At 71.6% G+C, this 95302-nt stretch carries 92 protein-coding genes and 1 pseudogene; 35 read left to right on the top strand and 58 right to left on the bottom strand.

What is annotated here, in order from left to right; all coding sequences use genetic code 11:
• Nucleotides 1-199 precede the first annotated feature (199 nt).
• From ACFZCY_RS40135 to ACFZCY_RS40105, 7 genes are all read right to left on the bottom strand, one after another.
• Entirely contained in the window at nucleotides 200-2050 is a 1851-nt protein-coding gene (locus tag ACFZCY_RS40135) for a hypothetical protein (RefSeq protein ID WP_391185227.1), read from the bottom strand.
• A 1-nt stretch (nucleotide 2051) separates the two neighbouring features.
• Nucleotides 2052-3470, bottom strand: coding sequence for an ATP-binding protein (locus ACFZCY_RS40130; RefSeq protein ID WP_391185225.1), 1419 nt, complete (start codon nucleotides 3468-3470; stop codon nucleotides 2052-2054).
• Between the two features lie 73 nt (nucleotides 3471-3543).
• Complete coding sequence (locus ACFZCY_RS40125; protein WP_361489011.1) at nucleotides 3544-5106, bottom strand: SCO6880 family protein; 1563 nt, start codon at nucleotides 5104-5106, stop codon at nucleotides 3544-3546.
• A complete protein-coding gene (locus ACFZCY_RS40120; protein ID WP_391185222.1) occupies nucleotides 5103-6446 on the bottom strand; it encodes a hypothetical protein in 1344 nt (447 codons plus the stop codon). Before ACFZCY_RS40120 ends, ACFZCY_RS40125 begins: the two co-directional genes overlap by 4 nt.
• Entirely contained in the window at nucleotides 6436-7332 is an 897-nt protein-coding gene (locus ACFZCY_RS40115; RefSeq protein WP_391185220.1) for a hypothetical protein, read from the bottom strand. Before ACFZCY_RS40115 ends, ACFZCY_RS40120 begins: the two co-directional genes overlap by 11 nt.
• A 307-nt stretch (nucleotides 7333-7639) precedes the next feature.
• Nucleotides 7640-7948 (bottom strand): hypothetical protein, encoded by a 309-nt coding sequence (locus tag ACFZCY_RS40110; protein WP_009716148.1) that lies wholly within the window; start codon nucleotides 7946-7948, stop codon nucleotides 7640-7642.
• A gap of 240 nt (nucleotides 7949-8188) precedes the next feature.
• Entirely contained in the window at nucleotides 8189-8419 is a 231-nt protein-coding gene (locus ACFZCY_RS40105) for a DUF397 domain-containing protein (protein WP_391185217.1), read from the bottom strand.
• 176 nt (nucleotides 8420-8595) lie between these two features.
• Between ACFZCY_RS40105 and ACFZCY_RS40100 the strand changes: the two genes are divergently transcribed.
• Both ACFZCY_RS40100 and ACFZCY_RS40095 read left to right on the top strand, forming a co-directional pair.
• Nucleotides 8596-9621 carry an NlpC/P60 family protein gene (locus ACFZCY_RS40100; RefSeq protein ID WP_391185240.1) on the top strand — a complete coding sequence of 342 codons (1026 nt, stop codon included), beginning with the start codon at nucleotides 8596-8598 and terminating at the stop codon, nucleotides 9619-9621.
• A 214-nt stretch (nucleotides 9622-9835) separates the two neighbouring features.
• Nucleotides 9836-10549 (top strand): phosphatase PAP2 family protein, encoded by a 714-nt coding sequence (locus ACFZCY_RS40095; RefSeq protein WP_391185214.1) that lies wholly within the window; start codon nucleotides 9836-9838, stop codon nucleotides 10547-10549.
• Between the two features lie 128 nt (nucleotides 10550-10677).
• Here ACFZCY_RS40095 and ACFZCY_RS40090 read toward each other — a convergent pair whose 3' ends face one another.
• Nucleotides 10678-12264 (bottom strand): FAD-binding protein, encoded by a 1587-nt coding sequence (locus ACFZCY_RS40090; RefSeq protein ID WP_391185212.1) that lies wholly within the window; start codon nucleotides 12262-12264, stop codon nucleotides 10678-10680.
• A 385-nt stretch (nucleotides 12265-12649) separates the two neighbouring features.
• Here ACFZCY_RS40090 and ACFZCY_RS40085 point away from each other — a divergent pair, with 385 nt between their 5' ends.
• Both ACFZCY_RS40085 and ACFZCY_RS40080 read left to right on the top strand, forming a co-directional pair.
• A complete protein-coding gene (locus ACFZCY_RS40085; protein ID WP_391185210.1) occupies nucleotides 12650-13552 on the top strand; it encodes a hypothetical protein in 903 nt (300 codons plus the stop codon).
• Nucleotides 13553-13660: 108 nt separating this feature from the next.
• A complete protein-coding gene (locus ACFZCY_RS40080) occupies nucleotides 13661-13993 on the top strand; it encodes a hypothetical protein (RefSeq protein ID WP_391185243.1) in 333 nt (110 codons plus the stop codon).
• A 55-nt stretch (nucleotides 13994-14048) separates the two neighbouring features.
• On the opposite strand, the gene ACFZCY_RS40075 is transcribed toward ACFZCY_RS40080, so the two are convergent.
• The gene (locus ACFZCY_RS40075; protein WP_391185207.1) at nucleotides 14049-14438 is read right to left on the bottom strand and encodes a metal-sensing transcriptional repressor; all 390 of its coding nucleotides are present in this window, start codon (nucleotides 14436-14438) and stop codon (nucleotides 14049-14051) included.
• 192 nt (nucleotides 14439-14630) lie between these two features.
• Between ACFZCY_RS40075 and ACFZCY_RS40070 the strand changes: the two genes are divergently transcribed.
• The gene (locus ACFZCY_RS40070; RefSeq protein WP_055557302.1) at nucleotides 14631-15251 is read left to right on the top strand and encodes a DUF47 domain-containing protein; all 621 of its coding nucleotides are present in this window, start codon (nucleotides 14631-14633) and stop codon (nucleotides 15249-15251) included.
• An 8-nt stretch (nucleotides 15252-15259) separates the two neighbouring features.
• Nucleotides 15260-16258: an inorganic phosphate transporter gene (locus ACFZCY_RS40065; RefSeq protein ID WP_391185203.1), complete on the top strand. Its 999-nt coding sequence runs from the start codon at nucleotides 15260-15262 to the stop codon at nucleotides 16256-16258.
• A 129-nt stretch (nucleotides 16259-16387) separates the two neighbouring features.
• Here ACFZCY_RS40065 and pstB read toward each other — a convergent pair whose 3' ends face one another.
• The 4 genes from pstB to pstS form a co-directional block, all read right to left on the bottom strand.
• Nucleotides 16388-17164 (bottom strand): phosphate ABC transporter ATP-binding protein PstB, encoded by a 777-nt coding sequence (pstB, locus tag ACFZCY_RS40060; RefSeq protein WP_055557300.1) that lies wholly within the window; start codon nucleotides 17162-17164, stop codon nucleotides 16388-16390.
• A 26-nt stretch (nucleotides 17165-17190) separates the two neighbouring features.
• Nucleotides 17191-18255: a phosphate ABC transporter permease PstA gene (gene pstA, locus ACFZCY_RS40055; protein ID WP_391185201.1), complete on the bottom strand. Its 1065-nt coding sequence runs from the start codon at nucleotides 18253-18255 to the stop codon at nucleotides 17191-17193.
• Nucleotides 18252-19241 carry a phosphate ABC transporter permease subunit PstC gene (gene pstC / locus ACFZCY_RS40050; protein WP_391185199.1) on the bottom strand — a complete coding sequence of 330 codons (990 nt, stop codon included), beginning with the start codon at nucleotides 19239-19241 and terminating at the stop codon, nucleotides 18252-18254. The genes pstA and pstC overlap by 4 nt, the downstream gene beginning before the upstream one ends.
• A gap of 118 nt (nucleotides 19242-19359) precedes the next feature.
• Nucleotides 19360-20475, bottom strand: coding sequence for a phosphate ABC transporter substrate-binding protein PstS (gene pstS / locus ACFZCY_RS40045; protein ID WP_391185197.1), 1116 nt, complete (start codon nucleotides 20473-20475; stop codon nucleotides 19360-19362).
• A 428-nt stretch (nucleotides 20476-20903) separates the two neighbouring features.
• Here pstS and ACFZCY_RS40040 point away from each other — a divergent pair, with 428 nt between their 5' ends.
• Entirely contained in the window at nucleotides 20904-21995 is a 1092-nt protein-coding gene (locus tag ACFZCY_RS40040) for an NlpC/P60 family protein (RefSeq protein WP_391185194.1), read from the top strand.
• 356 nt (nucleotides 21996-22351) lie between these two features.
• Nucleotides 22352-23584, top strand: coding sequence for a fused response regulator/phosphatase (locus ACFZCY_RS40035; protein WP_361488973.1), 1233 nt, complete (start codon nucleotides 22352-22354; stop codon nucleotides 23582-23584).
• 45 nt (nucleotides 23585-23629) lie between these two features.
• Here ACFZCY_RS40035 and ACFZCY_RS40030 read toward each other — a convergent pair whose 3' ends face one another.
• The 3 genes from ACFZCY_RS40030 to ACFZCY_RS40020 all read right to left on the bottom strand — a co-directional run bounded on the left by ACFZCY_RS40030 (nucleotide 23630) and on the right by ACFZCY_RS40020 (nucleotide 25145).
• The gene (locus ACFZCY_RS40030; protein WP_055557294.1) at nucleotides 23630-23977 is read right to left on the bottom strand and encodes a DUF2516 family protein; all 348 of its coding nucleotides are present in this window, start codon (nucleotides 23975-23977) and stop codon (nucleotides 23630-23632) included.
• 129 nt (nucleotides 23978-24106) lie between these two features.
• Nucleotides 24107-24706, bottom strand: coding sequence for a hypothetical protein (locus ACFZCY_RS40025; protein ID WP_391185190.1), 600 nt, complete (start codon nucleotides 24704-24706; stop codon nucleotides 24107-24109).
• Between the two features lie 19 nt (nucleotides 24707-24725).
• The gene (locus tag ACFZCY_RS40020) at nucleotides 24726-25145 is read right to left on the bottom strand and encodes a helix-turn-helix domain-containing protein (protein ID WP_391185187.1); all 420 of its coding nucleotides are present in this window, start codon (nucleotides 25143-25145) and stop codon (nucleotides 24726-24728) included.
• A gap of 206 nt (nucleotides 25146-25351) precedes the next feature.
• Here ACFZCY_RS40020 and ACFZCY_RS40015 point away from each other — a divergent pair, with 206 nt between their 5' ends.
• Nucleotides 25352-25942, top strand: coding sequence for a TetR family transcriptional regulator (locus ACFZCY_RS40015; protein ID WP_391185185.1), 591 nt, complete (start codon nucleotides 25352-25354; stop codon nucleotides 25940-25942).
• Nucleotides 25943-26325: 383 nt separating this feature from the next.
• Here ACFZCY_RS40015 and ACFZCY_RS40010 read toward each other — a convergent pair whose 3' ends face one another.
• Together ACFZCY_RS40010 and ACFZCY_RS40005 are read right to left on the bottom strand one after the other, a co-directional pair.
• Nucleotides 26326-27993, bottom strand: coding sequence for a thiamine pyrophosphate-dependent enzyme (locus ACFZCY_RS40010; RefSeq protein WP_391185181.1), 1668 nt, complete (start codon nucleotides 27991-27993; stop codon nucleotides 26326-26328).
• A 118-nt stretch (nucleotides 27994-28111) separates the two neighbouring features.
• Nucleotides 28112-29083 (bottom strand): MBL fold metallo-hydrolase, encoded by a 972-nt coding sequence (locus ACFZCY_RS40005; RefSeq protein WP_391185178.1) that lies wholly within the window; start codon nucleotides 29081-29083, stop codon nucleotides 28112-28114.
• A 249-nt stretch (nucleotides 29084-29332) separates the two neighbouring features.
• Here ACFZCY_RS40005 and ACFZCY_RS40000 point away from each other — a divergent pair, with 249 nt between their 5' ends.
• From ACFZCY_RS40000 to ACFZCY_RS39990, 3 genes are all read left to right on the top strand, one after another.
• A complete protein-coding gene (locus ACFZCY_RS40000; protein ID WP_391185175.1) occupies nucleotides 29333-29923 on the top strand; it encodes a carboxymuconolactone decarboxylase family protein in 591 nt (196 codons plus the stop codon).
• Nucleotides 29924-29955: 32 nt separating this feature from the next.
• Nucleotides 29956-30555: a carboxymuconolactone decarboxylase family protein gene (locus ACFZCY_RS39995; RefSeq protein WP_391185173.1), complete on the top strand. Its 600-nt coding sequence runs from the start codon at nucleotides 29956-29958 to the stop codon at nucleotides 30553-30555.
• A gap of 204 nt (nucleotides 30556-30759) precedes the next feature.
• Nucleotides 30760-31308, top strand: coding sequence for a GNAT family N-acetyltransferase (locus ACFZCY_RS39990; RefSeq protein ID WP_391185170.1), 549 nt, complete (start codon nucleotides 30760-30762; stop codon nucleotides 31306-31308).
• Here ACFZCY_RS39990 and ACFZCY_RS39985 read toward each other — a convergent pair.
• Nucleotides 31241-32032, bottom strand: coding sequence for an NAD(P)H-dependent oxidoreductase (locus tag ACFZCY_RS39985; protein ID WP_391185169.1), 792 nt, complete (start codon nucleotides 32030-32032; stop codon nucleotides 31241-31243). The two genes, ACFZCY_RS39990 and ACFZCY_RS39985, sit on opposite strands and share 68 nt — an antisense overlap.
• 97 nt (nucleotides 32033-32129) lie before the next feature.
• Nucleotides 32130-32735, bottom strand: coding sequence for an NAD(P)H-dependent oxidoreductase (locus ACFZCY_RS39980; RefSeq protein ID WP_391185165.1), 606 nt, complete (start codon nucleotides 32733-32735; stop codon nucleotides 32130-32132).
• 52 nt (nucleotides 32736-32787) lie between these two features.
• Here ACFZCY_RS39980 and soxR point away from each other — a divergent pair, with 52 nt between their 5' ends.
• The gene (soxR, locus tag ACFZCY_RS39975) at nucleotides 32788-33249 is read left to right on the top strand and encodes a redox-sensitive transcriptional activator SoxR (RefSeq protein WP_391185162.1); all 462 of its coding nucleotides are present in this window, start codon (nucleotides 32788-32790) and stop codon (nucleotides 33247-33249) included.
• 27 nt (nucleotides 33250-33276) lie between these two features.
• Here soxR and ACFZCY_RS39970 read toward each other — a convergent pair whose 3' ends face one another.
• The gene (locus ACFZCY_RS39970; protein WP_391185159.1) at nucleotides 33277-34527 is read right to left on the bottom strand and encodes a GNAT family N-acetyltransferase; all 1251 of its coding nucleotides are present in this window, start codon (nucleotides 34525-34527) and stop codon (nucleotides 33277-33279) included.
• Between the two features lie 99 nt (nucleotides 34528-34626).
• Entirely contained in the window at nucleotides 34627-35274 is a 648-nt protein-coding gene (locus tag ACFZCY_RS39965; RefSeq protein WP_391185156.1) for an ABC transporter substrate-binding protein, read from the bottom strand.
• 145 nt (nucleotides 35275-35419) lie between these two features.
• On the opposite strand from ACFZCY_RS39965, the gene dtd reads away from it, so the two are divergent.
• Entirely contained in the window at nucleotides 35420-35845 is a 426-nt protein-coding gene (gene dtd, locus ACFZCY_RS39960) for a D-aminoacyl-tRNA deacylase (protein WP_358631985.1), read from the top strand.
• Between the two features lie 13 nt (nucleotides 35846-35858).
• Here dtd and ACFZCY_RS39955 read toward each other — a convergent pair whose 3' ends face one another.
• The 3 genes from ACFZCY_RS39955 to ACFZCY_RS39945 all read right to left on the bottom strand — a co-directional run bounded on the left by ACFZCY_RS39955 (nucleotide 35859) and on the right by ACFZCY_RS39945 (nucleotide 37931).
• Nucleotides 35859-36824, bottom strand: a complete 966-nt coding sequence (locus ACFZCY_RS39955; RefSeq protein WP_391185153.1) for a glycine cleavage T C-terminal barrel domain-containing protein — start codon at nucleotides 36822-36824, stop codon at nucleotides 35859-35861.
• Nucleotides 36825-36834: 10 nt separating this feature from the next.
• Nucleotides 36835-37296 carry a transcriptional repressor gene (locus tag ACFZCY_RS39950; RefSeq protein WP_391185150.1) on the bottom strand — a complete coding sequence of 154 codons (462 nt, stop codon included), beginning with the start codon at nucleotides 37294-37296 and terminating at the stop codon, nucleotides 36835-36837.
• A gap of 71 nt (nucleotides 37297-37367) precedes the next feature.
• Entirely contained in the window at nucleotides 37368-37931 is a 564-nt protein-coding gene (locus ACFZCY_RS39945) for a heme-binding beta-barrel domain-containing protein (protein ID WP_391185146.1), read from the bottom strand.
• Between the two features lie 270 nt (nucleotides 37932-38201).
• Between ACFZCY_RS39945 and ACFZCY_RS39940 the strand changes: the two genes are divergently transcribed.
• Nucleotides 38202-38564: a DsrE family protein gene (locus tag ACFZCY_RS39940; protein WP_391185144.1), complete on the top strand. Its 363-nt coding sequence runs from the start codon at nucleotides 38202-38204 to the stop codon at nucleotides 38562-38564.
• 20 nt (nucleotides 38565-38584) lie between these two features.
• On the opposite strand, the gene ACFZCY_RS39935 is transcribed toward ACFZCY_RS39940, so the two are convergent.
• The 7 genes from ACFZCY_RS39935 to ACFZCY_RS39905 form a co-directional block, all read right to left on the bottom strand.
• A complete protein-coding gene (locus ACFZCY_RS39935; RefSeq protein ID WP_361490269.1) occupies nucleotides 38585-38842 on the bottom strand; it encodes a DUF3099 domain-containing protein in 258 nt (85 codons plus the stop codon).
• A gap of 155 nt (nucleotides 38843-38997) precedes the next feature.
• Nucleotides 38998-39285, bottom strand: a complete 288-nt coding sequence (locus tag ACFZCY_RS39930; RefSeq protein WP_361490272.1) for a DUF1416 domain-containing protein — start codon at nucleotides 39283-39285, stop codon at nucleotides 38998-39000.
• A gap of 36 nt (nucleotides 39286-39321) precedes the next feature.
• On the bottom strand, nucleotides 39322-40161 hold the full coding sequence (locus ACFZCY_RS39925; RefSeq protein WP_055557280.1) for a sulfurtransferase: 840 nt from the start codon (nucleotides 40159-40161) through the stop codon (nucleotides 39322-39324).
• A gap of 157 nt (nucleotides 40162-40318) precedes the next feature.
• The gene (locus ACFZCY_RS39920; RefSeq protein WP_350962106.1) at nucleotides 40319-40399 is read right to left on the bottom strand and encodes a putative leader peptide; all 81 of its coding nucleotides are present in this window, start codon (nucleotides 40397-40399) and stop codon (nucleotides 40319-40321) included.
• 199 nt (nucleotides 40400-40598) lie between these two features.
• Nucleotides 40599-41285, bottom strand: coding sequence for an LmeA family phospholipid-binding protein (locus ACFZCY_RS39915; protein WP_391185139.1), 687 nt, complete (start codon nucleotides 41283-41285; stop codon nucleotides 40599-40601).
• Between the two features lie 97 nt (nucleotides 41286-41382).
• Complete coding sequence (locus ACFZCY_RS39910) at nucleotides 41383-42594, bottom strand: hypothetical protein (protein WP_391185237.1); 1212 nt, start codon at nucleotides 42592-42594, stop codon at nucleotides 41383-41385.
• Nucleotides 42595-42605: 11 nt separating this feature from the next.
• On the bottom strand, nucleotides 42606-42881 hold the full coding sequence (locus ACFZCY_RS39905) for a MoaD/ThiS family protein (protein ID WP_055557278.1): 276 nt from the start codon (nucleotides 42879-42881) through the stop codon (nucleotides 42606-42608).
• 123 nt (nucleotides 42882-43004) lie between these two features.
• Between ACFZCY_RS39905 and ACFZCY_RS39900 the strand changes: the two genes are divergently transcribed.
• Nucleotides 43005-44744 (top strand): ABC transporter transmembrane domain-containing protein, encoded by a 1740-nt coding sequence (locus tag ACFZCY_RS39900; protein ID WP_391185137.1) that lies wholly within the window; start codon nucleotides 43005-43007, stop codon nucleotides 44742-44744.
• Nucleotides 44745-44781: 37 nt separating this feature from the next.
• The gene (locus ACFZCY_RS39895) at nucleotides 44782-46737 is read left to right on the top strand and encodes an ABC transporter transmembrane domain-containing protein (protein ID WP_391185133.1); all 1956 of its coding nucleotides are present in this window, start codon (nucleotides 44782-44784) and stop codon (nucleotides 46735-46737) included.
• Nucleotides 46738-46752: 15 nt separating this feature from the next.
• On the opposite strand, the gene ACFZCY_RS39890 is transcribed toward ACFZCY_RS39895, so the two are convergent.
• On the bottom strand, nucleotides 46753-47625 hold the full coding sequence (locus tag ACFZCY_RS39890) for an alpha/beta fold hydrolase (protein ID WP_391185130.1): 873 nt from the start codon (nucleotides 47623-47625) through the stop codon (nucleotides 46753-46755).
• Nucleotides 47626-47889: 264 nt separating this feature from the next.
• Between ACFZCY_RS39890 and ACFZCY_RS39885 the strand changes: the two genes are divergently transcribed.
• The 6 genes and pseudogenes from ACFZCY_RS39885 to ACFZCY_RS39860 form a co-directional block, all read left to right on the top strand.
• A complete protein-coding gene (locus tag ACFZCY_RS39885; RefSeq protein ID WP_391185127.1) occupies nucleotides 47890-48726 on the top strand; it encodes a winged helix-turn-helix domain-containing protein in 837 nt (278 codons plus the stop codon).
• Nucleotides 48727-48749: 23 nt separating this feature from the next.
• Entirely contained in the window at nucleotides 48750-49772 is a 1023-nt protein-coding gene (locus ACFZCY_RS39880; RefSeq protein ID WP_391185123.1) for a substrate-binding domain-containing protein, read from the top strand.
• A 120-nt stretch (nucleotides 49773-49892) separates the two neighbouring features.
• On the top strand, nucleotides 49893-50996 hold the full coding sequence (locus tag ACFZCY_RS39875; RefSeq protein ID WP_391185120.1) for a trypsin-like peptidase domain-containing protein: 1104 nt from the start codon (nucleotides 49893-49895) through the stop codon (nucleotides 50994-50996).
• Nucleotides 50997-51066: 70 nt separating this feature from the next.
• On the top strand, nucleotides 51067-51807 hold the full coding sequence (locus ACFZCY_RS39870; protein ID WP_391185118.1) for a response regulator: 741 nt from the start codon (nucleotides 51067-51069) through the stop codon (nucleotides 51805-51807).
• Nucleotides 51804-53222 carry an ATP-binding protein gene (locus ACFZCY_RS39865; protein WP_391185115.1) on the top strand — a complete coding sequence of 473 codons (1419 nt, stop codon included), beginning with the start codon at nucleotides 51804-51806 and terminating at the stop codon, nucleotides 53220-53222. Before ACFZCY_RS39870 ends, ACFZCY_RS39865 begins: the two co-directional genes overlap by 4 nt.
• 74 nt (nucleotides 53223-53296) lie before the next feature.
• Nucleotides 53297-53635, top strand: a pseudogene (locus tag ACFZCY_RS39860) (response regulator transcription factor); the annotation flags it as partial.
• A gap of 181 nt (nucleotides 53636-53816) precedes the next feature.
• Here ACFZCY_RS39860 and ACFZCY_RS39855 read toward each other — a convergent pair.
• The 5 genes from ACFZCY_RS39855 to ACFZCY_RS39835 form a co-directional block, all read right to left on the bottom strand.
• Nucleotides 53817-55796 (bottom strand): ABC transporter transmembrane domain-containing protein, encoded by a 1980-nt coding sequence (locus tag ACFZCY_RS39855; RefSeq protein ID WP_391185233.1) that lies wholly within the window; start codon nucleotides 55794-55796, stop codon nucleotides 53817-53819.
• Nucleotides 55797-55912: 116 nt separating this feature from the next.
• The gene (locus tag ACFZCY_RS39850; protein WP_391185112.1) at nucleotides 55913-56041 is read right to left on the bottom strand and encodes a hypothetical protein; all 129 of its coding nucleotides are present in this window, start codon (nucleotides 56039-56041) and stop codon (nucleotides 55913-55915) included.
• 260 nt (nucleotides 56042-56301) lie between these two features.
• The gene (locus ACFZCY_RS39845; RefSeq protein ID WP_391185109.1) at nucleotides 56302-57720 is read right to left on the bottom strand and encodes an LmeA family phospholipid-binding protein; all 1419 of its coding nucleotides are present in this window, start codon (nucleotides 57718-57720) and stop codon (nucleotides 56302-56304) included.
• 118 nt (nucleotides 57721-57838) lie between these two features.
• Nucleotides 57839-58099, bottom strand: a complete 261-nt coding sequence (locus ACFZCY_RS39840) for an RNA-binding protein (RefSeq protein WP_361490015.1) — start codon at nucleotides 58097-58099, stop codon at nucleotides 57839-57841.
• Between the two features lie 117 nt (nucleotides 58100-58216).
• Nucleotides 58217-59347 carry an NADH:flavin oxidoreductase gene (locus ACFZCY_RS39835; RefSeq protein ID WP_391185105.1) on the bottom strand — a complete coding sequence of 377 codons (1131 nt, stop codon included), beginning with the start codon at nucleotides 59345-59347 and terminating at the stop codon, nucleotides 58217-58219.
• Nucleotides 59348-59440: 93 nt separating this feature from the next.
• On the opposite strand from ACFZCY_RS39835, the gene ACFZCY_RS39830 reads away from it, so the two are divergent.
• Nucleotides 59441-59797, top strand: a complete 357-nt coding sequence (locus ACFZCY_RS39830; RefSeq protein WP_391185103.1) for a MerR family transcriptional regulator — start codon at nucleotides 59441-59443, stop codon at nucleotides 59795-59797.
• Here ACFZCY_RS39830 and ACFZCY_RS39825 read toward each other — a convergent pair whose 3' ends face one another.
• Nucleotides 59798-59956 carry a hypothetical protein gene (locus tag ACFZCY_RS39825; RefSeq protein WP_391185100.1) on the bottom strand — a complete coding sequence of 53 codons (159 nt, stop codon included), beginning with the start codon at nucleotides 59954-59956 and terminating at the stop codon, nucleotides 59798-59800.
• 307 nt (nucleotides 59957-60263) lie between these two features.
• Between ACFZCY_RS39825 and ACFZCY_RS39820 the strand changes: the two genes are divergently transcribed.
• Complete coding sequence (locus ACFZCY_RS39820) at nucleotides 60264-61061, top strand: acyl-CoA thioesterase domain-containing protein (RefSeq protein WP_391185097.1); 798 nt, start codon at nucleotides 60264-60266, stop codon at nucleotides 61059-61061.
• Here ACFZCY_RS39820 and ACFZCY_RS39815 read toward each other — a convergent pair.
• The 6 genes from ACFZCY_RS39815 to ACFZCY_RS39790 form a co-directional block, all read right to left on the bottom strand.
• On the bottom strand, nucleotides 61027-61509 hold the full coding sequence (locus ACFZCY_RS39815; RefSeq protein ID WP_391185094.1) for a GNAT family N-acetyltransferase: 483 nt from the start codon (nucleotides 61507-61509) through the stop codon (nucleotides 61027-61029). The genes ACFZCY_RS39820 and ACFZCY_RS39815 overlap by 35 nt on opposite strands.
• Nucleotides 61503-62318: a methyltransferase domain-containing protein gene (locus ACFZCY_RS39810; RefSeq protein ID WP_391185091.1), complete on the bottom strand. Its 816-nt coding sequence runs from the start codon at nucleotides 62316-62318 to the stop codon at nucleotides 61503-61505. Before ACFZCY_RS39810 ends, ACFZCY_RS39815 begins: the two co-directional genes overlap by 7 nt.
• 33 nt (nucleotides 62319-62351) lie before the next feature.
• Nucleotides 62352-63758 carry an ATP-binding protein gene (locus tag ACFZCY_RS39805; protein ID WP_391185089.1) on the bottom strand — a complete coding sequence of 469 codons (1407 nt, stop codon included), beginning with the start codon at nucleotides 63756-63758 and terminating at the stop codon, nucleotides 62352-62354.
• Nucleotides 63755-64486 carry a response regulator gene (locus tag ACFZCY_RS39800; RefSeq protein ID WP_391185230.1) on the bottom strand — a complete coding sequence of 244 codons (732 nt, stop codon included), beginning with the start codon at nucleotides 64484-64486 and terminating at the stop codon, nucleotides 63755-63757. Before ACFZCY_RS39800 ends, ACFZCY_RS39805 begins: the two co-directional genes overlap by 4 nt.
• A 76-nt stretch (nucleotides 64487-64562) precedes the next feature.
• Nucleotides 64563-64982, bottom strand: a complete 420-nt coding sequence (locus tag ACFZCY_RS39795) for a PepSY domain-containing protein (RefSeq protein ID WP_391185086.1) — start codon at nucleotides 64980-64982, stop codon at nucleotides 64563-64565.
• A 176-nt stretch (nucleotides 64983-65158) separates the two neighbouring features.
• Entirely contained in the window at nucleotides 65159-68158 is a 3000-nt protein-coding gene (locus tag ACFZCY_RS39790) for an NACHT domain-containing protein (RefSeq protein ID WP_391185083.1), read from the bottom strand.
• Nucleotides 68159-68486: 328 nt separating this feature from the next.
• Here ACFZCY_RS39790 and ACFZCY_RS39785 point away from each other — a divergent pair, with 328 nt between their 5' ends.
• Nucleotides 68487-69089 (top strand): peptidoglycan DD-metalloendopeptidase family protein, encoded by a 603-nt coding sequence (locus ACFZCY_RS39785; protein WP_391185080.1) that lies wholly within the window; start codon nucleotides 68487-68489, stop codon nucleotides 69087-69089.
• 28 nt (nucleotides 69090-69117) lie between these two features.
• Here the strand turns inward: ACFZCY_RS39785 and ACFZCY_RS39780 are convergent, their stop codons facing one another.
• A complete protein-coding gene (locus ACFZCY_RS39780) occupies nucleotides 69118-69705 on the bottom strand; it encodes a TetR family transcriptional regulator (RefSeq protein ID WP_391185078.1) in 588 nt (195 codons plus the stop codon).
• A gap of 164 nt (nucleotides 69706-69869) precedes the next feature.
• On the opposite strand from ACFZCY_RS39780, the gene ACFZCY_RS39775 reads away from it, so the two are divergent.
• Nucleotides 69870-71501 carry a DHA2 family efflux MFS transporter permease subunit gene (locus ACFZCY_RS39775; protein ID WP_391185076.1) on the top strand — a complete coding sequence of 544 codons (1632 nt, stop codon included), beginning with the start codon at nucleotides 69870-69872 and terminating at the stop codon, nucleotides 71499-71501.
• A 62-nt stretch (nucleotides 71502-71563) separates the two neighbouring features.
• Here the strand turns inward: ACFZCY_RS39775 and cseC are convergent, their stop codons facing one another.
• From cseC to ACFZCY_RS39750, 5 genes are all read right to left on the bottom strand, one after another.
• A complete protein-coding gene (gene cseC / locus ACFZCY_RS39770; RefSeq protein WP_391185073.1) occupies nucleotides 71564-72862 on the bottom strand; it encodes a two-component system sensor histidine kinase CseC in 1299 nt (432 codons plus the stop codon).
• 9 nt (nucleotides 72863-72871) lie between these two features.
• A complete protein-coding gene (cseB, locus tag ACFZCY_RS39765; RefSeq protein ID WP_391185070.1) occupies nucleotides 72872-73582 on the bottom strand; it encodes a two-component system response regulator CseB in 711 nt (236 codons plus the stop codon).
• Between the two features lie 9 nt (nucleotides 73583-73591).
• Nucleotides 73592-74284, bottom strand: coding sequence for a hypothetical protein (locus ACFZCY_RS39760; RefSeq protein ID WP_391185067.1), 693 nt, complete (start codon nucleotides 74282-74284; stop codon nucleotides 73592-73594).
• A 26-nt stretch (nucleotides 74285-74310) separates the two neighbouring features.
• The gene (locus ACFZCY_RS39755; RefSeq protein ID WP_391185064.1) at nucleotides 74311-74928 is read right to left on the bottom strand and encodes a SigE family RNA polymerase sigma factor; all 618 of its coding nucleotides are present in this window, start codon (nucleotides 74926-74928) and stop codon (nucleotides 74311-74313) included.
• A 275-nt stretch (nucleotides 74929-75203) separates the two neighbouring features.
• On the bottom strand, nucleotides 75204-76124 hold the full coding sequence (locus ACFZCY_RS39750; RefSeq protein WP_391185061.1) for an A/G-specific adenine glycosylase: 921 nt from the start codon (nucleotides 76122-76124) through the stop codon (nucleotides 75204-75206).
• Between the two features lie 239 nt (nucleotides 76125-76363).
• On the opposite strand from ACFZCY_RS39750, the gene ACFZCY_RS39745 reads away from it, so the two are divergent.
• Nucleotides 76364-77230: a hypothetical protein gene (locus ACFZCY_RS39745; RefSeq protein ID WP_391185059.1), complete on the top strand. Its 867-nt coding sequence runs from the start codon at nucleotides 76364-76366 to the stop codon at nucleotides 77228-77230.
• Between the two features lie 63 nt (nucleotides 77231-77293).
• On the opposite strand, the gene disA is transcribed toward ACFZCY_RS39745, so the two are convergent.
• Together disA and radA are read right to left on the bottom strand one after the other, a co-directional pair.
• On the bottom strand, nucleotides 77294-78352 hold the full coding sequence (gene disA / locus ACFZCY_RS39740) for a DNA integrity scanning diadenylate cyclase DisA (RefSeq protein ID WP_055557245.1): 1059 nt from the start codon (nucleotides 78350-78352) through the stop codon (nucleotides 77294-77296).
• A gap of 259 nt (nucleotides 78353-78611) precedes the next feature.
• Nucleotides 78612-80033 (bottom strand): DNA repair protein RadA, encoded by a 1422-nt coding sequence (gene radA / locus ACFZCY_RS39735; protein WP_391185055.1) that lies wholly within the window; start codon nucleotides 80031-80033, stop codon nucleotides 78612-78614.
• Nucleotides 80034-80224: 191 nt separating this feature from the next.
• Here radA and ACFZCY_RS39730 point away from each other — a divergent pair, with 191 nt between their 5' ends.
• Nucleotides 80225-81925, top strand: coding sequence for a sigma-70 family RNA polymerase sigma factor (locus tag ACFZCY_RS39730; RefSeq protein WP_391185053.1), 1701 nt, complete (start codon nucleotides 80225-80227; stop codon nucleotides 81923-81925).
• A gap of 264 nt (nucleotides 81926-82189) precedes the next feature.
• On the opposite strand, the gene ACFZCY_RS39725 is transcribed toward ACFZCY_RS39730, so the two are convergent.
• Entirely contained in the window at nucleotides 82190-83047 is an 858-nt protein-coding gene (locus tag ACFZCY_RS39725) for a hypothetical protein (RefSeq protein ID WP_391185050.1), read from the bottom strand.
• Nucleotides 83048-83186: 139 nt separating this feature from the next.
• Here ACFZCY_RS39725 and ACFZCY_RS39720 point away from each other — a divergent pair, with 139 nt between their 5' ends.
• From ACFZCY_RS39720 to ilvD, 4 genes are all read left to right on the top strand, one after another.
• A complete protein-coding gene (locus tag ACFZCY_RS39720) occupies nucleotides 83187-84116 on the top strand; it encodes a Ppx/GppA family phosphatase (RefSeq protein WP_391185048.1) in 930 nt (309 codons plus the stop codon).
• A gap of 113 nt (nucleotides 84117-84229) precedes the next feature.
• Nucleotides 84230-85075 carry a sugar phosphate isomerase/epimerase gene (locus ACFZCY_RS39715; RefSeq protein WP_361490173.1) on the top strand — a complete coding sequence of 282 codons (846 nt, stop codon included), beginning with the start codon at nucleotides 84230-84232 and terminating at the stop codon, nucleotides 85073-85075.
• A complete protein-coding gene (locus ACFZCY_RS39710; RefSeq protein ID WP_391185044.1) occupies nucleotides 85072-85716 on the top strand; it encodes a TetR family transcriptional regulator in 645 nt (214 codons plus the stop codon). Before ACFZCY_RS39715 ends, ACFZCY_RS39710 begins: the two co-directional genes overlap by 4 nt.
• Before the next feature lie 143 nt (nucleotides 85717-85859).
• The gene (gene ilvD / locus ACFZCY_RS39705; RefSeq protein ID WP_391185042.1) at nucleotides 85860-87710 is read left to right on the top strand and encodes a dihydroxy-acid dehydratase; all 1851 of its coding nucleotides are present in this window, start codon (nucleotides 85860-85862) and stop codon (nucleotides 87708-87710) included.
• A 12-nt stretch (nucleotides 87711-87722) separates the two neighbouring features.
• Here the strand turns inward: ilvD and ACFZCY_RS39700 are convergent, their stop codons facing one another.
• Nucleotides 87723-89990, bottom strand: coding sequence for a PQQ-binding-like beta-propeller repeat protein (locus tag ACFZCY_RS39700; protein ID WP_391185039.1), 2268 nt, complete (start codon nucleotides 89988-89990; stop codon nucleotides 87723-87725).
• A 161-nt stretch (nucleotides 89991-90151) separates the two neighbouring features.
• On the opposite strand from ACFZCY_RS39700, the gene ACFZCY_RS39695 reads away from it, so the two are divergent.
• Nucleotides 90152-90427, top strand: a complete 276-nt coding sequence (locus ACFZCY_RS39695) for an SH3 domain-containing protein (protein ID WP_391185037.1) — start codon at nucleotides 90152-90154, stop codon at nucleotides 90425-90427.
• 114 nt (nucleotides 90428-90541) lie between these two features.
• Here the strand turns inward: ACFZCY_RS39695 and ACFZCY_RS39690 are convergent, their stop codons facing one another.
• Both ACFZCY_RS39690 and ACFZCY_RS39685 read right to left on the bottom strand, forming a co-directional pair.
• Nucleotides 90542-92077 (bottom strand): SulP family inorganic anion transporter, encoded by a 1536-nt coding sequence (locus ACFZCY_RS39690; protein ID WP_391185034.1) that lies wholly within the window; start codon nucleotides 92075-92077, stop codon nucleotides 90542-90544.
• 201 nt (nucleotides 92078-92278) lie between these two features.
• Nucleotides 92279-92665 carry a hypothetical protein gene (locus tag ACFZCY_RS39685; RefSeq protein ID WP_391185031.1) on the bottom strand — a complete coding sequence of 129 codons (387 nt, stop codon included), beginning with the start codon at nucleotides 92663-92665 and terminating at the stop codon, nucleotides 92279-92281.
• 298 nt (nucleotides 92666-92963) lie between these two features.
• On the opposite strand from ACFZCY_RS39685, the gene proC reads away from it, so the two are divergent.
• Nucleotides 92964-93773 (top strand): pyrroline-5-carboxylate reductase, encoded by an 810-nt coding sequence (gene proC, locus ACFZCY_RS39680; RefSeq protein WP_391185029.1) that lies wholly within the window; start codon nucleotides 92964-92966, stop codon nucleotides 93771-93773.
• Between the two features lie 58 nt (nucleotides 93774-93831).
• Here proC and trpS read toward each other — a convergent pair whose 3' ends face one another.
• Complete coding sequence (trpS, locus tag ACFZCY_RS39675) at nucleotides 93832-94851, bottom strand: tryptophan--tRNA ligase (protein ID WP_391185026.1); 1020 nt, start codon at nucleotides 94849-94851, stop codon at nucleotides 93832-93834.
• Between the last annotated feature and the right edge of the window lie 451 nt (nucleotides 94852-95302).

The raw sequence follows: 95302 nt of genomic DNA, 5'->3' as shown, positions 1-95302 counted from the left end.
AGCGCCGATGGTACTGCAGGGGGGACCCTGTGGGAGAGTAGGACGCCGCCGAACAATTTTTAGCCTCGGCCCCGAGCATTTCATGCTCGGGGCCGAGGCATTTTTGCGTTGGAACACTTCCGTGTGCGTACAGCGGGGTTCTCACCGACCGGGGCCATCGCCTCAGGATCGGGGCCATCGCCTCAGGTGCGGTGTGCGGTTATCCCAACTCCTGCCCGGCGGCCAGGGTGTGGTGCGGCCAACGGGCTCGTGCCTGCTCCTGCGAGCGCATCAGCGCCAGCGTGGGCATACCCTGGGCGGCGCCCTGGGCCAGCAGGTCCGGCAGGGCCGGAAGCGGCGCCACGGCGGCCACGTCGTCCAGCACCAGGGTCAGTGGTGGGTCGAGCCGACCGGAGGATGACCGTTCGGCCATGCGCCGGCCGTGCTCGACCACGTGCGAGGCGAGTGCGGTCAACAAGGGCATCGCACCCGGATGGGTTCGGGGATCCTCGATGGATTCCCCCATCAGATAGAGGGTTCCCCCTTCACCGATGAATGACTCCAGAGCGAGCGCGTCGGCTCGCCCCGGATTGCACGCGTCCCGAATGTGGATCGACGAGAGTGCGCCCAGCGCACGTGCCGTCAGTTCCTGGGCCATATCGCGCCGTTCGGGGTGCGCGGTGAGGGTGGCTTCCAGCTCGCCTGCCGCGCCGCCCGCCGCCTTGGGGTGCGTACGGAGGATCCGTACCGGCTCATGCGCCGAGCTGCCCTGTGCCCAGCGGTGTACGTGGCGGAAGGGGCGGCCGTCCACCGCGGCCGCGTGCAGCCAGCAGCGCAGCATCGTCTCCGCGGCCTCCGCCATGGGCTGGTCCATCGCGTGCGCGGGGCGCACGGGGGCCAGCAGGGCGGCGGCGCGGGCGACCGCGACCTCGCGGGAAGCGCAGTCGTCCGCCGGGTTCCAGCGCAGCCGGGCAGGGGTGTCGAGGAGGTGGGACGGGTCGAAGACATGGGTGGGCCCGAACTTGGCGCGGGCGTCCTTCGTCGCGGCCCACAGGTCGGGATCGCTGGTGACGGCGAGAACCGGGCCGACCGCCTCCAGGATGGCCTGGGCGGCGGCTTCGCCGCGCTCGGTGCCGAAGAGGACACGGGACCGGGCCGGCTCCCCGCCGGGGCCGAACAGCCCGGCGGCGAGGCCGGTGCCGGAGGCGGGCACGGGCTGTGGCGACGCGGCGGGCTCCTGCGGGCCGCCCGGGGCGGGCGAGACCGGGGCGGAGGGCTCGGTGGGTTCCGGGGTGACAGGGCCGGGGCCGGTGGCCGTCTCGTACGCGGCGACTGGCCGGCCGACCGGCCCCTCGGCGCCGGGGGCGATGGCCTCCACCGGGGATCCGTAGTGGTGGGCGCCGGTGCCATGCGCCGTGACGGCGTCGCGAGAGTTGGGGGCGCCGGGCGCGGGGGCCTTCTCGGGCCGGGCGGCCGGGATGTGGTCGTGCCCCGGTCTGCCGTGGCCCGTCACCGTCCCGTGGACGGGTGGGTGGGGGGCTTCCGGGGGCGCTTTCCGGTACTCGGTGCCCTCGGGGGCGTACGCGGGGCCGGGAGCCCGCTCCGTACCCGTGCCGTCGGCGGCGTCCGCGACGTCGGCGATGCCGGGTGCGGCCTGGGCCCGGGCGGCGCGGCGCCTGGCGCGGACCAGCCGGTAGCGGGTCAGCGTGCCGACCGCGAAGACCGCGAGGACGATCAGCACCATCAGCTCGCTGATGAAGACGCCCCAGAACAGTCCGTACCCGGACAGCTGGGCCTTCGGAGTGGCGGGCCAGGCCGCCGCCAGGTCGTGCGGCTCCTCCACCAGGTGGCGCAGCGCCAGGGGCGTGTGCAGGAAGCTGAGGCCGTCCGGCCAGGCGCCGTGCGCGAAGAGTGCGGACAGGCCGGTCGCCGACCAGATCAGTACGGTCAGCCCCAGCAGAAAGGCGATGAGCCCGAGCAGCAGCCCGTCCGGGATGCCGCCCTGGGGGGACGGCGGTCTTCCCTGACCGCCGTGCTCCGCGGGTCCGCCGCGGTACTGCCCCGCCGCCATGTCAGGCCACCGTGGAGCCGTACGACGGACCGCCATAGGGCTCCGCCTCCGCCGCGGCCTCGACCGCCGACGCCGCTCGCTCCTCGGCCTCCGCCTCGGCGGCCAGCTGGACGGCGATCCCGTCCTCGGTCATCGCCCGGTCGGTGTAGACGAGGGGACGCTCGGCCTCGGTGATCAGGTGTTTGACGACCTGTACGTTGCCGTTGACGTCCCAGACCGCGATACCGGGCGAGAGCGTCGGAATGATCTCCACCGCCCAGCGGGGCAGGCCCAGCACCCGCCCGGTGGCCCGGGCCTCGTCCGCCTTCTGGGCGTAGATCGTCCGGGTCGAGGCCATCTTGAGGATCGCCGCGGCCTCGCGCGCCGCCGCGCCGTCGACCACGTCGGACAGATGGTGGACGACGGCGACGAAGGACAGTCCGAGCCGCCGGCCGAACTTCAGCAGCCGCTGGAAGAGCTGGGCGACGAAGGGCGAGTTGATGATGTGCCAGGCCTCTTCGACCAGGAAGATGCGCTTCTTGCGGTCGGGCCGGATCCAGGTGTGCTCCAGCCAGACTCCCACGATGGCCATGAGGATCGGCATCGCGATCGAGTTGCGGTCGATATGGGACAGGTCGAAGACGATGAGTGGCGCGTCGAGATCGATTCCGGCCGTGGTCGGACCGTCGAACATGCCGCGCAGGTCACCGTCGACCAGCCGGTCCAGCACCAGGGCGACGTCCAGGCCCCAGGCCCGTACGTCGTCCAGGTCGACGTTCATCGCCTCCGCCGACTCCGGTTCCGGGTGGCGCAGCTGCTCGACGATGTCGGTCAGCACCGGCTGGCGGTCGGTGATGGTCTCGTTGACGTAGGCGTGCGCGACCTTGAGGGCGAACCCGGAGCGCTCGTCGAGCCCGTGCCCCATCGCGACCTCGATGATCGTGCGGAGCAGGGCCAGCTGACCGGTCGTCGTGATCGACGGGTCCAGGGGGTTGAGCCGGATGCCGCCGTCCAGGGCCGCCATCGGGTCGAGCCGGATGGGCGTTATCCCCAGCTCCTGGGCGATCAGGTTCCACTCGCCGACGCCGTCCTCGCCCTGCGCGTCCAGCACCACCACCTGGCGGTCGCGGAACCGGAGCTGACGCAGTACGTACGTCTTCTCCAGGGCCGACTTGCCGTTGCCGGACTCCCCGAGCACCAGCCAGTGCGGGGCGGGCAGCTGCTGGCCGTACAGCTGGAACGGGTCGTAGATGTAACCCTTCCCGGAGTACACCTCGCGCCCGATGATGACGCCCGAGTCGCCGAGGCCCGGGGCCGCGGTCGGGAGGTAGACGGCCTGCGCCTGCCCCGTGGACGTACGGACCGGCAGCCGAGTCGTCTCCACCTTCCCGAACAGAAAGCTGGTGAACGCGTCGGTGACGGCGGTCATCGGATCGGCCACGGCGGAGCCCCTATCGTCCCAGTCCCAGTCGTCTCAAGGTCGTCTCTGACGGCTATCGATCAGCTGCGGTCGGCTAACGGCGGATACCGGTCGCGAACGGCAGCGTGTTCACAAACGCCCGGTGGTGCTCACGGTCGCACCACTCCAGCTTGAGATAGCTCTTCCCCGCCGAGGCCCGGATGGTCCGCTTGTCGCGGGCGAGCCCCTCCGGCGAGCGGGAGGAGACGGTGATGTAGCCGACCAGGTTGACACCCGCGGCGCCGCTGGCCAGGTCCTCGCCCCGCTGGTCGAGCCGGCCGTGCGCGGCGATGTCGCGCGGGTCCACCGTACGGTTCATCTTCGCGGCGCGGCTGGCCTCGGCCTCGTCGTTGACCTTTTCGGTCAGCATCCGCTCGATCGCGATCTCCGTGGGCTCCAGGTCCATGCAGACGGCGACCGTACGGATGACATCGGGGGTGTGGACGAGCAGCGGGGCGAGGAAGTTCACCCCGACCGGCGTCATGGGCCACTCCTTCACCCATGCGGTGGCGTGGCACCAGGGCTCGCGGGTGCTGGACTCGCGGGTCTTCGCCTGGAGGTAGGTGGGCTCCATCGCGTCCAGCTCGGCGGGCCAGGCGTTGCGCTTGGTCATCGCCTGGATGTGGTCGATGGGGTGGTCCGGGTCGTACATGGAGTGGATGAGCGAGGCCAGCCGGCCCTGCCCGAGGGGCTGGCGCACCCGGATGTCGGCCTCGGCGAGCCGCGCGCAGATGTCGGTCAGCTCGCGCGCCATGATCACGGCCAGGCCCGCGTCCTTGTCGATCCGGCGGCCGCCGCCGCTGCGCCGGGTGGCGCGCGCGATGGCCTGCGCCTCCGCGGCCAGGTCGCGGGTGTAGTGCATGCAGGCGACGAGGTAGGCGCGGTGCTGCTCGGAGGAGGTGGACACCATCGACTGCAGCTGGTCGTACGAATCCTTGAGCCAGCCCGGGGCGCCGTTGTCGCCGCGCCGCTCGACGTCCTTGGCGTGCGCGTCCGGGTCGGCGGGGAGGGTACGGGCCAGCATCTGCAGCCGGGTCACGAAGCCGTCGCCGTTGGCCACATGCTTGAGCAGCGTGCCGAACCGGTCGACCAGGGCCTCCTGGTCCTCGCTGTCCCGCAGGCCCACGCCCGGGCCCTCGATCTCGATCGCGGCGGTGACCGTGCGGCGGTCGGCGTGCAGCAGGACGGCGATCTCGTCCGGGCCGAACGGCGCGGCCAGCCAGTTGATCCGGCCGATGCCGGGGGGCGGGCCGACCTCCACCTCGCGGCCGTCGAGCCGGGTGCCGGCCTCGGCGGCAGCGGAGCGGTAGCCGGTGGTGCCTTTGCGGACGCTGCGCCGGTACGAGCGGTTGATCTCGAACCAGCGGTAGAACGTGCGCCCGTTGTACGGCACGTACACGGCGGCCAGCGCGAGGGTCGGGAAGCCGACCAGGGCGACGATGCGCAGCGTCAGCATCGGCACCAGCAGCCCGCACATCATCCCGATGAACGCGCCCGCGATGATCAGCGCGATCTCACCGGTCTCGCGGTTCTTGCCGACGATCGCGTTGGGGCGGGCACGGCCGATCAGATACGTGCGGCGCGGTGCGATGGCGTGGGACTGGGCATCGACCGTCACCGCCGGTCACCTCCCGGGTTGTTGCCTGAGCTGTTGTTCTGCGAACGGGGGGCGGGAGCGGACCCGCCGCCTCCGGAGTTGCCGGTGCGGCTGGCGCCGGAGGCGCCCCCGCCGCTGCCGCCCCCGCCGCCGCGGGAGCTGTGCGCGGCGACGCCGCCGGATACGGGGTTGGCGGGCTTGGCCTGGCCCGGGCGGGCACCGCCGCCACCTCCGCCGTCGCCCCCGCCGCGGGCGCTGTGGGTGTTGATGCCCTGCTTCACCAGGGCCGCGGGCGAGCTGATGACCGCGGCGGCCTGACGGGAGGCGGGGTCGGCGCTGGCGCTGCGGGCCTTGACGATCTCGTCGCCGAAACCGGGCACGAAGCGGTAGATCATCGCGCTGGCGAAGATGGCGAGGATGATGATCGAGAGGCCGGAGACGACGGCCGAGAAGGCTTCGGGCTCGTTACCGGAGGTGGAGAGCGCGCCGGCCAGGGCGAGGACTATCACGATGACCGGCTTGACGAGAATCACCGCGATCATGATCCCGGCCCAGCGGCGGACGTGCCCCCACATGTTCTTGTCGACGAGGCCCGCGTAGACGGCCGTGCCGAGCAGGGCGCCGACGTAGAGCAGGGCCGCGCGGATGACCAGTTCCAGACAGAGCACACCGGAGGCGAGGATCGTCACGAGCGAAACGACGATGAGCATGATGGGGCCGCCGCCGATGTCCTCGTCCCGCTTGAGGGCCTGGGCGAACGATCCGAAGAAGGCGTCGTTGTCGGCACCGGTGCCGGAGGCGATGGCGTCCGTGACGGCGTCGGTGGCGGTGACGACCGTATAGAGGATGAGCGGGGTGAAGGCGGAGGCCAGGACCGTCAGCCACAGGAAGCCGATGGCCTCGGAGAGCGCCTCGCCGAGCGGGACGCCGCGGATGGCGCGCTTGGCGACGGCGAGGAGCCAGAGGATGAGGGTCAGGACGGTCGAGGCGGCGAAGACGACGGCGTACTGGCGGAGGAAGGCCTCGTTGGTGAAGTCGACGTTCGCCGTCTCCTTGACGAGCTTCGAGAGCTTGCCGACGAGCCATGAGGCGGCGTCGGCACAGCCGCGGGCCAGGGAGGCGGCGGGGTCCAGCGGATTCGACGGGTCGGAGGGGGCGCCTGAGCCGCCACCGCCGCCGCCCTTTTCACAGTTTTCGCGGACCTGGCCGAGGAGCGCGCTGCAATCGTCCTCGCTGCCGGATGGGCTCGGTGTGGGCGAAGGGGCAGCGGCCGCACGGGTCGCAAGAAGGACGGCGGCCGTTTGAACGGCCGCCAGAACGCCCGTGAGCGTGAGAGCGCGACGGCTCGGGCTAGCGGGCATAGGTGAACCCTCCGTACTGGTCGACTGCCTTGGCGATCTCATCGGCCGTGGAGGCGGTGTTGTCGCCGTTGACGGGGGCGGGGCCGCTCTTCTGGGAGTAGCTCTCGGTCTTCCAGTCGTTGTCCGTCCACCGCAGCTTGAGCGTCATGGTGAACCAGTCGTTGGTGACCGGATTCTTGGAACCCTCGCCCGCCGTACCGAACACTCCGGTGCACCACACCGCCACCGTCGCCGTGGTGTTCGTGAACTTTGCGATCTTGGTGCCCAAGGGAGCGGTGCGCGAGATGTAGGTCATGCCGTCGGGCGCCTTGCCGTTCGCCTCCAGCCCGATCTTCTCCAGAGAGCCGGCGGAGTATGCCTTGTCGAGCTTGGTCTGGAGCGGGTCTGCGGCCGTGGCCGTGAAAATCTGCGGAACGATCTCATGACGCTGCTCGCGGTTGAGCATGTCGGCGGACCCCAGCGCCACCGCGTAGTTCGCCGCCGCGCTCTGCGCCCCCTGCTGGGACTTCGCGAAGCCCGACGCGATGCCCGTCGTGCCGTTCTTGCCGGTGACCGGGCGGGTGCCGGTGGGGGCGGTGGGCTGGGCGTCGGCGTTGGAGCCGCCGGAGTCCGCGTCGGACGAGCCGCCGTCGCCCTGGCCGCCGCGGTTGACGAAGGCGATGGCGGCGAGGAGCAGGACGACGACGCCGACGACCGTGATCAGGTTGCGGCTGGGCTTGCCCGCCCGGCCGGGGCCGCGGCGGGGCGGGCCGTAGGGGTCCTCGTCGCCTTCCGGTAGGCGCGTGCGCGTCAGGTGGCCGCCGGAGGCCGTGCCGCGGGTGCGGCCGGCGTCGTGGCCGTCGTAGTCGTAGTCACCGCCGTAGCCGCCGTCGCCGCCGAGACTCATCGCGTGCTCGCCCCTTCAACCGTGCCGACACTGCCGCCGTCCGTGGCCGTGGCCGCTGTTCCGCCACGCTGGTACGACGGTAGCGGCGTGGACCGACGTGTGGGCGTGGTGGTGTGAGTGGACATCAGACTGACACGACCTCGGCGACGGGAGCGGCGGGTGCGGGCATCAGGAAGCAGCCTCGGGTACGGAGGGTGGGGCCGGTAGGGGGGATCGGGGGCGGAGGCTCGGGGGCGGGGGCGCGCGCCGCGCGCGGGGGGCGGCTCCGGTGCGCGGGGGCGCGGGCCGGAGCGGTGCGGGAGCGTGGCTAGATGGCCATGCCGTACACGATCGTGAAGAGCGTGCCCAGCGAGCCGATGATGAACACGCCGGTCAGCCCCGCGACGATCAGGCCCTTGCCCTGCTCCGCGCTGAAGGTGTCGCGCAGCGCGGTCGCGCCGATGCGCTGCTTGGCCGCGCCCCAGATCGCGATGCCGAAGCACAGCAGCAGCGCCACGGCCATGACGACCTCGATCATGACGCGGGCCTCGCTGCCCAGGCTTCCGAAGGGGCCCCAGTCTGGGGCGATTCCGCCGATGATGGTGTTGATGTCGCCCTTTTCGGCCGCTAGGAACATAATGAACTCACCGCCCCTTATGGGTAGTTGTGTGCCCCGCCGCGCCGGCGTGGGTCAGTCTCTATCTTCGCTGACGAATCCGCTTCCGCATGTCGACTGGGCGGCATTTCTTGGCGGATCTCGTACGTGTTGTGGACCACGGTGACCTGGCAGGAGGACGAGTCGTGTCCATCAGGCGCCCTTTGGTTACTCTGTGTATCACGCGGGTGGGCGCCGGGCAACGATCGGTAGCCAAGCCCTTCATTCCTCCGTGAGCTCCTCCGTGAGCTCCTCCGCGAAGTCGTCGAACTCGCCCGCCTTGACCCCCTTGAGGAACGCCTCCCACTTGGCCTGGGTGGTGACGACGACGGTCTCCGGGTCGTTGCTCTCGCGCATGTAGATCCGGCCGTCGGGGCCCGCGGCCACCTCCAGGTAGGCGCCCGCCTCCTCGTCCTCGTCGGTCGAGGCCCGCTGCCAGTCCAGCTGCGTCATCCGTGTTCCTCGGGGTTCATGGGGTGTCAGGTGCTCGGACGGGCCGGACTTTACGCGTTCCACGGGGCGCGCGGAGGGGGCACAGGGGGCACGCGGCGGCGGCCGCCCGTAGGGTTTCGGCTTGCGAGCGGCTGATTTTCGCCGTGCGTACGGAAACGCGTTCGTACCGCGGGCTGATGGGGGAGGATGGCCGGGTGCGTAAGGTCTGGCTGGGTGTCAGTGTCGGTATCGGAGTCTGTTTTTCCTTCGTCGTCCTGCTCGTTCTCGGCACCTACTTGGTCGCCGCGAACCTCGCGGGCGGTGGCGGGGGCACCAGCGTCGGTCTGGCGAAGGGCGCGGTCCCGGCCTCGTACGCGCCGCTGATCCAGCGGTACGGGAACTCCTGCCCCGCGCTCAACCCGGCCCTGCTCGCCGCGCAGCTCTACCAGGAGAGCGGCTGGAACGCGAAGGCGCAGAGCCCGGCCAACGCCAAGGGGCTGGCCCAGTTCATTCCCGCCACCTGGGCGTCGCACGGGGTGGACGGCGACAAGGACGGCAAGCGGGACATCTGGAATCCGAACGACGCGATTCCGTCCGCGGCCGCCTACGACTGCTCCCTCGCGAAGTACGTGAAGGACGTACCGGGCAATCTGACGCACAACATGCTGGCGTCCTACAACGCGGGCGCGTACGCCGTGCTCAAGTACAAGGGCGTGCCGCCGTACCGCGAGACCCAGAACTACGTGAAGACCATCACCACCCTGGCCAAGAGCTTCGAGGCGCCCACGCAGACCGTGCAGCCGTCGCGGCAGTCGGCCGCGGCGATCTACTTCGCGCAGAAGCAGCTCGGGAAGCCCTATCTGTGGGGCGGTAACGGCACCCCGGACCAGGACGGGCGGTTCGACTGCTCGGGGCTGACGAAGGCGGCGTACAAGACGGTGGGGATCGAGCTGCCGCGCGTCGCCAACGACCAGTGGAACGCCGGACCGCATCCCAAGCGCGACGAGCTGCTCCCGGGTGATCTGGTCTTCTTCGCGTACGACCTGGACGACCCGAGATCCATTCACCACGTGGGGATCTACGTGGGCGGCGGGAAGATGATCAACGCGCCCTACACTGGTGCGGTGATCCGCTTCGACCCCATCGACTCCCCGGACTACATCGGGGCGACGCGGGTGACGCAGGATGGCGCAAAAGCGCTCCCCGAGCCCGGCACGGCCTGAGGATTCCCTCTGAGCTGCGGCGATGGGTCACCCTTCGGTAACGTCCCGGTGATCGTTGGGTAGCGAACGGAACGCCTGGCGGAATAAGGGCGTTTCCTGGAAGTGGATCGGCGCACACCGCTCGGCAATCGCACGCCGGGACCGTCGGTCGTGGGGAATCACGGGGGTCGGCAGCTGTACGTAGCGACAGGTGAGAGATAAGGGGCCGCGGCACATGGCTGGACTCGCACTGGACGGGTCGAACCCCGATGTCAGCCTTCTCTACGACATCAACGGGCTCGCCAAGGACGCCCCGCACTGGTTCGACCGCGTGATGGAGTTCGTCGGCGAGTACGGGATCATCATCGGGCTCGTCCTGGTGGGCCTCGGCGCCTGGTGGAGCGTGCGCAAGCGGTCGCAGGACGCGCCGTCGGCCGTCGCCGGGCTGATGTGGGCGCCGCTGGCCGCCGGGCTCGCGCTGATCGCCAACATCCCGATCCGCGGCTTCGTCCAGCGTCCGCGGCCGTTCCGGGACCATCAGGGGCTCGACGTCCTGGTGGCGGGCAAGACCGACTTCTCCTTCGTCAGCGATCACGCGACGCTGACCATGGGGCTCGCCGTGGGCATCTTCATGGCCCACCGGCGGTACGGGCTGGCCGCGATCGGGCTCGCGCTGCTCGAGGGCTTCTGCCGCGTCTACATGGGCGTGCACTATCCGACGGACGTGGTCGGCGGGTTCGCGCTGGGAACGGCGGTCGCGCTGCTGCTCGCGCCGCTCGCGATGATGCTGCTGACGCCGCTCACCACCACGATCGCCGGGTCGCGGGCCTCCTGGCTGATACGGGCCGGGCGCCCCGCTCCGGCCGCCGCGGCGGGCGAGGAGGTCCCGGAGTTCCCCGAGGCCCGGTCGCCGGGCTCGGAGCGCGGCAGCAAGGACCTCGCGGCCTGACACACCTGTCGACGGGCGGCACGGCATCAGGCCGGGCCGCCCGTCGGTCATAGGGGGCATCAAAGGGGACGGGGGTGCTACCGGGCCCGCCCGGTCACAGCGCCCGCGGGGTCACAGCACCCGCCCGGTCACAGCGCCTGCGGGAAGTCGAAGAGCCGGTTCGGGTCGTAACGCTTCTTCAGCCCCGCCAGCCGGTCCGCGCCGGATCCGTAGTACGCCGAGCGCCAGTTCTTGAGCGTGGCGTCGGTGTAGTTCTGGTACGCCGCCCCGGAGGCGTAGCGCCGCATCGCCGTGTGCGCCTGGTCCAGCCACGCGTTCTGCGGGGCGCCCGCGCCGCCCGCCGCCCAGGACGCGGTGTACTGCGCGAGGAACCGCGAGCGGCGGTGGACGAACGCGGTGGCCTTCGGGTCGACGCGGTTCACGGCGCCGCCGAGCGCGGTGAGCGCGATGCTGACCGCGCCGCCGCCGCTGGTGCGCCGCCCGAAGCGCTCGACCTGGTCGAGCATCGCGCGCACCCCCGCCTGGGTCAGCGAGCGGTCGAAGAAGTCGGACCGGGCCGCGTACGTCTCCCGCTTCAGCACCCCGTCGGCGCTGCGGCCGGGCTTGTCGCCGGGCAGACGGCAGCGGGTGGTCGAGGTGTCGCCGCATCCCGCGTACATGCGCATCGCGTCGACGTACCCCCGGCGGCGCAGGGTCACCCGGGAGGCGGGGCCGGGGCCGCCGGGGCCGTCGGCGAGCCGGTCCACCGCGTTCTGCAGGTCGCCGTAGGTGCCGAGAGAGAAGCAACTGACGGAGACGGTGGGGGTGTGGCCGGGGGCGGCCGACAGGTGCAGCGCCGACCAGATCTCGTCGGGCTGGTCGGGGCCCCACTTCTGCCAGGACTTGAGCACCTTGGCCGCCTTCGACCAGGGCCAGGACATATAGGCGGTGACGCCGTCGCCGGGCTTGCGGGTACGGAAGCGCAGTTCGGTGACGACGCCGAAGTTGCCGCCGCCCGCGCCGCGCAGCGCCCAGAAGAGGTCGGGTTCGCGGTCCTTGGAGACCTGGAGGGTCTTGCCCGCGGCGGTGATGAGGGTCGCGCCGGTGAGGTGGTCGGAGGTGAGCCCGTACGCCCGGGAGACCACGCCGTGGCCGCCGCCGAGGGTGAGCCCGGAGATGCCGACGGTCGGGCAGGAGCCGCCGGGGACGGTGACGCCGTGGGCGCCGAGCCGGGTGTAGACGTCGATGAGCTTGGCGCCGCCGCCGATGCGGGCCTCGCCCGTGGTGGTGCGGATGGAGTCGAGCGCTGAGACGTCGATGACCAGGCGGCCGTCGCCGCTGGAATAACCCGCGTAGCTGTGGCCGCCGTTGCGGATGGCGACGGGGGTGCCATGGCGCCGGGCGAAGTCCAGACATGCGGTGATGTCGGATGTATTGCCTATATAGGCGACACCGGCGGGCCGCAGACGGTCGAAGCGGGTGTTGTACAGGCGGCTCGCGGAGGTGTAGTCGGCGTCGCCGGGGCGCACCAGGTCGCCGTGCAGCGCCTTGCCGAGCGCGGTCCAGTCCGCGGCCTTCGGCTTGCCGTCGCGCGCCGTGAGCCGGCTGCTCGAGACGGCACCGAGGGACGTCACGCCGCCGGCGGCGTTCCCCGTCGTGTTGCTGCTGCATGCCGCGGCCCAGGTGGCCGTGGACGCCAGCCCCGCGCTCGCTGCCAGCAGTTTCCGCCGGTCCATGACGGTGTCCCCTCCCTGTCGACCTTGCCCCTCCGGTCGACCGGGCCACCGCCGTTACCGCGTTCGCCGCCCGGTCTCCTGGTCAGAGGGCATGCCGGGCGGCGGGGTTCCGTTTGTGGCGGAAGAATGACGGTCCGTCGTATGAGCGTCGGCGTCGTCGCGGGCCATGGACCGGGCGCGGCGGGCCGGGCCGGTCCAGCCGCAGGTGCATCGGGCGAGGCAGAAGGCCCCCTTCTCCACGGTGGTGGTGCGGGCTTGGTCGGGGCCTGTGTCACCTGAGTCGAGCACATGACCACGCTACCGGGCCGTGACGGGCGGCCGGAACGGGTCGTTAAACGAACAAGTATCAAGGCGTGGACGAGCGTGGCCAGGGGGTCGACGGTCGATGGTGGTTCAGCGGCGCGGTGGAAGGAGACGGGCGAGGGCGGTCGCCGGGTGCGTGGCGGGTGGTCTGCTGGCCGGGCTGCTGGCGACCGTCAGCGGCTGCTCGTCCCAGACGGTGGCGGACGAGCGCCCGGGCGGTGCCCCCGGGGCGGCGGCCGCGGTCGCCGTGCTGCGGCAGGCCGCGGATGTGCTGGTGAGTTCGGGGAGTTCACGGGTGCGGACGACCCTGGAGACGGCGACCGGCGGCACCCGGGTGTCGATCGAGGGTCGCGGGGCGTACGACTTCGAGCAGCGGCGGGGGCGGCTGCGGCTGGTGCTGCCGAGGGACGCGACGGGCGCGGCCGAGCACGGGCCGATCACCGAACTGCTGGCGTCCGGTGCGCTCTTCATGCGCAACCGTGGTGCGGGCATCCCCAGCGACAAATGGGTACGGGTGGACACGGCGGGCATTCCGGACGGCAATCTGGTCACCGGCGGGGCGACCGATCCGCTGACCGCCGCCGAACTGCTGCGCGGCGTACGGCGGGCGAGCCTGGTCGGGCAGGAGGGGCTGGACGGCGCCCTGGTACGGCACTACCGCGGCACCACGGACATCGGCCGGGCCGCCCAGGTGGCCTCCCGCGGCGTACGGGGGCCGTTGCGGGCCGCGGCGAAGGGGTTCACCGACCCCCTGGTGCCCTTCGACGCGTATCTGGACGGGCTGGGGCGGCTGCGTGAGGTGCGGCACCGCTTCACCGTGACCAGCCGGGCGAGCGGTACGCGGCCCCCCGAGAGTGCGGACGGGCGGCGCGCGGTGGGGGTCGCCTCGACGACGGAGCTGTACGACTTCGGGGTGGCGGCCGCCGTCCAGCTCCCCAAGCCCGCGGATATCTACGCAGGAAAGGTCGGATCGCCTCAGAAGTAGTCGGAGGGGCCCGCTCTGTCCTTCGAAATGGCCCATCCGTGCCATGCGCGGAGTGTGTACCGATCCCTACGCTGGGAAGCTGCTGCTCGAAGGTGCTCGCAGGAGGAGGTGAAACACGTGGTTGCGCGTCGCGGCTCTCCGGGCCCGGACCCCGTGGCCCTCGTCGAGATCGATCTCTACGGTGAATTGATGATCGCTGCAGCGAGCGCGGACGAGGACAGGCTCAGTCCGGACCGCATCGACGAAGTGCTCCGGGTGGAGACCGACCGATCGGCCGGCCGGTCATCCGATCGGTCATCCGACCGCTCAGCCGGCCGGTCATCAGGGCGATCGTCGGACCGGACATCAGAGCGATCGGATTCGGCCGACCGCTCGAAGGTACGGAAGGCCGGCCGTCCGGAAACCGACCTGCCGGAAACCGGCGGTCCGGACGCCCGATAGGCCCGCCCCCCGGGGCGGCGTCAGGCCCGGGGGTGACCTCAGGTCCGCGGCGTCCTCACGTGCGCAGCAGCCGGGCGATGGCCGCCGTCGCCTCGGCGACCTTGGCGTCCACCTCGTCCTCTCCTTCACCGCCCTCCTTGGCGGCGCTCTCGACGGCCGCGCTGGCGACGCAGTGCCGCAGATGCTCTTCGAGCAGCTGGAGGGCGAAGGACTGCAGGGCCTTGGTGCTCGCGGAGACCTGGGTGAGTATGTCGATGCAGTAGACGTCCTCTTCGACCATCCGCTGCAGCCCCCGGATCTGGCCCTCGATCCGGCGCAGCCGCTTCAGGTGCTGGTCCTTCTGGTGGGCGTACCCGTGGCCGCCGTGGGTAGACGAAGCCTGGCCGGACGCCTGGCCCCGCTGGTCGCCGGTGGGCGTGGTGGTGCCGGCTGCCGTGGTGGTCATGGCGTCCTCCCGTTGTTCACTATCGGTGCACATATACCCCCAGTGGGTATATGGTAACGGCTTTTCCGGCCAAACAGGGCCCCTGTGAAGAGCACACTGCCCGATGGGCGACACTGGGGACGCCGGTTACCGTGGCCGGAAGATGCGCCTAGCATCGTCGAGTCCCCATCCGCCGCATCCCGAGGATCCCCAGTGCGCTTTCGTCTGACCCCCAGGGAGACGAGCTTCTACGACATGTTCGCCGCCTCCGCGGACAACATCGTGACCGGCTCCAAGCTCCTGATGGAACTGCTCGGGGCGGACTCCGCCGCTCGTTCCGAGATCGCCGAGCGGATGAGGGCCGCGGAGCATGCGGGGGACGACGCCACGCACGCGATCTTCCATCAGCTGAACTCCTCCTTCATCACGCCGTTCGACCGCGAGGACATCTACTCCCTCGCTTCGTCTCTCGACGACATCATGGACTTCATGGAGGAGGCCGTCGACCTGGTCGTCCTCTATCAGGTCGACGAGCTGCCCAAGGGCGTCGAGCAGCAGATCGAGGTGCTGGCGCGGGCGGCCGAGCTGACCGCCGAGGCCATGCCGAACCTGCGCACCATGACGAACCTCACCGAGTACTGGATCGAGGTCAACCGGCTGGAGAACCAGGCCGACCAGATCCACCGCAAGCTGCTGGCCCACCTCTTCAACGGCAAGTACGACGCGATGGAGGTGCTCAAGCTCAAGCAGATCGTGGATGTGCTGGAAGAGGCGGCCGACGCCTTCGAGCATGTGGCCAACACGGTCGAGACCATCGCCGTCAAGGAGTCCTGAGCCCCGGCATGGACACCTTCGCGCTCGTCGTGACCATCGCGGTCGCGCTCTTCTTCACCTACACCAACGGCTTCCACGACTCGGCGAACGCCATCGCCACCTCGGTCTCCACCCGGGCCCTGACCCCGCGGGCCGCGCTCGCGATGGCCGCGGTGATGAACCTCGCGGGTGCCTTCCTCGGCAGCGGGGTCGCCAAGACGGTCAGTGAGGGCCTGATCGCCACCCCGACCGGCAAACAGGGCATGATCATCCTGTTCTCCGCGCTGATCGGCGCGATCGCCTGGAACATGATCACCTGGTACTACGGACTGCCGTCCTCCTCCTCGCACGCCCTGTTCGGCGGCCTGGTGGGCGCCGCGCTCGCCGGTGCCAGCACCGTTCACTGGAGCGGGGTGGTGGAGAAGGTCGTCCTCCCCATGGTCATCTCGCCCGTCATCGGCCTGGTGCTGGGCTACTTCGTCATGGTGGCCATCCTCTGGATGTTCCGTAAGTCCAACCCGCACAAGGCCAAGCGCGGCTTCCGGATAGCACAGACCGTGTCGGCCGCCGCCATGGCGCTCGGACACGGTCTGCAGGATGCCCAGAAGACCATGGGTGTGGTCGTGATGGCCCTGGTCATCGGCGGTGTCGAGGATCAGGGGGACGCGATCCCGGTGTGGGTGAAGATCGCCTGCGCCGCGATGCTCTCGCTCGGCACGTACGCGGGTGGCTGGCGCATCATGCGCACCCTGGGCCGCCGGATCATCGAACTGGACCCGCCGCAGGGCTTCGCCGCCGAGACGACGGCGGCCTCGGTCATGTACACCGCGTCGTTCATGTTCCAGGCGCCGATCTCGACGACCCATGTCATCACCTCGGCGATCATGGGTGTGGGGGCGACCAAGCGCGTGAACGCGGTGCGCTGGGGGGTCGCGAAGAACATCATCCTCGGCTGGTTCATCACCATGCCCGCGGCGGCCGGAGTCGCCGCCCTCAGCTACTGGATCGTGGACCTGGCCTTCGGCTGACCCACGCCGCGCAGATACGGAGCGGGCCCGCCCCCGGGAGCCAGGGGCGGGCCCTTTCGTCGTGCGGTGGCACCGCCATGCAGCACCGCAGGACGCCCGTCCTCGCCCAGGGGGCGAGGGGCTTGTCCGTCAGCCGAAGCGACCGGAGATGTAGTCCTCGGTGGCCTGGACGGACGGGTTGGAGAAGATCCGCTCGGTCTCGTCGATCTCGATGAGCTTGCCGGGCTGGCCGACGCCGGCCAGGTTGAAGAAGGCCGTACGGTCCGAGACGCGCGCCGCCTGCTGCATGTTGTGGGTCACGATGACGATCGTGAACCGCTCCTTCAGCTCACCGATCAGGTCCTCGATGGCGAGGGTCGAGATCGGGTCCAGCGCCGAGCAGGGCTCGTCCATCAGCAGCACGTCGGGCGCGACCGCGATGGCGCGGGCGATGCACAGCCGCTGCTGCTGACCGCCGGAGAGCCCGGCACCCGGCTTGTTCAGCCGGTCCTTGACCTCGTTCCACAGGTTGGCGCCCTTGAGGGACTTCTCGACGACGTCCTGCAGCTCGCTCTTCTTGTACGAGCCGTTGAGCTTCAGTCCGGCCGCGACGTTCTCGAAGATGGACATCGTCGGGAACGGGTTGGGGCGCTGGAAGACCATGCCGACCGTGCGCCGCACGGAGACGGGGTCGATGCCGGAGGCGTACAGGTTCTCGTCGTCGAGCATCACCTTGCCCTCGACCCGGCCGCCGGGGGTGACCTCGTGCATCCGGTTGAGGGTGCGCAGGAAGGTCGACTTGCCGCAGCCGGAGGGGCCGATGAAGGCGGTCACCGAGCGGGGTTCGACGGTCATCGAGATGTCCTCGATGGCCTTGTGGCTGCCGTAGTAGGCGGTCAGCCCGCTGACGTCGATGCGCTTGGCCATGTGAATCACTTCTCTTCTTCTTGGCCTCAGCGGCCGGTCTTCGGGGCCTTCCAGCGGGCGATGCCGCGGGCCACCAGGTTCAGGATCATGACGAAGGCGATGAGTACGAGCGCCGCGGCCCAGGCGCGGTTGAACGACGCCTCGTTGCCGAGCTGCCACTGCTCGTAGATGTAGTACGGCAGCGACGACTGGGCGCCTTCGAAGGGGTTCGGGTTGATCGCCTGGGAGCCGAAGACCAGCAGCACGATGGGGGCGGACTCACCGGCGATACGGGCGACCGCGAGCATCACGCCCGTGGTGATCCCGCCGATCGAGGTGGGCAGCACCACCTTGAGGATGGTGCGCCACTTGGGCACGCCCAGCGCGAGCGATGCCTCGCGCAGCTCGTCCGGGACGAGCTTGAGCATCTCCTCGGTGGAGCGGACCACGACCGGCATCATCAGGATGGCCAGCGCCATGGCACCGGCGAATCCGGAGTAGTCGAAGCCCAGGATGATGATCCAGAAGCTGAGGATGAACAGACCGGCCACGATGGACGGGATGCCGGTCATGACGTCGACGAAGAAGGTCACGGCCTTCGCGAGCCGCCCGCGTCCGTACTCGACCAGGTAGATGGCGGTCAGCAGGCCGATGGGGGCCGCGATGACGGTGGCGATGCCGACCTGCTCCAGGGTGCCGAGGATCGCGTGGTACGCGCCGCCGCCGGGCAGGATGGTCTGGACGCCGTCCATGGAGTGGCTGAGGAAGTAGCCGTCGAGCACGGTCTTGCCGCGGTTGATGGTCTCGAAGAGCAGCGAGAACAGCGGGATGACCGCGATCAGGAAGCAGAGCCACACCAGGCTGGTGGCCAGCTGGTTCTTGGCCTGCCGGCCGCCCTCGACCGAGGCCGTGACGCCGTAGGAGAGGACGACGAAGAGCAGGGCCGCGATCAGCCCCCACTGGAAGGGGTTACTCATGCCCGCCGCGCTGCCGATGCCGACGCCCGCGGCGATCGAGACCGCGGCCAGCCCCAGCGGGGCCCAGCGGGGCAGTCGTGCCTGAGCGAGGGCGGACGCGCGCGGCGTGTTGGTGTCGATGGTCGTGTCGCTCATGCTGCGGTCCCCGAGTACTCCTTGCGGCGGGCGATGATCATTCGCGCGGCGCCGTTCACCAGCAGGGTGATGACGAACAGGACCAGACCGGAGGCGATGAGCGCGTCACGCCCGTTGCCGTTGGCCTCCTTGAAGTGGCTGGCGATGTTCTGCGCGAAGGTGCCGCCGCCCGGGTCCAGCAGGCTGGCGTTGATCAGGTAGCTGGGGGACAGCACGGTGGCGACCGCCATGGTCTCGCCCAGCGCGCGGCCGAGGCCCAGCATCGAGGCGCTGATGATGCCGGAGCGGCCGAAGGGGAGGACCGACATCCGGACGACTTCCCAGCGGGTCGCGCCGAGCGCCAGCGCGGCCTCCTCGTGCATCTTCGGAACCTGCCGGAACACCTCGCGGCTCACGCTGGTGACGATCGGCAGGATCATGATCGCCAGCAGGATGCCGACGGTGAACAGCGACCGGGCTGCACCGCCCTGGTACGACAGGACCTTGGTCCAGCCCAGGGTGTCGTCCATCCAGGTGTACAGACCCGTCAGATGCGGCACCAGGAAGAGCGCGCCCCACAGGCCGTAGACGATGCTGGGGACCGCAGCGAGCAGGTCGATCACGTACGCGACCGGGGTGGCCAGCCGCCGCGGGGCGTAGTGCGAGATGAAGAGCGCGATGCCGACGGCGATCGGGACCGCGAGCACCATCGCGATGATCGAGCTGACGACCGTGCCGAAGGCGAGGACCGCGATGCCGAAGCGCATCGGGGTCGAGCCGGTGCTCCACTCGAAGGCGGTGAGGAAGTTGGCCTCGTCCTTGGAGATCGCGATGGCGGCGCGGTACGCGAGGAAGACCGCGATGGCCGCCATGATCACCAGGAGGGCGATCCCGGAGCCCCGGGAGAGGCCGAGGAAGATCTTGTCACCGGCCCGGCCGGTGGAGCGGGTCGCGACCTTGGGCTGTGACCCGGCGGATGTGGAAGTGGGTTCTATATCCGTTTTCATGGGTTCTCCGGTCTGCGGAGCCGGATGGGGGTGAGGCTCCTGGTGCGGCGGTGCACCGGACGTGCGGCCTGTTCTGCCCCGGCGGTCGGCCGGAGCGGAACAGGCCGCACATGTCAGGTCAGGAGAGGCTGGAAATGCTCTCGCGGACCTTCTTGGCGATCGAGTCGGGCAGCGGGGCGTAGCCCAGCTCCTTCAGCGCGGACTGGCCGCCCTCGCTCGCCGCGTAGTTCAGGAAGGACTTGGTGGCCTTGAGCGTGCTGGCCTTGTTGCCCTTGTCGCAGGCGATCTCGTAGGTGACCAGCGTGATCGGGTAGGCGCCGGCCGCCTTGGTGTCGTACGCCAGGTCCAGGGCCTGGTCCTTGCCGGTGCCCTTGGGCTTGGCCTCGGCGATGGCCTTGGAGGCGTTCTCGACGGTGGCCTGGACCGGGGCCGAGGCGCCGGTGTCCAGGTCGACGGTCTTGATGCTGTTGGCGGTCGCGTACGACAGCTCGAAGTACGAGATCGCGCCGGGGACCTGCTTGACCTGCGAGGAGACACCGGAGGAACCGTCGGCGGACTGGCCGCCCTTGCCCTCCCACGCCTTGCCCGGCTCGTGCGGCCACGCCTTCGGGGCGGCGGCCTTGAGGTACTTGGTGAAGTTGTCGGTGGTGCCGGACTCGTCCGAGCGGTGGAACGCCTGGATCTTGAGGCTCGGAAGCTTCACGCCCTTGTTGAGCGCCTTGATCGCGGGGTCGTCCCACGTCTTGATGTCCGAGTTGAAGATCTTGGCGAGGACCTCGGCGTTGAGCGTCAGCTTGTCCACGCCGGGGACGTTGAAGCCGACCGCGATCGGGCCGCCGACCATCGGCAGGTTGATGCCCTGGCCGCCCTTGCACATCTTCTTCGAGGAGGCGACCTCCTCGGGCTTGAGCGCCGAGTCGGAGCCCGCGAAGGCGGTCTTGCCCTGCAGCCACTCCTGGATGCCCGCGCCCGAGCCGGTGGCCTTGTAGTTGAGCTTGACGTCCTTGCACGCCCCGCCGTAGTTCTTCGTCCACAGGTCCATGGCGTTCTTCTGCGCGGACGAGCCGGAGGCCAGGAGCTGACCCTTGCCTTCGCACTTGATGTCGCCGGTGGCTTTGGCGCTGCCGCCGCCGGAGTTGTTGTCCGAACCGCAGGCGGTGAGGACGAAGGCGCCGGACAGGGCGAGGGCACCGGCGGCGATGGCGCGAAGCCGGTTGTTGCGCTGAAGCTTCACTTTCAGGGATTCCTTCCAGAAGCCGCCGGTGGGGGACGGCGCGCGACGTAATGGTGCGCAGGGGTGGTTGTGCGCCGGGCGGCGCGAGGCCGGGCATGGGCTCGGTCTGCGCCTCAGTAGGGCTGAAATTAGGCAGATCAGGTGAAGCGACCAATGGGCACGAGTTAACGAGTGGTGAACCTCGGCCGTCAGTGTGGTGGCCGGATAACGGCTGGGTCACAGCGCGGTCGCGGTCCGGCTTCCGCCCGCTTCTCCCCTTTACCGCGCCTTGCGTCCGCTTCCGGCCGCCCCCGCTCGCTCTCGTCTACTTCTGTCCTCTCATGACCCCGGATCGCGTCGGGTGTACGGCCGACCGGCGCGTGGCTCTGTCGGATTGCGGTACGGCATGTCACTATCCGTCCCTACTTCGAGGAGAGGAGGCCGGTCGGGTGAGGCGGGACGGAAGAGGGAGGGGTACGGGCGTCGCCGCGGCCGCCGCGCTCGTCTGCGCGCTGGGAACGTCGGCCGCGCCCGGCCCGGCGTACGCGGCGCCCGGCGAACCGGAGCCGACCCGGGGCGGCGCCGGCGGCACCGCGTCCGGCGCCGGGAGGCTGGAGAAGGTCCGCTCGCAAGTGGACGGCCTCTACCGGCAAGCGGAATCAGCCACCGACGCGTACAACCTCGCGCGGGAGAAACAGACGCGCCAGGAGAGGTCGATCCTGAGGATCGCGCGGGCCGTGGTGAAGACACGGAAGGAGATGGCCGGGCTGCGGGAGCGCGCCGGGGCGCTGGCGCGGGCCCAGTACCGCGGCGGCGGGATGCCGGCCGAGGCGCGGCTGCTGCTGGACGACGACCCCGGCGGCTTCCTCGACGACTTCGCCCTCGCGCGCAAGGGCGAGAAGGCGGCCCGCGGGCTGATGAACCGGCTGGAGCACACCCGGACGGCGCTCGACCGCTACGCCGACTCCGCCTCCCGTGAGTGGGAACGGCTCGATCGCAGCCGGGCGCGGAAGGCGGCGGCCAAGAAGGAGATCACCGAAAAGCTCGCCCGGGCCCGGCGGCTGGAGTCGCGGCTGGCGGCCAAGGAGCGGGACCGGCTGCGGCAGCTCCAGGAGGAGCGGGGCCGGGCATCCCAGGCGAAGTGGCTCAAGACCGGCATACTGCGGGAGGTTGGCGGCCGCTCCAGCTCCGTGGGGCGGCGTGCGATCGACTTCGCGACGGCCCAGATCGGCAAGGCCTACGTCTGGGGCGCGGTGGGCCCGGACGCCTACGACTGCTCGGGGCTGACCCAGCGGGCCTGGGCCTCGGCCGGGCGGGCCATCCCGCGGACCTCGCAGGAGCAGTGGCGGCTGCTGCCGAAGGTGGACACCGCGCGGATGCGCCCCGGTGACCTGGTCATCTACTTCAAGGACGCCAGTCATGTGGGGATCTACGTGGGCGACGGCGCGATCGTCCACGCCCCGCGCCCGGGCCGTCAGATCACCCTGACGGGGGCGGGTTCGATGCCGATCCTGGGCGTGGTGCGCCCGGACGCCTCCTGATTCGTGCAGATTTCACGCCGCGGGCGCGTTTCGGCTGGTATGTCCGCCTCGCCCTGGTGTGGTTGGGGCGTGAATCGCACCATCCGTGTTCGGTTCCACAAAAGGGCGACGAGTTCGCGTGACCTTTGTCATTCGGGCCCCTGTCCGGATTCTGCCAAGTCGCCCAGGGCGTGGGGCATATGGCAAAAGTGGCGTCCGAGAGGTCATTCCACGGGGCCCGGACCGAGCGCTAAAGTCGGCTGGCAGTATCCGGCTTGCACGCCCTGAAACCGACCAGTCGGTGTGTGAGCCGGTTCGTGCGGTCCGCCGGTCGGCGGCGGGCACCGCGCCCTCGGGGGGAGGGAAGGAATCGAGCGATGTCCGTACCCGTGCCGAGGCAGCGGGAGGCACTGGCCACCGAGGCCCGGCCGGCCGCCCTGCCCGACAGCGGGCTCACCCTGCTGGTGATCGAGGACGATCCGGCCGGCGCCTTCAACATCCCCGAGATGCTGGATACCGAGGGCAACCGGGTCCGTATCCGTACGGCCCGTAACCTCACCGAGGCCGCCCGGCTGCTCACCGACGGGGTGCAGTGCATCCTGCTCGACCTGGCCCTGCCCGGCCCCGAGCACGAGGCGGAGGACGCGCTCGACACGCTGCGCTCCGTACTGAAGCTCGCGCCCACCCAGGCCGTCCTGGTCCTCACCGCCGAGGACGACGCCGAGCGCGCCGCCGAGGCCGTCCGGGTCGGGGCGCAGGACTTCCTCTTCCGCGACGAGCTGGACGGCCGCATCCTCAGCCGCGCCATCCGGTACGCGGTCGAGCGAAAACGCTCCGACCTCGCCCAGCGCCAGCTCACCGAGTCCCGGCTGCGCGCCCAGGAGAACGCCCGGCTGGAGCGCGGGCTCCTCCCCACGCCGCTGCTCCAGGGCTCCGGACTGCACTTCGCCGCCCGCTACCGGCCCGGCCGCAGCCGGGCCCTGCTCGGCGGCGACTTCTACGACACCGTCCGCACCCCGGACGGCACGGTGCACGCGATGATCGGCGACGTCTGCGGCCACGGCCCCGACGAGGCCGCCCTCGGCGTGGAGCTGCGGATCGCCTGGCGCGCGCTGACCTTCGCGGGGCTCTGCGGCGACCAGCTGCTCGGCACCCTCCAGCAGGTGCTGGAGAACGAGCGCCCGGACGACGAGATCTTCGCGACCCTGTGCACCGTCGACATCGCCCCGGACGGCCGCCGGGCCGGGGTCTGCCTCGCCGGGCACCCCTCACCGCTGGCGGTACGGCCCGGAATGGCGCCCCGGCTGCTGCCCACGGACGAGAACGGCCCCGCGCTCGGCCTGCTGCCGAACGCCCGCTGGCCGCGCCGCCAGGTCGAGCTGGGCGGCGCCTGGAGCCTGATGATGTACACCGACGGGCTGATCGAGGGCCGCGTCGGGGCCGGGGTGCAGCGGCTCGGTCAGGAGGGGATGGTCGAGATCGTCGCCCGCCAGATGGCGACCGGGCTGCGCGGCGAGGAGCTGCTGGACGCCACGGTCACCGAGGTGCGGGCGCTGAACGGCGGCGAGCTGACGGACGACCTCGCGGTGCTCCTGCTCGACCGCTGCTGAGACTGCTGAGGCTGCTGAGGGGTGCCGCTCGCGCCCCTCAGCGCGCTACCGGCCGCCGTTGTAGGGCCCGTACGGACCGTCGGAGCTGGAGCCGCGCCCCCGCGGCCAGCCACGGCCGCCGCCGGAGATCTGCCGCACCGCCGGGCGTACGTCGACCATGTACACGATCGTCGCGATCAGCCCGATGATCGGCAGGAAGCTCATGATGCCCATGAAGAAGTTCACCACGGCCGCGAGCCCCAGGATGATCATCCAGAAGGGCTTGGTCTGCTTGTCCGCGGCCCGGTAGGCGGCCTCGCGGCGGATCGCGGAGTCGACGAAGGCGAACAGGCTGAAGAGGAGAAGGCCCCAGGAGACCCAGTACAGCAACTCGCCGAAACCTTGCACCAGCACGCTGTCCACCGCCTAGAAGAGACGCTCAGAGAGTAGAGGGATGAGCATTACGGGCCACCGTACCCGCTGACGGGGCCGGGCACGCCCGTCGCGTACCCGGCCCCCTGCGCTCGCGATGGCGCCCGTCCGTCAGCTGTTCGGCTTCGCGTCGGGCTTCTTCGTGGGGGCGGGCTTGCGGGCCGGGGCCTTCTTCGCCGGGGTGGCCGGCTTGGCCGTGGCCTTCGGCGCCTCCTTGGCGGAGTCCACCGCGACCGGGTGCGACGGCGCCTTCGGCGCGCTCTTCTCCTCGTGGGGCTCGATCGCGGAGGCGATGTCGACGACCTCGTCGGCCGCCTCGCCGCGCCAGGTCTTCACGACCTCCTGGCCGTGCTCGGCGACCTCGTCGTACCGCTCCCGCGCCTTGACGGCCAGCTCGGCGGCGCGGCCGACGCCCTGCAGGGCGAGGTCCTGCGCCGAGTCACGGAGCCGCTTGAGGTCGGTGTCCAGGGAACCCAGCACCTCGTTGAGCTTGCCCTGGGCGCCCTTCGCCTGCTGGGTGACCCGGTCCTGGACGGCCTTCGGGTCGGTGTTGCGCACCGCGTTGAAGCGCTCGGGGGCCTCCGCGACGATCTTCTCGACCAGCGTCGGCACCTCCTTGAGCTTCTGGGCCGCGAGGTCGGCCGTGCCCGCCACGAAGTAGAGCGGGGTCGGGTCGGTGAGGGTCTTGCGTACGTCGTCGGTGATGGCCATGGCTGCTGGTCCTCCCGGATCAGTTCGAGGGTGTGGCGACGTCGGCGTCGGCGGTGGGGGTGTCGTCCGAGGCGGTCCCGTCCGAGCCGGTCCCGTGTCCGTTCTCCTTGCGGAAGGACTCGTAGATCTGGAGCAGCACCTGCTTCTGCCGCTCGTTGATCGTGGGATCGGCGAGTATCACGCTGCGCACCTCGGTTTCCTCCCGATCGCGCTCATCGAGGATCCCCGCCTGTACGTACAGGGTCTCGGCGGATATCCGCAGCGCCTTCGCGAGCTGCTGCAGGATCTCGGCGCTCGGCTTGCGCAGCCCGCGCTCGATCTGGCTGAGGTACGGATTGGACACCCCGGCGGCGTCGGCCAGCTGCCGCAGCGAGAGCTGGGCGCTGCGCCGCTGCTCCCGCAGGAAGTCGCCGAGGTTGCCGACGTTCAGTGATGCCATGCCTTCGATGCTGCACCAGGAGTGCTAACTTTTGCAAGCAAGGTGCTTGCAAGAGTGGCGCGTGCCACCCATGCAGTCAGCCGGCGTCACCAGGTCCGCCGTCGAGGCGCCCGCCCGAGCCGGTGAGTCACCCTGGGTGCGCTCCGGTGCGGGAGGCGACGCAGAAAAAGGAGAACGATTAATCGTTTTTGGTGTATCTTGGAGGTATGCCGAAAGTGAGTCAGCAGTACCGGGACGCCCGCCGCGCCGAGATCCTCGCCGCCGCCAGGCGCTGCTTCGTGCGTGAGGGCTTCCACGGCACGTCCATGCAGGATCTGCTGGCCGAAGTGGGCCTGTCCTCGGGGGCGGTCTACCGGTACTTTCCCGGCAAGCAGGACATGATCATCGCCATCGCCGAGGAGAACCTCGCGGAGGTGACAGGCGAGGTCCGCCGGATGACCGCAGCCGAGCCCGCCGTCAGCATCGGCGAGCTGCTCGCCCGCATCTTCCAGACGATCAAGGCGAAGCACGAGGAAGACGGCTTCGCCGCCATCGCCCTGCTGGTGTGGGCGGAGTGCCTGCGTGACCCGACCCTCGCCGAGCGGATCAAGGGCACCCTCACCGACGTGACCGCGGAACTGGCGGACATAGTCCGGGAGCGCCAGGAGAGCGGTGGCCTCCCCGTCGAGATCCCCGCCGGTCAGCTGACCCAGGTGATCGTCGCGAGTGTCCCGGGCTACATCCTGCAACTGGCCACGCTCGGCCCTGCGGTGGTGGAAGGGCTTCCGGGCGCCGTCCGCGCTCTGTGGCCGGACTGACAGCACAGCAGCCTCGGCCACGGTGCGCGCGTTGCTGTCGAGGTTGCGGTGCGTCAGCCGGCGCCTTCGGGGCTCCCGTCGTCCCCGACGTGGAGAGGATGACGGCGGTGTCCGTAATGCCGCGCGCAGCCGGTGCGGTCGGCGGCTCGCCCGCGAGCCCTTCCGGCCCCGTCGCTCTCACGGTCACGCTGGGGATGCCGATCGCGGTGGCAGCCCCGTGCACGGCGCTGCCACCGCCGTCCCAGCCGTAGACCAGGGGCCACAGCCCGTGCCGCCGAGTCCATGTGGGCTGGTCGAGTACCTGGTCGTCCAGTCGGACCGCGGGCCGGACGCCGTGGATGCGGGCGGCTGCCGCGAGATCGGCGGCGAGATTCGGCATGGCCTCACACATCGCGGTCGAGGCATGCGTCGAACGTGGTGACCGGGGCGACCCGTTCCTTGCTGACGACGACGTCGATCAAGGCCGGGCGTTCGCCGGCGATCGCGCCCTTGAGCGCGTTCCGGAAGTCGTCCGCGGAGTCGACCCGGGCGGTGAACAGGCCATAGGTGCTTGCGACACCGGCGTGGTCAACGTCGATGAAGTCGCAGACCTCCTTCACCACGTCGCCGCCGAGCGCGTGCTTGAACCCGACGTGCTCGTAGGCGAGGCTCGCGTTGTTCAGGACGATGGTCACGGCCGGTATGTCCAGCCGCATCGCGGTCTCCAGGTCTCCGACGTTGTAGCCGAAGCCGCCGTCGCCGACGAGCGCGAACGCGCGCCGGCCGGCCGGCGCCGCGAGTTGGGCACCGAGAACGGCGGGGAAGGCCCAGCCGAGCGTGCCGGCGGCGCGCAGGAAGGTCCGGCCCGGAGCGTGCACGGGGAACAGGGCGCCGCCCCAGGCCCCCATGAACCCCGTGTCCGCGACGAGCAGGTCGCGGTCGTCGGCGAGTTCGCGCAGGATCGCGACGATGGCCTCGGGCCGCACATGGCCGGCTGCGGGGCGGTGCGCCAGCCCCTGAAACGCTGCCTGCCAGGTGTCGCACCGCGTCCGGACCCCCTCGCACCACGCGCGGCGCGTGCCGCGGTCCGGATTGTCCGGTCCCGCGGCCAGCGCCGCCGTCAGGGCCCGGCACGCCTCGCCGGCATCTGCGACCACGCCCGCCTGGACAGGTACGGTCGCACCGATGCGCTCGGCCGCGAGGTCGATCTGGACCACCTCGGCGTTGGGCGAGGGCAGTGTGTAGGTGTCGGTGGCGAGCGCGCCGAGATCCGTGCCGATCGCCAGCACGAAGTCCGAGTCGCGCGCGATCTCGTTGGCGACCTTGGTCGAGTACCGCCCGGCCACGCCCACCGACAATGGATGGTTCTCGGCGATCGAGCCTTTGCCGCCGAGCGTCGTCAGGACGGGCACGGCCGCGGTCTCCGCGAGCGTGGTGAGGTCGGGCGCGGCACCGGCGAGCAGCACCCCGTTGCCGGCGAGGATCACCGGTTGCCGGCTGCGCGCCAGGCGACTGACGACATCGTCCACGGCTGCGGCCGACGGAGCCGGGGGTGCCGGTGTGACGGCGGGCATGCGTCCGGCCGGGGTTCCCGCGGTCTCCTCCAGCAGGATGTCGCTCGGGATGTCGAGGTGCACGGGGCCGGGCGAGCCCGCAGCCGCGTTCCGCAAGGCCTGGGCGACGAGTTCGCCGGCCCGCTCGGCGCGAGTGACGCGAGCCTGCCACTTCGTGACCGGCTGGAACATCGGAGGCTGGTCCAGCTCCTGGTACTCGAATTTGTACTCCACTTTCGTCGATACGGTGCTGGTGAGGGCGACCACCGGGCTGCGCGCCCACCAGGCGTCCGCCAGCGCCGCCGCGACGTTCGCCGCGCCGGGCCCCCACTGCCCGTACACGACCGCGGGCTTGCCGGTCACGCGGGCGTAGGCGTCGGCCATCACGACCGACGCGGCTTCGCTGCGGACAAGGTGCATGGCGATGCCGTGATCCCGCAGTGCCCGCCACAGCAGCAGGTCGCCGCCGGTGACGAGGAAGATGCGGTCGATGCCGTTGTCCGTCAGAGCTCGGGCCACCGCGTATGCGGCTCTGACGGTGGCGGACGCGGGGGGTTGGTCTGACGCCGTACCCGTCTTCACTTCAGTCACAATCGTCCCTTTCTTGTGGTGCGCGCGGTGTCGGCTCGTTGTCGCGTCAGAGGCTGGGGGAGAGGGTCAGGCCCCGGGTCGTGACGTTTGGGAGTTGGCTCATTTCGGCGAACGCGCGCTGGTCGTGCGCGGGGACGACGATCAGATCGGGGATGCGCTGCATGACGGCCGCCATGCGCAGGATGTTCTGGCGGTTGCCCTCGGCGTCGAAGTCGCCCAGGCGCCTGATGAGGAAGGGGCGCTCCAGGCGGCGGGTGAGTCCCTCGCGCTGCCACACCAGATCACCTACCAGGGCGTAGCGCACCTGGTTTGGCAGAGTCACGAAGACGATGACGCTGCCCGGCGTGTGTCCGGGAGCGGGTACGCAGACGATCGAGCCGTCCCCGTACACGTCGTGGTGGCGCGGGAAGCCGAGGTAGGGGCCGCCCTCGAAGCCGAACTCCTGCCAGTTGAACGGCGTGTCCTGGAAGTAGCCGCGGAAGTTGCCGAACATCTCCGGGCTGTAGAACGCGGCGCGGTCGCGCGCGGAGACCAGGACCGGCAGGTCGGGGAAGTCGGGGATGCCGCTCATGTGGTCCCAGTGCGCGTGGGTGAGCAGGATGCCGGACAGCCGGCCGAAGTCGTAGTCGGCCGCCTCGAGTTGCTCGACGGCGGGCTTCCAGACCTGGTACTTGGTCATCCTCTGGAACAGGCGGGGCATCGTGGCGAACTGCCGGGCGATGTCGCGTCCGAAGCCGGAGTCGACCAGAAGGTCACCCTGGGGGTGCTTGATGAGCGCGGCGCCGATGTAGAAGTCCCGCCGGTCGAAGAGGGAACCGCCGCTGTACGCGTACGCGGCGACCCTGTTGTTGACGCCGGTGGGGACCGCGACCAGGTCCATGTCCGCCGGTGGTTTCGCCTCAGGGACCGGAATCGACGGGGGCAGCGGGGCGGGCGGCGGAAGCGCCGGTGAGCTGAGCCGGCGGACCAGGCGCACGGCGGGCACTGCGGCCGCGGCCACGAGGGGCCATTTCTTCACGACGCGGACTCCTTGGCTGTCGTTGCTGTGTGGTGGCCGCTCAAGGAGGGAGCGGCCGCTTGAGGGGGTGCGGAGGCAGGTCTCCCGCGCCCGCATATAAAAAGCGAACGATCGTTGCTTTTATGGTTCACCCGTACACGGAGACTGTCAAGGAGAACGATTGATCGCTTTTCTGCTTGCACGGGCGGTGGAGTCGATCTACTCTGGTCAAGAAAACGATCCATCGTTCGCTTTTATTGGGGTGACCCTATGCGACTCCCGTTGATCCCTCCGGATGAACTGACTCCCAGGCAGCGAGCCCTCTACGACGCCTTCGATGCGATGGTGCAGGCCGACGAATACACCGGCTTCGAAGTGCGCAACGCCGACGGTGCCTTCGTCGGGCCGTGGGGTGTGATGCTCCACTTCCCCGACCTGGCCCAGCCTCTCGGCCGATTCATCGACCTTGCCCAGCAGATGCCCGGGCTCTCCGAGCGGGCCCGGCAGGTCGTCATCCTGACCCTCGGAGGGCGCTTCAACGTCGCCTACGAGATGTACGCGCACGCCGCACTGGCCTCACGGGCTGGGCTGCGACCGGACCAGGTGGCGGCGCTGTGCGCGGGCAGGCGCCCGAGCGACCTCACCGAGGAGGAGGTGCTCGCGGCGGACGTCGCCGGCGCCCTGCTCGACGGAGGTCCGTTGCCGGGACCGCTGTACACCGCCGTCGTCGAGAAGCTCGGGCAGGAAGCCTTCGACACGATGGTGTTCGTGACCATCCACTACCTGGCGATCAGCACCATCCTCAACGCCTACGACGTGCCGGCCGGAGGTCCGGTCGCGCCGGTCACCCACGCCGCCTGAAGTGCCGCGGTCTGGAGATGGCGGGACGTGAAGTGGGCAACGAGAAGAAGGAGCTTGCCATGTTCGACGACCCTGAGGACTTCGGGACCTTCGGCCGATACGTAGAGGTCCCGGTCGACGAGATGCCTCCGGAGATGCGCAGCGCCTACGAGTGCACCGTGAAACTGCGCGGTCTGGTGCCGGGTCCGCACAAGATCTGGCTGGCCAACCCGGCCCTGCTCAAGGCGATCGTGCCGACGGGAGCGTACTTCCAGAAGGAGTCGTCGCTGTCGAAGGCGGAGATCGAGATCGTCACGAACGTCATCACCGGTCGCTGGCTCGCGGCCTACGCAAACTACGAGCACGAGAAGATCGGTGTGGCGCTGGGCGGTCTTGAGCCGTGCAAGGTCGAAGCCCTGATCGCCGGCCTGCCGACCTCCTTCGATGACCCTCGGCAGCAACTCGTCTACGAACTCGCGTCAACCCTCGCCCAGCCTCGCGATGTTCCGGTCGGCCTGTTCAAGCGAGCCCAGGAGACCATCGGCGACAAGGGCATCGTCGACCTGACCGTGCTGATGGGCTGGTTCACCGGCGTGTCGCTGACCCTGGCCGCGTTCGACGTTCCGTCGAACGCGGTCGGCCTGAAGCAGTAGGCCGCAGCAAGGCTTTTCCATGGTTCCCACCGTCGCCGAAATGCTGGAACGGGATGCCGTCCGGCTGGGCAGTCCGGTCGTGGTGGCCGGGCACCGCGGACTGGGGGCGGAGGTGCGGCGGCAGGGCCTGGCTGCCGCCCGGCCCATCGACGGCCTGGGTATCGCTCATGATGTCGGGGAGGACGCGACGGCGGGAGGCGGCGGATGTCCCAGGGGAGCGGTGTGGTGCGGCTGGAGCCGTGGGCGGACACCCCGTCCCACCTTCAGCTGCTGCGGCGCAACAACAGCCCGGAGATGATGAAGCACCTGGGCGGGCCGGAGACCGAGGAGCAGCTGCTGGCGCGGCATCGGCGCTATGCGGGGCTGCCCGGGCGGGGTGAGGGCCGGATGTACCGGATCGTGCTGGCGCGGGAGGCCGAGGTGGTGGGCGCGATCGGCTTCTGGGAGCGGGAGTGGCGCGGGGAGACCGTGTACGAGACGGGCTGGGGCGTGCTGCCGCCGTATCAGGGCCGGGGGATCGCGGTCGCGGCCGCCCGGGAGGTGGCGCGGGCCGCGGCCGCTGAGGGCGTCCACCGCCGGCTGCACGCCTATCCGTCCGTCGGCCACCCCGCGTCGAATGGGGTGTGCCGCAAGGCCGGGTTCACGCTGCTCGGCGAGTGTGACGTCGAGTATCCGCCCGGCTCCCTCATGCGGTGCAACGACTGGCGGCTGGAGCTGCGTAGTGCACCGCCAGGCCGGAGTGGCCCGGCATGACGTCGGGGCGCAGCACCAGGTTCTCGTCGTAGTCCCCGCCGTTCTGGCGGCGGAAGGGGATCGGGTCGGCGGTCGGCAGGGCGGCGAGCCGTTCCCGTAGTGCGGTGGCGTAGCCCTGGTACTCCTCGGTGGAGAGCCGGTCCGCGCCGTAGACGACCTGCGGCGGCAGGACGGACATGCCGCTGTACCAGAGCGTCCCGTGCTGGAGGGGGAACAGCAGCTGCCCGATGTCGCCGTTGACGCCGCGCGGCCCGAGCCCCGGTTCGCGGGCCCCGGCGGTGAGCAGGACCATGGCGCGCTTCCCGGCCAGCTTGCCGTCCCCGTAGCGCAGGGTGCGGCCGTCGGGGCCGGTGACGCCGAAGGCGAAGCCCTTCACGAAGACGCGGTCGAACCAGCCCTTGAGGATGGCGGGCATCCCGTACCACCACAGCGGGAACTGCACGATCAGCGCGTCGGCCCAGGCGATTTTCTCCTGCTCGGCGCGGATGTCCTCGCTCAGCGTCCCGGCGGCGTAGGCGTCGTGCGAGGAGGCGCCGACGATCAGGCGTTCGCCGCCGTCATGCCGGAAGTCGGCGCCGTCCACGACCGGGTTCCAGCGCATGGCGTAGAGGTCGGACACCCGGCACTCATGGCCCAGCTCCCGCAGGGCGCTCAGGCCCTCGTCGCGCAGGGAGCCGCTCAGCGAGCGCGGTTCGGGGTGGGCGAATATCCACAGCACGTTCATAGCGGCCAGCGTCGCAACGCGCCCGCCGGGTGACGAGTGGCCGGATGGCCAGGATGTGTGAGGATCTGGCCACGCGCTCCAGGCCCCCGGGGTGGGCTCAGGTTCCGTACGGGCGGGCCGCGCGGGCCGTGCGGAGGGCTTCGGCCCACCAGGCGAGCTGGTCGAGCATGGCCGTGGCGGCGGTGTCGGGGCCCGTGGGGTCGGTGGGGCGGCCGTCCGGGCCGAAGGCGTCCCAGGCGCCGTGGAAGCTGACCGTGTCGCGCACGGTGACCGCGTGCACCTCGGCGAAGACGGGCCGCAGATGCTCGACCGCGCGCAGGCCGCCCGAGATGCCGCCGTAAGAGACGAAGCCGACGGGCTTGGCCTGCCACTGGCTGAAGTGCCAGTCGATCGCGTTCTTCAGCGGGGCCGGATAGCTGTGGTTGTACTCGGGGGTGACGACGGCGAACGCGTCCGCCGCGTCCAGGCGGGGGGTCACGGCCTCCAGGGCCTTGGTCTCCTCGGGGCCGGGGCGGTGGGTGAGGGAGGGCGGGAGCGGGGTGTCGGCCAGGTCGACGACGTCCACGCTCATGTCGTCGCGCAGCGCGGCCCGGCCGGTGAACCAGTTCGCGACCTTGGGCCCGAAGCGGCCCTCGCGGGTGCTGCCGACGATGACGGCGAGACGGATGGGGGCGTCGGCGGAGACGGCGGTTGCGGTAGTCATGAGAAGAGACTCGGACTTAAACAAAGGTTGAAGTCAAGCTACCCTCGACAGCATGACGCACCTCACCTGGAAGACCCATGAACTGACGGTCGGCGAGCTGGCCCAGCGCAGCGGAGTCCCCGCCTCCGCGCTGCGGTTCTACGAGCGCGAGGGGCTCATCCACAGCCGCCGCACCTCCGGCAACCAGCGCCGCTACACCCGCGACACGCTCCGCCGGGTGGCCTTCGTGCGCTCCTCGCAGCGGGTCGGCATCCCGCTGGCGAGGATCCGGGGCGTGCTGTCGCTCTTCCCCGAGGACCACGTCCTGACCAAGGAGGACTGGGCGCGGATCTCCGAGTGCTGGCGTACGGACCTCAGCGAGCGCATCGAGCAGCTGGAGAACCTCCGCGACCGTCTGACCGACTGCATCGGGTGCGGCTGTCTGTCGATCGACAAGTGCGCGCTGGCCAACCCGTACGACAAGCTCGGCGAGGAGGGCGCGGGCGCCCGGCGGCTGCTCAAGTCCTCCTGCTGAGCGCGGCCCTGCCGCCGAGCGGGCGGCTCAGAACATGTCGGGGCACCACGGCCGCCGCGACGTGCGCAGCAGCGTGTCGGCCAGGGCCGCGGCGCCGGGGCGCTCCTCCTCGGCGCGGCCCAGGGCGGTGAGGCGGACCATCGACTCGTCGCCCAGCCATACGGTGCCCAGCTCGCCGATGTCCATGGTCAGATCGGCCGCGCGGGTGGTGGGGGCGCAGGTGGCGCCGTCCGGGCTCGCGTCCAGCAGGTAGCGGCCGCCCGCCAGCCCGGCCGGGTCGCGCAGGTCGAGGACGAGCGAGCCGGAGGCCGGGTACGTACGGGTCTCCAGCAGCGCGGGTACGTCCAGCGGGCGCAGCCACAGGTAGTCGGCGACGGTGGTGGGCTGGGCCGCCCGCGGATCGCCGAGCAGCAGCGGAAGCAGATCGTCCGGGGCGCGTGGGCCGGTGGCGATGTGCAAAACCCAGTCGATGGAGCACAGGAAGTGCCACAGCGCCCGTTCGGCGGCCGGGGTGACGCCGATCAGGTCGAGGACCGTGGCGGTGTTGTGCGGCCGCTTGTTGCCCTCCCAGCGGTCGTCGACGGTGAAGGCGAGCAGGCCGTCGACCGAGCCGTCGGGGGAGCGGTAGAGGGCGTAGAACGGTTCGGCGGTCCAGCCGTCGCCCGGGAACCGGAGCAGGCCGGTGCTGAGCTGCCACCAGCGCTCGGTGCGGTCGATGACGCCGTGCGCCTGGGCGCGCAGCCGCTCGTGCAGGGCGGGGCCCAGCTTCCGTATCTCGCCGGCGTCGGCGTAGTCGACCCGGCCGCCGCACCCGGGGCCGGCGTAGCGCGGGTCGAGCCCGGCGCGGGCGACGTCCACGGTCCACTGGGTGACCCAGGTGGCCGGGCCGAAGCCGTACCGCCCGTAGATCGGGTACTCGGCGGCGAGCAGCGAGGCCACCGCGTCCCCCCGCTCCTTGGCCACCCGCAGGTCGTGCTCCATCATCCGGCTGAGCAGGCCCCGGCGTCGGTGGGTGGACGAGACGGTGACGTTGGTGATCGCGTCGGCCGGTACGTCGGCCCCGCCGACCGCCGTCAGCCGCTGCGCGAAGCTGCGGAACGTGGCGACGCAGCGGTCCCCGTCGAACGCCCCCTGGGTGCGGTCCAGGTCGATGCCCGCCCGCCGCACCTCCAGCTCCTCCTCGGAGACGTCCGGTGACCGCAGAAAGCCGATGTGCGTCGCGCGGATCCAGGCGGGGACGTCGGAGGCTTCGAGGGAGGTACGGATGTGAGCGGCCATGCGGCCACGCTAGGGGGCCGCGGACACCGGCCGCACGCGATTATTTATCCCCAGCCTGTGGATATCCGGCGCGCGTTCCAGGGGAGTTCCAGGAGGGTTCTAGGAGAGCAGGTCGTCGACCTGGGCCTCGCCCTCGCGGTACCGGCGGGCGATCTCGGCACTGCACCGGTCGGCGGTGCGCTGGAGCCCCTGCCGCCGCCGGGACACCTGCTGCTCGTACCCCTCCAGGCGGCCCATCGCGCCGTGCAGCTCCTCGTCCGTACGCGCCGGAAGGTCCGACAGGCCGACCTCGGCCAGCATCTCCTCGGCCAGCCGCTCGCACTCCGCGCTGTGCGGGGTGCCGAGCGTCACATGGCGGGCCGAGGTGCGGTGCCGGGACGGTACGTCCGCCAGGATCTTGGGCAGCAGCTCCACCAGCTCCGCCGGCTCCGCCGACGACCCGTCCGCCGCCATCGGCGCGTCCGGCGCGCGGCGGCGGGCCAGCTCGGCGCGGAGGATGTCGATCCGGCCGTGCAGCAGTCTGCGCACATAGCTCAGGTCCGCCTCCTCGCGCTGCGCGGAGCGGCGCAGCGCGCGCAGCTCCGCCAGCCGCAGCCCGCCCATCGCGGCCGGAGCCGCCCCCGCCTCCGCTCCCGCCGCCGACGGCACGGCCTCGGCGTCGGCCAGCCGGCCGCCGCGCTGGCTCGGCGGCCGCGCCGGCAGCGGGCTCTCGGTGGCCATGGGCCGCTCGGTGCCCGGTGTGATCATGCTTGTCCGTCCCCTCCAGCGATGCGTCATTCCCGCAGTTCCTGCCCACCTGCACCGCCTGCACGCATCGTGCCACTCCGAATGGCCCCTGTGCAGCGGCCGTCCACCCGATCGGCCCCGATGGGCGCAGGGCATGATGGTGCGTATGCGTGCTGTGGTACAGAGAGTGGACGGGGCGAGCGTCGTCGTGGACGGCGAGACGACCGGGGAGATCGTCGGTCAGGGGCTGTGCGTCCTGGTCGGGGTGACGCACGACGACACCCCGGAGAAGGCGGCCCAGCTGGCCCGCAAGCTGTGGTCCGTACGCATCCTGCCCGGCGAGAAGTCCTGCTCGGACCTGGGCGCTCCGCTGCTGGTCATCAGCCAGTTCACGCTCTACGGGGACGCCCGCAAGGGCCGTCGCCCCACCTGGAACGCGGCGGCGCCCGGCGATGTCGCCGAACCGCTGGTGGACGAGGTGGTGGCGCGGCTGCGGGAGCTGGGCGCCCAAGTGGAGACGGGCCGGTTCGGAGCGGACATGAAGGTCTCGCTCACGAACGACGGCCCGTTCACGGTGATCGTCGAGGTCTGAAGGACGGCGGCCGCTACGGCTCGACGACCGTCTCCTGCGAGGCGGCCGTGGTGTCCGCGATCAGCGCCGCGTCCACCGGTACGTTGCGCTTCACCAGCGCGAGCGCGATCGGACCCAGCTCGTGGTGGCGGGCCGAGGAGGTGACGAAGCCGAGCTGACGGCCCTCCTCGCCGTCCGCCGCGAGCCGTATGGGCGCGCCGTGGCCCGGCAGCTTCACCTCGCTGCCGTCGAGGTGCAGAAAGACCAGCCGCCGCGGCGGCTTGCCCAGGTTGTGCACCCGGGCGACCGTCTCCTGGCCGCGGTAGCAGCCCTTCTGCAGATGGACGGCGGTGCCGATCCAGCCCAGCTCGTGCGGGATCGTCCGGTGGTCGGTCTCCATGCCGAGCCGCGGCCGGTGCGCCTCGACGCGCAGCGCCTCGTACGCCAGGACGCCGATCGCCGGGCCGTTCGCCGCCGCGAAGGACTCCAGGTCGGCGCGCGGCAGGAACAGGTCGCGGCCGTGCGCGGTCTCGCGGGCGACGGCGCCCCCGGGGGTCTCGGCGATGCTGCCCGCCGGGAGGTGGACGACCGCGTACTCCTCGGTGCGGTCCGCGATCTCGACCCGGTAGAAGAACTTCATGCTCTCCAGGTACGCGATCAGATCGCCCTGACTGCCGGGCTCCACATGGGCCCAGGTGGTCTCGCCGTCGTCGACGAGGTAGAGCGCGTGCTCGATGTGGCCGTGCGCGGACAGGATCAGCGCCTCGGTGGCCTCACCGGCGGGAAGCTCGCTGACGTGCTGGGTGAGCAGCAGATGCAGCCAGCTCAGCCGGTCGGCACCGGTGACCGTGACCACTCCGCGGTGCGAGAGGTCCACGAAGCCGGTGCCGTCGGCGAGCGCGCGCTGCTCGCGGAACAGGTCGCCGTAGTGGGCGGCGACACCTTCGTCGGGGCCCTCGCCGGGGACGGCGCCGGGCAGCGACAGCAAAGGGCTCTTCATGCGCTTCACCCTACGACGTGGCCGCCCGGCCCCCGGAGGCGTCCTCCGCGGGGTCGGCGGCGGAACACCGGGCGCAGCGGCCGAAGATGGCGAAATGCTTCATGTCGGTGTCGAAGCCGAAGGACGCCCGCAGCTGCCGGGTGAAGGACTCGGCGACCGAGACGTCGGCCTCGATGACCTCCGTGCAGTCCCGGCACACCAGATGGAGGTGGTGGTGCCGGTCGGCCAGGTGGTACGTGGGGGCGCCGTGCCCGAGATGGGCATGGCTGACCAGGCCCAGCTCCTCCAGCAGCTCCAGCGTGCGGTAGACGGTGGAGATGTTCACACCGCTCGCGGTACGGCGCACCTCGGTGAGGATGTCGTCCGGAGTGGCGTGCTCCAGGCTGTCGACGGCTTCGAGCACGAGCTGGCGCTGCGGGGTCAGTCGGTAGCCGCGCTCCCGCAGATCGGTCTTCCAGTCGGTGGTCGCCACGGTGCCAGTGTAGGCGGCGCGGCACCGGGGCGCGGTCGCGCTCGGCTGGAACGGCCGGGGAGCGGGGGGCTTCAGCGGAAGAAGGCGATCCCGTCGTCCGGCAGGTCCTTGAGGTCCTTGGCCCACTCGCGCGGGTCGACGACCTTCTTCAGATGCGCGGACATGTACGGGCGCAGCTCGACCTCGGGGGTGGCCTTCTCACCGACCCACATCAGATCGCTCTTGACGTAGCCGTACAGCCGCTTGCCGCCCGAGTACGGGCCCGAGGCGGAGGTGCGCGCCACGGCGTCGGTCGCGAGGTCGATCTGCGGTTTGCCGTCGGCCAGCTCGCCGTACCAGACCTCGACGACGCCCTGGTCGCGGATCATCACGACCTCGACCTTGCGGTCCTTGTCGATCCGCCAGTATCCGGACTCGGATTCCAGCGGGCGGACCTTCTTGCCCTCGGAGTCCAGCACCCAGGTGTGCGAGATGTACTCGATGAAGTCACGGCCGTCGTGGGTGAAGGTCGCTTCCTGCCCGAAGTTGCACTTCTCGGCGCCGGGGAAGTCCGATACGCCGGCGCCTTCCCAGTTGCCGAGGAGGAAGGCCAGCGGCACCAGGTCCGGGTGGAGGTCGGAGGGAATCTCGATCATGGGTTCAGACGATCCGTCGCTAGGCGGGCTGGGGCGAGGGGGCGGGAGCGCTCAGCGCTGGCCCTGGTAGAGCTTCTTCCAGGTCAGCCCGACGAAACCGAGGCTGGCCACGATGACCAGGATCAACAGGGTGGTGAAGACTGCCTCAAGCACGAGCTGCTCCTCGTAAAGGATGACGGACCGGACCCGAGTCTAGTAGCCGGTCCCGGCCGCCGGTCCGGCGGGCGGCTCCGCGCCGTGCCGCGCGGCGGCATGCCTAGGCTGTACGGCATGGCGAACAAGCTCGTGATCAAGGTGACGGCGGGCGCGGAAGCGCCCGAGCGGTGCTCGCAGGCGTTCACGGTGGCGGCGGTGGCCGTGGCGAGCGGGGTCGAGGTCTCGCTGTGGCTGACCGGCGAGTCGACGTGGTTCGCGCTGCCGGGCCGGGCGGCGGACTTCTCGCTGCCGCACGCGGCGCCGCTGCCGGAGCTGATCAGCGGCATCCTGGCGGGCGGCACGGTCACCGTGTGCAGCCAGTGCGCGGCGCGGCGGGAGATCGACGAGGCGGATCTGATCGAGGGCGCGCGGATCGCGGGGGCGCAGGTCTTCGTGAGCGAGATCATGCCGGACGGCGTGCAGGCGCTCGTCTACTGACCCCGTACCGGCCCCGCCGCTCAGTGCCGGTGGTGGTGCTCGTCCAGCTCCCGCCACCACCGGTCCGACTCCGGATCCCCCGACTCGTCCCACCAGCGGTCCTGCGGGCCCCGGCGGTTGGCGACGATGGCCGCCAGCGGCGGGATGACCATGGCGACGACGCACATCGCCACGGCGGCGGGGACGGACCACAGACGCACGAAGGCCCAGGCCGAGATGAAGAGCGTCAGACACGCGCCCATCAGGAAGAAGTATGCGTGGCGGCGTCGCGCGTACATATGGCCAGGATACGTCCGGGAGCACGGCGCCGACACTCCTCCGGCGGCCGCCGATGGCGTCCGTTCGCGCCCCGTCACACGACGGAGGGCCGCGTCCCGCCGAGGCGTCCAACCCCGGGATGCGGCCCTCACGCCGTACGACGCGTGGTGTGGCGTCAGACGGTGATGGCGACCTCCGCCAGACCGCCCTTCTGGGCGACGACCGTACGGTCGGCGGTGCCGCCCGGGACCAGGGCGCGCAGCGTCCAGGTGCCCTCGGCGGCGTAGAAGCGGAACTGTCCGGTCGCGGAGGTGGGGACCTCGGCGGTGAACTCGCCCGTGCTGTCCAGGAGGCGCACGTAGCCGGTGACGGGCTCGCCGTCGCGGGTCACCTGGCCCTGGATCGTGGTCTCACCGGGCTTGATGGTCGAGGCGTCGGGGCCGCCTGTCTGCGCTCCACACATGTGTCTGTCCTTACGTGTTTCGGGGAGGAGAGGGGATCAGCTGCCGGAGCCGAGCTCGATCGGCACGCCCACCAGCGAGCCGTACTCGGTCCAGGAACCGTCGTAGTTCTTGACGTTGGTCTGGCCGAGCAGCTCGTGCAGCACGAACCAGGTGTGCGCCGAGCGCTCACCGATGCGGCAGTAGGCGATGGTGTCCTTCGACAGGTCGACGCCCTCGCCCTCGTACAGCTCCTTGAGCTGGTCGTCGGACTTGAAGGTGCCGTCGTCGTTGGCCGACTTCGACCACGGGATGTTGCGGGCGCTCGGGACGTGGCCCGCGCGCTGCGACTGCTCCTGCGGGAGGTGCGCCGGGGCGAGCAGCTTGCCGGAGAACTCGTCGGGCGAGCGGACGTCGACCAGGTTCAGGTTGTCGATGGCCGCCACGACGTCGTCGCGGAAGGCGCGGATCGAGGTGTCCTGCGGCTTGGCCTTGTACTCGGTCTTCGCGCGGGTCGGGACCTCGGCGACCAGGTCGCGCGAGTCCAGCTCCCACTTCTTGCGGCCGCCGTCGAGGAGCTTCACGTCCTGGTGGCCGTAGAGCTTGAAGTACCAGTAGGCGTACGACGCGAACCAGTTGTTGTTGCCGCCGTAGAGGACGACGGTGTCGTCGTTGGCGATGCCCTTCTCGGACAGCAGCTTCTCGAAGCCCGCCTGGTCCACGAAGTCACGGCGCACCGGGTCCTGGAGGTCCTGCTTCCAGTCGATCCGGATGGCGTTCTTGATGTGGTTCTTGTCGTAGGCGGACGTGTCCTCGTCGACCTCTACGATGACCGTCTTGGGGTCATCGATGCGGGCCTGTACCCAGTCGGCGTCCACCAGGACGTCACTGCGGCTCATGTATCTCTCCTCCGGGGCAGTTGCGGCGGTACGGGCGCTCGACGCGCGGCGCTGCGCGGAGCCTGGTCGCGAGCGTACGAGCGGAGTGCGGGACGGCCCGGCGGACGGGCCGGAGGGGGCGGGGCCGAAGCTGCGGTGGCCGTGCGCGCCCTCGGTTTCAGACGGCGCGACAGAGCATGGCGGCGACGCGGCACAGGTCGACTGCCCGCCGCTTCGTGAGATCCGCCTGTCGCTTCATGGGTCCGATCGTAAGGACGGACGGGCAGGCATGTCACCGGTGTGTCGCATGATGAGACGTCGATGTCCGCGATGTGGACGCGGAGGGGTGTGGAGGGCCACGGACAACGGCCGCCGGGGTGCCCGGCGGCCGTCGGTGTCTGTCATCGCGGACATGATCGTCTCGTCAGGTGGACGCGAGACGGTCCGTGCCGGACGGGTCAGCCCGTCAACGCGACGTTATTACCCGCGACCGAGACGTCTATGCCGTCCTTGTCGGTCTTCACCGTCTCCAGCCGCATGCCCCGCGGCATGCCGTCGATCTTCCGCTCCATGTCGGTGCGCTCGCGCACCTTGTCCTCCCACTGCGGGATGGACCCGCCCGGGATGCGCTCGGCGTGCAGCTTGATCGTGTCTCCGTTGACGATCGTCACGCTGGAGCGGGCGCTGAGGCTGAAGCCCAGCAGATTTCCGGTGATCTTGACCTGATTGGCCCCCGACGGGTCGTAGCTCACCGTGACCCCTGGGCCCGCGGCCCGGGAGAGGTCCGCGTAGGAGATGTGGGCCGAGCCGCTGGCCCGGTCCGCGGTGGCCGTCGAGAAGTTCCCCCCGATGCGGACGTCGTGCAGCTGGGCGTTCAGCTCGGAGACGCGGACGCTGGTGCCCCCGCCCGCGTCCGTCGTCAGCCCGTCCACCCCGACGTCCACCTCGTCCAGCTCCTTGCCCACGACCTGGGTCAGGAACGGGAAGCCCTTGATCGAGACGCTGGGGGTGTTGGTCAGCCCCTGTGAACTCTTGATCTTGTCGGCGGCCTTGGACTCCGCCATGGAGACCGCCAGCCGGTCGGCGCCGACGAAGAGACCGCCGAGTATGACGGCGACGATCAGTGTGATGCGTAGTGCGCGCATATACGTAGATCCCCCAGGCTCTCGCTCAGGCCCTCGCCTGATGCAGCGAGCCTATAGGGGGTGGACACCTGGGGACCTACCACCTCAGACCAGCGCATCAGACCAGTGCGCGGCCCAGCACATAGACGGCGGGGGCGGCGGCCGCCAGCGGCAGGGCCACCCCGGCCGTCATGTGGACGAAGCGGGACGGGTAGTCGTACGCCGCGACCCGCAGCCCCACCAGCGCGCATGCCCCGGCCGCGAGCCCCAGCACGGCGGCCGTGGCGGTCCCGGTGCCGGTGAGCTGCCCGGCCCCGACACCCGCCCCGGCCGCCGCGAGCAGCCCGAGGGCGACGGCGGCCGGCGTCGGCAGCGGCAGCGCGCGGGCCAGCGTGCCCACGGCGACCGCGGCGGCGCCCACCACCACGGCGTCCGAGGACTCGGCGACGGCGGCCAGATACCCGGCCGCGATCACGGTGAGGGCGCTCGAGGCGACCGCGGCGGTCAGCCCGTACAGCCGCTCGTCGGCCGAGGCGTGGCTGCGCAGCTGGAGGACGATCACCAGCAGCAGCCAGACGCCGATCGTGCCGATGAGCACCGTCGGGGCGTGGACGCGCTCGGTGGCGAGCAGCCCGGCGTCGGCCGCCAGGCCGCCCGCGAAGGCGAGGGCGATGCCCTGCCGGGCGGGCCACATGCCGTTCAGCCGGAACCAGCCCGCCGCCGTGACCGCCTGCAGCAGCGCCACGACGACGGCGACCCCGAACTCGCCGAGCGGCGCGGTGGCCGCGAGCAGGGCGGCCAGCACGGCCGTGAGGGCGGCCGGCTGCAGCCCGGGGTCGATGATCTGGGGGCGGCCCTCGGCGCGCGCCTTCTCGGCGGCGGTCATCGGCCGGGCGGGCTCGGGTGCGGCGGGTGCGGGCGCGGCGGACTCGGGTGCGGCGGGCCGCTCCGCCTGCGGGCGGGGGTGCGCGGCCTGCTGGTACTGGTGCTGCTGCTGCGCGTAGTGCTGCTGCTGGTCCCAGCCCGCCGCGTACTGCTGCTGGTGGCCCTGGTGCCCCTGCTGCGCGGCGTACGGATCCGCGTACGGCTGCTGGTACGGCTGCTGGGGCTGCTGTTGCTGGTACTGCTGCTGGGGATATTGCTGCTGCTGGTACTGCTGCTGTGCGTACGCCTGCTGCTGCGGGTAGCCGTACCCGGGCTGCTCCTGGGCGTACGCGCCGTAGGGGTCGGCGGGCGGCGGCTGCTGCTGTCCCTCGTACGGCGGCGGGTAGGCCCCGTACGGCCCATGCGGCTCGTGCGGCTGCTGCGGATCGTGCGGCTGGTTGCTCATGACGTCGTAGGTCACCCTCCTGCGAACGGCGGAAGCACCTCGACCGTGCCGCCCTCGGCCAGTTGGACCGTTGTGTGATCACGGGTGCCGACGGGCGCGCCGTCGACCAGGAACGAACAGCGCAGCAGGACCCGGGAGAACTCCGGACGCAGGGCGTGCCGCTCGCGGGCCGCGTCGAGCGCGTCGGCCAGCGTCGCCGCGGCGTACGGCTCCTCGGCGGTGCCTGCCGCCGCCCGGGCCGCGGCCCAGTACCGGATGGTTCCGGCGGGCGTTTTCTTCAGCGCCATCGCGTGTCCCTCTCCCGTCATCTGCCGCCCTCCATGATGACGGGTGCGGGAGGGCGCCGCGGACGCGGTACGCCCCGGGCAAAACCCGGGCCGTATCCGGGCCTGCTCGCTTAGGGTTTCGGTGTGCTGGTCCGACTCATACGGGCGTATCTGAGGCCCTATACCCGAACGATCACCTTGATCGTGCTATTGCAGCTGGTACAGACACTGGCGACCCTCTATCTGCCCACCCTCAACGCCGACATCATCGACGACGGCGTCGTCAAGGGCGACACCGGCTACATCATCACCACCGGCGGTCTGATGATCGCCGTCACGCTGGTGCAGATCGTGTGTGCGATCTGCGCCGTCTACTTCGGCGCCCGCACCGCCATGGCGCTCGGCCGGGACATCCGGGCCGACGTCTTCGACCGGGTGCAGTCCTTCTCCGCCCGCGAGATGGGCCGGTTCGGGGCTCCCTCGCTGATCACCCGCACCACCAACGACGTACAGCAGGTGCAGATGCTGTGCCTGATGTCGTTCACGCTGATGGTGTCGGCGCCCATCATGTGCGTCGGCGGCATCGCCATGGCGCTCAATCAGGACGTGCCGCTCTCCGGGCTGCTGCTGCTGATCGTGCCGGTGCTGGGCATCGCCGTCTCGCTCATCGTCCGCCGGATGCGCCCGCTGTTCCGGCACGTCCAGGAGCGCATCGACACCGTCAACCGGGTGCTGCGCGAGCAGATCACCGGCATCCGGGTGATCCGGGCCTTCGTCCGGGACGGTCATGAGCGGACCCGGTTCACCGGCGCCAACGCCGCGCTGATGGACGTCTCGCTGCGGGCCGGGCGGCTGATGTCGCTGATGTTCCCCACCGTGATGCTGGTGGTGAACCTGTCCAGCGTCGCCGTGGTGTGGGCCGGTGGCCACCGCATCGACAGCGGCGGGATGCAGATCGGCGCGCTGACCGCCTTCATCAGCTATCTCATGCAGATCCTGACGTCGGTGATGATGGCCACCTTCATGTTCATGATGGTGCCGCGCGCCGAGGTGTGCGCCGAGCGGGTCCAGGAGGTGCTGGACACCGGGACCAGCGTCGTCCCGCCCCTCCAGCCGGTCGCGCTCCCCGCCGGCGGCGGCCGCGGGCTGCTGGAGCTGCGGGGCGTCGAGTTCCGCTACCCGGGCGCGGAGGAGCCCGTGCTGCGCGACATCTCGCTGACCGCGCACCCCGGCCGGACCACCGCCGTCATCGGCTCCACCGGCAGCGGCAAGTCCACCCTCCTCGGGCTGGTGCCCCGGCTGTTCGACGCGACCGACGGCAGCGTCCACCTCGACGGCGTGGACGTCCGCGATCTCGACCCCGCGGTGATGTCCCGGTCCATCGGTCTCGTACCGCAGAAGCCGTACCTCTTCTCCGGAACCGTCGCCTCCAACCTGCGGTACGGAAACCCGGACGCCACCGACGAGGAGCTGTGGCGGGCCCTGGAGACCGCCCAGGCGCGGGACTTCGTCGAGGCCATGGAGGGCGGCCTGGAAGCGCCCATCGCCCAGGGCGGCTCCAATGTCTCCGGCGGGCAGCGGCAGCGGCTGGCGATCGCCCGCGCCCTGGTCCTCAAGCCGTCCGTCTACCTCTTCGACGACTCCTTCTCGGCGCTCGACTACGCCACCGACGCCCGGCTGCGGGCGGCGCTGACGGACGAGACGGGGAACGCGACCGTCGTCATCGTCGCCCAGCGGGTGTCCACCATCCGCGGCGCCGACCGGATCGTGGTCCTCGACGAGGGGCGCGTCGTCGGCAGCGGCACCCATGGCGAGCTGATGGACGGCAACCAGACCTACCGGGAGATCGTGCTCTCCCAGCTCACCGAGCAGGAAGCCGCATGAGCCGTCCGCCCCGATCGCCTCGATGGAAGGGCAGCGTATGAGTACCCCGGCACCCCGCAGGGGCCCCGCGCCCGCCGCCGGGCCCGGCCGCTTCATGGGCGGCCAGCCCGTCGAGCGGTCCATGGACTTCCGCGGTTCCGGCCGCCGTCTGCTGGCCGCCCTGCGCCCCGAGCGCGGTATCGCCTTCGCCGTGCTCGCCCTGTGCACGGTCAGCATCACGCTGACGGTGCTGGGCCCCAAGGTGCTCGGCCACGCCACCGACCTGATCTTCGCGGGCATCATCGGACGGCAGCTGCCCGAGGGCCTCACCAAGGCCGAGGCCGTCCAGCACCTGCGCGACAGCGGCCAGGGCACGGTGGCCGACATGGTCGCCTCGATGAACGTGACGCCCGGCCAGGGCATCGACTTCGGCGCCGTCGGCACCGTCCTGCTGTGGGCGCTCGGCCTGTACGTCGTGGCCTCCCTCCTCAACCTGATCCAGGCCCGGGTCGCCACGAACGTCGTCCAGCGCGCCGTCTTCCGGCTGCGCGAGGACGTCGAGCACAAGCTGGCGCGGCTGCCGCTGTCCTACTTCGACCGGCAGTCGCGCGGCGAGGTGCTGTCGCGGGCCACCAACGACATCGACAACATCCAGCAGACGCTGCAGCAGACCCTCAGCCAGATCATGGCCTCGCTGCTGACCCTGGTCGGCGTGCTGGCCATGATGTTCTGGATCTCGCCGCTGCTGGCGCTGGTGGCGCTGGTCACCGTCCCGGTGTCGGTGCTGGTCGCGACGCGCGTCGGCAAGCGAGCCCAGCCCCAGTTCGTGCAGCAGTGGAAGACCACGGGCCGGCTCAACGCCCATATCGAGGAGATGTACACCGGCCACGCGCTGGTCAAGGTCTTCGGGCGGGAGCGGGAGTCCGCCGAGATCTTCCGGGCGCAGAACGAGAAGCTGTACGAGGCGGGCTTCCGCGCCCAGTTCATCTCCGGGCTCATCCAGCCCGCGATGACGTTCATCGGCAACCTCAACTACGTCCTGGTCGCCGTGGTCGGCGGGCTGCGGGTGGCGAGCGGGGCGCTGTCGATCGGCGACGTCCAGGCGTTCGTCCAGTACTCCCGGCAGTTCAGCCAGCCGCTCACCCAGGTGGCGTCCATGGCCAACATGGTCCAGTCGGGCGTCGCCTCCGCCGAGCGGGTCTTCGAGCTGCTGGACGCGGAGGAGCAGACCCCGGACCCGCCAGGCCCGGTGGGGCCGCGGACCGTGCTCGGCCAGGTCGAGTTCGAGGACGTCTCCTTCCGCTACCAGCCCGACACCCCCCTCATCGACGGGCTCTCGCTGTCGGTGAGCCCCGGCCAGACCGTGGCCATCGTCGGCCCGACCGGCGCGGGGAAGACCACCCTGGTCAATCTGCTGATGCGGTTCTACGAGGTCAGCGGCGGCCGCATCACGCTCGACGGCGTCGACGTCGCCACCATGCCGCGCGAGGAGCTGCGCTCCCACATCGGCATGGTCCTCCAGGACACCTGGCTGTTCGGCGGCACGATCGCGGACAACATCGCGTACGGCTCGGAGGGCGCCTCCCACGAGGCGATCGTGGAGGCGGCGAAGGCCACCCATGTGGACCGCTTCGTGCGCACCCTGCCCGACGGCTACGACACGGTGATCGACGAGGAGGGCTCCAACGTCAGCGTCGGCGAGAAGCAGCTGATCACCATCGCCCGCGCCTTCCTCTCCGGGCCGTCCATCCTGGTCCTGGACGAGGCGACCAGCTCCGTCGACACCCGCACCGAGGTCCTCATCCAGCACGCCATGGCCTCGCTGCGCACCGGCCGCACCAGCTTCGTGATCGCCCACCGGCTCTCCACGATCCGGGACGCGGACGTGATCCTGGTGATGGAGGCGGGCCGCATCGTGGAACAGGGCAGCCACGACTCCCTGGTGGCGGCCCAGGGCGCGTACGCCCGGCTGTACGCGGCCCAGTTCGCGGAGCCGGTGGCCGAACCGGAGTGACGGCCCTGGACCGGGTCAGGTGTGGGCCAGCGCCCATCCCGCGACCCGGTCCAGCAGCTCGGCCGGGGCCGCCGTCTCCGCGTGGCCGAAGCCCGGCTCGATCCACAGCTCCGTGGACGCCCGGTCCGCCGCCGCCATCAGCATCCGCGGATGGTCCAGCGGGAAGTACGGGTCCCGGTCGCCGTGCACGATCAGCAGCGGCGTCGGCGCGATCCGGGGGACCGCCGCCACCGGCGGCAGCGGCTCCGGGTTCCAGCCGCGGGCGTCGATCCGGGTCCGCAGCCCGTAGCGGGAGACCAGCCGCCCGGTGGGCCGGGTGATCGCCCAGTGGACGCGGCGCATCGGGGCCGTCCCCCGGTAGTACCAGCGCGCGGGCGCGCTCACGGCGACCACCGCGTCCGCTCCCGAGGCGTGCGCCCCCGTGCGCCCCTCGCGCTCCTCATCCGGATCCGGCGTGTTCCGTGCGTACAGCGCCGCGTGGCGGAGCACCACCGAGCCGCCCATCGAGAAGCCCACCGTGATCACCCGGCGGTGGCCGAGGTCCCGGGCCCAGCGCACCGCGGCCGCCAGGTCCAGCACCTCCCGGTCGCCGACCGTGGACCGCCCGCCGGACCGGCCGTGGCCCCGGAACGAAAACGTGATCACGGCCGTACGCTGCGTGAACGCCGACGCCACCCGGCGCAGCGCGGGCCGCTCCAGGGCGCCGGTGAAACCGTGCGCGACCACGATCACAGGCGCCCCGGCGGATGGACCGCCGCCCGCCCGGGAAGGCTCGTAGCGGGTCTCGATCGGGACCCCGTCCTCGGTGAGCAGCGTGGCTCTCCGAGCGCCCGCGGCGGCCGGGGGAAGGAAACGACGAGCAGATTCAGCCTCTCCACCGGGTGTCATGTGGGTTATTCTGCTGGGTGAAGGATCCGGGCAATGTCGCCCCCGGGTCCTTTTGTGCTTTCAGGGCACCGCGCGCGTTTGAGCACTGAGACGCGCGTTTGCCCCGGGAGTGCGAGCAGAACCGTACGAAGCAGTAGCCGCAGACGCCCCCAGGCCGGAGCCTGGGAGGTGCCCCCCTCTCGCAGGGACCGAGGAGGAAACCGAGGCAATGGGCGAGCGAAGCGTGCACACCATCACCATCACGGCCGGGGCGGGTGGTGGACGATGAGTTCCCTCCTGCTGCTGACCAACGCACTCCAGCCCTCGACGGAGGTGCTCCCCGCCCTCGGCCTGCTGCTGCACAGCGTGCGGGTCGCCCCGGCGGAGGGCCCGGCCCTGGTGGACACCCCCGGTGCCGACGTCATCCTGATCGACGGCCGCCGCGATCTGCCGCAGGTGCGCAGCCTGTGCCAGCTGCTGCGGTCGACCGGCCCCGGCTGTCCGCTGGTCCTGGTGGTGACCGAGGGCGGGCTCGCCGCCGTCACCGCCGACTGGGGCATCGACGACGTGCTGCTGGACACCGCGGGCCCGGCCGAGGTCGAGGCCCGGCTGCGGCTAGCCATGGGCCGCCAGCAGATCACCACCGACGACAGCCCGATGGAGATCCGCAACGGCGATCTGTCGGTGGACGAGGCCACCTACAGCGCCAAGCTCAAGGGGCGGGTGCTCGACCTCACCTTCAAGGAGTTCGAGCTGCTGAAGTACCTCGCCCAGCACCCCGGCCGGGTCTTCACCCGGGCGCAGCTGCTCCAGGAGGTCTGGGGCTACGACTACTTCGGCGGTACGCGCACGGTCGACGTGCACGTACGGCGGCTGCGGGCCAAGCTGGGGCCGGAGCACGAGTCGCTGATCGGGACCGTCCGTAACGTGGGCTACCGCTTCGTCACCCCGGAGAAGGTCGAGCGGGCCGAGCGGGCCGCCGAGGAGGCCCGGGCCAGGACGACGTCCCGGGAGACCGGACCCGCGGCCCGGGAGGACACCGGCTCCGGTCCGTCCGGTCCGTCCGGCGGCGGTGCGCGGTCCGCGGGCGAAGCGGGGCCCGCACGACCGGTCAAGACCTAGCTGGACCCGCGTAGACTTCGCGCGTGGCCAAGGTGACGCGGGATGATGTGGCAAGGCTGGCGGGGACCTCGACCGCGGTCGTCAGTTACGTCATCAATAACGGACCCCGGCCGGTCGCCCCGGCCACGCGCGAGCGGGTACTCGCCGCGATCAAGGAGCTGGGCTACCGGCCCGACCGGGTCGCCCAGGCGATGGCGAGCCGGCGGACCGACCTCATAGGGCTGATCGTGCCGGACGCCCGCCAGCCGTTCTTCGCCGAGATGGCGCACGCCGTCGAACAGGCCGCCGCCGAGCGCGGCAAGATGGTGCTGGTCGGCAACTCCGACTACCTGGACGAGCGCGAGGTGCACTATCTGCGCGCCTTCCTGGGGATGCGGGTGTCCGGGCTGATCCTCATCAGCCAGGGCCCCAGCGAGAACGCCGCCGCCGAGATCGAGGCGTGGGACGCCCGGGTGGTGCTGCTGCACGAGCGGCCCGAGGCGATCGACGACGTGGCCGTGGTGCTGGACGACATCGGCGGCGCCCAGCTCGCGGTGCGCCATCTGCTGGAGCACGGCCACCCCTATGTGGCCTGCCTCGGCGGCACCGAGATAACCCCGACCGTCGGCGACCCGGTGACCGACCACGTCGAGGGGTGGCGCCGGGCGATGCGGGAGGCCGGGCGGTCCACGGAGGGGCGGCTGTTCCAGGCCCCGTACAACCGGTACGACGCCTACCAGGTCGCCCTCGGCCTGCTGGCCGGTCCCGACCGGCCCCCGGCCATCTTCTGCGCCACCGACGATCAGGCGTTCGGGGTGCTGCGGGCGGCGCGTGAGCTGCGCATCGACGTCCCCGGAGAGCTGGCGGTCGCGGGCTTCGACGACGTCAAGGAGGCGGGGCTGACCGACCCGCCGCTGACCACGGTCGGCTCCGACCGGCCCGCGATGGCCCGCGCCGCGGTCGACCTGGTGCTGGAGGACGGGCCGCGGCTGGCGGTCTCGCGCCGGGAGCGGATGCGGCAGTTCCCCTCCGCGCTGGTGGTACGGCGCTCCTGCGGCTGTTCGTAGGGCCCCCGCTGTACCGGGCTCCTTTATACCGGGCTCCTTTATACCGGGCATACCGACTTCTGCCCTGCTTCTCAGCAGGTCCTCAGCCTGCTCTCATACTTCCGCCGCACAGTCATAGACATGACCGACAGCCCACGCCGTAGCGGCGACCACGAGCCCTATCCCTACGCGTACGGCGGCGCGGCGGCCTACCCGCCGCCGCCCACCCATGAGCCGCGGACCCCGGTGACCACCCCGCCCGGGGTCACCGTGTGGCCGGGCGGCGGAACCGGCGACAGCGGCGGCGTCGGCGGTGGGGGCACCACCGAGATGCCGCTCCCCGGCGGCGGTGGCCGCCGCAGGCGGCGGCTCTCCCGGTCGGCCGGGCTGATCGCCGCCGTGGCGGTGGTCTCGGCGCTGGTCGGCGGCGGCACGGCGACCCTGGTCGGCCAGGCGGCGGACCGGGGGGACACGGCCGTCTCGACCCCGGTGGTCAACGCCAACTCCAGCAGCACCGGCAGCGGCGTGTCCGCCGTGGCGGCGGCCGTGAGCCCCAGCATCGTGGAGATCAGCGCGACGTCCACCCAGGGCGAGTCCACCGGCTCCGGCGTGATCGTCACCAGCGGCGGCGAGATCATCACCAACGACCACGTGGTCTCCGGCGCCGATTCGATCAAGGTGAGGTTCAGCGACGGCAGCACCAAGAGCGCGTCGGTCCTCGGCACCGACAGCGGCAAGGACCTGGCCCTGATCAAGGTGCGGGACGCGAGCGGCCTCAAGGCCGCGTCCCTCGGCGACTCCAGCCAGGTCAGGGTCGGCGACCAGGTCGTGGCCATCGGCTCGCCCGAGGGGCTGACCGGCACCGTGACCAGCGGCATCGTCTCCGCGCTCGACCGCGACGTCACCGTCTCCACCGACGAGGAGCAGGGGCAGCAGCAGGACGGCGGCGGCCAGTGGCCCTTCGAGTTCGGCGGCGGCCGCTACAACGGCGACGTCGGCCAGTCGACGACCACGTACAAGGCCATCCAGACCGACGCCTCGCTCAACCCCGGCAACTCCGGCGGCGCGCTCATCAACATGAAGGGCCAGGTCATCGGGATCAACTCCGCCATGTACGCCCCGGCCTCCGGCCAGAGCAGCAGCGCGGGCAGCGTCGGGCTCGGCTTCTCGATCCCGGTCGACACCGTCAAGTCCGACCTCTCCACCCTGCGCGACGGCGGCAGCGGCGGCACCGGCAACAGCTGAGCCGCCCCCGGCGAGGCCCACGTGCGAGGCTGACAGCATCCGCCCCGCCCACCGTTAAGGAAACCGATCCATGAGCCCCGCCGACCACGGCGATCAGCCCGCCCGCATCCTGATCGTCGACGACGAGCCGGCCGTCCGCGAGGCGCTGCAGCGCAGCCTCGCCTTCGAGGGCTACGCGACCGACACCGCCGTCGACGGACTGGACGCCCTGGAGAAGGCCGGTACGTACGGCCCGGAGCTGATCGTGCTCGACGTGCTGATGCCCCGCATGGACGGGCTCACCGCCGCCCGGCGGCTGCGCGCCACCGGCGTGACCGTGCCCATCCTGATGCTCACCGCACGCGACACGGTCGGCGACCGGGTCACCGGCCTCGACGCGGGCGCGGACGACTACCTCGTCAAGCCCTTCGAGCTGGACGAGCTGCTGGCCCGCATCCGCGCCCTGCTGCGCCGCAGTTCGTACGCGGCCGCGGCGGGCGCGCCGGTCGCCGACGACGACACGATGTCCTTCGGCGACCTGCGGATGGACCTGGTGACGCGCGAGGTCACCCGGGGCGGGCGGCGCGTGGAGCTGACCCGCACCGAGTTCACCCTGCTGGAGATGTTCCTCGCGCATCCGCGCCAGGTCCTCACCCGCGAACAGATCCTGAAGGCCGTATGGGGCTTCGACTTCGAGCCGTCGTCCAACTCCCTCGACGTGTACGTGATGTATCTGCGCCGCAAGACCGAGGCGGCCGGGGAGCCGCGGCTCGTTCACACGGTGCGCGGCGTGGGATACGTCCTGCGGTCGGCGGAGGGCGAGCCGTCGTGAGGTTCCGCGGACTCCCGCTGCGTTCGCGGCTGGCCCTGCTGACCGCGGTGGCGGTGGCGGTGGCGGTCGCGGCGTCGGCGTTCGCGTGCTGGCTGATCGTGCGCGAACAGCTCAGCGCCCAGCTCGACTCGTCGCTGCGCAACGTCAAGGTCGACGAGCGCAATGTGGTGAGCATCCTGGACGCGTGCCAGAACCCCGACGGCGACGACGGCCACACCCCACGCGCCCTCGGCTCGTACTCCGTGCAGATCGTCCTGCCCGACGGCAGCCGCTGCCCCCAGCCCGGGGCGACGGAGCTGCCGGTGAGCGCCGACGACGTGGCGGTCGCCACCGGACAGCGGCCGACCGCGCTGCACGACGCGACCGCCGCGGACGGCCGCGACATGCGCGTCTTCACCTACCGGCCGTCCGGCGGCCCGGACAGCCCGCTGCCGCGCGGCATCGCCGTCTCCATGGCCCGCCCGCTCAGCGAGATCCAGGACCCCCTGAACACGCTCGCGCTCGTCCTCGCCCTCGTCGCCGGCATCGGCGTCGTCGGCGCCGGGGCGGCCGGGCTGTGGATCGCCCGGACCGGGCTGAAGCCGGTGGACCGGCTGACCCACGCCGTGGAGCACGTGGCCCGCACCGAGGACCTGGCCGTCCGCATCCCCGCCGAGGGCGACGACGAGATCGCCCGGCTGTCCCGCTCGTTCAACGCCATGACCGCCGCCCTCGCCTCCTCCCGCGACCGTCAGCAGCAGCTGATCGCCGACGCGGGCCACGAGCTGCGCACCCCGCTCACCTCGCTGCGCACCAACGTCGAACTCCTCGCCCGCAGCGACGAGACCGGCCGCGCCCTGCCGCCGGAAGACCGCAAGGCGCTCATGAGCAGCGTCAAGGCGCAGATGACCGAACTGGCGGCGCTCATCGGCGATCTGCAGGAGCTGTCCCGCCCGGACGCGCTGCCCGGCAGCGGGCCGCTCCAGGTGGTCGCGCTGCACGAGATCGCGGACACCGCCCTGCGGCGGGCCCGGCTGCGGGGCACCGGGCTCACCCTCGACGCCTCGATCGAGCCCTGGTACGTACGCGGCGAGGCCGCCACCCTGGAACGGGCCCTGGTCAACCTCCTCGACAACGCCGTGAAGTTCAGCCCTTCGGGTGGTGTCATCGACGTCGCGCTCAGAGCGGGCGAGTTGACGGTGCGGGACCATGGCCCCGGCATTCCCGATGACGAACTCCCTCATGTCTTCGAACGGTTCTGGCGTTCGCCATCCGCCCGCAGCCTGCCCGGCTCCGGCCTCGGGCTGTCCATCGTGGCCCGTACCGTCCAGAGTTGCGGCGGCCAGGTGGGCCTGCGGCCCGCGCCCGGCGGCGGCACCGTCGCCTGGCTCCGCCTCCCCGGCGCCCCCACCGCCCCGCCCGAACTCGACCCCTGACCTTCTCGGCCCTTCTCAGCCCGCGGATACGCCGGACCCAGCGGACGCACAGCCATGGGCACCAGGTTGGGCCCATGCGCGAGACTTCCCGGATCCTGGTCGTGGACGACGAGCCTTCGGTACGCGAAGCCATCGGCAGAGCCCTGCGGTTCGAGGGCTACGAGGTCGACTCGGCGGAGGACGGCCCGGCGGCGTTGCGCCGCATCGACGAGGAACCGCCCGACCTGGTGCTGCTCGACGTGATGATGCCCGGCCTGGACGGGCCGGCCGTCGCCCGCCGCCTCCGGGCCTCCGGCCGCACCCTGCCGATCATGATGGTCACCGGGCGGGACTCCGTGGGCGACCGCATCGTCGGCCTCGACAACGGCGCCGACGACTACCTGGTCAAGCCCTACGCGGCGGAGGAACTGCTGGCCCGCGTCCGTGCCCTGCTGCGCCGCGGCCGCACCGCCCCCGCCCCGAACCCCGCTCCTCAAACGCCGGAGGGGCTGGGTGGTGGGCCTCTCCGCCCCGGGCTCGGCTCGTCCGGGGCGCCGGCGTCGGGGGCCGGCTGGCCGGCTTGGGCCGGGGTGGGGGAGAGGTGCCCTCGGCCCGTCAGAACGAGGGGCCGAGGTGGATCGTGGGGTGGGCGCCCGTGTCGGTCAGGGAGCCGTTCTGGGAGCCGTGGAGGCGGGCGTAGACGCCGTTCAGGGCGAGCAGTTCGCGGTGGGTGCCGGTCTCCACCAGGCGGCCGTGGTCGAGGACCAGGATGCGGTCGGCGTTCGGGGCCAGGTTGAGGTCGTGGGTGATCATGATCGTCGTACGGCCCGACATCAGCCGCCGCAGCGGCCGCACCACGCGCCGCGCGGCCAGCGCGTCGAGTCCGGTGGTGGGCTCGTCCAGGACCAGCACGGGCGCGTTGCGCAGCATCGCCCGCGCGATCGCGATCCGTTGCAGCTGACCGCCGGACAGCTGGGCCGTATGCGGGTCGATCCGGGTGTCGTACCCCTGCGGCAGGGCGCGGATGAACTCGTCCGCGGCCGCGTCCCGCGCCGCCCGGACGATGTCGTGGTCGCTCGCCCCCGGCCGCCCGCACGCGATGTTCTCGCGGATCGTGTCGTGCAGGATCAGCGTCTCCTGCGGCAGCAGGGTCACGTGCTCGCGCAGGAAGCCGAGCGGCAGGGCGTGCAGCGGCACGCCGTCCAGCCGTACGCAGCCCTCGCCCGGGTCGTAGAAGCGCAGCAGCAGTTTGGAGACGGTCGACTTGCCCGCTCCGCTCGCCCCCGTGATCAGGACGAACTCACCCGGCCGCGCGGTCAGTGAAACCCCGGCCAGGGTCGGCCGCTCGGTGCCCGGGTACCGGAAGCCGACCCGGTCGAACTCCACCGTGCCGTGCACCCGCCACGGCGCGACGGCCGCGCCCGGCGCGGGGTCGCGCACGGCCGGTTCGGCGTCCAGGACCTCCAGCAGCCGTTCGGCGCCCGCGGTCGCGGCGGTGAGGGTCAGGCCCAGCTGCCCGAGGTTGCGGATCGGCGGGTAGAGGTAGCCGAGGAAGGCGGCGAAGGCGAGCAGTTGGCCGATCGTCATCCGGTCCTGGGAGATCTCCCAGGCGCCGAGTCCGATGATGGCGAGCACGCACAGCGTCTCGATGACCTCCACCAGCTGCTCGTACAGCTCGCTCATCCGCGCCCCGGACACCGAGGCCCGCATCCACGCCGACGCCTCCCGCCGCAGCCGGTCCTCCTCGGCGGGCTTGCGGTTGTACGCCTGGGTCAGCACGACGTTCGCGAGGGACTCCTCGACCACCGAGGTGATGGCGCCGTCGGCGACCCGCTCCTCCCGGGCGACCGACTTGATGCGGCCGGAGAAGCGCCGGGCGGCCAGCCAGAACAGCGGCGCGAGGACGAAGGTGGCCAGCGCCAGGTCCCAGCGCAGGGTGAAGGCGGCGACGGAGAAGAAGACGGTGCTGAAGATCGCCGATACGGTGCCCACCACCCCGGACACCACCATCTGCTCGATGGCGTCGATGTCCCCGGTGAGCCGCTCCAGCAGATCGCCCTGGCGGTGGCGGGAGAAGAAGTGCGGCGGCAGGTCCTGGACGTGCCCGAAGACCCGGGCCCGCAGCCGCATCACGAAGCGCTCGGCGGTCCAGACGGCGAGCGAGTTACCGGCGTAGCCGACGCCCGCGCCGAGGACGGCGACCGCGAGCCACTGCGCCGCGGGGCTCCAGAACGCGCCGAGCGACCCCTGCCGCAGGGCGTTGTCGGTGAGGTCGGAGAAGAGCAGGATCGCGGCGGTCTCGGCGAGCGCCGCGGCGATCACACAGACGCAGATCAGCACGATCCAGCGGCGGTCGCCCTTGGTGAGCGGCCAGAACCGGCGGAACGCCAGCCGCGCCGGAAGTTGCGGAGTGGCCTGCTCCGCCTCCTCGCCGTCCGCCGTCGCGGGGACGGAGGCGGGGACGGGGACGTACGCGTACTCCTCGGGCAGCGGCTGCACCGCCCGCTGGTGGCGGCCGTACGGGCGGGGCCGCCCGGGGCGCCGGTGCCGGCCGCTGCCGGTGACGGGATCGGTCACGACCATGCGCAGCTGCATGGTGGCCTGGTCGTCGTACGAGGGCGGGGGTGTGGTCACTGGGGTCTCCCGGGTCCGGAAACGGCCGAGGCGGGCCCGCGGCGCGATTGCCACGGGCCCGCCTTTCAGGGGGTGGTTCAGCCGCCGATGGGGCGACGGGGCTGCTTCTTGTGCGGGGGCTTCGGGGCGCCCGGCTTCGGGTGGTGCTTCTTCTGCGGCGCGGGCTTGCGGGCGGGCTTGACCGGGGCGATCTTCTTGAAGCTCATGATGTTTTCCTCTCGGGAATTCTCGGTCTCTTGTGCCGGTGCCGTTCGACCCTTTTTTCTGGGCCGTTCGGCTTCGACGCGGAAAACATTAGGAGCGCTTTCCGTGAGCCGGTTCGGACTCCGCTGTGCGTAAGCGAAGAACCGTCTGACGGAGTTCTCAGGAGATCGCGGGAACCGCCGCGCGGCCGGGTGCGTCCATGACGAAGGGGCCGGTGGCATGTCGCCACCGGCCCCTTCTGCGGGTCACCTCGCCAGGGGAATTACGGCCTCTTGCCGAAGCCCATCTTGGTGCCGGTCAGATCGGCCACGATCCCGTCCGGCTCCACCCCGATGTTCTGAATCTTGATGTCCTTTGCCTTCTCCGGAAGCTGGAAGGAAAGCGACAGCTTCTCCGACAGTTCCGGCAGCTTGTACTTGGTCAGCGCGGCGGCCACCGTCGGATCGATGCCGAGCTTCTTGACCAGCTCCGGGTGCTCGTTCGTCACGTCGACGAGGTTCACCTTCGTCAGCGCGGGCACGAACTCCGGCGACCCGGTGATCTTGTCCAGCTGCCGGTCGTCGTTCCGCGCCCGGCCGGCCGGTTCGGGAGCGACCCCCAGTCGCTCCGCCACCGACGGCACCTGAAGCAGCGCCCGCGCCTTCGCGGTGTCCTCGCTGATCTGCTTGGCCGCCTTGGGGTGCAGCCGCAGCCCGGCGTTCTTGCCCGGCCGGTAGGTGGCGATCCCGGGAATCTCCAGCCGCATGCCCGTCACCTCGGTGGAGATCCCCCGGTCTCCCTGGCGCTGGATGTGGGCCATGGCGTGCAGCGACACGTTCTGCCCGGCGACCGGCAGCTTGCCGTCCGCGCGCACCGAGTTGGGGCCGTACGCCCGGAACCGCACCTGGGAGGCGCCCAGTTCCCGGTCCAGGTCCTCGAAGGCCAGCAGGACGTTGCCCTTCATGCGCTCCACCACGGCGCCCTTGATCGAGGTGGGCAGGTCGGCGTTCAGCCGGATGCCCTCGGCCTGAACGTTCACCTTGGCGAGCGAGACCCGGTCGGCCGCCACATCGGGCACGGCCACGTCGACCTTCTCCAGCTTCTTGTCCAGCACCTGGGTGAGGAACGGGAAGCCGTGGATGGTCACGTTGGGGGCGGTGGCCAGCTTGAGCTTCTTCTGCAGCGCGGCCTCCGCCTTGCGCTCCACGTACATCACGGCGCACCGGTCGGCCAGCACCGCCAGCGCCGCGAGCACCAGCACGCCGATGACCAGCTTCGCGGTGAGCGGCACCGCTTTGAAGCGCCCACGCCCGCGCCGCCGACCGCGCCGGGAGCGGCCGTGGTCGGGCGGCGACCACGGCTCGCCGCCGTCTCCGCCCGGGCCGCCCTTGCCGCCGCCCGCGCCGCCGAGGTCGGAGGTGTCGTCGTCGTCCGGCTTCATCCCGAGGCCGAGCGGGTCCTCCGGGTCGTACGGATCGGCCAGCTCGGCGAGTTCCTCGTACGGGTTGCTGTACGGGACGGGGTGCACGTCGCGGTGCGCGTCGTCGCGCGCGGCGTCGTCACGTACGCCGTCGTCGCGTACGCCGTCGTTGGGCGCGTCGCCGGGGCGCTTCTGCGCGTCGCCGGGGCCCGAGTCGCCGGGGCCAGAGTCGCTGTGAGAATTGTGGGGACGGGGTGAAGATATGCGTGTGGGGGATCGCATCGGCCAATACCACCACGCCGCACTGCTCCGCCCGCAAGTCCTAGCGGCGATACGTGGCGAACGGCACGCTCACGCGGCGTCCGCCGCCGCACCGTTCGCCCGTCGTCCCCCGCCCCGTTCACCGTCCGCCGCGCGAAACCGCCCGTGCCTCCGTGACGGTGACGGACCGTCCGTTCATCTCCTGTCCATCCAGCTGGGCCATGGCCTTCTCGGCCTCCATGTCCGCCATCTCCACGAATCCGAACCCCCGTGAGCGCCCGGTGTCCCGGTCGGTGATGACGGTCGCGTCCATCACCTCGCCGAACTGCCCGAACAGCTTCTCCAGGTCCTCCTTCGTGGTCTGGTAGCTCAGATTGCCCACATGCAGCCGCTTCGACATGACCCGCTCTCCTGCCTGATCCGGGACGCCGTCAACGTGGCGCCAATCGGGTCAATCGTCGCAGCGAGGTGGAAAGCGGGCCATCGCGATTGGGCCGAACCGGTTACCCGGCCGGGCTCAGTGCAGGGTCTGGAGCTGTTCGGTGGCGAAGGGGATGAGCGCCTCGGTGTCCCCGGTGAGGACCTTCCGGGCCCACTCCGGGTCGGCGATCAGGGCACGGCCGATCGCGATGAGGTCGAACTCGTCCCGCTCCATCCGGTCCAGCAGCTTCTCGATGCCCGCCACCCCGCTCCGGGCCCCGTCCTTGAACATCGCGGGGTCGAACTCCTTGTCCAGGCCGACGGATCCGACGCTGATGGTGGCCTTGCCGGTGAGCTTCTTCGTCCAGCCCGCGAGGTTGAGGTCGGAGTCCTCGAACTCCGGCACCCAGTACCGGCGGGTGGAGGAGTGGAAGGCGTCCACCCCGGCCTCCGCGAGCGGGGCGAGGATCGCCTCCAGCTCCTGCGGGGTCCCGGCGAGCCGCGCGTCGTAGTGGAACGCCTTCCACTGCGAGGTGCGCAGGACGATCGGGAAGTCGGCGGAGACGGCCTTCCGGCACGCGGCCACGATCTCGGCGGCGAACCGGGCGCGGGCGACCGGGTCGCCGCCGTAGCCGTCGGTGCGGCGGTTGGTGCGCTCCCACAGGAACTCGTCGATCAGGTAGCCGTGGGCCCCGTGCAGCTCGATGCCGTCGAAGCCGGTGCGCTCGGCGGCGGCCGCGGCGTCGGCGAAGGCGGCGATCACCGCGTCCAGGTCGTCCTGGGTCATGGCCCGGCCCGCCGGGTTGCCGTCCAGGCCGATGCCCGATGGGCCGACCGTCGGGGCGTCCGGGACCGGGCCCGAGCCCTCGGCGCGGGTCGCCCCGACGTGCCAGAGCTGCGGCATGATCCGGCCGCCCGCGCGGTGCACCTCCGTCACCACGTTCTTCCAGCCCGCCAGCGCGTCCTCCCCGTGGAAGCGCGGCACCCGGTCGCTGTCTCCCGCCGAGGGGTGACCGACGTACGTCCCCTCGGTGATGATCAGCCCGACCCCACCGGCCGCCCGGCGCGCGTAGTACTGCGCCACATCGGCACCGGGGACGCCGTCCGGCGAGAACTGGCGCGTCATCGGCGCCATGGCGATCCGGTTCGGCACGGTGAGCCCGCCCAGGGTGAACGGGCGGGACAGGGTCTGGGCCGCGCGGTCGGCGGCAGCGCTGTTGGCAGACATGTGGAAGCTCCTCGAAGCAGGGCGAAGGTTCGCGGAGCTAAGCTAAAACCTGACGTTGACGTCAGGGGCAAATATCGCAGGGAGGAGCCGCGGGTGCGCATCGGTGAACTCGCCGCCAAGGCAGGCGTGAGCGTACGGGCACTGCGCTACTACGAGGAACAGGGCCTGCTCGGCGCGGAGCGCAGCGCCAGCGGCCAGCGGCACTACCCCGAGAGCGCGGTCGGCCGCGTCCGCCTGATCCAGCAGATGTTCGCGGCGGGCCTGCCGAGCCGGACGATCGTTCAGCTCATGCCGTGCGTCGACACGGGCTCGGCGACCCCGGAGATGATGGAACTGCTGCTGGCCGAGCGCGACCGCATCGAGCGTCAGATCGGCGAGCTGGCCGACGCCCGCGACCGGCTCGACGTCGTCATCGCCAGCACGAAGGTCCACGCCTGCGCGCCCGGGTAGTCACAAGGGGAGTGCCCGGTCCTCCACGACCGCCTTCATGACCAGGGTGTCGAAGGTCAGCCCGAGGGCGTGCGGGTCGAGGTGTGCGCGGTAGCCGCTGATCGCGCCGGAGCGCTCGCTCGGCCAGTTCGGTGACGTGGATCTCCTGCTGGTGTTCACCCCCGGCGCGGACTGGGCCTACCAGCCGGATACACCCGGCGACGGGGTGGCCGGTCGCCGCGCAGACGGGACTGCTCGGCGCGCTCCACAGGGTCGCCCGCGCGGTCGTCCACCTCGCCGTCGGCCTGCCGGCCCGCACGGTGCTGAGGACCCGGCCCTCAGCGGCCCGGGCGGTCACCCGGGCCTCCGGTGTCCTGATGATCGTCATCGGTGGGTTCCCGCTGGTGGAACGCCTGGCCTGACGCCGCGGCCACGCACCGCGTACGCCTATGTTTGTATCCGTCAACGACCGCCGAGGAGGACCCCGTTGGACAGTTACTTCGAGCGTACCGACGCACACCGCTACAAGCCCACCGGCCACGTCGGCGGTGCGTGGGCCACCGACGAACAGCACTTCAGCCCGCTCGGCGGCCTCATCGTCCACGCCATCGACCGCCACCTGGCCGGGCGCCGTCCGGACGCCTCCGGCATGGTGCTGAGCCGCATCAGCTTCGACATCCTCGGGCGCCTCGCCCTCGAGGAGTGCGAGATCCGGGTGGAGACCATCCGGCCCGGCCGCACCATCGAACTCATCGAAGCCACCGTGCTCATAGCGGACCGCGCGGTGGTCCGCGCCCGCGCCTGGCTCCTGACCACCCTGGACACCGCCGCCGTCGCGGGCGGCGGCGCCGACCGCCTCACCCCGCCCGACGCGCTCGCGCCCTGGGCCATGTCCAGCGTCTGGCCCGGCGGGTACATCGCCTCCCTGGACACCCGGCCGGTCACCCCGCCGCAGCCCGGCCGCGCCACCGTCTGGCTCTCCACCGGGCTGGACCTCGTCGCCGGGGAGCCGGCGAGCCCGCTGGCGTCCTACGTCGCCCTCGTGGACACCGCCAACGGCATCGCCGTCCGCCAGCCGCCCACCGCCTGGATGTTCCCCAACGTCGACCTGACCATCCACCTCCACCGCCGGCCCGAGGGCCGCTGGACCGGGCTGGACACCACGGTCGCCTTCGGCGCCACCGGCCAGGGCATCACCAGCACGGTCCTGCACGACCTCACCGGCCCGGTGGGCCACGCCCAGCAGATCCTCACGGTCCGGCCGCAGCCGGGCGAAGCGCCTTGACCATCACCTGTTCCCCGGTCACGCCGTCGCGCGACAGGTCCGTGAACCCGTTGCGCCGGTAGAGGGCGATCGCGGCGTCGTTGCCGGGGATCACGGAGAGGGCCAGCGTCGTACCGCCCGTACGGCGCGCCCAGCCCTCGACCGCCCCGATCAGCCGGTCCCCGACCCCGTGGCCGCGTGCCTCGGGGCCGACCCACACCGATCGCAGCTCCCGTACACCGCCCTCCCCGGGTACCCCGCGCGCCACGCCGACGGCGCAGCCGTCCTGGAGGGCGACGACGGGAAACGCGCCCGGCATCTCCAGGCGGGCCCGCCACCGCTCCTCACCGCCGCGGTGCCAGTCCGCGAGCGTGGACGTGAACGCGTGCGGCGCGTCGGTGAGGGCGGCGAGCCGCACCTCCCGCCACAGCGGCCAGTCGTCCGCCGTGAGCACCCGCAGCGTCACCACTTCGTCGCGCGGATCGAGTACATCAGCGGCAGCCGGGGATGCCCCGCCGGGAAGCGGAACACGGGGTTCTGGGCGGGGCCGGTCCGCTCCAGCACCGGGTAGCGCTGGAAGAGGGTGGTGGCGTGCTCGTGCAGGAACTCGATCCGCAGCCCGGCTCGGGCGAGGGCGGTCACCACGGCCCCCAGCGGGTGCTGCCACTGGACGGAGACGGTGTGGGCGAGCGGCGGGCCGTCGGTGTACGTGTGCGGCTCGTCCCACGTCGTGCCCTGCTCGTCGAAGTAGTCCACCTCGACGCTCTTGCCGTCGTCCCCCAGCACCTCGGTGAACGGATGGAACTCCGCGAGGTACAGCACCCCGCCGTCGGCCAGCAGCCCGGCCACGACGCGCGCCCAGCGCGGGAGGTCGGGCAGCCAGCACAGCGCGCCGAGCCCGGTGTACACGACGTCGAACCGCTCACCGCGCAGGGCTTCCGTCGCGTCGTACACATCCGCGGTGACGAACCGCGACTGCCCGTCGAGCGCCAGGTCCTCGGCCAGCTCGCGCGCCGTCCGTATGGCCGCCTCGGAGAAGTCCAGCCCGGTCACGTGCGCCGCCCCGCGGCGGGCCCAGGACAGCGTGTCCTGACCCATGTGGCACTGGAGATGGACGAGCCGCTTGCCGCTGACGTCCCCCAGCTCGTCCAGCTCGAAGCCGCGCAGGGTGCAGGCGCCGTCGCGGAACCCGGGCAGATCGTAGAAGTCGCTGTCGGCGTGGACCCGGACCCGGTCGTCCCAGTTCGCGCGGTTGCGCCGTCGCCAGTCGTCCGTCATGGCCCGGACGGTAGTGGGTGTCCCTCCCGGATCTCATCCGGATTTTCCGTGCCCGGCGCCCGCCCCCAACAGACGCGGGTCCCGGTCGGCGGGGCGCAGCCGGACATGGGCGTCCAGGCCGCCGCCCGGTGCGGCGTCGAGGGCGATCTCTCCGCCGGAGGCGTGGACCAGGTGGCGGACGATCGGCAGGCCGAGGCCGGTGCCGTCGTGGTGGGCGTCGGAGGCGCGCCAGAAGCGGTCGAAGGCGCGTTCCCGGTCGGCCGGCGGCATGCCAGGGCCCTGGTCGATGACGTGGAGTTCGGCGCCGGGCGCTCGGGTGAGCGTGATGGCCGTGCCGGGTGGGGAGACGCGCAGCGCGTTGGCGATCAGGTTGTCGACGATCTGCTCCAGGGCCCCGGGGATCGCCCATACCCGGCCGGCCACCGGTCCGGTGACCGCCACGGCGACGTGCTGTTCGCAGGCGAGCGATTCCCACATGGCGGCCCGGTCGGCGAGGACGGCGTCCAGGTCGACCGGCTCGGGCGTGGTGGCCGTGTTCTCCAGGCGGGCGAGGGCCAGGAGGCCGTGGACCATGCGGCTGAGCCGTTCGACTTCCTCGATGGTCTCGTCGAGGCTGCTGTGGGCGCGGGGGTCGAGGTAGGGCTCGAAGTTCTCCAGCCGGAGCCGCAACGAGGCCAGCGGGGTTTTGAGCTGGTGGGATGCCTCGGAGGCGAAACCGTGCTGGGCCTGGAGCAGATGCTGCAGCCGCGTGGCGGTGTGGTTGAACGAGGCGGCCAGACGGCGCAGTTCGGGCGGTCCGGCGGCGGCGTCGGGCGGGTGGTCAAGGTGTCCGTCGGCGAGCTGCGTGGTGGCCCGCTCCAGGGTGCGCAGGGGCCGGGTGATCCAGCGGGCCAGGGTGAACGCCACGAGGGCCACGGCGGCCAGGATGCCCGCTCCGCCGAGGGCGAGAGCGAGCCAGATGCGGTGCTCCCGGTCGGTGACCATCGTCATCGGGTACGTCACCCGCAGCGCGCCGCGGACGGTGGTCCCCGAGGAGCCCGGCATGGTCACCGCGAGGATGTCCCCGCCTTGTGCGTCCGTGCGGGTGGCGGTGGTGGCCTTGTTGCGCAAAGCGGCGGCGATGTCCGCCTGCCCGGATACGTCGGTCCCGGTGGCGGTGGCGCCTGCGGAGTCGGTGAGAAGGCGGCCGGCGCGGTCGACGATCACGACGCGGGCGCCGGTGTCGTCGGCGTACTCCCGCGCCAGCTCGGGCAGGGCTTCCACGTTGTGCTTCTCGATGTTCTCCTCCGCGACCTCGGCCAGCATCGACGCGTCGCGTTCCACGTCCTGGGAGAAGCGGGATTCCTCCCCGCGGGCGTAGAAGTAGCCGAGCGGGACCTCCAGGCCCACCAGCACCAGCAGGGCCAGCGCCAGATAGCTCAGCAGCAGCCGGCGGGTCATCGCGCGGTCTCAGGGGTGTCGTCGGGCTGACCGGCGGGGACGGTGAGGCGGAAGCCGACCCCGCGCGCGGTGGTGATCCAGGCGGGGTCGCCGAGCTTGCGGCGCAGGGCGGCGACGTGCGCGTCCAGCGTTTTGGTGGGTCCGAAGAAGTGCGGGTCCCAGACCGCGTCCATGATCTGCTGCCGGGAGTGCACCGCGCCGGGGTCCTGGGCGAGATGGGCGAGCAGGTCGAACTCCCGCGGGGACAGGGCCACGTCACCCCCGTCGAGGCGGACTTCCCGGGTGCGCCGGTCGATCTCCAGCGAACCCAGCCGCTGCGGACCGGTGCCGGACGTCCCGGCGGGCACCGGGGCGTCCGCCAGGGGCAGATGACCGGCGGTGCGGCGGGTCACGGCCCGGATGCGGGCGACCAGCTCCCGCACGCCGAACGGCTTGGCGACGTAGTCGTCCGCCCCGAGCTCCAGCCCGACGATCCGGTCGGCCTCCTCACCCCGGGCAGTGATCATGATGATGGGGATCGCGGACCGGGCACGCAGACGGCGGCAGACGTCCAGCCCGTCCATGTCGGGCAGTCCGAGGTCGAGCAGCACCAGGTCAGGATGGTCGGCGGCCCCCGCGAGCCCGGCGGCACCGGTGCGCGCCCGGTCGACGGTGAACCCGTAGCGTGCGAGCCCTTCGGTGATCGGACCGGCCAGCCGGTCGTCGTCTTCGATCAGTAGCAGCCGCATGGCGAAAGGCTCGCACAGCGGCCCGGCCGCGGGCGCGGTGTTCATCACAACCTGCCAGGGCGCGGGCGACGGGGAGTCAGCCGCCGTTCTCCTCCTCGGTGCCTTCCGCCTTCGTGTCGGTGACGGTGTAGCTCTTGTCGAGGTAGACCTCGACCGTCGTGCCGTCCGACTTCTTGACCTCCACCGCGTACATGCCCGGCTTCTCGGCGTCATGCTCGGACTTCAGGACGGTGCCGGGGAACTTGGCCAGCGCCGCCGTCTCCGCCTTCTTCTTCACCTCACCGGTCAGCGGCGGCTCCTTCTTCTCACCGGCCTCCTCACCCGCCTCCTCCCCGGCTTCCCCTCCGCCACCGCCGGCGCCCTGCGCCGACGCCTGGGAGTCCGCGGCCTTCGAGCCGCCATCGGAGTCGGAACCACCACCACCGCAGGCCACCAGCGTGAACATCAGAACGGCGGCGGGAGCGGCGACCAGGGCACGACGAGGCAAGACACGCATCAGGCATCTCCAGAACAGTCGAATACGGGGTCCGGGAGCCGGACTCCCGGGGGACGCATACGACCCTAGAAACACGTCATCCAAGGCAAGGCCGGTAAACGACAGCACCCGGCCAGCAAACGACCAATGTTTCGCCACCGCCCCGGGGCGGGAGGCGATCACCGCGGCTGCACCCCCTACCCCTCGGCGGGGACGCCGACGCGGCGGCGGGGCAGGGGGAGCGGCTGGACCATGACGCCGGGCAACACGTCGTCGCGTACGGCGTGTACGGCGCGGAGGGTGACCGTCTCCAGGTGGCCCAGGGCGCGCAGCGGGGCGAGGTCGACGGGGCGGGCGTCGGGCTTCTGGGCCTCGACGCGCAGATGGCGCAGGCCGGGGAAGCACTCGGCCACCCACTCCAGGGGCACGTCCCGCCGGTGCGGGATGAGGGTGAGCCGGGTGAGCCGGGGCAGCAGGTAGCCGGGCGGCGGGACCTGCCGGTCGACGGCGTTGATCCGGAGGTGGTCCAGGGTGGTGAGCCGCTCCAGGTTGTCGAAGATCGAACAGTTCTGTCGCGAGGCGAGATCCAGCGTCGTCAGCGACAGGTCCGCCAGCGCGCCCAGGTCCTCGACATGCGGACACCTGGTCACCGTGAGGACCCGCAGCCCCGTGAGGTGCCGCAGACACCCGAGGTCGGACAGCGCGACGTTGTCGTCCAGCCGCAGATGGGTGAGGTGACGGGGGGCGAGGGTGGTGCGCAGCTCCGCCGCCGTGAAGTCGCCGCGCAGGAGCAGCATCGGGCGGGGCCCGGTGTCCTGGAGCATGCGCAGGTGCTCCACCGATTCCGCGACGAAGTACAGGCCGCCCGGGGCGAGCTGGGAGATCACCTCGGTGAAGTAGCGCTCGGTGTCGAACCGCTGCCAGCCGGAGGCGAGTTGGGCGCGCACCGGCAGGGATGGGTGGGTGCGGAACTGCCGCAGATAGGGGATCGCGGCATCCGTGCCGACGACCGACGCCGTGATCACGCAGGCTTCCGCCTCGGTGTCCGAGAGCCCTTCCGGCCCCGGGAGCAGGGGGAGCACCAGCGGGCCGACGTTGGCGAGGTCGCGGGCGGCGCTGGAGCCGCGGGGCGGGATGAGATCGTCGGCGTGCCGCTTCACCTGGTCCCGCACCTGGGGGTCGAGGTCGGCCGCGTGTTCCAGGCAGGCCATCGCGAGGAGGTGGAGCCGGGCCCGTACGGCGGGGTGCGACCTGCCGCGCTCCAGCAGCTTGGTGAGCAGGTCGACGCGTTCGCGCGGGCGGGCGTGGGCGACCGACATACGGAACACGTCCTCCCACTGGGTGTCGTCGGCATGGCTGACCAGCAGCCCCACGTCCCACGCCTCCACGGCCGCCTTCGCGCCCAGGTAGTCCTGGAAGGTGCGGTGGACGAACTCCACGGTGCCCACCGACGGTTCCCGCAGCAGCCCGCTGCGCAGCAGCAGATGCCGCAGGATGCGCGGGGCGTCGCCGAGGGGCTGGGCGGCCGGGACGGACGGCAGGGCCTCGGCGATGATGCGCTCCGCGCGGTCGCGGTCGAGTTCGGCCTCGCCGTTGCGGATCAGGTAGTAGGCGAGCCGCTGGAGGAGCTGGATCTGGGGCTCCTCGTCCAGCTGGATGTCGCCGGGGGCGTAGACATGGCGTTCGGTGTCGCGGCGGGTGAGGAGCATGGACAGCGCCGCGTCGTAGAGGGCCTTGCGGCCGGGTGGGAGGTAGCCCCGGCGGGCGCGGTGGAGGGCACAGATCAGACCGCACATCAGCGGATTGGTGGCGAGCAGGCTGAGGTCCTGCTTGGTGCGGACGGCCGTATGGAGGGCGGACTGGTACGTGGCGAGGGCGGCGCGCTCGTCGTCCGTACGGCAGGTCTGGCGCGCCGCGTCGTGCCAGCGGTCGATGAAGGCGGCCATCTCGTCGCGGCGCATGGGCGACAGCGCGAACTCGCTGAAGTCCTGGGCGGCCAGCCAGTCGTCGGCGACGGCGGAGGGGCGGGAGGTGACGAGCCACAGGTTGCCGGGGTAGGCGAGGAGCAGGTCGGCCAGCCAGCCGCGGGTGCGCTCGCGGTCGCGTTCGGGGATCTCGTCGATGCCGTCGATCAGCAGCAGTCCGCGCCCGGCGGTGAGGACGCGGTCGGCCCAGCCGGCCGGCTGGGCGGCGTCCAGGGGGCTGTGGACGGAGGCGAGGAAGCGGGCGGGGGAGGGCAGGGCGTCCTGGCGGGCGATGGTGCGCAAGGGCAGGACGAAGGGGACGCGGCCGATCAGCTGCTCCAGCCCGCGCGGCGGTTCCTGCCGGGCGGCGGAGACGGCGAGCCACTGGACGAGGGTGGTCTTGCCGGAGCCCGCGACGCCGCGCAGCAGGACGCGCTCGTGGCCGGAGAGGGCCCGGTCGGCGGGGAGGGCGGTGAGCGGGGAGCCGTCGAGGCCGAGGGCGTGCTCGTCCTGGGAGACGGCCTCCAGGCTGAGGTACGCGGCGTCCAGCGGCCAGGTGGCCTCGGAGTGGCTGAGGTCGATGCCGACGATGGTCAGCGTGCCGTACTTCTTGACCGTGTAGTCGGCGTACCGGCGCTCGAACGCGGCGTCCTGCGCGGACTGCGACGGCAGCCGCTCGATCAGGATGTCGATCTTGCTGATGAGTTCGGTGAGCTGACCGCTCTGCTCGACCAGGGTGCGGGCGACGAAGGTCGAGCGCTGGGTGAAGAAGTGCAGGATGTGCAGGCAGGCGGTGTCCAGGAGGCGCCGGTAGAAGATGGTCCCGGCCTGGCTGAGGAACAGCTTGTTGCCCTGGGCGAGGGCGGTGTCGATGAGCCGGTTGGCGAGGGCCCGGTGGCCGAGCCCGACCGCCTGGACGTCGTCCATGTCGAGGTCGCCCAGGGCGCGCAGGGTCGTCGCCAGATGCAGGGCGACCAGCTCGTCCTCGTCGGCGGGGCACGGCCGCTCGCCGGGACCGGCGTGCTGGGTGGCGCGGGCGACGAGTTCGGCGGCCAGCTTGTGGAGGTCGTTCAGCTCCAGCGTGCTCTTCTCGCCCCGGAAGGAGACGAGGGACGAGATGCGGACCGGCTGGTCCACCACCCCGGCGCCCGGCCCCTCCCGTACGAACAGCTTCTTGATGAGCGGCGCGACGGCGCTGGACGCCAGGCGCGCGCCGATGACTGCGGGATCCACGTCCCATTCCCCCCGGTAGTGGTGGCTCCTGGCCGGACAGCATAGCGGCGGGGTCGGGACTTTGGTCCTGAAACGGACATCCGAAAGTCCCGGCGAAACGTAGGCGGGGTGATATGCGGCACAGGATGTCCGGGGCCTACTACGGGAATTAGGAACCGTGCGGATGACGGACGTCCGAGCAGGTCAGGTGGCATGGAATTCCGCACGGAAAAGGGCGCAGAAGGTGCAAGAACTACGCACCCGCTTAGTAGAAGCGCATCTTGGCCATATCGCGCGAACGGGATAACAAGGGGCGTCGACTTCACGCATTCCCCGGAGGTAGTCCCCTATGGCCCCGCGCGCCACCACCCGTCGTTATCCGCGTTCGCATTCATCCCTCGCGCGGGCCCGCGCCGCCGTGATCGCCGTGGGCGTGGGTGCCTCGCTCGTACTCGGCGCCGGTGTGACGTTCGCGGCGGACGCGCACGCGGCCGCCGCCGGCGCCCCGGCGAAGGCCGCCGCTAAGAAGGCCGACGGCTGGGAGACGCCGGTCGCCCATTACGTCCTGGGGGCCGCCTTCGGTCTGGCGGGGAACCTGTGGTCGCACAACCACAGCGGCCAGGACTTCGTGGTGCCGTCCGGCACCCCGGTGCGGGCCGTGCACACCGGTGTCGTCGTCAAGGCGGGCCCGTACGGCGGCGGCGACGGTCCGGCGTACGGCAACGCCATCGTGATCAAGCACGACGACCGTACGTACTCGCAGTACGCGCACCTCTCCCGGATCGACGTGCGCATAGGCCAGAGCGTGACCACCGGCCAGCAGATCGGGCTGTCCGGCAACACCGGCAACACGACCGGCCCGCACCTGCACTTCGAGATCCGTACGACGCCCGACTACGGCTCGGCCGTGGAGCCGCTGGCCTTCCTGCGGGCCCACGGCGTCAAGGTCTGACCGGACCGCGCCCTCTCTCCCTCGGGCGCTACCGGTCGCCCAGGCGCCCCGCTGGCGCGTGCGCCTGGGTCAGCAGGTCGAGGGCGACTTCGAGGACGGCTTGCCGCTTCTCCTCGGGGTCGCCCTCGATCGTTTTCATCGCGAACATCCCGGCGTGCATGCTGAACAGCGCGGTCGTGCAGCGCACCTGGTCGGTCAGGCCGGCGTCGGGGTCGCGGAGCAGGCCCGACATCGCGATCATCCGGTCCTTGAAGATCTGGCCGATGCTCAGCTCGCGCACGGTCGCCTGGTTCTCCTGCATGAACCGCAGCAGCGGTTCGACGTCGGCCAGGGCGGCGCTGTAGCGGCGCAGCAGCTCCTGTTTGGTCTCCAGGGTGCGGGGCTGCCGCTCGGCCCAAGCGATCAGCTCGTCGAGGGGCCTGCTCAAGTCTTGGAAGAGGCTGAGGACGATGTCCTCTTTGGTCTTGAAGTGGTAGTAGAGCGCGGCCTTGGTGACGTCGAGCTGTTCGGCGATCTCGCGCAGCGAGGTCTTCTCGTAGCCGCGCTGGGCGAAGAGGTCCAGGGCCACGTCCTGGATGCGCTGTCGGGTGTCGCCCCGGCGCGATGTGCTGCCCAAGGTGCTCTCCTGTGGGGGTGGGGCCAGCCCTCTGAGCAGGCCGAACATAACTTACTTGACGCCCGGCTAGTAGACGTCTTACCTTTCCTACTGTACTCAACTAGCCGGGCGGCAAGTAAGTGGCGCGTCACCGGAGCTCGTCGTAACCAGGGGGAGTGGAGATCATGTCCCAGAAGAATTCAGAAGGTGAAGCGCCACCCGCTTCCCTGCCCGCACAGGGCACCGCCCAGGCCACCCCGGGCAAGCAGGCCAAGGAGCCGAAGACCCACAGCACCGGCGTGGTGATCCTGGCTCTCATGATCGCGATGCTGCTCGCGATGCTCGACAACATGATCGTCGGCACCGCGATGCCGACCATCGTCGGCGAGCTGGGCGGGCTCGACCACCTCTCCTGGGTGGTGACCGCGTACACCCTGGCGACCGCCGCCTCGACCCCCATCTGGGGCAAGCTCGGCGACATGTACGGCCGCAAGGGCATCTTCCTCTCCTCCATCGCCCTCTTCCTCGCCGGCTCGGCGCTGTCCGGCATGGCCCAGACGATGGGTCAGCTGATCGGCTTCCGGGCCATCCAGGGCCTGGGCGCGGGCGGTCTGATGGTCGGCGTGATGGCGATCATCGGTGACCTGGTGCCGCCCCGGGAGCGCGGCCGCTACCAGGGCATGATGGCCGGTGTGATGGCCGTGGCCATGATCGGTGGCCCGCTGGTCGGCGGCACCCTCACCGACCACCTCGGCTGGCGCTGGATCTTCTACATCAACATCCCGCTCGGCGCGATCGCCCTCTTCGCGATCAGCGCGGTGCTGCACCTGCCCAAGAAGCGCTTCGAGGGACGGATCGACTACACCGGCGCTGCCCTGCTGACCGTGGGCATCACCGCGCTCGTGCTGCTCACCACCTGGGGCGGCAACGAGTACGCCTGGGACTCGGTCGAGATCATCGGGCTCGGGGTGCTCGGCGTCGTCGCGCTCGCCGCGTTCCTGTTCGTCGAGAAGCGGGTCGCCGAGCCCGTACTGCCGCTGCACATCTTCCGGATCGGCAACTTCTCGCTGGTCACGGTCATCGGCTTCCTCACCGGTTTCGTGATGTTCGGCTCGATGACCTTCCTGCCGCTCTTCCAGCAGACCGTCCAGGGCGCCAGCGCCACCAACTCCGGCCTGCTGCTGCTCCCGATGCTGCTCGGCATGATGGCCGTCTCGCTGATCGCGGGCCGGGTCACCACCCAGACCGGCAAGTACAAGATCTTCCCGATCCTGGGCGGCTTCCTGATCACCGCGGGCATGTTCCTGCTGGCGCAGATGGACACCGAGACCACCCGCCTCACCTCCGGCATCTACATGACGGTGCTCGGCGCGGGCATGGGCTTCCTCATGCAGACGACCATGCTGATCGCGCAGAACAGCGTCGAGATGAAGGACATGGGCGTCGGCAGCTCCTCCGCCACCCTCTTCCGCACCCTGGGCGGCTCCTTCGGCGTCGCGATCCTCGGGGCCCTGTTCACCAACCAGGTGGGGAAGACCATGGCCGAGCGCGGCGGCGCCAAGGCCGCGGCCGCCACCTCCGGCAGCGCCCAGCTCGACCCGGGCAGCATCGACAAGCTGCCCCCGGCCATCAAGGACGCCTACCTCCACGCCGTGGCCAACGGTGCCCACCAGGTGTTCCTGTGGGGCGCGGTGATCAGCGTCGTCGGCTTCCTGGCGGCCTGGTTCATCAAGGAGGTCCCGCTGCGCAGCGGCGCCAAGTCCGCCGACGGCGGCGAGTCCCCGGCCGATGTGACGCCGGTCGCCGAACCCGTCTGACGCGTACGAGACCACAGCGAGCCGCCCGCCCTCGTCCGAAGGGCGGGCGGCTCGCGTACGTCTCAGTCCGGGACCTCGATGACGGGGAAGCTGCCGGTGTTGGTGGGCGCCGACTCCGGCAGCCAGAGCACCGCCACCGCGCCCTCCTCGCCCTCCACCGCCGGGTCCGCGTTACGGAACGTCAGCCGCGCGCCCAGGACCCGGGCCTGGCCGGCGGCGATGGTCAGGCCCAGCCCGTGGCCCTTGCCCGCCCGGTCCTTGCTGCCGGTGCGGAACCGGCTCGGCCCGTCCTTCAGCAGCGACTCCGGGAAGCCGGGCCCGTGGTCGCGGACCCGCAGCACCCGGCCCTCCACGGTGACCTCGAACGGCGGCTTGCCGTGCCGGGCGGCGTTGGCCAGCAGATTGCCCAGGATGCGCTCCAGGCGGCGCGGATCGGTGGAGACATGGGCGTCACGATCCACCGTGACCACGGCGTCCGGAGCCACCACGCGCACCCGGCGGATGATGAATTCGGCCAGGTCGATCTCCTGGAGTTCGGCCCGCTCGGCGAAGCCGTCCAGCCGGGCCACCTCCAGCACGTCCTCCACCAGCGTGCGCATCGCCTGCGCCCGGTCCCGTACCAGCTCGGTGGGGCGGCCCGGGGGCAGCAGCTCGGCGGCGGTGAGCAGCCCGGTGACCGGGGTGCGCAGCTCGTGCGCGATGTCGGCGGTGACCCGCCGCTCCGCCTCCAGCCGCTCCTGGAGCGCCTCGGCCATGCCGTCGACGGCGCGCGCCAGGTCGTCGGTCTCGTCGCGCACCCGGCCGCCGATGGCGTCCCGTACCCGCACCTCGGAGTCGCCCTCGGCGAGCTTGCGGGCCGCGGTGGCGGCCTTGCGCAGCCGCCGCGAGAGCTGGTCGCCGATGAGCACGCCGAGCGCGATCCCGCCCAGCACCACGGAGACCGAGCCGAGGATGAGCACCCGGTCCAGGTCGTCCAGGACGGCGAAGCGGTCCTGGAAGCGGGTGTGGACCGACAGCACCTTGCCGTCGCGCAGCGGCACCGACGCCCACACCTCGGGGCTGCCGGTGCCGGAGTCCTCCAGGAAGGTGGCGCGCTGCCCGCGCGCCGCGAACTTCCGCAGGTCCTCGGGCAGCCGCGGATCGTCCAGCTTGGCGCCGAAGCCCAGCACCCGGGACTCCTCGTACCACTTCTGGGCGACCTTCACCCGCTCGTCCATCACCGTGCGGCTGTTGTCCAGCATGGAGACCCGGGCCGCGTTGTGGACGACGAGGCTCAGCGCGACGGCGACCAGCGCGCTCACCGCGGCGATGGCCAGGCTGACCTTCCAGCGCAGTCCGGAGCGGAGCGCGAGTCGCACCATGGTCCCGCGTCAGCCCCTGAGCTTGTAGCCGAAGCCGCGGACCGTCTCGATGCGGTCCTGGCCTATCTTGCCGCGCAGCCGCTGGACGTGGACGTCCACGACCCGGGTGTCCCCGCCCCAGCCGTACTCCCAGACCCGCTCCAGCAGCCGGTCGCGGGAGAGCACGGTGCCGGGCGCGGTCGAGAACTCCAGCAGCAGCCGCATCTCGGTCGGCGTCAGCGCGACCTGCTCGCCGCCCTTGCGGACCTCCATGCCCTCCGGGTCCACCTCCAGGTCGCCGAAGCGCAGCACCCCGCCCTCGGGCTCCTCGGCGCCGGGCTGCTCGCCGCCGCGGCCGCCGGGGCCGCTGGCGTGGCCGAAGCGGCGCAGCACGGCGCGGATGCGGGCGACCAGTACGGCGCCGTCGAAGGGCTTGGTGACGTAGTCGTCGGCCCCGGCCTCCAGGCCCAGCACCACGTCGATCGAGTCGGCGCGGGCCGACAGCATGATCACGGGCACGGTGGACTCGTCGCGGATCCGGCGGCACAGGCTGACCCCGTCCAGGCCCGGCACCATCACGTCGAGCAGCGCGATATCGGGCCGGTCGGCGCGGAACCGCTCCAGCCCGGTCAGCCCGTCGGGCGCTGCGGTCACCAGGAAGCCGTCGCGCTCCAGCGCGAGCTGGGTGGCCTCGCGGATGACGTCGTCGTCCTCGACGAAGAGCACATGGGTTTCGGCCACAGCCTCGGTTCAGCCTTCCGTTCCGTCGTCCTCGCCGCCGTCCGTCGCGGAGGCGCTGGGAGCGGGCTCTTCCGTGGGGCTGCTCTTGCTGTAGTCGGTGTGCTTGTGCCGGACCACGGTGAAAGCCTGCCTGCTCGACGCCCAACGGTAGGTGATGACGTCCTCGCGCGAGGGGCAGCAGACGGTGTCCCCGGAGGCGTACGAGAGCTTGGTGACGCTCAGATCGCCCTTGACGACGTCGGCGTAGACCGGCGGCTGCTCGTCGCTGAACACGTTCTCGTAACCGCGCCCCACCTTGCGGTACACATACGAGCCGATGCCGAAGCCGTCGTCGCAGGTCGTGACGTTGATGACGAGATCGGACGCGGTGGTTCCGGTCAGCTTCCCCCGGGCCACCTCCACCGGGTAGCCCTTGACCGGCTTGCCCTTCCCGGCCTGCGCCGTGCACGGCTGGAGGTGGGTCTTCAGGTCCTGGGCGACCTTCGGGTCGTCCTTGATCAGCCGCACCGCGTCGGCCTTCTGCACGGCCGGCGGCTTGGTCGCCCCGCCGCCCGCGTACGAACCCTGGTCCTGCGCCGAGGGCGCCGTCCACTGGGTGCGCGCCGGGCCCTCGGTACGCACGCCCTGGCTGTCGCCGGTGCATCCGGCCAGCATCCAGCCCCCGGCGGCCGCGAGTCCCACCACCGCGCCGCCGCTGATCATGGCAGTTCTGCCAGGAGAGGCCCTGATCAGGCCGCGCACCGTTCCTGCCCCCGCTCCTGGCGGTCACGCCGGACCTGGTTCCCCCTCCGGAGCGGCTTCGCGGCGGCGGGCGTGCCCACCGGCTCGCGGCCGAGCGCGCGGGCGTCCAGCTCGCGGTTCTCCAGCTCCTGCCGCAGCCGCGCGAGCGCCCGGTGCAGCGTGCTCTTGACCGTGCCGGTCGACATACCGAGCGCCTCCGCCGTCTCCTCCGTCGTCATCTGCTCCCAGTGTCGCAGCACCACGACACTGCGCTGCTTGGGAGCAAGCACTCCGAGGATGTCCATCAGCAGAGCCCGGTCGGCGTGCTGCTCGGTGCCGTCCTCGACGCTGGCCTCCGGCAGCTGCTCGGTGGGCACCTCGTCCAGCTTGCGGGCGCGCCACCACTCGGTACGGGTGTTGATCATGACGCGGCGGAGATACGCGTCGGCGAGGGACTTGTCGGCTATACCGTCCCAGCGGCCGTAGGTGCGCACGAGCGCGGTCTGCAGGAGGTCCTGGGCCTCGATCGGGTCCGGAACCAGCCGCCGGGCGCTGCGCAGCAGCGCGTCCTGCCGGTTGCGCACGTACTCCTCGAAGTCCAGAACCTTGCCGCTGCTGCCGGTCATCGTGCAGCCCTCCATCCCGCTGTCTTCCCCACGTTGATTGCCGACTTCGGCCGGCACGGGAAGGACGCTACGGAGGCGCTGTTGCGGCGCCATGTGCGTCAGCACCCCGGAAAACGCACAGCTGTCCATAGGTTGTGTAACAGCGGAACCCGGTTCGACGGTGTGTCAGAACCGGGTCCTGGGAGTGTCACAGCTCTGTCACAGGATGCCTGGTGAGGGCGTGAATCCGAGGCGTGTGACGGTGTCTTGGGGCGGGCCCCCGCGGCGGCCGCGGGTCAGGTCAGCGGCAGCCGGTAGAGGCCGCCCGCGAGCGGTTCGACCAGACCGTCGGAGACCAGCCCGTCCAGCGCCCGGGCGCGCTGCACCGGCTCGTGCCACACCTGGTCCAGCGCCGCCTGCGGCACCGGCACGACCGCCTCCCGCAACACCGCCAGCAGCTTGCCGCGCACCTGACGGTCCGTCCCGGCGTACGTCTGGCCGCGCCGCGGCGGGCCGTCGTGCTCCGGCGAACCGGCCCCGCGCCAGGCGCAGGACGCCGCGATGGGGCAGCGCGCGCAGTCGGGGGTGCGGGCCGTGCAGACCAGCGCGCCCAGCTCCATCGTGGCCGCCGCCCAGCGCGCCGCCGTCCGCTCGTCGTCCGGCAGCAGGGCGCGGGCGAGCTTGCGCTCGGCGGCGGTCGTGGCGTTCGGCGGGTACTGGACGCCGCCGATCGCCCGGGCGAACACCCGGCGGACGTTGGTGTCCAGCACCGGATGGCGCTGTCCGTACGCGAACGAGGCCACGGCCGCCGCCGTGTACTCGCCGACCCCCGGCAGCGCGAGCAGCTGCGCGTGGTCCCCCGGCACATCACCGCCGTGCCGCTCCCTTATGGCCGCCGCCGCGCCGTGCAGCCGCAGCGCGCGGCGCGGATAGCCGAGCCGGCCCCAGGCGCGGACCGCCTCACCGGGCGGCTCGGCGGCCAGGTCGGCGGGGCGCGGCCAGCGGGCGAGCCACTGCTCGTACACCGGGAGCACGCGGCTCACCGGCGTCTGCTGGAGCATGAACTCGCTCACCATCACACCCCACGCTCCGGCCTCCGGGCGGCGCCAGGGGAGGTCGCGGGCGTGAGCGTCGAACCAGTCGATGACGGGCCGGTGGAGCTCGGCACCGTCGGGGGTCGGGGTTGCGGCGGCCGGGGCGGCGGAAATGGCAGTCATCACATCCGATCCTGACACGACGGAAGGCCCGATGGGGGGCGAGGGCGCGGGCGTTCGGGTCGAGCCGGGGCAGATCTGCTCGAAACGGTGCAATTCATGCCCGGTCGCGCGGTGGGCGGCCGGGAATCGCCCGGGCTGTCGTCGCCCAGGTGGCCGATCCGGTCGGATGATGAGAAAAGTAGGGAGGCTGGCGGCGGTTATTGGCGGGTGTGGGCGCCGTTCTCTCGTAGAGTTTCCGCGTGGGATCTCTGCGCAATCCGATCGGGCCGCTTCCCTCCTCCATCTACTGGCGGCGGAGGGCTGTTGCGCTGGCCCTGCTCGCCCTCATCGTGCTGCTCGTCATCTGGGCCTTCGGCTGGGGTGGTTCGGGCGGCGGCGGAAGCGACGAGGGCAAGGGGCCGGGCGGCGGCGGACCCGCGCGCACGATCACCCCCGGGCCGACCTCCTCCGGGCCGGTGAACAGCGAACGGCCGGGCGGGCGCGACGAGTCGGACACCGGCGGCACGGGCCCCGGTTCGGGCTCCGGCTCGGGTTCCGGCTCGGGTTCCGGCTCCGATGAGAGCGGCGGCGGCGGTGCGGGCACCGGGTCCGGCGACGCGGAGGGCACGGGCGGCACCGGAGCCACCGGCGGCACCGGCGACGGACTCGGCGACGGGGACGGCCAGGGGCTGCCGGTCGGGTCGAGCCTGCCGGAGTGCAAGCGCGGCGACATCGACCTGACGGTGCGCAGCGTCAAGGACGCGAAGGTGAAGAACACGTACGAGCCGGATGAGAAGCCGACGTTCGAAATCACCGTGAAGAACTCCTCGAACAGCTCCTGCGCGGTGGACTTCGGCCGGGCGGCCGCCTCACTGACCATCACGGACGCGGACAACGAGCACGTCTGGGCCTCGGACGACTGCCCCGAGGGCACCGCCACCGCCCTGGTCGAGGTGCCCGCCTCCGGCGAGACCAAGCGCACCGTGGAATGGGACCGCGCGCGCACCTCCGCCCACTGCGCGACCCCGAAGGGCGCCAAGACCGCCGCCGCGGGCACCTACCTGGTCGAGGCGAAGCTGGACGGTCTGGGCACGGCCAAGGTGTCGTTCGTCCTCGCCAAGGATTAGGACCTGCTCACGGCAGAGGGGGCCGGATCCGCCGACGCGGATCCGGCCCCCTCCGCCGTGTCGCTATACGTACCGCTCCAGGATCGACGACTCCGCCAGCCGCGACAGGCCCTCGCGGACCGAGCGGGCCCGGGCCTCGCCCACGCCGTCGACCATCTGCAGATCGTCCACGCTCGCGGCCAGCAGCTTCTGCAGCCCGCCGAAGTGCTCCACCAGACGCTCGATGATCGCCCCCGGCAGCCTCGGCACCTTGGCCAGCAGCCGGAAGCCGCGCGGGGAGACCGCCGAGTCCAGGGTCTCGGGGGAGCCCGTGTACCCCAGGGCGCGGGCCACGATGGGGAGTTCGAGCAGCTCGGTGTGGGTGAGCCGGTCCAGCTCGGCGAGCGCGTCGGCGACGGTGCGGGTGCGCTTGGCGGTCGGCTCGGGCACGTAGTCCCGTACGACCAGCTCCCGCTCCGGCTCGACGCCCGCGATCAGCTCGTCCAGCTGCAGCGACAGCAGCCGGCCGTCCGTGCCCAGCTCCACCACGTACTCGGCGATCTCGGTGGCGATGCGCCGCACCATCTCCAGCCGCTGCGCGACCGCGCTGACGTCCCGGACGGTGACCAGGTCCTCGATCTCCAGCGCGGAGAGCGTGCCCGCGACCTCGTCCAGCCGCAGCTTGTACCGCTCGAGGGTGGCCAGCGCCTGGTTGGCGCGGGAGAGGATGGCGGCCGAATCCTCCAGGACCCGCCGCTGCCCGCCCACGTACAGCGCGATCAGCCGCATGGACTGGCTGACGGACACGACCGGGAACCCGGTCTGGATGGAGACGCGCTGCGCGGTGCGGTGCCGGGTGCCGGTCTCCTCGGTGGCGATCGCCGCGTCCGGGACGAGCTGCACCCCCGCCCGCACGATCTTGCTGATGTCCTTGTCGAGCACCAGAGCCCCGTCCAGCTTGCACAGTTCGCGCAGCCGGGTGGCGGTGAACTCGACGTCGATGACGAAGCCGCCGGTACACAGCGACTCGACGGTCTTGTCGGTGCCGAGCACGATGAGCCCGCCCGTGTTTCCACGGAGGACGCGCTCAAGGCCGTCGCGCAGCGCCGTGCCCGGCGCGACAGCGCTCAGAGTGGCACGCATCAGACCGTCGGCTTTGCCGGGATTCGATGCCCGGTCGCCTGCTGCCACTGCACTCCTCCGTCACAAGGTCTGAATCGGTGCCGCGAGTCGCCCCTCCGCGCCGGTGTACGAGGCTACGTAGGGGCGAGACCAGGGCAAAGTCTACCGGCGGTCCCCGGCCTCCCGTGGGGTCTCCCGGCGTACGCCCGCGGGGGGAGCCGGAGCGCGGCTCTCCCCGCGGGCCGGATCGCCCCGCTCACCACCGCGTTCGCCCCCTTGATCAGCTCTGCTCGGGGGCGTCCTTGCGGGCCCGGTCGGCGCGCTCGCGCCGGGGCAATACGCGTAGTGCGTCCCCTATGTCCGCCACCTCCAGCACCCGCATGCCGTCGGGCACGCGCCCCGGGTCGGAGGGCACCAGGGCGTGGGTGAAGCCCAGCCGGGCGGCCTCGGACAGCCGCCGCTGCACCCCCGTGACCCGCCGGACCTCGCCCGCGAGCCCCACCTCGCCGATCGCCACCAGGTTCTTGGGCAGCGGGGTGTCGCTCGCGGCGCTCGCCAGCGCCAGCGCCACCGCCAGGTCCGCCGCTGGCTCCGACAGCTTCACCCCGCCCACCGTGGCGCTGTAGATGTCGCGCTTGCCCAGCGCGCTGATCCGGCCGCGCTGCTCCAGGACGGCCAGCATCATCGAGACGCGGGAGGTCTCCAGGCCGGAGGTGGTGCGGCGGGGGGAGGGGATCTGCGAGTCGACGGTGAGTGCCTGCACCTCGGCCACCAGCGGCCGGCGGCCCTCCAGGGTGACGGTCAGACAGGTGCCGGGCACCGGCTCGGCGCGCCGGGTGAGGAACAGCCCCGAAGGGTCGGCGAGGCCGGTGATGCCCTCGTCGTGCAGCTCGAAGCAGCCCACCTCGTCCGTCGCCCCGTAACGGTTCTTGACGCCGCGGACCAGCCGCAGCCGGGCGTGCCGGTCGCCCTCGAAGTGCAGCACCACGTCGACCAGGTGCTCCAGCAGCCGGGGACCCGCGATCGCGCCGTCCTTGGTGACATGGCCGACCAGCAGCGTGGACATGCCGCGCTCCTTGGACGCCCGGATCAGCGCCCCGGCCACCTCGCGCACCTGGGCCATGCCGCCGGGCGCGCCGTCGATCTCGGGGGAGGCGACGGTCTGCACGGAGTCCAGGATCAGCAGCGACGGCTTCACCGAGTCGAGATGGCCGAGCACGGCGGACAGATCGGTCTCGGCCGCGAGGTAGAGATGCTCGCTCAGCGCCCCGATGCGGTCGGCGCGCAGCCGGACCTGGCTCGCCGACTCCTCCGCGGTGACGTACAGCGTCCGGTGGTCGTCGGTGGCCGCCTTGGCCGCGACGTCCAGCAGCAGCGTCGACTTGCCGACCCCCGGCTCCCCCGCCAGCAGCGCCACGGCGCCGGGGACCAGGCCGCCGCCGAGCACCCGGTCCAGCTCGTCCACACCGGTGGAGCGGGCGGTGGCCTGGCGGCCGTCGACCTGGCCGATGGGCAGCGCGGCCGAGGTGACCCGGCCGGGCGCGGTGGTCCGCACGGCGGGCGCTCCGAACTCCTCGACCGTGCCCCACGCCTGGCACTCCGGGCAGCGGCCGAGCCACTTGGCCGTGGTCCAGCCGCATTCGGTGCAGCGGTAGGAGGGGCGGTCCTTGGCGGATGAACGGGAGGAGCTACGGGCAGCCATGGCGTCAACGCTAGCGTCGCCCACCGACAGCGGTGCGCCCGGCAGCGCTTGCCCGGCCCGGTGCGCATAGCAGTTCCGGGACGCGAGAGGGGGGCACCTGTCCCCTTATGAGGGAGATGGTCACCCGTAAGGGTTAAAACTGCCCAAGTAAGGCGAGTAAGTCTGCATCATCCGCCTACGGTCGCCGGGTGATGAGCAGCAGGTCCGAGCACTCGACACACGCCGCCGGCGCACACCGGGCGCAGCGCCGCGCGCCCCGCGTCGCCACCACGCGCCCCCAGCGGCCTCCCGCGCGCTACGAGCCGTATCTGGACGGTCTGTTCACCTACTGCCTGTCGGTCCTGTGCGAGCACGACGCCGCCGCCGTCACGCTCGGCGATGTGCTGGCCGTCGCCGAGCGGCGGCTCGGGCGGGGGCGGGGGCGCGCTGAGGGCGAGGAGGAGCCGAGCCGTCCGTGGCTCTACGCGGTCGCCCGCTGGGCCTGTCTGCGCAAGCTCGCCGAGCTGCGGGAGCAGCGGGAGCCGAGGGCCGGTCGGGGTGGCCCGGACACCGCGCCGCCCGAGCCCGTCGCCGACCTGCGCCGCCGCGAACTGGCCGCGCTCGCCTGGCCCGAGGCCGCCGGGACCACCGCTGCCCAGCGCGAGGCGCTCGAACTCCACGTACGCCACCAGCTCACCCCCGCCGAGGTCGCCGCCGCGCTCGGCAAGGAGCCCGACGAGACCCGCGCCCTGCTTTCCAGCGCCGCCTGCGAGGTGGAGCGGACCCGCGCCGCGCTCGCCGTCGTCGAACTGGGCCACTGTCCCGTCGTCGCCCGGCTCGCGGGCGACACCCAGGTGCTGCTCTCCGCCGCGCTCCGCCGCGAGCTGGTGCGCCATGTCGACGACTGCCGCGAATGCCGCCGGATGGCGGAGCGGGCCACGGCGGACGGCCCTTGGCCCGGCACGGCCGCCGCCCCCGCCGCGCTGCCGGTGCTGGAGGCCCCCCGACCCGATGTGCACGCCGCGATGCTGTGCGCCCTGAGCGCCCGCCCCGTGCGCGCCGCGGCCGGTCCGCGCTTCGACCGGCGCGGCTTCCCGCTGGACCCCCAGGACCGGGCCGCCCGCCGCAGCAGGCTGCGCAGCCGCGCCCTGACCACGACCGTGGTCGCCACGGTCATCGCCGCCCCGGTGCTTGCCCTGTGGGCCGCCTACCGGGGCGCGCCGCTCGCCGGTGACGAGCACGACACGGATTCGGTGGCCGCCGCCAACGCGGACGGTGCGGACGGCACTGATGGCGCGGACAAGGCTCCGGCCGGTGAGCAGGATCGGTCCGCCGGACGTGCGTACGAGCAGGCGGGCAGCGCGCAGGACCGTTCCGGCGCGGCCCGCCTGCGGAGCCGGGCCGGTGCGCCGGGGGCCGCCGAGGTGACGGTCGAGGTCATCGGCGCGGACGGCGACCGGGACCGGCTCGGCCCGGGCGCCGGGCGGTCCCGCCGCCCGAGCGGCGGCGGCCGCCACGGCGGCGAATCCGCCCCGCCCCGCCCCGCCCCCGGTCCCGGGCGGCTCACCGTGGAGGCCCAGCCGAGCGGCGATGTGACGGTCATCACCCTGGCCGCCTCGGGCGGCGCCCCGGTGCACTGGTCGGCCTCGGCGTCGGGCGGCGCCCCCTGGCTCCAGCTGAGCCGCACCGCCGGTGAGCTGCGCCCCGGCGAATCGGTGACGATCACGGTGTCGGTCGACCACGACCGCGAGCCGCCGGGCCGGTGGCGGGCGCGGGTGATGGTGGCGCCGTCGGGCGCGATGGTGGTGATCGAGGGCCAGGGCCCCGCCCCGACCCCCACCCCCACATCCCCCGGCCCGAGCCAGCCCCCTTCGACCCCACCGCCCTCGGACTCGCCGACGCCGAAGGGATAGCGGGCGCGGGGGCAGCCGCCGCGAGCGTGCCGCCTCCCACGCCCAGGCGTCGGGGCCCGGCGCGGGCGCCCCGGCCCTCGCCGAGCCGCGGGTCTCGCCGTGGCGCCGAGCCCGTCGCCTTGGGCTGGGGCCGATGCCGCGCAGTCGTGCCGGCTACGGCCCGCAGCTCCTCGAAGGCCCGGCGCCCCGGCCCCGCGCAGGCGGGGGTCCAGGGGGCGCAGCCCCTGGTTACGGGAAGGGGCGGGGTGGGGGAGAAGAACCCCCTCAGCCCACCGGGTCCGCCGGGTGGGGGGCCACCAGGGGCAGGGAGGCCGCCAGCCGCGCCTCGCACAGCTCCGCCAGCCGGTCGTACCCCGCCTTGCCCATCAGCTCCGTCAGCTCCGGCCGGTACGACACGTACACCGGCTCCCCGGCGCCGTGTGCCGACACCGCCGAGGTGCACCACCAGTGCAGGTCGTGCCCGCCCGGGCCCCACCCCCGGCGGTCGTATTCGCCGATCGTGATCTGCAGCACCTGCGTGTCGTCCGGCCGGTCGATCCACTCGTACGACCGCCGCACCGGCAGCTGCCAGCAGACGTCCGGCTTGGTCTCCAGCGGTTCGCGCCCCTCCCGGAGCGCCAGGATGTGCAGCGCGCAGCCCGCGCCGCCCGCGAAGCCGGGGCGGTTCTGGAAGATGCACGAGCCCTCGTAGCGGCGTGTCTGTCGGTCGCCGTCGTCCTCGTCCTCCTGCACCCAGCCCCGGGCGTGCCCCTCGTCGTGGAACTGCCAGATCTCCGGGGTCAGCCGGGCCATGTGGCGGCCGACCCGCTCCTCGTCCTCCTCGTCCGAGAAGTGCGCGCCCAGGGTGCAGCAGCCGTCGCTCGCGCGACCGGCCTGGATGCCCTGGCAGCCCTGGCCGAAAACGCAGCTCCAGCGGGAGGTCAGCCAGGTCAGGTCGCAGCGGAAGACCTGTTCCTCGTCGGCGGGGTCGGGGAATTCGATCCAGGCGCGGGCGAAGTCCAGGCCGACCTCGTCCGCGGGCTGGGCCGCCGGGGAGGAGACCGGCGTCTGCTCCGGGCTCTGCTCCGACTCCGGGGCGTTCTTTCGGCCTTTGTCCTGCTTCGCCTTTTTCGTCTTTGCCACGGTGCAAGGGTATGCCCCCGCCATGAAGACGCCGGGGACGGGGACCGCACGAGGCCAGGAGGGAGCCGGGAGGGAGCCGGGAGGCGTCCGGGAGGGATCCCGTGCATGACCACGCCAGGCGCACAGTAGCGTTCTGGCCATGAGACTCGGTGTCCTCGACGTGGGTTCGAATACGGTCCATCTGCTGGTGGTGGACGCGCATCAGGGCGCCCGCCCGCTGCCCGCCCACTCCCACAAGGCGGAACTGCGGCTGGCCGAACTCCTCGACGGCGACGGGGCCATCGGCTCCGAAGGCGTCGACCGCCTGATCGCGGTGGTCAAGGAGGCGCTGCAGGCGGCCGAGGACAAGGGCGTCGAGGAGGTCCTGCCGTTCGCGACCTCCGCGGTACGGGAGGCCGCCAACGCGGACAGCGTCCTCGCCCGGGTCGCCGAGGAGACCGGCGTACGGCTGCGCGTGCTCAGCGGCGAGGACGAGGCCCGGCTCACCTTCCTGGCCGCCCGCCGCTGGTGCGGCTGGTCGTCCGGGCGGCTGCTGCTCCTGGACATCGGCGGCGGCTCGCTGGAGATCGCGTACGGGCTCGACGAGGAGCCCGACGCGGCGGTCTCGCTGCCGCTGGGCGCGGGCCGGCTCACCGCCGCGTGGCTGCCCGGCGACCCGCCCGACACGGGGGACGTCCGCGCCCTGCGCCGGCATGTGCGGACCGAGATCGCCCGCATCGTCGGCGACTTCAGCCGCCACAGCACACCGGACCAGGTGGTCGCCACCTCCAAGACCTTCAAGCAGCTGGCCCGGATCGCGGGCGCGGCACGCTCCGCCGAGGGCCTGTACGTGGAGCGCAGGCTGACCGCCAAGGCGCTGGAGGAGTGGGTGCCCCGGCTGGCGGCCATGCCCGTCGCGGAGCGCGCCGAGCTGCCGGGGGTGTCCGAGGGCCGGGCCCCGCAGCTGCTGGCGGGGGCGCTGGTCGCCGAGGCCGCCATGGATCTGTTCGGCGTCGACGTGCTGGAGATCTGCCCGTGGGCGCTGCGCGAGGGGGTCATTCTGCGCCGCCTGGACCACCTGCCCACATGACGCCTGAGCACCTGCCCGCATGACGCCTGGACCGCGTGCCCGCATGACGCCCGCATGACGTGATCGGCGGTCGCGGTTTAGTCGCACAGAGCAGCGGCCGTACGCTGTCCCTCGTGACAGAGCCAGTGGTGCGCATCCCGGATGCGAAGGTCGCCCTGTCCACCGCCTCGGTCTATCCGGAGTCGACGGCGACGGCCTTCGAGATCGCCGCGCGGCTGGGCTACGACGGTGTCGAGGTCATGGTGTGGACCGATCCGGTCAGCCAGGACATCGAGTCGCTGCGCCGCCTCTCGGAGTATCACGGGGTGCCGATTCTTGCCGTGCACGCGCCATGTCTGCTGATCACTCAGCGGGTGTGGTCCACCGATCCGTGGGTCAAGCTGCAGCGGGCCAAGGCGGCGGCCGAGCGGCTGGGCGCGTCCACCGTCGTCGTCCACCCGCCGTTCCGGTGGCAGCGCAATTACGCCCGCGAGTTCGTACGCGGAATCTGGCGGATGGCGGACGAGACCGACGTGCGATTCGCGGTGGAGAACATGTTCCCGTGGCGCTACCGCGACCGGGAGATGCTCGCGTACGCGCCGGACTGGGACGTCACCAAGGACGACTACCGGCACTTCACGATCGACCTGTCGCACACCGCGACCTCCCGCACCGACGCCCTGGACATGGTGGACCGGATGGGCGACCGGCTCGCCCATCTCCACCTCGCCGACGGCCACGGCTCGAACAAGGACGAGCACCTGGTGCCGGGGCGCGGCACCCAGCCCTGCGCCGAGCTGCTGGAACGTCTCGCCACGACCGGCTTCGACGGCCATGTGGTGGTCGAGGTGAACACCCGGCGGGCCATGTCCCAGGCCGAGCGCGAGGCCGATCTCGCGGAGGCGCTGGCCTTCACCCGGCTCCATCTGGCCTCCCCGACCCCGGCCTCCCGGACGGGCAGGGCGGTGCGCCGGAAGTGACCCCCGCGACACCCCCGCCCCCGCCGCCCGCCGCCGGTCCCCGCCGCGGCCGCGGCCGCCCGGCCCGCGGCAGCGTGGCCGACGGCCCCGGGGCCCGCGACCGGATCCTGACCGCCGCGCGCAACGAGTTCGCCGAGCGCGGCTACGACAAGGCCTCGATCCGCGGCATCGCCAAGGCCGCCGAGGTGGACCCGGCCCTGGTCCACCACTACTTCGGCACCAAGGAGCAGGTCTTCGGCGCGGCGATCGAGCTGATCCTGGCGCCCGCCATGGGCGCCCCGGACGCGGTGCACGGCGGCAGCCCGGAGGGCGCGGGCGAGCGGATGGCCCGCTACTTCTTCGCCACCTGGGAGAACCCGGTCACCCGGCTGCCCCTGCTGGCCGTGATGCGCTCCGCGCTCACCAACGAGGCGGCCGCCGCCGTACTGCGCGGGATGATCGAGCGGCGGCTGCTGATGCGGATGGCGCGCGACCTGGACGTACCGGACCCCAAGCTCCGGGCCCAGCTCGCGGCCGCCCAGATCCTCGGGGTCGCGATGCTGCGGTACGTGATCAAGATGGAGCCGGTGGCCTCCGCGACCGTGGACGAGATCATCGCCATGGTGGGCCCGACGCTCCAGCGCTATCTCACCGAGAAGTGACGCGTGGTTCCGTACGGTGAGCCGCCCGTCTCTGGATCCGGACACCGCATCGGGATTCGAGACCCACAGGCGTAGAGTCAGAAGACTCCGAACCGATCCGCACGTCCGCTTCACAGGACGCACTTACGAGGGAGCCGAGCACCGTGCCCGAGCTGAGGTCTCGCACCGTCACCCACGGCCGCAACATGGCGGGCGCCCGCGCCCTTATGCAGGCTTCCGGCGTAGCGCGTGAGGACTTCGGCAAGCCGATCGTCGCCGTGGCCAACAGCTTCACCGAGTTCGTTCCCGGCCACACCCACCTCCAGCCGGTCGGCCGGATCGTCAGCGAGGCGGTCCACGCGGCGGGCGGCATCCCGCGCGAGTTCAACACCATCGCCGTCGACGACGGCATCGCGATGGGCCACGGCGGGATGCTCTACAGCCTCCCCTCCCGCGACCTGATCGCCGACTCCGTCGAGTACATGGTCGAGGCGCACTGCGCGGACGCGCTGATCTGCATCTCCAACTGCGACAAGATCACGCCCGGGATGCTGATGGCCGCGATGCGGCTCAACATCCCGACCGTCTTCGTCTCCGGCGGCCCCATGGAGTCCGGCCGCGCGACCCTCGTCGACGGCACGGTCCGCAAGCTCGACCTGATCACCGCGATCTCCGAGGCCGTCAACGACAAGGTCTCGGACGAGGACATCGCCCTCATCGAGGACAACGCCTGTCCGACCTGCGGCTCCTGCTCCGGCATGTTCACCGCCAACTCGATGAACTGCCTCACCGAGGCGATCGGCCTCGCCTTGCCGGGGAACGGCTCGGTGCTGGCCACCCACACCGCCCGCAAGGAGCTGTACGAGACGGCCGGGCGCACGGTCGTGGAGATCACCAAGCGCCACTACGAGCAGGACGACCAGACCGTCCTGCCGCGCAACATCGGCTCCCGCGCCGCCTTCGAGAACGCCATGGCCCTCGACATCGCCATGGGCGGCTCCACCAACACGATCCTCCACCTGCTGGCCGCCGCCCAGGAGGCCGGGCTCGACTTCGACATGCAGGCGATCGACGAGATCTCCCGCCGGCTGCCCTGCCTGTCCAAGGTCGCGCCCAACATCGCCCCCGGCGGCGTCTACTACATGGAGGACGTCCACCGGGCCGGCGGCATCCCCGCCATCCTCGGCGAGCTGTACCGCGCGGGCCTCCTCAACGAGGACGTGCACTCGGTGCACTCCGATTCGCTCGCCGACTGGCTCAAGCAGTGGGACATCCGCGGTGGTTCGCCGTCCGCCGAGGCCGTCGAGCTGTTCCACGCCGCGCCCGGCTGCGTGCGCTCCGCGACCGCCTTCTCCCAGTCCGAGCGCTGGGACACCCTGGACACCGACGCCGAGGGCGGCTGCATCCGCGACGTCGCGCACGCCTACTCCACCGAGGGCGGCCTCGCCGTCCTCTACGGCAATCTCGCCGAGGACGGCTGCGTCGTGAAGACCGCGGGCGTCGACGAGTCGATCTGGACCTTCGAGGGCCCGGCCGTCGTCTGCGAGTCGCAGGAGGAAGCCGTCGAGCGGATCCTGAACAAGCAGGTCAAGGAGGGCGACGTCGTCGTCATCCGCTACGAGGGCCCCAAGGGCGGCCCCGGCATGCAGGAAATGCTCTACCCCACCTCCTTCCTCAAGGGCCGGGGCCTGGGCAAGGCCTGCGCGCTGATCACCGACGGCCGCTTCTCCGGCGGCACCTCGGGCCTGTCCATCGGCCACGCCTCCCCCGAGGCGGCCTCCGGCGGCACCATCGCCCTCGTCGAGGACGGCGACCGGATCCGCATCGACATCCCCGCCCGCACGATGGAACTCCTCGTGCCCGACGAGGAGTTGGCCGCCCGCCGCGAGGCCCTCGGCGGCGTCTACGCCCCGAAGAACCGCGAGCGCAAGGTGTCCACCGCCCTGCGCGCCTACGCGGCCATGGCCCTCAGCGCGGACAAGGGCGCCGTCCGGGACGTCACCCGGCTGGGATGAGCCCGGGATAGTTCACCAGCGCGCCGGATCCCGGGCGTCCACGGCGAACACCGTGCCGTCCGGGGCCGTCGCGAAGACCTTGCCCGCCGCCGCCACCGGCGCGGGCATCAGGGCCAGAAAGCCCTGGCCGTCGGGGCCATTCGCGCGGGGGCGGGTCTGGCCGAGCAGCCGGGCCCGCCGCGTGTCCACCGCCAGCAGCCGGCCGTCAGCCGACGAGAAGTACAGCCGCTCACCCGAGACCACCAGCGGCGAGGCGTTGGCCACCGAGGTCTCCATCCGCCACCGCTGCGCCCCGCGCGCGGTGTCGACGGCCACCAACCCGCCGTCCTCGCCCAGCAGATACACCCGGTCGCCCCGGGTGGCGGCGCTGCTCAGGGACACCGGCGCGGTCAGCTCGGACCGCCGCTCCGCCCGCCGCGCCGGGTCGTAGCGGACGACGGCGACGGTACGGGTCCGGTCGTCGGCCTCCGTCAGGTGAAGGACGCCGTCCGGGCCCGCCCCCACGGGGGTGAGGGTGCCGGAGAGCGAGCGCTGCCAGCGCGTCGTACCGCGCACCGTGTCGATCGCCGTGACCTGTGTGTGCCGGCCGTCCGGGGCGGTGGTGAGGGCGTAGGCGGTGCGGCCGTCGCCGTAACTGAAGAAGCTCGGCTCCGCGTGCCCGGCCAGGCGATGGCTCCAACGCTCCCGGTTCGTCGCCCCGTTCACCGCCGTGACGGTGCCGTCCGCCGCGACCAGCAGCACCGTGCCGCCCGCGGAGTACACCCGGCCGCCGTACGCGGACACCTCGCGGCTCCAGCGGACCGCGTGGGTACGCGGATCCAGCGCCTCCAGCCGCGTCCCGTCCGGCGACACCATCCGCACCAGACCGCCCGCCGGGACCGGCGCGTCCGTGGCCGTCCCGCCGGGGCGGCTCGTGGTGGCGGGGCGCGACCACACCACCCGGCCGTCGGCGGGGTCGATGCGGGCGGCCTGGACGCCGCGCGCCGCGCAGTACAGCGCGCCGTCCCCGTACGAACAGGACGCGGGCCGCGCGCCCTCGGCCTTCGCCTCGGCCGCGCCGCCGCGCAGCTCCCGCTCCCACGGCCGCCACGCGGTGGTGGTCGCGGCGCTGTTCCGCGGTTGCCGCTCAGCGGCGGACTCCCGTTCGTCCAGCTGACGCAGCCCGACGACCGTGCCCGCGCCCAGCAGGACGAGCGCGGCGAGCGCCGCCGGGGCCCACCGCCGCACACCCCGGCGGCCACGCGGCGCGGCCTCCCCGGCCACCTCGGGCCCGGCCACCTCGGGCCCGGCCGCTTCGGGCCCGGGCGCCTCGGGCCCGGGCGCCGCCTCGGGCTCCTGCTCCGCCTCGGGCTCAGACGGAACCACCGGCTCGGACGACACTCGCGGCTCCGCCACCCGCTGCGCCGGAAGCATCACGGGGGCGGCGGGCCCCCGCACCTCCGGCGGCTGCGGCCCGCGGACCGCCCGCAACACGGTCATCAGGGCATCCGGGGTGGGCCGTTCCGCGGGGTTCTTGGCGAGACAGCGCTCGATCAGCGGCAGCAGTTCGTCCGGCACCCCCGCCAGATCCGCCTCGTCGTGCACCACTTGGTACGCCACGATGTACGGGCTCTCCGACTCGAACGGCCCCCGCCCCGTCGCCGCGTGCACCAGCAGCGACCCCAGCGCGAACACGTCCGCCGCCGGGCCCACCGCCCGCGGCCGCTGGAACTGCTCGGGCGCCATGAACGGCGGTGTGCCGATCAACTTGCCCGTCTCGGTGCGCAGTTCGCTGTCGGACGGCCGGGAGATCCCGAAGTCGATGACCTTCGGGCCGTCCGCCGCGAGCAGCACATTGCTCGGCTTCAGATCGCGGTGGACGACCCCCACCCGATGGATGTCGCGCAGCGCCTCCGCGAGCCCGGCCGCCAGCGCCACCACCTCGTCCGACGCCAACGAGCCGTTCCGCTTGACGTGTTCGGCCAGGGTCGGGCCGGGGATGTAGGTGGTGGCCATCCAGGGCCGCGGCCCTTCCGGATCGGCGTCCACGACGGGCGCCGTGAACGCCCCGCTGACCCGCCGCGCGGCCGCCACCTCCTGCCGGAACCGCGCCCTGAACTCGGGGTCTTCGGCGAACTCGGCATGTACGACCTTCACCGCGAGCCGTCGGCCCGACGCCGAGCGGGCGAGGTGGACCACGCCCATGCCACCCGAGCCGAGGCGTGCCTCCAGCCGGTACTGCCCGGCGTACTCCATGTCTTCCGCTTCTGGCCCCGTCCCGGCTCCGCGCCCCGGCGGCATGCCCCACCCCCGTGTAATCGGCCCGCTAAGCGACTCGGCGAGCCTAGTCGATGATGTGTACGAGCCTTGTTAACCTCCCCATGTCGTGTCACTTGATCCGACATCCGACATGTGCACAACTCGCACAACTTCGGAACGAAGATTCAACGGGGGAGGGCCACATGGCCATCGAAGAAGCCGTCGCGCAAGCCGTCACCTATCCGACCGCGCCCGGCTACCAGGTGAACGTCCGCAGCGGTCCCGGCACGGGTTACGCACTGGTCAAGAAGCTGCCGGTGGACACCCGGGTGCCGATCCGCTGCCAGACGCACGGTCAGCGGGTGTCCGGCCCGTACGGTTCGACGGACATCTGGGACTGCGTCGCGCCGGGGCAGTACGTGTCCGACGCGTATGTGAAGACGGGAAGCGACGGCTTCGTCACCGTCGCCTGCGGCTGAACCGCTCGCCCGGCTGAACTGCGCGCCCGGTTGCCCCGCGCGCCCGGCGAAAAGCCCCGGGCCCCCGGCGCGAGAAGCGCCGAGGGCCCGGGGCTGGGCTGTGCCGTTCAGGTCTTACGCGGGTACTTTCGTGTCCTCTTCGACGGGTTCCGCGTGGCTCACCACCGCGTTGTGCCGCTCGGTCCACGTGGCCAGCGCCATCTCGCAGGCGTGGTCCACATGGCGCAGACCCCGCAGGTCCAGCTCCACGACCCGCTCACGGGGCAGCGCCTCCAGCTCGTCCAGCAGCTTGGGCAGCCGGAGGAAGGTCGCGTTGCCGAGCACCCGCACCTTGATGGGCTGGTCCTCGTCGGCGTCGTCGCGCCCCGTGACGTCGATGTGGACGTGCGAGGTCTCCCAGGCGGTCTTGATGACCGACAGCAGCAGACCGATGATGACGCCCTCGAACATGTCGGTGGTGACGATGGCCCCGGCGGTCACGATCAGGATGATCGCCTCGCCCCGGCGCTCCCGCCACAGCGGCAGCAGCTCCTTGGTCGGGATCAGCTTCCAGCCCGCGTGCACCAGCACACCGGCGAGCGTCGCGATCGGGATGATGCCCAGCGCGGAGGGGAAGAGGACCGCGAAGACCAGCAGCCACACACCGTGCAGGATGCGCGAGAGCTTCGTCTTGGCACCGGCGAACACGTTGGCCGAGCTGCGCACGATCACCGCGGTCATCGGCAGCGCGCCGAGCACACCGCACACCGCGTTACCGGCGCCCTGCGCCATCAGTTCCTTGTCGTACTCGGTGCGCGGGCCGTCGTGCAGCCGGTCCACGGCCGCCGCGCTGAACAGGCTCTCCGCCGACGCGATCAGCGTGAACGCGAGGACGGTTCCGATCATGCCCACTTCGGTCAGCTGGGTGAACTCACCGAGGCCGGGGGGCTGGATGGCCTCCAGCAGACCCTTGACCTCGACCCGGGCGATCGGCAGATCGAGGCTGACCGTCGCGATCGTCGCGAGCATGACCGCGGCCAGCGGTGCGGGCAGGACCTTGGCGCCCTGCTTGAAGCGCGGCCAGAAGACCAGGACCAGGATGGTTCCGACGCCGATGGCCACGGCCGTGAGCGAGTCGCTCGACCCGGCCACATCGCCGATCAGCCCGGGAATCCCGAAGATCTTGTCGAGCCCGCTGCTCGGGGCCTTCATGTCGCCGAGCGCGTAGAGCTGCCCGGCGATCAGTACGAGGCCGATACCGGCCAGCATGCCCTGCACCACGGCGAGCGAGATCGCCCGGAACCAGCGGCCGAAGCCCAGGGCGCCCATGGCCAGCTGGAGCAGTCCGGAGATCAGGACGAGTACGCCCAGCGCCGCGACGCCGTATTCCTGTACCGCCTCGTAGACCAGCACCGTCAGACCGGCGGCGGGGCCGGAGACCTGCAGGCTGCTGCCCGGCAGGAGGCCGGTGACCAGACCGCCGACGATGCCGGTGATCAGGCCCAGCTCGGCCGGGACGCCGGAGGCGACGGCCACACCCACGCACAGGGGCACGGCCACCAGGAAGACGACGAGGGAAGCGGTGAAGTCGGCGCGGAATGTCCCCGCGCCGGGGGAAGAGCCTGCGGCGCCGCCGGCGCCGCGGAAACGGTCGAGTAGAGAGTTTCGCATGAGGGTTGCCTCCAGTGCGCCCCGTCACCGGCTCTGGGCAGGCGGGGGCATGGCATAGCACTTCGTCAGTGGGATCGATGGAATCGGTCGCTGGCGGTGAAGCTCGCTTGCTCACACGAAGCGTGAGGAAGCGTGAAACGTGACGCGCGAGGGCGCACGAAATAAGCCGTCATGAGCCGTCGGCATATGACGGCGCAACCCTCAGCAGCGGAAGATCTGGAGAGTGACGGGCAGCTCGCCCGATCTCGAGACCGGCACGGCCTCTCGGCCCGTGCGGGATGTGGTGATCGCGGTGCGCGGCATCGGCACACCGGCGTCGCATCCGCACACACATCCGTATTTGCCGCTCGGTGTGGGTGCGGTCAGCGGGGCTCGTCCGTTACGGAGCCCGTTGCAGTCCTCGACCCCGTCATCATGATGGGTGGAGAGAGCCTTGATGATCGGCTTGGGGTCGGCGGACGCCGTCGAGGCGATCGTTTCGGGATGGGTGACCTGCGCGGACGTGCAGTCTGCGGCGATGAAGAGGGCGAGCAGTACGGATACCACGGCCAGTAGCCCACGGGCGGTATGCCGGACCGTCCTCACCATCGCCTCCCTCCTGTACGTATCGACACTCAACTCCATTGTGTCCAGAAGCCCGTGACCATTTGCAAGTTGATATGTAACCAACTTGTGAACGGAGAGGCATCGAACAGGACGGATTCCTTCCGGTCGCTCCGGCGGACGCCAGCGCTCACCAGCGATCGGGTCACGCCGGGTCGCCGAGAGGAGCGGTGAAAAATATTATTCATCGAACAATGAATAACGCGCGGCGCGTCACCCGGCTGCCCGGTGCGAGGATGAGAGACGTCCATCCATCGCAGCAACGCACGAGGTGAGCCGCACTATGACGGAGACGGTCGCCGTGCTCGGCACGGGAAAGATCGGCGAAGCCCTTCTCAGCGGAATGATCCGCGGTGGCTGGAAACCGACCGATCTGCTGGTCACCGCCCGGCGCCCGGAGCGCGCCCAGGAGCTGCGGTCACGCTACGGCGTCGAGGCCGTCACCAACGCCGAGGCCGCCAAGGCCGCCGACACCCTCATCCTCACCGTCAAGCCGCAGGACATGAGCACGCTGCTGGACGAGCTGGCCCCGCATGTGCCCGCCGACCGGCTGGTGATCTCCGGCGCCGCGGGCATCCCCACCTCCTTCTTCGAGGCGCGCCTGGCCGTCGGCACCCCCGTGGTGCGCGTCATGACCAACACCCCGGCCCTCGTCGACGAGGCCATGTCCGTCATCTCGGCGGGCAGCCACGCCAAGGAGGAGCACCTCGTCCACACCGAGGCGATCTTCGGCGGCGTCGGCAAGACGCTCCGCGTCCCGGAGAGCCAGCAGGACGCCGCGACCGCCCTCTCCGGCTCCGGTCCCGCGTACTTCTACTTTCTCGTCGAGGCCATGACGGACGCCGGAATCCTGCTCGGGCTGCCCCGCGACAAGGCCCACGACCTGATCGTCCAGGCGGCGATCGGCGCCGCGACGATGCTGCGCGACAGCGGCCAGCACCCGGTCTCGCTGCGCGAGGCCGTGACCTCCCCCGCGGGTACGACGATCAACGCCATCCGCGAACTGGAGAGCCACGGCGTACGCGCGGCCCTGATCGCCGCCCTGGAGGCGGCCCGCGACCGCAGCCGCGAGCTGGCCTCCGGCAACAGCTGACCCGACTGCCTGCCCGCCCGGGGCCGGGGCCCGAGAGCCCCGGCCCGGGTTCCGCGGCTCAGGCCGGCGGGAGCAGCCCCACCGCCGCATAGGCGGCGTCGACCCGCGGCCGGGCCAGCGCCCGGGCCCGCTCGGCCCCGGCCCGCAGCACCCGGTCCACATAACCCGGATCCGCGCTCAGCTCGGCATGCCGGGCCCGGAGCGGCCGCAGCAGCTCCACCACCGCCTCGGCCACCGCCCCCTTCAACGCCCCGTACGAGGTGTACTCCTCGGCCAGCACCTCCGGCTTGCCCCCGGTGCACGCCGCGAGCACATCCAGCAGATTCGCCACCCCGGGCCGCTCCTCCCGGTCGTACCGGACATCGCTGCCGCTGTCCGTGACCGCCCGCATGATCTTCTTGCGCACGACATCGGTCTCGTCCAGCAGATAGACGATGCCCCTGCCCTCGCCGTGCGACTTGCCCATCTTCGACAGCGGGTCCTGCAGATCCATCACCCGCGCCGCCACCGGCGGAGCCGTCGCCCGGGGAACGGTGAAGACCGGCCCGTACCGCTGGTTGAACCGCCGCGCCAGATCCCGGGCCAGCTCCACATGCTGCGTCTGGTCGTCACCGACCGGCACCTCGTCCGTCCCGTACGCCAGGATGTCGGCCGCCATCAGCGCCGGATAGGTGAGCAGCGACAGCCGTACGCTCCTGCCGCGCGCCGACTCCTGCGCGACCTTCTCCTTGTACTGGATCATCCGCCGCATCTCGCCGTCGGCGGCCGTGCACTCCATCAGATAGGACAGCCGCGCGTGTTCGTCCACATGACTCTGGACGAACAGGGTGCACTGCGCCGGATCCAGACCGGCGGCGAGGAACAGCGTGGCCGCCTGCCGGGTCAGCCGTCGCACCCGCGCCGGATCGTGCTCCACGGTCAGCGCGTGCAGATCGACGACGCAGAACAGCGCGTCGGCCCGGTACTGGTCCTCCTCGACCCACCGGCGCACGGCGCCGAGGTAGTTGCCGAGGGTCAGATGCCCGGTCGGCTTGACCCCGCTGAAGATCCTGGGCCGTGCCGTCGTGGTGTGTGCCATGGGTGTGCTCTCTCCCGTTGTCCCGGGACCGCCGGACCGGACGGCCGGCTCCCCGAGAGGGAGGAGATACGAAAACGGCCGCCGGAGCGGCGGCCGTGGAGGTGCATGCGCTGGGGGCGGCCGCCGTCAGGCGGGCCACCACTGTGCGATGTGCGCATGCTTCGTCATGGCACAGAGAGTACGCCCACCGGAGCCCTCCGGCACGGGTTTGAACGCCGCCGGGGCGTCGTGTAGTGTTCTTCGAGTTGTCACGGAGCCCGCAGGGAAACGGGACAGCCACTCGAGCCGCACCGGCGGCAAACCACTCCGCACGACCCCCAATCGGGAACGACTTCGGCATGCCGAAATCCGGACCAAAAAGCTCGATTATGAGCATCCGGGGGAATCCGCTAAAGTGGTGGACACGCCGGAAGGCGCGAAACACCCCGCTCCAACAGGGGGCCGGAAACGG

The sequence above is a fragment of the Streptomyces sp. NPDC007983 genome (assembly GCF_042958345.1).
Lineage (GTDB): Bacteria > Actinomycetota > Actinomycetes > Streptomycetales > Streptomycetaceae > Streptomyces.
The sequence above is the reverse complement of the archived record's forward strand: the minus strand, read 5'-3'. Positions and strand labels throughout refer to the sequence as shown.

Bases quoted from the DNA above. Each gene is read 5' to 3' on its own strand.
- pstB (WP_055557300.1), bottom strand. From the start codon at position 17,164: ATGGCCAAGCGCATCGACGTCAGCGGGCTGACCGCCTACTACGGCAGC.
- ACFZCY_RS39850 (WP_391185112.1), bottom strand. From the start codon at position 56,041: ATGAGCTTCAAGAAGATCGCCCCGGTCAAGCCCGCCCGCAAGCCCGCG.
- ACFZCY_RS39835 (WP_391185105.1), bottom strand. From the start codon at position 59,347: ATGTCTGCCAACAGCGCTGCCGCCGACCGCGCGGCCCAGACCCTGTCC.
- ACFZCY_RS40065 (WP_391185203.1), top strand. From the start codon at position 15,260: ATGGACACCTTCGCGCTCGTCGTGACCATCGCGGTCGCGCTCTTCTTC.
- ACFZCY_RS39885 (WP_391185127.1), top strand. From the start codon at position 47,890: ATGAGTTCCCTCCTGCTGCTGACCAACGCACTCCAGCCCTCGACGGAG.
- ACFZCY_RS39870 (WP_391185118.1), top strand. From the start codon at position 51,067: ATGAGCCCCGCCGACCACGGCGATCAGCCCGCCCGCATCCTGATCGTC.
- ACFZCY_RS39805 (WP_391185089.1), bottom strand. From the start codon at position 63,758: ATGACCCGCCGGCTGCTGCTGAGCTATCTGGCGCTGGCCCTGCTGGTG.
- ACFZCY_RS39720 (WP_391185048.1), top strand. From the start codon at position 83,187: ATGAGACTCGGTGTCCTCGACGTGGGTTCGAATACGGTCCATCTGCTG.
- ACFZCY_RS39935 (WP_361490269.1), bottom strand. From the start codon at position 38,842: ATGTACGCGCGACGCCGCCACGCATACTTCTTCCTGATGGGCGCGTGT.
- ACFZCY_RS40035 (WP_361488973.1), top strand. From the start codon at position 22,352: ATGTCCGTACCCGTGCCGAGGCAGCGGGAGGCACTGGCCACCGAGGCC.
- ACFZCY_RS40085 (WP_391185210.1), top strand. From the start codon at position 12,650: ATGGTGGTTCAGCGGCGCGGTGGAAGGAGACGGGCGAGGGCGGTCGCC.
- ACFZCY_RS39895 (WP_391185133.1), top strand. From the start codon at position 44,782: ATGAGTACCCCGGCACCCCGCAGGGGCCCCGCGCCCGCCGCCGGGCCC.
- ACFZCY_RS39840 (WP_361490015.1), bottom strand. From the start codon at position 58,099: ATGTCGAAGCGGCTGCATGTGGGCAATCTGAGCTACCAGACCACGAAG.
- ACFZCY_RS39945 (WP_391185146.1), bottom strand. From the start codon at position 37,931: ATGATCGAGATTCCCTCCGACCTCCACCCGGACCTGGTGCCGCTGGCC.
- pstC (WP_391185199.1), bottom strand. From the start codon at position 19,241: ATGAAAACGGATATAGAACCCACTTCCACATCCGCCGGGTCACAGCCC.
- ACFZCY_RS39965 (WP_391185156.1), bottom strand. From the start codon at position 35,274: ATGATCACACCGGGCACCGAGCGGCCCATGGCCACCGAGAGCCCGCTG.
- proC (WP_391185029.1), top strand. From the start codon at position 92,964: ATGACGGAGACGGTCGCCGTGCTCGGCACGGGAAAGATCGGCGAAGCC.
- ACFZCY_RS40095 (WP_391185214.1), top strand. From the start codon at position 9,836: ATGGCTGGACTCGCACTGGACGGGTCGAACCCCGATGTCAGCCTTCTC.
- ACFZCY_RS40075 (WP_391185207.1), bottom strand. From the start codon at position 14,438: ATGACCACCACGGCAGCCGGCACCACCACGCCCACCGGCGACCAGCGG.
- ACFZCY_RS40000 (WP_391185175.1), top strand. From the start codon at position 29,333: ATGCGACTCCCGTTGATCCCTCCGGATGAACTGACTCCCAGGCAGCGA.
- ACFZCY_RS39775 (WP_391185076.1), top strand. From the start codon at position 69,870: ATGTCCCAGAAGAATTCAGAAGGTGAAGCGCCACCCGCTTCCCTGCCC.
- ACFZCY_RS39750 (WP_391185061.1), bottom strand. From the start codon at position 76,124: ATGACTGCCATTTCCGCCGCCCCGGCCGCCGCAACCCCGACCCCCGAC.
- ACFZCY_RS39810 (WP_391185091.1), bottom strand. From the start codon at position 62,318: ATGACGGACGACTGGCGACGGCGCAACCGCGCGAACTGGGACGACCGG.
- ACFZCY_RS39915 (WP_391185139.1), bottom strand. From the start codon at position 41,285: ATGCGCGCACTACGCATCACACTGATCGTCGCCGTCATACTCGGCGGT.
- ACFZCY_RS39755 (WP_391185064.1), bottom strand. From the start codon at position 74,928: ATGACCGGCAGCAGCGGCAAGGTTCTGGACTTCGAGGAGTACGTGCGC.
- trpS (WP_391185026.1), bottom strand. From the start codon at position 94,851: ATGGCACACACCACGACGGCACGGCCCAGGATCTTCAGCGGGGTCAAG.
- ACFZCY_RS39985 (WP_391185169.1), bottom strand. From the start codon at position 32,032: ATGAACGTGCTGTGGATATTCGCCCACCCCGAACCGCGCTCGCTGAGC.
- ACFZCY_RS39845 (WP_391185109.1), bottom strand. From the start codon at position 57,720: ATGCGATCCCCCACACGCATATCTTCACCCCGTCCCCACAATTCTCAC.
- ACFZCY_RS40110 (WP_009716148.1), bottom strand. From the start codon at position 7,948: ATGTTCCTAGCGGCCGAAAAGGGCGACATCAACACCATCATCGGCGGA.
- ACFZCY_RS40015 (WP_391185185.1), top strand. From the start codon at position 25,352: ATGCCGAAAGTGAGTCAGCAGTACCGGGACGCCCGCCGCGCCGAGATC.
- ACFZCY_RS40120 (WP_391185222.1), bottom strand. From the start codon at position 6,446: ATGCCCGCTAGCCCGAGCCGTCGCGCTCTCACGCTCACGGGCGTTCTG.
- ACFZCY_RS39700 (WP_391185039.1), bottom strand. From the start codon at position 89,990: ATGCCGCCGGGGCGCGGAGCCGGGACGGGGCCAGAAGCGGAAGACATG.
- ACFZCY_RS39920 (WP_350962106.1), bottom strand. From the start codon at position 40,399: ATGAAGCGACAGGCGGATCTCACGAAGCGGCGGGCAGTCGACCTGTGC.
- ACFZCY_RS39905 (WP_055557278.1), bottom strand. From the start codon at position 42,881: ATGGCGCTGAAGAAAACGCCCGCCGGAACCATCCGGTACTGGGCCGCG.
- ACFZCY_RS39690 (WP_391185034.1), bottom strand. From the start codon at position 92,077: ATGCGAAACTCTCTACTCGACCGTTTCCGCGGCGCCGGCGGCGCCGCA.
- ACFZCY_RS40105 (WP_391185217.1), bottom strand. From the start codon at position 8,419: ATGACGCAGCTGGACTGGCAGCGGGCCTCGACCGACGAGGACGAGGAG.
- ACFZCY_RS40100 (WP_391185240.1), top strand. From the start codon at position 8,596: ATGGGGGAGGATGGCCGGGTGCGTAAGGTCTGGCTGGGTGTCAGTGTC.
- ACFZCY_RS39925 (WP_055557280.1), bottom strand. From the start codon at position 40,161: ATGAGCCGCAGTGACGTCCTGGTGGACGCCGACTGGGTACAGGCCCGC.
- ACFZCY_RS39990 (WP_391185170.1), top strand. From the start codon at position 30,760: ATGTCCCAGGGGAGCGGTGTGGTGCGGCTGGAGCCGTGGGCGGACACC.
- ACFZCY_RS40090 (WP_391185212.1), bottom strand. From the start codon at position 12,264: ATGGACCGGCGGAAACTGCTGGCAGCGAGCGCGGGGCTGGCGTCCACG.
- ACFZCY_RS39800 (WP_391185230.1), bottom strand. From the start codon at position 64,486: ATGCGGCTGCTACTGATCGAAGACGACGACCGGCTGGCCGGTCCGATC.
- pstA (WP_391185201.1), bottom strand. From the start codon at position 18,255: ATGAGCGACACGACCATCGACACCAACACGCCGCGCGCGTCCGCCCTC.
- radA (WP_391185055.1), bottom strand. From the start codon at position 80,033: ATGGCTGCCCGTAGCTCCTCCCGTTCATCCGCCAAGGACCGCCCCTCC.
- ACFZCY_RS40020 (WP_391185187.1), bottom strand. From the start codon at position 25,145: ATGGCATCACTGAACGTCGGCAACCTCGGCGACTTCCTGCGGGAGCAG.
- ACFZCY_RS39695 (WP_391185037.1), top strand. From the start codon at position 90,152: ATGGCCATCGAAGAAGCCGTCGCGCAAGCCGTCACCTATCCGACCGCG.
- ACFZCY_RS39730 (WP_391185053.1), top strand. From the start codon at position 80,225: ATGAGCAGCAGGTCCGAGCACTCGACACACGCCGCCGGCGCACACCGG.
- ACFZCY_RS40115 (WP_391185220.1), bottom strand. From the start codon at position 7,332: ATGAGTCTCGGCGGCGACGGCGGCTACGGCGGTGACTACGACTACGAC.
- ACFZCY_RS39760 (WP_391185067.1), bottom strand. From the start codon at position 74,284: ATGATCAGCGGCGGCGCGGTGGTGGGACTCGCGGCCGCCGGGGGCTGG.
- ACFZCY_RS39785 (WP_391185080.1), top strand. From the start codon at position 68,487: ATGGCCCCGCGCGCCACCACCCGTCGTTATCCGCGTTCGCATTCATCC.
- ACFZCY_RS39980 (WP_391185165.1), bottom strand. From the start codon at position 32,735: ATGACTACCGCAACCGCCGTCTCCGCCGACGCCCCCATCCGTCTCGCC.
- soxR (WP_391185162.1), top strand. From the start codon at position 32,788: ATGACGCACCTCACCTGGAAGACCCATGAACTGACGGTCGGCGAGCTG.
- ACFZCY_RS40025 (WP_391185190.1), bottom strand. From the start codon at position 24,706: ATGGCCATCACCGACGACGTACGCAAGACCCTCACCGACCCGACCCCG.
- ACFZCY_RS39875 (WP_391185120.1), top strand. From the start codon at position 49,893: ATGACCGACAGCCCACGCCGTAGCGGCGACCACGAGCCCTATCCCTAC.
- ACFZCY_RS39940 (WP_391185144.1), top strand. From the start codon at position 38,202: ATGGCGAACAAGCTCGTGATCAAGGTGACGGCGGGCGCGGAAGCGCCC.
- ACFZCY_RS40135 (WP_391185227.1), bottom strand. From the start codon at position 2,050: ATGGCGGCGGGGCAGTACCGCGGCGGACCCGCGGAGCACGGCGGTCAG.
- ACFZCY_RS39930 (WP_361490272.1), bottom strand. From the start codon at position 39,285: ATGTGTGGAGCGCAGACAGGCGGCCCCGACGCCTCGACCATCAAGCCC.
- ACFZCY_RS39890 (WP_391185130.1), bottom strand. From the start codon at position 47,625: ATGACACCCGGTGGAGAGGCTGAATCTGCTCGTCGTTTCCTTCCCCCG.
- disA (WP_055557245.1), bottom strand. From the start codon at position 78,352: ATGCGTGCCACTCTGAGCGCTGTCGCGCCGGGCACGGCGCTGCGCGAC.
- ACFZCY_RS39795 (WP_391185086.1), bottom strand. From the start codon at position 64,982: ATGCGTGTCTTGCCTCGTCGTGCCCTGGTCGCCGCTCCCGCCGCCGTT.
- ACFZCY_RS39855 (WP_391185233.1), bottom strand. From the start codon at position 55,796: ATGCAGCTGCGCATGGTCGTGACCGATCCCGTCACCGGCAGCGGCCGG.
- ACFZCY_RS39970 (WP_391185159.1), bottom strand. From the start codon at position 34,527: ATGGCCGCTCACATCCGTACCTCCCTCGAAGCCTCCGACGTCCCCGCC.
- ACFZCY_RS39910 (WP_391185237.1), bottom strand. From the start codon at position 42,594: ATGAGCAACCAGCCGCACGATCCGCAGCAGCCGCACGAGCCGCATGGG.
- cseC (WP_391185073.1), bottom strand. From the start codon at position 72,862: ATGGTGCGACTCGCGCTCCGCTCCGGACTGCGCTGGAAGGTCAGCCTG.
- ACFZCY_RS39685 (WP_391185031.1), bottom strand. From the start codon at position 92,665: ATGGTGAGGACGGTCCGGCATACCGCCCGTGGGCTACTGGCCGTGGTA.
- ACFZCY_RS39955 (WP_391185153.1), bottom strand. From the start codon at position 36,824: ATGAAGAGCCCTTTGCTGTCGCTGCCCGGCGCCGTCCCCGGCGAGGGC.
- dtd (WP_358631985.1), top strand. From the start codon at position 35,420: ATGCGTGCTGTGGTACAGAGAGTGGACGGGGCGAGCGTCGTCGTGGAC.